109 protein-coding genes and 1 tRNA gene (1 of these 110 running past the window's edge) are annotated in these 115,343 nt (G+C 36.9%); 63 read left to right on the top strand and 47 right to left on the bottom strand.

Annotated features, from left to right (window positions below; genetic code table 11):
- On the bottom strand, window positions 1-1,277 hold the 5' portion of the coding sequence (locus GA0116959_RS07250; RefSeq protein ID WP_092719852.1) for an acyl-CoA dehydrogenase. Its footprint begins 1,228 nt before the window's first position; only the first 1,277 of its 2,505 coding nucleotides appear in the window; its start codon is at window positions 1,275-1,277; its stop codon lies off the left edge, out of view.
- A gap of 347 nt (window positions 1,278-1,624) precedes the next feature.
- On the opposite strand from GA0116959_RS07250, the gene GA0116959_RS07245 reads away from it, so the two are divergent.
- Window positions 1,625-1,942 carry a YqfO family protein gene (locus tag GA0116959_RS07245; protein ID WP_092719963.1) on the top strand — a complete coding sequence of 106 codons (318 nt, stop codon included), beginning with the start codon at window positions 1,625-1,627 and terminating at the stop codon, window positions 1,940-1,942.
- 172 nt (window positions 1,943-2,114) lie between these two features.
- Here GA0116959_RS07245 and GA0116959_RS07240 read toward each other — a convergent pair whose 3' ends face one another.
- Entirely contained in the window at window positions 2,115-2,876 is a 762-nt protein-coding gene (locus GA0116959_RS07240) for a nitroreductase family protein (RefSeq protein ID WP_092719850.1), read from the bottom strand.
- A gap of 102 nt (window positions 2,877-2,978) precedes the next feature.
- On the bottom strand, window positions 2,979-3,779 hold the full coding sequence (locus tag GA0116959_RS07235; RefSeq protein ID WP_053578312.1) for an enoyl-CoA hydratase-related protein: 801 nt from the start codon (window positions 3,777-3,779) through the stop codon (window positions 2,979-2,981).
- A gap of 103 nt (window positions 3,780-3,882) precedes the next feature.
- On the opposite strand from GA0116959_RS07235, the gene GA0116959_RS07230 reads away from it, so the two are divergent.
- Window positions 3,883-4,458 (top strand): nicotinate-nicotinamide nucleotide adenylyltransferase, encoded by a 576-nt coding sequence (locus tag GA0116959_RS07230; RefSeq protein ID WP_053578311.1) that lies wholly within the window; start codon window positions 3,883-3,885, stop codon window positions 4,456-4,458.
- An 87-nt stretch (window positions 4,459-4,545) separates the two neighbouring features.
- A complete protein-coding gene (locus GA0116959_RS07225) occupies window positions 4,546-5,079 on the top strand; it encodes a YceI family protein (RefSeq protein WP_425304205.1) in 534 nt (177 codons plus the stop codon).
- Window positions 5,080-5,239: 160 nt separating this feature from the next.
- Here the strand turns inward: GA0116959_RS07225 and GA0116959_RS07220 are convergent, their stop codons facing one another.
- The 6 genes from GA0116959_RS07220 to dapD form a co-directional block, all read right to left on the bottom strand.
- The gene (locus GA0116959_RS07220; RefSeq protein ID WP_053578309.1) at window positions 5,240-5,698 is read right to left on the bottom strand and encodes a peroxiredoxin; all 459 of its coding nucleotides are present in this window, start codon (window positions 5,696-5,698) and stop codon (window positions 5,240-5,242) included.
- A 10-nt stretch (window positions 5,699-5,708) separates the two neighbouring features.
- The gene (locus tag GA0116959_RS07215) at window positions 5,709-6,404 is read right to left on the bottom strand and encodes a Dph6-related ATP pyrophosphatase (protein WP_092719844.1); all 696 of its coding nucleotides are present in this window, start codon (window positions 6,402-6,404) and stop codon (window positions 5,709-5,711) included.
- A gap of 59 nt (window positions 6,405-6,463) precedes the next feature.
- On the bottom strand, window positions 6,464-6,874 hold the full coding sequence (locus GA0116959_RS07210) for a hypothetical protein (RefSeq protein ID WP_053578307.1): 411 nt from the start codon (window positions 6,872-6,874) through the stop codon (window positions 6,464-6,466).
- A 13-nt stretch (window positions 6,875-6,887) separates the two neighbouring features.
- Window positions 6,888-7,559 carry a 7-cyano-7-deazaguanine synthase QueC gene (queC, locus tag GA0116959_RS07205; RefSeq protein WP_053578306.1) on the bottom strand — a complete coding sequence of 224 codons (672 nt, stop codon included), beginning with the start codon at window positions 7,557-7,559 and terminating at the stop codon, window positions 6,888-6,890.
- 42 nt (window positions 7,560-7,601) lie between these two features.
- Window positions 7,602-8,312 (bottom strand): 7-carboxy-7-deazaguanine synthase QueE, encoded by a 711-nt coding sequence (gene queE, locus GA0116959_RS07200; protein WP_092719842.1) that lies wholly within the window; start codon window positions 8,310-8,312, stop codon window positions 7,602-7,604.
- 116 nt (window positions 8,313-8,428) lie between these two features.
- Window positions 8,429-9,250, bottom strand: coding sequence for a 2,3,4,5-tetrahydropyridine-2,6-dicarboxylate N-succinyltransferase (dapD, locus tag GA0116959_RS07195; RefSeq protein ID WP_053578304.1), 822 nt, complete (start codon window positions 9,248-9,250; stop codon window positions 8,429-8,431).
- 306 nt (window positions 9,251-9,556) lie between these two features.
- On the opposite strand from dapD, the gene carO reads away from it, so the two are divergent.
- Window positions 9,557-10,309: an ornithine uptake porin CarO gene (carO, locus tag GA0116959_RS07190; RefSeq protein ID WP_092719840.1), complete on the top strand. Its 753-nt coding sequence runs from the start codon at window positions 9,557-9,559 to the stop codon at window positions 10,307-10,309.
- Window positions 10,310-10,542: 233 nt separating this feature from the next.
- Here carO and GA0116959_RS07185 read toward each other — a convergent pair whose 3' ends face one another.
- The 6 genes from GA0116959_RS07185 to GA0116959_RS07160 form a co-directional block, all read right to left on the bottom strand.
- Window positions 10,543-11,466 (bottom strand): CysB family HTH-type transcriptional regulator, encoded by a 924-nt coding sequence (locus GA0116959_RS07185; RefSeq protein ID WP_092719838.1) that lies wholly within the window; start codon window positions 11,464-11,466, stop codon window positions 10,543-10,545.
- Between the two features lie 54 nt (window positions 11,467-11,520).
- Complete coding sequence (locus GA0116959_RS07180; RefSeq protein WP_092719837.1) at window positions 11,521-12,582, bottom strand: sulfate/molybdate ABC transporter ATP-binding protein; 1,062 nt, start codon at window positions 12,580-12,582, stop codon at window positions 11,521-11,523.
- An 11-nt stretch (window positions 12,583-12,593) separates the two neighbouring features.
- Complete coding sequence (cysW, locus tag GA0116959_RS07175) at window positions 12,594-13,487, bottom strand: sulfate ABC transporter permease subunit CysW (RefSeq protein WP_053578300.1); 894 nt, start codon at window positions 13,485-13,487, stop codon at window positions 12,594-12,596.
- The gene (cysT, locus tag GA0116959_RS07170) at window positions 13,484-14,317 is read right to left on the bottom strand and encodes a sulfate ABC transporter permease subunit CysT (RefSeq protein WP_053578299.1); all 834 of its coding nucleotides are present in this window, start codon (window positions 14,315-14,317) and stop codon (window positions 13,484-13,486) included. Before cysT ends, cysW begins: the two co-directional genes overlap by 4 nt.
- Window positions 14,318-14,400: 83 nt before the next feature.
- The gene (locus GA0116959_RS07165; RefSeq protein WP_092719835.1) at window positions 14,401-15,006 is read right to left on the bottom strand and encodes an alpha/beta hydrolase; all 606 of its coding nucleotides are present in this window, start codon (window positions 15,004-15,006) and stop codon (window positions 14,401-14,403) included.
- Between the two features lie 37 nt (window positions 15,007-15,043).
- Complete coding sequence (locus GA0116959_RS07160) at window positions 15,044-16,054, bottom strand: sulfate ABC transporter substrate-binding protein (RefSeq protein WP_092719833.1); 1,011 nt, start codon at window positions 16,052-16,054, stop codon at window positions 15,044-15,046.
- Window positions 16,055-16,220: 166 nt separating this feature from the next.
- Between GA0116959_RS07160 and pabC the strand changes: the two genes are divergently transcribed.
- The 4 genes from pabC (at window position 16,221) to GA0116959_RS07140 (ending at window position 19,208) form a co-directional block, all read left to right on the top strand.
- Window positions 16,221-17,033, top strand: coding sequence for an aminodeoxychorismate lyase (gene pabC, locus GA0116959_RS07155; protein WP_092719832.1), 813 nt, complete (start codon window positions 16,221-16,223; stop codon window positions 17,031-17,033).
- A gap of 1 nt (window position 17,034) precedes the next feature.
- Window positions 17,035-18,084 carry an endolytic transglycosylase MltG gene (gene mltG, locus GA0116959_RS07150; protein WP_092719830.1) on the top strand — a complete coding sequence of 350 codons (1,050 nt, stop codon included), beginning with the start codon at window positions 17,035-17,037 and terminating at the stop codon, window positions 18,082-18,084.
- Window positions 18,085-18,087: 3 nt separating this feature from the next.
- Window positions 18,088-18,687, top strand: coding sequence for a dTMP kinase (tmk, locus tag GA0116959_RS07145; RefSeq protein WP_092719828.1), 600 nt, complete (start codon window positions 18,088-18,090; stop codon window positions 18,685-18,687).
- Window positions 18,688-18,791: 104 nt separating this feature from the next.
- Window positions 18,792-19,208: a PaaI family thioesterase gene (locus tag GA0116959_RS07140; RefSeq protein ID WP_092719826.1), complete on the top strand. Its 417-nt coding sequence runs from the start codon at window positions 18,792-18,794 to the stop codon at window positions 19,206-19,208.
- Between the two features lie 85 nt (window positions 19,209-19,293).
- Here GA0116959_RS07140 and nadB read toward each other — a convergent pair whose 3' ends face one another.
- Window positions 19,294-20,931, bottom strand: coding sequence for an L-aspartate oxidase (nadB, locus tag GA0116959_RS07135; protein ID WP_092719824.1), 1,638 nt, complete (start codon window positions 20,929-20,931; stop codon window positions 19,294-19,296).
- 227 nt (window positions 20,932-21,158) lie between these two features.
- Between nadB and GA0116959_RS07130 the strand changes: the two genes are divergently transcribed.
- From GA0116959_RS07130 to GA0116959_RS07080, 11 genes are all read left to right on the top strand, one after another.
- Window positions 21,159-22,541 (top strand): Do family serine endopeptidase, encoded by a 1,383-nt coding sequence (locus GA0116959_RS07130; protein WP_092719961.1) that lies wholly within the window; start codon window positions 21,159-21,161, stop codon window positions 22,539-22,541.
- A 150-nt stretch (window positions 22,542-22,691) separates the two neighbouring features.
- Window positions 22,692-23,156: an acyl-CoA thioesterase gene (locus tag GA0116959_RS07125; protein WP_092719822.1), complete on the top strand. Its 465-nt coding sequence runs from the start codon at window positions 22,692-22,694 to the stop codon at window positions 23,154-23,156.
- A 205-nt stretch (window positions 23,157-23,361) separates the two neighbouring features.
- Window positions 23,362-25,179 (top strand): translation elongation factor 4, encoded by a 1,818-nt coding sequence (gene lepA / locus GA0116959_RS07120; protein ID WP_053578290.1) that lies wholly within the window; start codon window positions 23,362-23,364, stop codon window positions 25,177-25,179.
- Window positions 25,180-25,200: 21 nt separating this feature from the next.
- On the top strand, window positions 25,201-26,028 hold the full coding sequence (lepB, locus tag GA0116959_RS07115; protein WP_053578289.1) for a signal peptidase I: 828 nt from the start codon (window positions 25,201-25,203) through the stop codon (window positions 26,026-26,028).
- Between the two features lie 20 nt (window positions 26,029-26,048).
- Entirely contained in the window at window positions 26,049-26,423 is a 375-nt protein-coding gene (locus GA0116959_RS07110) for a DUF4845 domain-containing protein (protein ID WP_092719821.1), read from the top strand.
- The gene (gene rnc / locus GA0116959_RS07105; RefSeq protein WP_053578287.1) at window positions 26,395-27,084 is read left to right on the top strand and encodes a ribonuclease III; all 690 of its coding nucleotides are present in this window, start codon (window positions 26,395-26,397) and stop codon (window positions 27,082-27,084) included. Before GA0116959_RS07110 ends, rnc begins: the two co-directional genes overlap by 29 nt.
- A gap of 8 nt (window positions 27,085-27,092) precedes the next feature.
- Complete coding sequence (era, locus tag GA0116959_RS07100) at window positions 27,093-28,121, top strand: GTPase Era (RefSeq protein ID WP_092719819.1); 1,029 nt, start codon at window positions 27,093-27,095, stop codon at window positions 28,119-28,121.
- Between the two features lie 37 nt (window positions 28,122-28,158).
- Window positions 28,159-28,353, top strand: a complete 195-nt coding sequence (locus GA0116959_RS07095; RefSeq protein ID WP_092719817.1) for an NF038104 family lipoprotein — start codon at window positions 28,159-28,161, stop codon at window positions 28,351-28,353.
- A 12-nt stretch (window positions 28,354-28,365) separates the two neighbouring features.
- On the top strand, window positions 28,366-29,076 hold the full coding sequence (gene recO / locus GA0116959_RS07090) for a DNA repair protein RecO (RefSeq protein WP_092719816.1): 711 nt from the start codon (window positions 28,366-28,368) through the stop codon (window positions 29,074-29,076).
- A 16-nt stretch (window positions 29,077-29,092) separates the two neighbouring features.
- A complete protein-coding gene (pdxJ, locus tag GA0116959_RS07085) occupies window positions 29,093-29,818 on the top strand; it encodes a pyridoxine 5'-phosphate synthase (protein ID WP_092719814.1) in 726 nt (241 codons plus the stop codon).
- Between the two features lie 11 nt (window positions 29,819-29,829).
- A complete protein-coding gene (locus GA0116959_RS07080; RefSeq protein ID WP_092719812.1) occupies window positions 29,830-30,483 on the top strand; it encodes a MiaE family protein in 654 nt (217 codons plus the stop codon).
- 142 nt (window positions 30,484-30,625) lie between these two features.
- Here the strand turns inward: GA0116959_RS07080 and lipA are convergent, their stop codons facing one another.
- A complete protein-coding gene (lipA, locus tag GA0116959_RS07075; protein ID WP_053578281.1) occupies window positions 30,626-31,639 on the bottom strand; it encodes a lipoyl synthase in 1,014 nt (337 codons plus the stop codon).
- Window positions 31,640-31,844: 205 nt separating this feature from the next.
- Here lipA and sthA point away from each other — a divergent pair, with 205 nt between their 5' ends.
- Window positions 31,845-33,260: a Si-specific NAD(P)(+) transhydrogenase gene (gene sthA, locus GA0116959_RS07070; protein ID WP_053578280.1), complete on the top strand. Its 1,416-nt coding sequence runs from the start codon at window positions 31,845-31,847 to the stop codon at window positions 33,258-33,260.
- A 396-nt stretch (window positions 33,261-33,656) separates the two neighbouring features.
- On the opposite strand, the gene GA0116959_RS07065 is transcribed toward sthA, so the two are convergent.
- The 4 genes from GA0116959_RS07065 to GA0116959_RS07055 all read right to left on the bottom strand — a co-directional run bounded on the left by GA0116959_RS07065 (window position 33,657) and on the right by GA0116959_RS07055 (window position 37,389).
- On the bottom strand, window positions 33,657-34,622 hold the full coding sequence (locus GA0116959_RS07065) for a TauD/TfdA dioxygenase family protein (protein ID WP_092719811.1): 966 nt from the start codon (window positions 34,620-34,622) through the stop codon (window positions 33,657-33,659).
- A 186-nt stretch (window positions 34,623-34,808) separates the two neighbouring features.
- Window positions 34,809-34,943: a hypothetical protein gene (locus tag GA0116959_RS14470; protein WP_264822572.1), complete on the bottom strand. Its 135-nt coding sequence runs from the start codon at window positions 34,941-34,943 to the stop codon at window positions 34,809-34,811.
- Window positions 34,936-36,150, bottom strand: coding sequence for an MFS transporter (locus tag GA0116959_RS07060; protein WP_092719959.1), 1,215 nt, complete (start codon window positions 36,148-36,150; stop codon window positions 34,936-34,938). The genes GA0116959_RS14470 and GA0116959_RS07060 overlap by 8 nt, the downstream gene beginning before the upstream one ends.
- Before the next feature lie 156 nt (window positions 36,151-36,306).
- Window positions 36,307-37,389: an OmpW/AlkL family protein gene (locus GA0116959_RS07055; protein WP_092719809.1), complete on the bottom strand. Its 1,083-nt coding sequence runs from the start codon at window positions 37,387-37,389 to the stop codon at window positions 36,307-36,309.
- Window positions 37,390-37,798: 409 nt separating this feature from the next.
- On the opposite strand from GA0116959_RS07055, the gene GA0116959_RS07050 reads away from it, so the two are divergent.
- Window positions 37,799-37,978, top strand: coding sequence for a hypothetical protein (locus tag GA0116959_RS07050; protein WP_053578277.1), 180 nt, complete (start codon window positions 37,799-37,801; stop codon window positions 37,976-37,978).
- Window positions 37,979-38,040: 62 nt separating this feature from the next.
- Here GA0116959_RS07050 and GA0116959_RS07045 read toward each other — a convergent pair whose 3' ends face one another.
- Window positions 38,041-39,498 carry a sensor domain-containing diguanylate cyclase gene (locus GA0116959_RS07045; RefSeq protein ID WP_092719807.1) on the bottom strand — a complete coding sequence of 486 codons (1,458 nt, stop codon included), beginning with the start codon at window positions 39,496-39,498 and terminating at the stop codon, window positions 38,041-38,043.
- Between the two features lie 176 nt (window positions 39,499-39,674).
- Window positions 39,675-40,463 (bottom strand): A1S_2505 family phage non-structural protein, encoded by a 789-nt coding sequence (locus tag GA0116959_RS07040; RefSeq protein WP_092719805.1) that lies wholly within the window; start codon window positions 40,461-40,463, stop codon window positions 39,675-39,677.
- 298 nt (window positions 40,464-40,761) lie between these two features.
- Between GA0116959_RS07040 and uvrB the strand changes: the two genes are divergently transcribed.
- The 6 genes from uvrB (at window position 40,762) to GA0116959_RS07010 (ending at window position 47,878) form a co-directional block, all read left to right on the top strand.
- On the top strand, window positions 40,762-42,786 hold the full coding sequence (gene uvrB, locus GA0116959_RS07035) for an excinuclease ABC subunit UvrB (RefSeq protein ID WP_053578275.1): 2,025 nt from the start codon (window positions 40,762-40,764) through the stop codon (window positions 42,784-42,786).
- A gap of 118 nt (window positions 42,787-42,904) precedes the next feature.
- Window positions 42,905-43,492 carry a lipocalin family protein gene (locus GA0116959_RS07030; protein WP_053578274.1) on the top strand — a complete coding sequence of 196 codons (588 nt, stop codon included), beginning with the start codon at window positions 42,905-42,907 and terminating at the stop codon, window positions 43,490-43,492.
- 136 nt (window positions 43,493-43,628) lie between these two features.
- Complete coding sequence (gene rarD, locus GA0116959_RS07025; protein ID WP_092719804.1) at window positions 43,629-44,561, top strand: EamA family transporter RarD; 933 nt, start codon at window positions 43,629-43,631, stop codon at window positions 44,559-44,561.
- Between the two features lie 262 nt (window positions 44,562-44,823).
- Entirely contained in the window at window positions 44,824-46,281 is a 1,458-nt protein-coding gene (locus tag GA0116959_RS07020) for a glyceraldehyde-3-phosphate dehydrogenase (protein ID WP_053578272.1), read from the top strand.
- Between the two features lie 209 nt (window positions 46,282-46,490).
- On the top strand, window positions 46,491-47,186 hold the full coding sequence (locus GA0116959_RS07015) for an MFS transporter (RefSeq protein WP_171256883.1): 696 nt from the start codon (window positions 46,491-46,493) through the stop codon (window positions 47,184-47,186).
- An 11-nt stretch (window positions 47,187-47,197) separates the two neighbouring features.
- Window positions 47,198-47,878, top strand: a complete 681-nt coding sequence (locus tag GA0116959_RS07010; RefSeq protein ID WP_092719801.1) for a hypothetical protein — start codon at window positions 47,198-47,200, stop codon at window positions 47,876-47,878.
- A 63-nt stretch (window positions 47,879-47,941) separates the two neighbouring features.
- Here the strand turns inward: GA0116959_RS07010 and GA0116959_RS07005 are convergent, their stop codons facing one another.
- A complete protein-coding gene (locus GA0116959_RS07005) occupies window positions 47,942-48,805 on the bottom strand; it encodes an SDR family oxidoreductase (RefSeq protein WP_092719799.1) in 864 nt (287 codons plus the stop codon).
- 114 nt (window positions 48,806-48,919) lie between these two features.
- Here GA0116959_RS07005 and GA0116959_RS07000 point away from each other — a divergent pair, with 114 nt between their 5' ends.
- From GA0116959_RS07000 to proB, 3 genes are all read left to right on the top strand, one after another.
- On the top strand, window positions 48,920-49,297 hold the full coding sequence (locus GA0116959_RS07000; protein WP_053578268.1) for a winged helix-turn-helix transcriptional regulator: 378 nt from the start codon (window positions 48,920-48,922) through the stop codon (window positions 49,295-49,297).
- A 283-nt stretch (window positions 49,298-49,580) separates the two neighbouring features.
- Window positions 49,581-50,801: an Obg family GTPase CgtA gene (cgtA, locus tag GA0116959_RS06995; RefSeq protein WP_053578267.1), complete on the top strand. Its 1,221-nt coding sequence runs from the start codon at window positions 49,581-49,583 to the stop codon at window positions 50,799-50,801.
- 28 nt (window positions 50,802-50,829) lie between these two features.
- Window positions 50,830-51,963 carry a glutamate 5-kinase gene (proB, locus tag GA0116959_RS06990; protein WP_053578266.1) on the top strand — a complete coding sequence of 378 codons (1,134 nt, stop codon included), beginning with the start codon at window positions 50,830-50,832 and terminating at the stop codon, window positions 51,961-51,963.
- A 63-nt stretch (window positions 51,964-52,026) separates the two neighbouring features.
- Here the strand turns inward: proB and GA0116959_RS06985 are convergent, their stop codons facing one another.
- Both GA0116959_RS06985 and GA0116959_RS06980 read right to left on the bottom strand, forming a co-directional pair.
- On the bottom strand, window positions 52,027-52,623 hold the full coding sequence (locus GA0116959_RS06985) for a phosphatase PAP2 family protein (protein ID WP_092719797.1): 597 nt from the start codon (window positions 52,621-52,623) through the stop codon (window positions 52,027-52,029).
- A gap of 117 nt (window positions 52,624-52,740) precedes the next feature.
- Window positions 52,741-53,445 carry an SIMPL domain-containing protein gene (locus tag GA0116959_RS06980; RefSeq protein ID WP_092719796.1) on the bottom strand — a complete coding sequence of 235 codons (705 nt, stop codon included), beginning with the start codon at window positions 53,443-53,445 and terminating at the stop codon, window positions 52,741-52,743.
- Between the two features lie 473 nt (window positions 53,446-53,918).
- On the opposite strand from GA0116959_RS06980, the gene GA0116959_RS06975 reads away from it, so the two are divergent.
- The 9 genes from GA0116959_RS06975 to GA0116959_RS06935 all read left to right on the top strand — a co-directional run bounded on the left by GA0116959_RS06975 (window position 53,919) and on the right by GA0116959_RS06935 (window position 65,429).
- Entirely contained in the window at window positions 53,919-55,292 is a 1,374-nt protein-coding gene (locus GA0116959_RS06975) for a diaminobutyrate--2-oxoglutarate transaminase (RefSeq protein ID WP_053578263.1), read from the top strand.
- Window positions 55,292-56,824: a pyridoxal phosphate-dependent decarboxylase family protein gene (locus tag GA0116959_RS06970; RefSeq protein WP_092719794.1), complete on the top strand. Its 1,533-nt coding sequence runs from the start codon at window positions 55,292-55,294 to the stop codon at window positions 56,822-56,824. Before GA0116959_RS06975 ends, GA0116959_RS06970 begins: the two co-directional genes overlap by 1 nt.
- 162 nt (window positions 56,825-56,986) lie before the next feature.
- Entirely contained in the window at window positions 56,987-58,357 is a 1,371-nt protein-coding gene (locus tag GA0116959_RS06965) for an MFS transporter (protein ID WP_092719793.1), read from the top strand.
- A gap of 432 nt (window positions 58,358-58,789) precedes the next feature.
- Window positions 58,790-59,815 carry a substrate-binding domain-containing protein gene (locus GA0116959_RS06960; protein WP_053578260.1) on the top strand — a complete coding sequence of 342 codons (1,026 nt, stop codon included), beginning with the start codon at window positions 58,790-58,792 and terminating at the stop codon, window positions 59,813-59,815.
- A gap of 101 nt (window positions 59,816-59,916) precedes the next feature.
- Complete coding sequence (gene pstC, locus GA0116959_RS06955; protein ID WP_053578259.1) at window positions 59,917-61,296, top strand: phosphate ABC transporter permease subunit PstC; 1,380 nt, start codon at window positions 59,917-59,919, stop codon at window positions 61,294-61,296.
- Window positions 61,293-62,684 carry a phosphate ABC transporter permease PstA gene (gene pstA / locus GA0116959_RS06950; protein WP_092719791.1) on the top strand — a complete coding sequence of 464 codons (1,392 nt, stop codon included), beginning with the start codon at window positions 61,293-61,295 and terminating at the stop codon, window positions 62,682-62,684. The genes pstC and pstA overlap by 4 nt, the downstream gene beginning before the upstream one ends.
- A gap of 12 nt (window positions 62,685-62,696) precedes the next feature.
- Complete coding sequence (gene pstB / locus GA0116959_RS06945; protein WP_053578257.1) at window positions 62,697-63,623, top strand: phosphate ABC transporter ATP-binding protein PstB; 927 nt, start codon at window positions 62,697-62,699, stop codon at window positions 63,621-63,623.
- Between the two features lie 308 nt (window positions 63,624-63,931).
- Complete coding sequence (gene sohB / locus GA0116959_RS06940) at window positions 63,932-64,894, top strand: protease SohB (RefSeq protein WP_053578256.1); 963 nt, start codon at window positions 63,932-63,934, stop codon at window positions 64,892-64,894.
- A 139-nt stretch (window positions 64,895-65,033) separates the two neighbouring features.
- Entirely contained in the window at window positions 65,034-65,429 is a 396-nt protein-coding gene (locus GA0116959_RS06935; protein ID WP_092719789.1) for a hypothetical protein, read from the top strand.
- A 31-nt stretch (window positions 65,430-65,460) separates the two neighbouring features.
- On the opposite strand, the gene GA0116959_RS06930 is transcribed toward GA0116959_RS06935, so the two are convergent.
- From GA0116959_RS06930 to GA0116959_RS06890, 9 genes are all read right to left on the bottom strand, one after another.
- On the bottom strand, window positions 65,461-66,102 hold the full coding sequence (locus GA0116959_RS06930) for a DUF2238 domain-containing protein (RefSeq protein ID WP_092719787.1): 642 nt from the start codon (window positions 66,100-66,102) through the stop codon (window positions 65,461-65,463).
- 81 nt (window positions 66,103-66,183) lie between these two features.
- The gene (gene purB, locus GA0116959_RS06925) at window positions 66,184-67,572 is read right to left on the bottom strand and encodes an adenylosuccinate lyase (RefSeq protein ID WP_092719785.1); all 1,389 of its coding nucleotides are present in this window, start codon (window positions 67,570-67,572) and stop codon (window positions 66,184-66,186) included.
- A 54-nt stretch (window positions 67,573-67,626) separates the two neighbouring features.
- Window positions 67,627-68,358: a high frequency lysogenization protein HflD gene (hflD, locus tag GA0116959_RS06920; RefSeq protein WP_092719783.1), complete on the bottom strand. Its 732-nt coding sequence runs from the start codon at window positions 68,356-68,358 to the stop codon at window positions 67,627-67,629.
- 15 nt (window positions 68,359-68,373) lie between these two features.
- Window positions 68,374-69,507, bottom strand: coding sequence for a tRNA 2-thiouridine(34) synthase MnmA (mnmA, locus tag GA0116959_RS06915; RefSeq protein ID WP_092719958.1), 1,134 nt, complete (start codon window positions 69,505-69,507; stop codon window positions 68,374-68,376).
- A gap of 4 nt (window positions 69,508-69,511) precedes the next feature.
- Complete coding sequence (locus tag GA0116959_RS06910; protein ID WP_092719781.1) at window positions 69,512-69,997, bottom strand: NUDIX hydrolase; 486 nt, start codon at window positions 69,995-69,997, stop codon at window positions 69,512-69,514.
- 179 nt (window positions 69,998-70,176) lie between these two features.
- Complete coding sequence (locus GA0116959_RS06905; protein ID WP_092719779.1) at window positions 70,177-70,728, bottom strand: gamma carbonic anhydrase family protein; 552 nt, start codon at window positions 70,726-70,728, stop codon at window positions 70,177-70,179.
- A 100-nt stretch (window positions 70,729-70,828) separates the two neighbouring features.
- On the bottom strand, window positions 70,829-71,977 hold the full coding sequence (gene dacC, locus GA0116959_RS06900; protein WP_092719777.1) for a D-alanyl-D-alanine carboxypeptidase PBP5/6: 1,149 nt from the start codon (window positions 71,975-71,977) through the stop codon (window positions 70,829-70,831).
- Between the two features lie 116 nt (window positions 71,978-72,093).
- Window positions 72,094-72,480 (bottom strand): MCR_0457 family protein, encoded by a 387-nt coding sequence (locus GA0116959_RS06895; RefSeq protein ID WP_053578248.1) that lies wholly within the window; start codon window positions 72,478-72,480, stop codon window positions 72,094-72,096.
- Window positions 72,481-72,679: 199 nt separating this feature from the next.
- Window positions 72,680-73,075, bottom strand: a complete 396-nt coding sequence (locus GA0116959_RS06890; RefSeq protein WP_092719775.1) for an MCR_0457 family protein — start codon at window positions 73,073-73,075, stop codon at window positions 72,680-72,682.
- Between the two features lie 110 nt (window positions 73,076-73,185).
- Here GA0116959_RS06890 and surE point away from each other — a divergent pair, with 110 nt between their 5' ends.
- The 3 genes from surE (at window position 73,186) to GA0116959_RS06875 (ending at window position 75,906) form a co-directional block, all read left to right on the top strand.
- Window positions 73,186-73,956, top strand: a complete 771-nt coding sequence (gene surE / locus GA0116959_RS06885) for a 5'/3'-nucleotidase SurE (RefSeq protein WP_053578246.1) — start codon at window positions 73,186-73,188, stop codon at window positions 73,954-73,956.
- Between the two features lie 117 nt (window positions 73,957-74,073).
- Complete coding sequence (locus GA0116959_RS06880; protein ID WP_092719773.1) at window positions 74,074-74,883, top strand: peptidoglycan DD-metalloendopeptidase family protein; 810 nt, start codon at window positions 74,074-74,076, stop codon at window positions 74,881-74,883.
- 93 nt (window positions 74,884-74,976) lie between these two features.
- A complete protein-coding gene (locus GA0116959_RS06875; RefSeq protein WP_053578244.1) occupies window positions 74,977-75,906 on the top strand; it encodes a LysR family transcriptional regulator in 930 nt (309 codons plus the stop codon).
- 269 nt (window positions 75,907-76,175) lie between these two features.
- Here the strand turns inward: GA0116959_RS06875 and GA0116959_RS06870 are convergent, their stop codons facing one another.
- Window positions 76,176-77,387: an aspartate aminotransferase family protein gene (locus GA0116959_RS06870; protein WP_053578243.1), complete on the bottom strand. Its 1,212-nt coding sequence runs from the start codon at window positions 77,385-77,387 to the stop codon at window positions 76,176-76,178.
- A gap of 164 nt (window positions 77,388-77,551) precedes the next feature.
- Here GA0116959_RS06870 and grxD point away from each other — a divergent pair, with 164 nt between their 5' ends.
- A complete protein-coding gene (gene grxD / locus GA0116959_RS06865) occupies window positions 77,552-77,893 on the top strand; it encodes a Grx4 family monothiol glutaredoxin (RefSeq protein ID WP_053578242.1) in 342 nt (113 codons plus the stop codon).
- Window positions 77,894-77,960: 67 nt separating this feature from the next.
- Here the strand turns inward: grxD and GA0116959_RS06860 are convergent, their stop codons facing one another.
- On the bottom strand, window positions 77,961-80,594 hold the full coding sequence (locus tag GA0116959_RS06860) for a Lon protease family protein (protein WP_092719771.1): 2,634 nt from the start codon (window positions 80,592-80,594) through the stop codon (window positions 77,961-77,963).
- Window positions 80,595-80,775: 181 nt separating this feature from the next.
- Between GA0116959_RS06860 and GA0116959_RS06855 the strand changes: the two genes are divergently transcribed.
- The 4 genes from GA0116959_RS06855 (at window position 80,776) to rpmE (ending at window position 84,905) form a co-directional block, all read left to right on the top strand.
- Complete coding sequence (locus GA0116959_RS06855; protein WP_092719770.1) at window positions 80,776-82,938, top strand: AmpG family muropeptide MFS transporter; 2,163 nt, start codon at window positions 80,776-80,778, stop codon at window positions 82,936-82,938.
- A gap of 1 nt (window position 82,939) precedes the next feature.
- Entirely contained in the window at window positions 82,940-83,341 is a 402-nt protein-coding gene (gloA, locus tag GA0116959_RS06850; protein ID WP_053578239.1) for a lactoylglutathione lyase, read from the top strand.
- Window positions 83,342-83,497: 156 nt separating this feature from the next.
- Window positions 83,498-84,475: a bile acid:sodium symporter family protein gene (locus tag GA0116959_RS06845; protein WP_092719768.1), complete on the top strand. Its 978-nt coding sequence runs from the start codon at window positions 83,498-83,500 to the stop codon at window positions 84,473-84,475.
- A 205-nt stretch (window positions 84,476-84,680) separates the two neighbouring features.
- The gene (rpmE, locus tag GA0116959_RS06840; protein WP_053578237.1) at window positions 84,681-84,905 is read left to right on the top strand and encodes a 50S ribosomal protein L31; all 225 of its coding nucleotides are present in this window, start codon (window positions 84,681-84,683) and stop codon (window positions 84,903-84,905) included.
- Window positions 84,906-85,026: 121 nt separating this feature from the next.
- Here rpmE and GA0116959_RS06835 read toward each other — a convergent pair whose 3' ends face one another.
- The 3 genes from GA0116959_RS06835 to epmB are packed head-to-tail and all read right to left on the bottom strand — an operon-like array spanning window position 85,027 to window position 89,887.
- A complete protein-coding gene (locus tag GA0116959_RS06835; RefSeq protein WP_092719766.1) occupies window positions 85,027-87,129 on the bottom strand; it encodes an EAL domain-containing protein in 2,103 nt (700 codons plus the stop codon).
- The gene (locus GA0116959_RS06830) at window positions 87,111-88,856 is read right to left on the bottom strand and encodes a GTPase (protein ID WP_092719764.1); all 1,746 of its coding nucleotides are present in this window, start codon (window positions 88,854-88,856) and stop codon (window positions 87,111-87,113) included. Before GA0116959_RS06830 ends, GA0116959_RS06835 begins: the two co-directional genes overlap by 19 nt.
- Before the next feature lie 14 nt (window positions 88,857-88,870).
- Window positions 88,871-89,887, bottom strand: a complete 1,017-nt coding sequence (gene epmB, locus GA0116959_RS06825) for an EF-P beta-lysylation protein EpmB (protein WP_053578234.1) — start codon at window positions 89,885-89,887, stop codon at window positions 88,871-88,873.
- A gap of 70 nt (window positions 89,888-89,957) precedes the next feature.
- On the opposite strand from epmB, the gene efp reads away from it, so the two are divergent.
- The 8 genes from efp to GA0116959_RS06785 all read left to right on the top strand — a co-directional run bounded on the left by efp (window position 89,958) and on the right by GA0116959_RS06785 (window position 98,574).
- Complete coding sequence (efp, locus tag GA0116959_RS06820; RefSeq protein WP_092719762.1) at window positions 89,958-90,527, top strand: elongation factor P; 570 nt, start codon at window positions 89,958-89,960, stop codon at window positions 90,525-90,527.
- A gap of 171 nt (window positions 90,528-90,698) precedes the next feature.
- Complete coding sequence (locus tag GA0116959_RS06815) at window positions 90,699-92,792, top strand: carbon starvation CstA family protein (protein ID WP_092719760.1); 2,094 nt, start codon at window positions 90,699-90,701, stop codon at window positions 92,790-92,792.
- Complete coding sequence (locus tag GA0116959_RS06810) at window positions 92,789-93,091, top strand: YbdD/YjiX family protein (protein WP_053578231.1); 303 nt, start codon at window positions 92,789-92,791, stop codon at window positions 93,089-93,091. The genes GA0116959_RS06815 and GA0116959_RS06810 overlap by 4 nt, the downstream gene beginning before the upstream one ends.
- A gap of 108 nt (window positions 93,092-93,199) precedes the next feature.
- The gene (locus tag GA0116959_RS06805; RefSeq protein WP_092719758.1) at window positions 93,200-94,150 is read left to right on the top strand and encodes an AAA family ATPase; all 951 of its coding nucleotides are present in this window, start codon (window positions 93,200-93,202) and stop codon (window positions 94,148-94,150) included.
- Between the two features lie 13 nt (window positions 94,151-94,163).
- Window positions 94,164-95,069, top strand: coding sequence for a DUF58 domain-containing protein (locus GA0116959_RS06800; protein WP_092719756.1), 906 nt, complete (start codon window positions 94,164-94,166; stop codon window positions 95,067-95,069).
- 3 nt (window positions 95,070-95,072) lie between these two features.
- Window positions 95,073-97,082: a transglutaminase TgpA family protein gene (locus tag GA0116959_RS06795; RefSeq protein WP_092719754.1), complete on the top strand. Its 2,010-nt coding sequence runs from the start codon at window positions 95,073-95,075 to the stop codon at window positions 97,080-97,082.
- A gap of 31 nt (window positions 97,083-97,113) precedes the next feature.
- Window positions 97,114-97,190: transfer RNA gene (locus GA0116959_RS06790), tRNA-Val, on the top strand.
- A 175-nt stretch (window positions 97,191-97,365) separates the two neighbouring features.
- Window positions 97,366-98,574, top strand: coding sequence for a tyrosine-type recombinase/integrase (locus GA0116959_RS06785; RefSeq protein ID WP_092719753.1), 1,209 nt, complete (start codon window positions 97,366-97,368; stop codon window positions 98,572-98,574).
- Between the two features lie 45 nt (window positions 98,575-98,619).
- Here GA0116959_RS06785 and GA0116959_RS06780 read toward each other — a convergent pair whose 3' ends face one another.
- The gene (locus tag GA0116959_RS06780) at window positions 98,620-99,021 is read right to left on the bottom strand and encodes a DNA-binding protein (protein WP_092719751.1); all 402 of its coding nucleotides are present in this window, start codon (window positions 99,019-99,021) and stop codon (window positions 98,620-98,622) included.
- 170 nt (window positions 99,022-99,191) lie between these two features.
- Here GA0116959_RS06780 and GA0116959_RS06775 point away from each other — a divergent pair, with 170 nt between their 5' ends.
- The 3 genes from GA0116959_RS06775 to GA0116959_RS06765 all read left to right on the top strand — a co-directional run bounded on the left by GA0116959_RS06775 (window position 99,192) and on the right by GA0116959_RS06765 (window position 101,337).
- A complete protein-coding gene (locus GA0116959_RS06775; RefSeq protein ID WP_092719748.1) occupies window positions 99,192-99,692 on the top strand; it encodes a hypothetical protein in 501 nt (166 codons plus the stop codon).
- A 387-nt stretch (window positions 99,693-100,079) separates the two neighbouring features.
- On the top strand, window positions 100,080-101,033 hold the full coding sequence (locus tag GA0116959_RS06770; protein ID WP_092719745.1) for a phage/plasmid replication protein, II/X family: 954 nt from the start codon (window positions 100,080-100,082) through the stop codon (window positions 101,031-101,033).
- 43 nt (window positions 101,034-101,076) lie between these two features.
- Complete coding sequence (locus GA0116959_RS06765) at window positions 101,077-101,337, top strand: hypothetical protein (protein ID WP_092719956.1); 261 nt, start codon at window positions 101,077-101,079, stop codon at window positions 101,335-101,337.
- A 265-nt stretch (window positions 101,338-101,602) separates the two neighbouring features.
- Here GA0116959_RS06765 and GA0116959_RS06760 read toward each other — a convergent pair whose 3' ends face one another.
- Window positions 101,603-102,121: a hypothetical protein gene (locus tag GA0116959_RS06760; RefSeq protein ID WP_092719742.1), complete on the bottom strand. Its 519-nt coding sequence runs from the start codon at window positions 102,119-102,121 to the stop codon at window positions 101,603-101,605.
- Entirely contained in the window at window positions 102,111-102,710 is a 600-nt protein-coding gene (locus tag GA0116959_RS06755; RefSeq protein ID WP_092719739.1) for a recombinase family protein, read from the bottom strand. The genes GA0116959_RS06760 and GA0116959_RS06755 overlap by 11 nt, the downstream gene beginning before the upstream one ends.
- A 151-nt stretch (window positions 102,711-102,861) precedes the next feature.
- On the opposite strand from GA0116959_RS06755, the gene GA0116959_RS06750 reads away from it, so the two are divergent.
- Complete coding sequence (locus GA0116959_RS06750; protein WP_092719736.1) at window positions 102,862-104,448, top strand: SIR2 family protein; 1,587 nt, start codon at window positions 102,862-102,864, stop codon at window positions 104,446-104,448.
- 41 nt (window positions 104,449-104,489) lie between these two features.
- On the opposite strand, the gene GA0116959_RS06745 is transcribed toward GA0116959_RS06750, so the two are convergent.
- The 3 genes from GA0116959_RS06745 to GA0116959_RS06735 all read right to left on the bottom strand — a co-directional run bounded on the left by GA0116959_RS06745 (window position 104,490) and on the right by GA0116959_RS06735 (window position 108,893).
- Window positions 104,490-105,353: a sugar nucleotide-binding protein gene (locus tag GA0116959_RS06745; protein ID WP_092719733.1), complete on the bottom strand. Its 864-nt coding sequence runs from the start codon at window positions 105,351-105,353 to the stop codon at window positions 104,490-104,492.
- Window positions 105,354-105,355: 2 nt separating this feature from the next.
- Window positions 105,356-106,936: a 4Fe-4S cluster-binding domain-containing protein gene (locus tag GA0116959_RS06740; protein ID WP_092719730.1), complete on the bottom strand. Its 1,581-nt coding sequence runs from the start codon at window positions 106,934-106,936 to the stop codon at window positions 105,356-105,358.
- Between the two features lie 541 nt (window positions 106,937-107,477).
- Window positions 107,478-108,893 carry an aspartate ammonia-lyase gene (locus tag GA0116959_RS06735; protein WP_092719727.1) on the bottom strand — a complete coding sequence of 472 codons (1,416 nt, stop codon included), beginning with the start codon at window positions 108,891-108,893 and terminating at the stop codon, window positions 107,478-107,480.
- A 134-nt stretch (window positions 108,894-109,027) separates the two neighbouring features.
- On the opposite strand from GA0116959_RS06735, the gene GA0116959_RS06730 reads away from it, so the two are divergent.
- Complete coding sequence (locus GA0116959_RS06730; protein WP_092719724.1) at window positions 109,028-109,918, top strand: LysR substrate-binding domain-containing protein; 891 nt, start codon at window positions 109,028-109,030, stop codon at window positions 109,916-109,918.
- A gap of 315 nt (window positions 109,919-110,233) precedes the next feature.
- Here the strand turns inward: GA0116959_RS06730 and GA0116959_RS06725 are convergent, their stop codons facing one another.
- A complete protein-coding gene (locus tag GA0116959_RS06725) occupies window positions 110,234-111,526 on the bottom strand; it encodes a dicarboxylate/amino acid:cation symporter (RefSeq protein ID WP_053578226.1) in 1,293 nt (430 codons plus the stop codon).
- A gap of 597 nt (window positions 111,527-112,123) precedes the next feature.
- Between GA0116959_RS06725 and GA0116959_RS06720 the strand changes: the two genes are divergently transcribed.
- From GA0116959_RS06720 to GA0116959_RS06710, 3 genes are read left to right on the top strand one after another with little or no spacing between them, the layout of a single operon-like run.
- Complete coding sequence (locus GA0116959_RS06720) at window positions 112,124-112,912, top strand: tellurium resistance protein (protein WP_092719955.1); 789 nt, start codon at window positions 112,124-112,126, stop codon at window positions 112,910-112,912.
- An 18-nt stretch (window positions 112,913-112,930) separates the two neighbouring features.
- Window positions 112,931-114,064 carry a toxic anion resistance protein gene (locus GA0116959_RS06715; protein ID WP_092719721.1) on the top strand — a complete coding sequence of 378 codons (1,134 nt, stop codon included), beginning with the start codon at window positions 112,931-112,933 and terminating at the stop codon, window positions 114,062-114,064.
- 42 nt (window positions 114,065-114,106) lie between these two features.
- Entirely contained in the window at window positions 114,107-115,027 is a 921-nt protein-coding gene (locus GA0116959_RS06710; RefSeq protein WP_092719718.1) for a hypothetical protein, read from the top strand.
- Window positions 115,028-115,343: the final 316 nt, after the last annotated feature.

Here is a 115,343-nt window from a genome sequence, read left to right as displayed (position 1 = left end):
GTATCACTGGCAATATCACTGGTGGCTTCTTGCACACCTTCAAACTTGCCTATAGAAATTTTGAATTGCTGACGAATTTTGGCAAATGCACCCACATTTAAATAGGTCATCTCACTGGCCGCAGTAGACAACGCAGGCAGGGAAATACCACGTCCGACGGCCAAGCATTCCATCAACATGCGCCAGCCTTTTCCAATATTTTGGGAACCACCAATAATCCAATCCAATGGTATAAAGACATCTTGACCATCCACAGTACCATTCATAAAAGGTGAACCAGGATTGTGTCGTGCGCCAATTTTTACTCCTTCATGACTTGCAGGAATCAGTGCACAAGTAATGCCATGTTCAGTTTTATTTTTATCGCCCAAGAGTCCTTCAGGATCGTAAAGTTTAAATGCTAGGCCAATGACGGTTGCAATCGGAGCAAGGGTAATCCAGCGTTTAGAAAAGTTCATACGTAAACCAAGAACCTGCTGACCCTCAAATTCACCATAACAGACCACGCCAGTATCTGGAATCGCACCTGCATCTGAACCAGCTTCTGGACTGGTTAAACCAAAGCATGGGATTTCTTCACCTTTGGCCAAACCTGGCAGATAGCGATTTTTTTGTTCTTCCGTTCCATAATGCAGTAATAATTCACCTGGGCCTAGAGAATTAGGCACCATACAGCTGACTGCTGTTGTTAATGAACGAGACGCAATTTTGCTCATAATACGACTCTGTGCAAATGAACTAAATGCACGCCCGCCATATTCTTTGGGAATAATCAGTCCTAAGAATCCATTTTCACGAATATAAGTCCAAGCTTCAGGTGGTAAATCTTTAAGCTGGTGATGAATATCCCAATCGTTGAGCATTTGACATAAATGTTCAACTTCATGGTCTAAAAAGGATTGTTCTTCGGTTGAAAGGGTTGGATAGGGATAAGCATTAAATTTAGACCAGTCGGGTGCACCCATAAAGAGCTCTTTTTCCCACCAACTTGTTCCCGCATCTAGGGCTTCACGTTCAGTTATACTCATACTTGGCATTGCATTCGCCAAAGTTTTGTAAGCAGGCTTGGTAATGAATATCATCCTGAGGGAGTCAATCATCACTACAACACTCAGCAAAATAAGTGGAATACCCAAAACAAGTGACCAAGGACTAATAAAAGCAGTCACGATTGCCACAATAATCGTGCTTATTGCCCCAGCATTACGACTTAAGCCGAAAAAGAATATGGCCCATAGTGTAAAAAATTGAATAAGCACACTGATAATAAATAGCATTCATTTCTCCAGTTGCTACACCAAATTAAAGTGAATGTGATTAACAATAAGCAGATTTAACTTACTTATAGAATCATTCATCTGTCTAGCTTGGGTGTAATAAATTTTGTTTTAATGATCGAGAGAAATTTTAAGAAACTTCAAACTCGCCGTTATTAATGAAATATTATTTTTTAAAAATAGAGACTTTTTAAAGAGATGTAAAAGCTTGAATTGTCAGAAAAATGTCAAGAAAAGTAATGTCATCTTGTATTTATGAGTATACCTTGAGATATAGATTCACAATAATTATGAAAAATAGCATAGAGTTTATGGATATTTCTTTTCTTTTTAAATTGGGTTATTACATGCTCAAACTCATTTATTATGTGCCTGAAACCCATCTTGAATCGACCAAAAGCGCTATTTTTAATGCAGGTGGTGGTGGGATTGGAAATTATGAACATTGTGCTTGGCAGGTATTAGGAACTGGACAATTTAAACCAGTAAAAGCAGCACATCCATTTATGGGGCAACTTGATGTTTTAGAAAAAGTATCGGAATGGCGAGTGGAAATCATAGTCGCAGAAGATAAAGCAAGAGACGTGGTGAGAGCATTAAAGCAAACTCATCCTTATGAAGAACCTGCTTTTGAATTTATTCAAACAGTCGATATAAATGATTGATGCTATATGGCTGGTGAAAGGGGTACTCAAATATTACCCCTTAGACAGAGTTTCAAAGATGAATATTCTGTCTATACATAGGATTGAGTGACATAGAGTCTTAAAGTAACATCTAGATCTAGGTAGGTTTAAACTACTTGATGGATGTGGATAAAATTATGCTTATTTAAAATTAAACTTTTTGAATAAATAAGTCACGGTCAAAACGATACTGTGGAAAGAATACTCCATCTGCTGCACGTTCACCTGCACCAATGACCATCACCGGAAACTGTTGATCGTTTAATCCTAAGATTTTAGCGACCAAGGGCTCATCAAAACCTTCCATCATACAGCTATCAAAGCCATAGGCACGCAATGCTAATACTAGATTTTCACAGGCGAGCGCAGTGGTTTTACTCGCCCAAAGTTTGGCATCTGCTGGATTAAATGCAGTGACAGGAAGTTGTTTGTCGAGTTGACGTGCTACTTTAAATGCTACTTTTTTGAAATGACCCAGTGCATTGAAGTAACCTGTTTTGTAGTTATAAGGAATAAAACGGTAATATTGTTTCACTGCTTTAGGTGCTTCAGGAAAAGGAAATTGACTGACATTTTGCTTGGCCATTTCATCAATGCGGTCTATACGTGCGACACAAACAATTAATTCGGAAGCTGTTTTCGCAGCCAATTGACTTAAACATGCTTTAACCAACTGCTTTTTATTCGTTGGATTTTGCACTATATAGAAGGTCCACGGTTGCAAGTTTGATGAATTGGGTGCAAGCAAAGCAAGATCTAAACAATCATCAAGTACATCGACTGGAATCGCTTTATTGGTAAATTTACGAACTGAACGACGACTTTGAATCACTTTTTTAAAATTTTCTACATCAATATCATGTGGTGCAGGTTCAAAGTATCGCTTTTTTTCGACTTCTGTTGAATGGCTCATTTTTTTCTCAGATGAAAATATAGACGTTTTGGTAAAATTTAGAATGATATAACCACTCAACAAGATGATTGTTGAGTGGTTTTTATTGAACAGTGAAGATCATTAATTAAATTGTGAAAAATCGGGTTTACGTTTTTGCATAAATGCAGCAACAGCTTCCATCATTTCAGGGGAGCCAACACGTTGCATAAAGATTTCCGCTTCGTGATCAATCCATGCCACGATCTCATTCACATTATGCTTCATCAGTGCTTTTGACTGTTTAAGTGAAGCTAAAGGCAAGGCAGACATTATTTCAGCTTGTTTTTGCGCTTTAGCATAAGCATCATCCTCAATGCTATTGATTAAATTGATACTCAAGGCTGTTTCACTATTGAATTTCTGTGCCGTCAATAAAAGTTCAGCTGCCTTATGGTAACCCGCTTGCTCAACCAAAAGTTTACTCGAAGCACCTTCTGGGGATAGGCCTAAGCTGACAAAAGGAATTTGGAAGAGGGCCGTAGAGTCACTGTATACAAGGTCAGCATGCAACAGAATAGTGACACCAATTCCGATCGCAACACCACGAACTGCACAAATCAGTGGCTTGGAAAATTTTGCTGCAGCTTTTAATAAAATAAATGGAGGGCCTTCACTTGCAGGTGCTTGTCCTTTCATGGCTGCTGATTTCATGAAATCCTGCATATCATTACCAGCAGTAAAATCCGTATCCGTACCACGGAAGATCAATACACGAACGTCTTTATCTTGATCGGCTTCATCAAATGCTTGGGCAATCCATAAATAAAGTTCGCCATACAGTGCATTTTTTGCTTTTGGTCGATTAATGGCTAAGGTCAGTACGCCATTTTCTAAATTCGCATCCAAATGTTCATGTGGTTGTTGAATACAGCTCAGTGTCATCGTACTATCCTTGCTCTAAAACTTAATTTGATTTTATGCTGTTTATTATGTCGCATATTTATTTAGGTGACACAACTCATGAGTCATAAAAAATTGATCTGTTATGAATTATTTATTTGATTATCTGGTTTTTATTGGTCGTTTTCAGCCTTTTCATTTGGCCCATATGCAAACGATTAAAATTGCTTTAAAACAATGCCAAACGATTATTTTGGCTTTAGGTTCTGCGCAGAATGAACGCAACATTAAAAATCCATTCACTGTCTTTGAACGTCAAAAAATGATTTTATCCAATTTTTCGGAATCAGATCAAAAGCGGATTAAATTTGTTCATGTTGTAGATATGTATAACGATGAAAAATGGCAAAAACTGGTTACATCGTTGGTAGCAGAAGTCGTGGAGCCCGACAACCGAGTGGGTTTGATTGGGCATTTTAAAGATGATTCTTCATATTATCTTCAACTTTTCCCTGAATGGACTTTGGTTGAATTGGACAGTTTAAAAGGTTCAATCTCAGCAACTCCGCTACGTGAAGCCTATTATCGTGGCGAAATTATTGAATCAGCTCTACCTTTAGGAACCAGTGAATTTTTACAAAATTTTCAAAAAACGTGTATTTATCAACAATTGCAAAACAAATATCTGACTCAAGATAAAACTAATTTAGATAAATCTTAAGTAATCTTGCTTTTTAAGGAAACGAATGAAATTACTTAGGAGTTAAGTGAAATGAAGATTAAAAAAATAATGAAAAGTGCATTGATTATGGGTGCAGTAGGTTTAGCGGGCTTGACTCAGGTCAATGCACAAAACTGGACTTTAACCCCTCAGAGTAATGTGGGTTTTGAAATTAAATCGGTCGGTTTATCTGTGGTCAAAGGTAAATTTAATCAAGTTCAATCTAAAATGAATTTTGATTCTAACGCTCTACAAAAGGCTTCTACCAACTTTGTGCTCGATGTGAATAGCCTAAGTTTTAGTAAACCATCGCTTAAAAAAATGATTATGGGCGAAGATCTTTTTAATGCAGCTCAATATAAAACAGTCAGTTTTAAAAGCACCAATTTTACGTCCTTAGGTCAGGGAAAATATAATATTGCAGGCAATTTAACCTTGCGCGGTGTGACCAAACCTGTAGTTTTTAATACTACGTTAAAGCCAAATGCAAGTAATCCAAAAATATTGGATGTACAGTCTTCTACTATCATTAATCGTACTGATTTTGGTATGAAAAAAGCCATAGGTGGCGCAGGTGAAAAAGTGAATATTCAATTATCAGGTCAATGGCAAGCCATTTAAAATTTAGAAACTCAAAAAGCCATCTTTAAGATGGCTTTTTTATTCGCTTTTGCTGGTTGTGTCAAAACTGAAGTTAAAGTCTTTAGCTGCGGCAATTGATATTTTTATGCATACCAATACCTTATATTGTCATCTATAAAGCTAAGACAAAATTTAAAAATCAACTGTCCTGAAGAGCTTTTAATTCTTCTAAAACAATTTGAGCATGACCTGCCGCTTTGACTTTTCGATATTCTTTTACCAACGTCCCCTTATGAAAAATAAAGGTTGAACGTTCAATGCCCATCACTTTTTTCCCATACATGTTTTTTTCTTTAATGACATCAAAATGATGGCACAACGTTTCTTCTTTATCACTAATCAAATCAATACGAAGTGTTTGCTTCTCCGTAAAGTTTTGATGTGCTTTAACTGAATCGCGAGAAATTCCAAAAATTGTGGTATTTAAAGCATCGAATTGATCTTTTAAAGCTGAAAAATCGACAGCTTGTGTTGTGCAACCTGGCGTTGAATCTTTTGGATAAAAATAGACAATCAACCATTCTGATGAAACAGCGGATAAATTAACTTCACCCGTTGTGGTTGGAAAAATTTGGTTTGGAAGAGTGATACTGGTCATCAATAATTCCTTAAGTGTTTGAATCTTGTTCTAATTCGAGAGTTAAAAAAGCATAATCACCATGATACAGAATTTCACCAGAACGTACAGGAATTGGATGTTTAAAGATCGGGCCATCTAAAACAGTCGTATGAAATTCTCCACCTTCACCACATGGGTCTATCCCTCTATTCTGCAATTCCTGAATATAATCGAAAGTCAAAAATTGGCCTAAGTCTTTAACCGTCATACCTAAACTTAAATTTACAGTCACAATTTTAGTTTTAAAACCGAGCTGAATAAACTCTTTAATGACCTCAAGATGAGGGCGTTCCCAAAGAGGCATGCACAGTTTAAGACCTGCTTGTTGTGTGACTTTGTCATGCCAACATCCATGTTCAGGCATATCTAAATCGCCTGTCACCAACACTTCTACCTCTTGCTGTTTTACCTGATGTAATAATTCAAGAAACTTGGTTTCATAATTTTGCCAAGACGAACGTGTACATAGTACAGGAAGACTTAATGCCTGAGCTTGTGCATAAATAATGTCCATTGGCATAGCATGTGAGCGTGAACGTTGGCCTTGTTCTTCAAGCATCACGATTAAACCCAGACATTGCCCCATTTTTTTTGCGTGGTATAGCGCCAATGTACTGTCTTTGCCACCGCTATAGGACACAATAAATTTGCGTTGAGTCGCATTCGTTTTCCAGAGTTGCTGCATAGTATCTCTACATATAAAAAAGCCTGCATATCGCAGGCTTTTATTGAATTTGACTGAGCTTATTTTTTGGCTTGAGCTGCTTTCATTGCATCTTCAGTTAAAGTTTTTAATTTACCTGTTAACTGAGGGCCAAAACATGCTTGTAAATCTTTATTCTGTTTTTGTACAAAAGCTAAAGTTGCAGGACTTTTCTTCTGATTCACAGAACTTTGGATTTCCCATTTTTGCGAGTTAGTCAATTTACCATCTGCTTCAACTGCACAAGTACAATATTTGCTGACTTCAGCAGCAGATAGTTTTTTACTTTTTCCAGTTTCATCTTTACAAACATTGATCAAAGCTGATTTTACATTGGTACTTTTATAAGCTTCTTGCAGCTTATTAGATTCTGCTGCATGTGTAGCAGTAGTCATTAACGCTACAGCAGAAAATAAAGTAGAAAGAATAATGTTTGATTTTAAATTTTTCATATATGGGAACCTGTTATGACGGTATATAACGTGTTGGATCTTCGACACTTGCATCAGCAAAACCTTGTTTGCGTAAACGGCAACTATCGCATTTGCCACAAGCACGTCCTTGGTCGTCTGCTTGGTAGCAAGACACCGTTTGACTGTAGTCTACGCCATGTTCTATACCTAAGCGAATGATATTTGCTTTGGATAAATGTAACAGAGGTGTTTCAAATTTAAGAGGTTTTCCTTCTACACCGACTTTAGTTGCCAGCCTTGCCATACGTTCAAAGGCATCAATAAATTCAGGACGACAGTCTGGATATCCTGAATAATCAACGGCATTGATACCAATCACAATCGCTTCTGCACCAAAAACTTCAGCCGCAGCCAGAGCGTAAGAGAGAAAAATGGTGTTACGTGCTGGAACATAAGTTACAGGAATACCTTCTTGTTCCTGTTCCGGTATATCAATACTTAAGTCTGTTAAAGCAGAACCGCCTAAATTCCCCAAGTCAATCTTGATCACTCGATGTTCTACACCTGCACCTTGTGTTAAGGCGCGTGCTGCATCCAGTTCAGTGGTCGAACGTTGACCATACATGAAACTTACAGCAATACATTCATACCGTGCTTGTGCCCAAGCCAAACACGTCGTTGAGTCTAAACCGCCAGATAATAAAACGATTGCACGAGCGCGCATATTAAAATCTCCAAATATCTTTATTCAATCATCACAATAAAATTAACGACCAGTTTCGTCATTCCATAGCAATTTATGTAATTGCAACTGAAAGCGAACAGGGAGATGGTCGTCTAAAATCCATTGTGCTAAATCACGAGCAAGTTGGGGTAAACCAACATGACCTTTCTCAACTGCAAAAGCAGGGGAAAACCAAACAGTACTGACTTTATTGTTTAATTGGTATTGTTTAACTTGCTGTTTTGACCATTCATAATCTTCGCGATTACAAATCACAAATTTGATTTGGTCATGTTGAGTTAAATAATCCAAATTACTGAGTAAATTTCTATGTTCTTCCCCAGAAGTTGGCGTTTTTAAATCAAGCACTTTAGAAACACGCGGATCAACTTTAGAGACATCTAAAGCACCACTGGTTTCAAGAGACACTTCGCAGCCCAAATCGGCAAGGCGTGTCATTAAAGGAAGAGCATTTGGCTGAGCAAGTGGTTCACCACCAGTTACACAAATATAAGGGGTTTTAAAATCGAGCGTGGTTTGAATAATCTGCTCTAAAGATTGACGTTCACCACCTTCAAACGAATAAGTCGTATCACAATAACTACAACGTAAAGGACAGCCAGTTAAACGAATAAAAACCGTTGGCAGACCCGCTGCATTCGCTTCACCTTGTAATGAATAGAAAATCTCCGTAATGCGTAAACCCGCAGACGGATCGGAAACAGGGATAGCGGAAGATCGAAGTGTATTCATAACAACAAATTACCACACCAAAACAAATAACTGGGTACAAAAACAAAAATCTCTACGGTCATGTCTGATCGTAGAGACGCAAGATGGCTAAAATTCCGCAAGAGCGTTAAGACATCTTAGTCTTCGCGTAATAAATCGTTCAAACTTGTTTTAGAACGTGTTTGTGCATCGACTTTTTTCACGATAATTGCAGCATATAAGCTATAAGTGCCGCATTTAGACGGTAGGCTACCCGCTACAACTACAGAGCCCGCAGGTACACGGCCATAATGTACTTCACCTGTTGCACGGTCATAAATTTTAGTTGATTGACCAATAAATACGCCCATTGAAATAACAGAACCTTCTTCAACGATAACACCTTCAACAATTTCTGAACGTGCACCAATGAAACAGTTATCTTCAATAATCGTTGGATTGGCTTGTAATGGCTCAAGCACACCACCAATACCTACACCACCAGACAAATGTACATTTTTACCAATTTGAGCACATGAACCGACAGTTGCCCATGTATCTACCATGGTGCCTTCGTCAACATATGCACCAATGTTTACATAAGATGGCATCAATACTACATTTTTAGCTTGGAAAGAACCTTTACGAGCAACAGCAGGTGGTACTACACGTACACCAGAAGCTCTGAATTGTGCTTCAGTCCAGTTTTTGAATTTCGTATCTACTTTGTCATAGAAACGAAGATCGCCAGATTCAATCGGTTTGTTATCATTTAATTTAAAAGACAACAAAACAGCTTTTTTAAGCCATTGATGAACAATCCATTCACCATCAATTTTTTCAGCTACACGGAGTGTGCCGTTATCTAGACCTGCAATTGCTTCTTCTACAGCACTGCGAATTTCAGCAGAACAATCGGCTGCGGTAAAATTTGCACGGTCATCAAAAGCTTGTTCAATGATTGTTGAAAGCTGAGACATGATCTTCCATTTCCAAAAAAAATTTTCAAGATTTTACACTATATTGAGCTAACAATTGATGAAAAAGTGGCTTTGGATCGGAATTAGTTATTAAGGATTAAAATTTAAGCTTTAAAAGAGGGTTTTTGAAGATTTACTAACCAAAAAAGATTTAGGAATCAATGTGGAAAATGAAAATGTATCAAAAAATAACAAAAACTAAGCAAATTTAGAATAAAACATTATGTATTTATAAATTATAGTTCATGCAAGAAATAAGTATGAATGTCAAAAAAGAAACGCGTTATTTATTTGAGGAGATACACAATGAAAACTTTAAGTACAATTTTAGCAGCATCATTGTTTGCAGCTTTTTCTGCTACAGCAATGGCAGATGATTCTGTAGTACAAGATGGTTATGTATTTGAGCAAAATCAGCTACTTCCAACAGGTGTTCGTGCTGAAATAGGTACGACAGGTTATGGTGGTGCTTTACTTTGGACGGCAAACCCATATGTAGGTTTAGCACTGGGTTATAATGGTGGTGATATTTCTTGGTCTGATGATGTATCTGTAAACGGTACAAAATATGACTTAGATATGGACAATAAACTTGCTTACTTAAATGCTGAGATTCGTCCTTGGGGCGCAAGCAATAATATGTGGGCTCAAGGTCTATATATGGCTGCGGGTGTAGGTTATCTAGATAATCAATATGATCTACAAAAACGTATTGGTGCAGGTGAAACTTTAAGCATTGATGGTAATAACTATCAATTAGCAGCAGGCGCTAATGAAGGTTCTGTACGTGGTCAAATGTCATATGAAAATGATATTGCACCATATGTAGGTTTTGGTTTTGCACCAAAAATTAATAAGAACTGGGGTGTGTTTGGTGAAGTCGGTGCTTATTACACTGGTAACCCAGACGTTAACTTAACACAAAGTAATCTAGTTCCAGTAAATGGTAATACTGTATCAGCTCAAGATGCCGTTAATAAAGAAGCTAATGAAATAGCAAATGATGACAAATACGAGTGGATGCCTGTGGGTAAAGTGGGTGTAAGCTTCCATTGGTAAGTTAATATTCTTTAAAAAAACGAGCTTCGGCTCGTTTTTTTATTTTTGAATTTTTAGATATGATTTTTCTATAATGATTGATTTATAAAAATGATCCCAAACAAAAATGAAACTTAAAAAATAAATAACGTAGTTTCATTGATTCAAAAGTAAAGATGATCATCGATTTATCAAACAAAAACTGATCAATAAAAAAGGGGATTGAATTATCCCCTTGATGTCTTTTTCAGGTTTTAGTCATCTGGATAAGCGACTTTTTTTAGTGCCTTTATATCGGCTTCTGGCGAACAAAGTGAAATAAACTCATAACCATAACCACGGAGTAAATGACCTTTACGAACTGCAATCCAAGTGGTATTCATACCGAAAATATCAGTGGGAATTTGTTTTAAGCGATAATCGCGCTCGGCATCGTAAGCCACTTTATTGACAATACCGACTCCCATGTTTAATTCAACATAGGTTTTGATCACATCAGCATCCAAAGCAGACATAACAATATCGACATCAATACCCGCATCCTCAAAAGCCTTATCAATTTTGGAGCGGCCTGTGAAACCACCATGATAGGTGATAATTGGATATTGAGATAAATCTTCTAACAGAATTTGAGATTTATTGGCGAGCGGATGATTTTGTGGCGTAATGATACTGTGTTGCCATTCATAAAAAGGGACACTCGCCAAGTTATCTTCTGTGGTTAATGATTCGGTTGCAATTCCGATATCTGCTTCACCTTGCAATAACATCTCAGTAATTTCAACAGGACTTGCTTGTTGCAAAATTAAATGTACTTTTGGAAATTCTTTTTTAAATTGGTTCACGATAGGCGGTAATACATAACGTGCCTGAGTATGGGTCGTGGCAATCGTGAGTGTTCCTTCATCGACGCGATTAAAGTCATCTGCCAAGCGTTTAATATTATCAGCATCGACCAACATACGCTCAACAATTCCGAGTAAGGATTGACCAGGTTCGGTTAAACCGAGTAAGCGTTTACCTTTACGGATAAACAATTGTACGCCCAACTCATCTTCTAAATCTTTGATGTGTTTACTTACCCCTGATTGTGAGGTGTAAAGTGCAGCCGAAGCTTCAGTTAAATTGAAGTTTTGTCTAACGGTTTCTCGAATAATTCTTAATTGCTGGAAATTCATAATTCTGTATACCTAAAAAGGGGATGAGGCTTTTGTGCCTCATCTAAAGCTGTTTTAAGCAACGTCATTGGCAAATAAATGCAATGCTGTCGGGCTTAACCACACTGTTTGATTTGGTTTTAATTGATGCAGAGTGGACTCATCGGAATGTAATGAGATTTCAATTAAGTTGCCTTGACGATCTTGTAATTCTGCAATCACTTTACCTGCAATCCATATTTCTCGTAAGAAAGTGGCCTGAATCGCATTTTCTTGCGGAGTAGCATGAATACGCAATTCGTTGGGGCGAGCAAAAGCAATAATTTCACCTTGAGGCGCATCGGTTGCTTGAGGCAATAAAATACGGTCTTCACCAATTTGAATAATACCTTGTTGATGCTGACCTTCAAAACGATTGGCTTGACCCAAGAAGTCAAATACAAACGGAGTAGAAGGGTGTTCATACACTTCACGTGGTGAACCGATTTGCTCAACATTGCCTTTATTCATGACGATAATTTGATCTGCAACTTCTAGGGCTTCTTCTTGGTCGTGCGTAACAAAAATTGAAGTAATATGCAATTCATCATGCAGGGTACGTAACCAACGACGAAGCTCTTTACGCACTTTGGCATCTAAAGCACCAAACGGTTCATCAAGCAATAATACTCGAGGCTCGACGGCCAATGCGCGTGCTAAAGCAATACGTTGACGCTGACCACCTGAGAGTTGTGCAGGAAAGCGATCTGCCAAAAATCCCAATTGAACCAAATCTAATAATCGAGTTACACGTTTTTTTATTTCAGCCTCTGAGGGCCGAGTTTTACGTGGACGAACTCTTAAACCAAAAGCAATATTGTCAAATACAGTCATATGACGAAACAAAGCATAGTGCTGAAATACGAAACCCACTTGACGTTCGCGGACATGAACATCAGTTGCATCTTCGCCTTCAAGAATAACTTGGCCACCATCTGCCGACTCCAAACCCGCAATAATACGAAGTAAAGTGGTTTTACCACAGCCAGATGGACCCAATAGTGCAACTAATTGACCTTCTGGAAAATCGAGTGAAATATTGTTCAATGCATGGAATGCACCAAAGTGCTTTTCAATATTTTTAACTTGAATACTCATGATGTCATTCCTTAAGAAACTGTTGAATCTTCATTATGTTTGTTTTGGTTTTCTTGGCGAATCTCAACCCATGCTTTTAAAATCAGAGTGACAATCGCCAAAAGAGCCAACAGTGATGACACTGCAAATGCGGCACTAAAGGTATATTCGTTATACAGAATTTCTACATGCAAAGGTAACGTGTTGGTTTCCCCCCGAATATGACCTGATACGACAGATACTGCTCCAAACTCACCCATGGCACGAGCATTACACAAAATCACACCGTAAATTAAACCCCATTTAATATTCGGTAAAGTGACTTTCCAAAAGGTTTGCCAGCCGGATGCACCCAGTACAATGGCAGCTTCTTCTTCTTCAGTGCCTTGTGCTTCCATCAGCGGAATCAGTTCACGAGCAACAAAAGGTACAGTAATAAAAATGGTTGCAAGTACAATTGCAGGTACGGCATATAAAATCTTGATGTCGTTGTCCATTAACCAACCGCCAAACCAACCTTGAGTACCAAACATCAGCACCAACATTAAACCTGCAATGACTGGAGAAACTGAAAAAGGCATATCAATAATGGTGGTGAGAATAGACTTGCCACGGAAATTGAATTTTGCAACGGACCACGCTGCTGCTACACCAAATACCACGTTTAATGGCACCGCAATGACTGCCGTCAACAAGGTCAATTTAACTGCCGATAAGGTATCTGGATGAATGAGGGCTTGATAGTAAACGCCGACACCTTGCTTAAAGGCTTCAACAAAAACTAAAATTAAAGGCAGAATCAGACAGCTTAAGAAAAATATTAAAGCAATGATAATGAGAAGATTACGTACCCAAGTCGGTTCCCGCGTCGCATCTCGAGATTGCAGCTTTTTGGCTAAAGCATTGCTATTTGTAATTAAACTCATTTTGCAGTTCTCCCTGTGCGGCGGCTTGCCCATCCTTGTAGCAAGTTAATCAGGAATAAAATGACGAAAGAAAGTACCAACATCACTACAGCAATGGTGGTTGCACCCGCATAATCGTACTCTTCTAAACGAGAAATAATCATGAGCGGTGCAATTTCAGTTTCAAAAGGCTGATTACCTGCAATAAAGATGACAGAACCGTATTCACCCACACCGCGGGCAAAGGCTAAGGCAAAACCAGTCAGCAGCGCAGGAAACAAGATAGGTAAAATAATTTTCGTCACAATTTGCAAACGGTTAGCACCAAGTGCTGACGCTGCTTCTTCAAGTTCTGTTTCCAAATCACTTAATACCGGTTGTACAGTACGGACGACAAAGGGTAACCCGATGAAAATTAGCGCAAGCGTAATGCCAATCGGGGTATAGGCCACTTTAATACCCATCGGTTCCAAATATTGACCAATCCAGCCTGTCGGTGCGTACAAAGATGTCAGGGCAATACCTGCAACTGCTGTAGGTAGAGCAAAAGGTAAATCAACCAAGGCATCAATAATTCGTTTACCAGGGAAGGTATAACGCACCAGACACCACGCCAATAATAAACCGAACACCACATTTACTAACGCAGCAAATAGGGCTGTACTAAAACTGAGCTGTAAGGATTTTAAAATACGTTCTGAACTTAAAATTTCCCATAAACCATCCCAGCCAATGCCAAGTGATTTAATAAACACTGCGGACAGTGGGATAAGTACAATTAATGACAAATACGCTAGGGTAAAGCCTAGAGAAAGACCAAATCCTGGCAGCACTCGGGATCGCTGCGACATGCTGACTCCTCAAAAGAGAAAATGCTGACCAATATGGCCAGCAGAAATAAAGTTTAATTTGACACAAGCATAATTTGCGACTTTTAAATTGCAAATCTAAAAAAGTAATGGCTTTCATCAATAAAATTGATAGGTTGCGGTTTATTGTCTGAAATTAAATAATCATAAATTTCAGGAAAAGCACCGAATCCAGAAGCCACATTAATATGACCGACCTGACCCAAATTAATCGCTTTAAGTTTCCACGTATCCGCTAAGCGTGTTGCATCTGAAAAACTTAACCATGGATCATTTTCACTGATTAATAACGTTGTCGGTACGCGAATGGTCAATTGATGAAAATAGTTTTGATAATCTTGCTGGCTATGCCGAGCAAAACCGGCTTCGCCAAAACGTGCAGGGTTGGCAGGCGCAACCAGAATCAAATTTTTTATCTTTCGATTTAACTCAGGATATTCGTTTAATGCTGCAACGACAGTTAGGCATCCAAAACTGTGAGCCACAATTTGAATATTGTCTTGAATAGATTGAACGGTATCAACCAATTGCTTTATCCAAGTCTCTAATATCGGATTATTCCAATCTTGCTGCTGTACTCGTGAGCAAGACATGAGTTGTCGTTGTAACCAAGATTGCCAGTGGGCAGGTTCGCTGCCGCCAACACCCGGCACAATTACAGTATGAATCATGTCTTTACTCCCTCAAATATCTTGAGCAATTCAATCTTTATTTTGAATTATTCGTTTTCACGATCTGATCAAAAACACCACCATTTTCAAAATGCTGTTTTTGAACTTTGGTCCAACCGCCAAACTCTTTATCAATCGTTACTAGTTTTAACGGTTTAAAGGTAGTGCTGTATTTTTTTAATACTGCAGCATTACGTGGACGATAATAATTTTTCGCTGCAATATCTTGTCCAAGCGGTGAATAGAGGAAATTTAAATAGGCTTTGGCCACATTTTCATTACCATCTTTTTTTACATTTTTTTCAACAATAGCCACAGGTGGCTCTGCCAAAATAGACAAAGATGGCGTAATGATTTCAAACTTACCTGGTTGCTCACGGACTGCTAAATAGGCTTCATTTTCCCATGCCAGTAATACATCACCAATTCCACGCTCAGCAAATGTGGTGGTTGAACCTCGTGCGCCTGAGTCAAGAACTTTGGTTTGCTTGTAAATTTGACGAACAAATTCTTGAGCTTTGGCATCATTGCCACCTGCTTGGTGTTTAGCCCATGCCCATGCTGCCAAGTAATTCCAACGTGCGCCACCGGAAGTTTTTGGATTTGGTGTAATGATTTCTACTCCCGGTTTAACTAAATCACCCCAATCCTTAATTTTTTTAGGATTATCTTTACGAACCAAGAAGACGATAGTCGAAGTATATGGTGTTGAATTTTGCGGGAATTTTTTTTGCCAATCTTTGGGTAATAAGTTGGTTTTTTCTGCAATTGCATCTATGTCAGCAGCCAAAGCTAAAGTGACTACATCTGCATCTAAACCATCAATGACTGCTCGTGCTTGTTTGCCCGAACCACCATGTGATTGTTTGAAATTAAGATCTTGCCCAGTGGTTTTTTTCCAGTAAGCGCCAAATTGTTGATTAAAATTTTCGTAAAGCTCTCGGGTTGGATCATAAGAAACATTTAAGAAATCTTTGGCTGCTACATTCAGTGATGAAACAGAAATAAGTGCAGCAACCACCCCTAATTTAAATTTTGAAAAATGCATGTCTTTTTCCTCAGCAATATTTTTAAATGTTTTAAAACATGAGCTGAGAATAACCATATCTTCTATGCATAAAAAATAATAAAAAATGAATTTTATATGAATAAAAAAGATATTAAATTGCTGAAGCAGTTCTTAAACTAAGCCATCAATTTCAGGATATCTGGTTATGTCATGTTTAAAGAATGCACAGGAAATTACTGGGATATCATTATTAGATCGTGCTTTTCATTATGGCGATGGCTGTTTTAGCACAGCACGAGTGAGAGACGGAGCAATTGAACTTGAAGCGCTACATATGGCTCGATTAAGTTTGACCTGTGAGCGTTTAAAACTAAAGGTCGATTTAAGCTTAATCCAACAAAGTTTGAGTGTTCTAGAACAACAATGTGTACAGCTTAACGGTACTTTAAAAATCATCATTAGCCGTGGTGATGGACAACGTGGATATCATTTGCCAGATCATGTAGCAGACGTGTGGGTATTTTTTTATCCACATGCTGTGCAGGATTTTGAAATACAAAAAACTAAGTCGGGTGTATTACAACAAGCATTAGGGCTTACGATGCCAAGTTTGGTCGGTTTAAAAAGTCTAAACCGTTTGGAACAAGTTTTACTTAAACATGAGGCAGATCAAAAAGACTGGGAAGAGGCCTTAGTCACAGATGTTCAAGGTTCGGTCGTTGAAGGTGTGAGTAGTAATTGTTTCATTCGCCTAAAGAATACATGGATTACCCCAGAACTTCGTTATAATGGTGTGCATGGTGTAATGCGTGCTGAAATTTTATCGCGTATGCAGAAGTTTGGTATTGCATGTCAACAACGTTTCATTGATATGGAAGAAATTTCAAAATTTGAAAGCGTATTTTTTTGTAATGCTTTAACTGCCATGAAAATAGCGACTGAACTTAATCAGCGACCTTTGAATGTTCAGGCTTGTACTGAACTTTTTAATATCCTTCAATTGAATCAGATTCATTAATATGCCCACCACAAAGCAAAAATCAAAAAAGAAAGTGACAAAAATATTCCCCTCAAAAGGTCTTGGTCTTTTAATGCTGGGTTTTATTGGTCTAGCTTTTGTTATTTTATGGTCGAGTTTATTTAAGGCTTATCCTGTTAAGGGCCAAAAGCAAATGTTAGCCATAGGCACAGGAGATACTTATTCTGGTTTTATTGATCGTTTAGGACAAGAAGATAAAGTCAGTTTTCCTATTATTCTCAAGCTTTATCAAAAATTTATTATTCATGACACTTTAAAGGCTGGAGTTTACGAAGTGCAAAAAGGCATGAGTATTCGTCAAGTTATGGAGATGTTATCCAATTCTGAAAATGCACAAATGAATCGGATTTTAGTGATTGAAGGTACCACATTTAAGCAACTGCTTGAGCAACTCAAAAAAGATGATTTAGTTACTAAAGACGTGCTCAATCTGCCAAAAGAGCAAATGCTTAAAGCACTCAATATTCCATTTGAGCATCCCGAAGGATTGTTTGCACCTGATACTTATTTTTTTGCAAAAGGTGAAACGGATAAGAAAATTTTGACGGATTTATATCAACGTCAAATGAAATCATTGGATAAAGCGTGGGAAAAACGGGCAACTGACTTACCTTATAAAAATAAATATGAAGCTTTGATTATGGCTTCAATTATTGAGAAAGAAACCAGTCTAGATCGTGAGTTAGAACAAGTTTCAGGTGTATTCGTTCGACGTTTAAAACTGGGGATGCGTCTACAAACTGATCCTACTGTAATTTATGGTATGGGGGAAAATTATACAGGCAATATTACCCGCGCAGATTTGCGCACGCCTACAGCTTATAATACCTATACCAATAATGGCTTACCGCCAACGCCAATTGCTTTGCCAAGCCAGAAAGCAATTGAGGCTGCCATGCATCCTGACAATGCAAAAAATATTTATTTTGTTGCAACAGGCAATGGAGGACATACCTTTACTGCAAGTTTAGATGAGCATAATCGTGCCGTGCAAGATTACTTGGCAGTATTGAAAGCGAAAAAGGATTAAGGAATGTTTATTAGTTTTGAAGGCACAGAAGGTGTTGGTAAAACCACGCTGATTGGTAAAATTTATCATTATTTACAACAACAAGGCCAAGACGTTGTACTGACACGTGAACCTGGCGGAACGCCTATGGCAGAGCATATCCGTTCACTTTTATTGTCTGTTAATCCTGACGAAATGATGTCCAATGACACCGAACTGTTGTTGATGTATGCGGCACGTGCACAACATTTACAGCAAGTCATTAAGCCTGCATTAGAGGCAGGTAAAACAGTACTCTGTGATCGTTTTGTTGATGCAAGTTTTGCTTATCAATGTGCAGGACGTGGTTTAAGCGCAAAAAAATTGAATTTATTGAATCAAAACTTTGTGTCTTACTTGCCCCATATTACTTTTTGGCTCGATGCACCGACCGAAATAGGCATGTCACGTGCGCGCGAACGCGGTGACTTAGATCGTTTTGAACAAGAAAAAGCCATTTTTTTTGAGAAAGTACGCGCAGGTTATCAATCACTTTTTGAAAGAGAGAGTAACCGAATTAAGCGTTTGGATGCGACACAAACACCTGAACACGTTTTTGAGCAAGCTTTAAGCTACTTAAAATGATTTTGTGTTTTATTCTATTTTTATATTAAGTGCAATGAATATTAAAAATATCAGTGTTTAATGTACATTATTTTCTTATATTTAAAATAATCATGGATGAGTAAATGAAAACTACCAAGGCAGAGATTATTGCTTTTCTACAGGCCGAATTTCCGCAAAGTCTTGAAAAGTGTGAAATAGAAAATTTAACCGAAAAAGGCGCATCTATTATTTATTATGTAGGTGCTGAAGATTTACGACCAGGTGGAACAGTATCAGGTCCCACCATGATGACTGCTGCCGATTATGCACTGTATATTGCCATCTTGAGCGAGATAGGCATAGTTGCTTTGGCTGTTACCACTAATTTGTCGATTAATTTTTTAAAGAAGCCAGCAGCAGAGCAAAATATTCGTGCAGTTTGTCAATTAATGAAAGTGGGTAAAGCATTAATTGTTGGCGATGTGTGGCTATATTCTATTGGTTCGGACCAAGCTATAGCACATGTTGTCGGCACGTACTCTATTCCTGCTAAAACGTAAAAATATAATTTTAATTTAAAAAACCGAACATTATGTTCGGTTTTTTAAATCTATGCTGAGGTTTAGAAGTACACAAAATAAAAGATTAAGCATTAACCAAAGGTGTTTCTACTTCAAAATGAGGCGGCACCAATACAGTTTTACGCAATTCTTCGGAGAGTTCTGGGTAATCCAAAGTAAAATGCAAACCGCGTGATTCTTTACGTTCCATCGCACAGCGTACAATCATTTCCGACACCAAAACAAGATTACGCAGTTCAATCAAGTTTTTACTGACTTGATAATCATGATAGTACTCGTTAATTTCTCGTTTCAGCATTTCGATACGATGGAGCGCCCGTTCCAAGCGTTTAGTCGTTCTTACAATTCCCACGTAATTCCACATGGTCTGACGTAACTCATCCCAGTTTTGTAAAATGACTACATCTTCATCGGGATTCATTACTTGTGAATCATCCCATGCTGGTGCATCAACAATAACGTAATTTCTATCAAATTGGCTTTCAATATGTTTGGCAGCACTCATACCGTAAACAAAACATTCTAAAAGTGAGTTGCTTGCCATTCGGTTAGCACCATGTAGCCCAGTGTAGGATGTCTCACCAATTGCATATAGTCCAGCCAGATCGGTTTGACTATGTTCATCTACCATCACTCCACCACAGGTATAATGTGCAGCGGGGACCACAGGAATCATTTCTTTGGTAATATCAATGCCCAGTTCTAGCAAACGTTGGTAGAGCGTAGGAAAGTGTTCTTTCACAAAATCAGCAGGCTTGTGAGTAATATCTAGCCAAACATGACGTATTCCTAAACGTTTAATTTCATAGTCAATAGCCCGTGCCACAATATCACGTGGCGCAAGTTCTGCACGTTCATCAAAACGAAGCATAAAGCGCTCACCATCAGGCAGGCGTAAATAAGCACCTTCACCACGCATAGCTTCAGTAATTAAAAATGAACGGGCTTGGGGGTGGTAAAGACAGGTCGGATGGAACTGATTAAATTCCATATTGGCCACACGGCAACCCGCCCGATATGCCATGGCAATTCCATCACCCGTCGCAATGTCAGGGTTAGAGGTATATAAATAGGCTTTCATCGCCCCGCCACAAGCCAAAGCAGTAGAGGGTGCTAAAAAGGTGTGTACTGTTTCAGTCTTTTCATCTAAAGCATATAAACCCAAATTGCGGTTCGGTGTCGTCGCTAATCCTAGTTTTTGCGAAGTAATTAAATCAATTGCAATATAATTTTCAAAAATTGTAAGATTTGATTTTTCTTGAGCACGTTGAACTAAAGTGGTTGAGATGGCGCGGCCTGTCGCATCTGCTGCATGTATAATACGGCGTTGTGAGTGACCGCCTTCACGAGTTAAATGAAGTTGTTCTTGTTCATCTAGCGTGAATTGCACTCCATGTTCTAACAAGAAATCAACTGAAGGTTTTCCACCTTCCACCGTTTGTCTGACTGCCTCTATTTCACACAAATGTGCACCCGCAATCATGGTGTCATCAATATGCTGTTCTATCGAATCAGTTTCATCGAGAACAGCTGCTACACCACCTTGTGCATAAAACGTACTTGCATCTGTTAAAGTCGATTTTGCCAAAACTGCGATGTTGAAGTGATCAGGTAGTGATAACGCTAGGCTTAAACCTGCACCGCCACTTCCCACAATGATCACGTCAAAATGATGCGTTGTGTTTAAATTAGACATGTCCATCAGCTAATTTCAAAAAAGTTTGGTAATGACACCGCTTTTTTGATCAAAAAACAAGAGCTAATATGCTTATACATGATCAGAAAAAGCAATAAGGTCAGAAGATTTAAGAAATTTTATTTATATTCTAGCGTAAACATCATCAACATTTTATTACCCAAAATAAACAAAATTTATGCTAAAAACGGGTTACCTACACATATCTATAATGAAATGGAATGAATGCTGATATGAAAAATAGCTATTTAACCAAAGGGGTAGTCGCTACTGTATTTACATTGGCGAGTATACAAACTTATGCAGCATCTCCCGTTGATTTTTCGAATTTGGTTGCACAAGTCAGTCCTGCGGTAGTGAGTGTCAATGTTGTAAAAAAAATGACACAAGAAGAATTATTACAGCAGCAAGTTCCAGAAATTTTACGCCGTTTCTTTGGTAATCAAGTGATTATTCCTCAGCAACAAGCACCACAAGAAAAAACGGGCTACGGTAGTGCTTTTTTTATTAGTAAAGATGGTTATTTGCTGACCAATCACCATGTGGTTGAAGATGCTTCTAAAGTGACTATTATGTTGAACGATCGCCGTGAAATTGATGCCACAGTGGTGGGTAGTGATGAACGTACAGATGTCGCCTTACTCAAAGTGAATGGTTCAAATTTTCCAGAGTTAAAAACTGGAAATGTTGATCAGCTAAGAGTGGGAGAGCCGGTGCTTGCTATCGGCTCGCCGTTTGGATTTGATTACTCTGCATCAGCGGGTATTGTCAGTGCAAAAATGCGGAATATGATGGGGGAAACCTCCGTGCCTTTTATTCAAACCGATGTTGCTTTAAATCCAGGTAATTCAGGCGGCCCTTTATTTAACCAGCGTGGTGAAGTGGTGGGGGTGAACTCGCGGATTTTTAGTGGAACAGGCGGTTATATGGGCTTGTCATTTTCTATTCCGATTGATGTTGCCATGGATGTTGCTGATCAGTTGAAAAAGAATGGTAAAGTCACCCGTTCTTATTTGGGAGTCATGCTTCAAGATATTGACCGTAACTTGGCAGAGTCTTATCGTTTGGACAAACCAGAAGGCGCTTTGGTGACTGAGGTTGCACCTAATTCACCAGCTGCGAAAGCGGGGCTTCAAACAGGTGATGTTATTTTAAAATATAACGGTTCTGCTATTTCAAGAACATCTGATTTACTGAATTACCTCAATCGAACTTCGCCAAATCAGGTGATACAACTTCAAATACTACGTGATGATAAAACCCGTAATATTTCAGCGACCTTAACTCTTGCACCAGATGATACTCCTGCGAAAGTGGAACAAAACGCGAAAAATAATGGACCAGTATTAGGCGTGAGTATTCGTAACTTAACGGCCGCTGAGCAATCGCAGCTAGAGGTTAAGGGCGGCATATTCATTCAAGAAGTAAAACGAGAAGGGATTGCTGCACAAGCACGAATTACTGCGGGCGATGTAATTACTCAGGTGAATAATAAAGTCATTTTAAATAGTGTTGATTTTGTGAAAGCGGCTTCTGAATTGAAAAAAGGAACGGTAGCACGAGTGTCTATTATTCGTCAGGGACAACGCGTAATTGTAGGTATGCGTATTGAGTAAAAATTAATCTTGAATAAAAAACCACTCTAAAAATGAGTGGTTTTTTTATGATTGACCGAAATATAGGTGAGAGGATGATTTTACTCTCGTATTAAATTCCTTAAACTGCGGATGATTGAGTCATTTTTAGAAATAAGAGATAAATAAACAATGAGTACAGTTTTTGATTTAGAAATCACTGTTCAACCCTGTCATATAGACAGTTTGGGTCATGTCAATAATGTCATTTACATGCAGTGGATGCAGGATGTCGCAACAGCACATATTGAAACCCTAGGTTTAGGACTAAAAGAATATCTTGAGTTAAAACATGCTATGGTGGCTGTTGAACATCATGTGCATTATCGTAAAGCAGCATTTGAAGGCGAAAAAATTATTTTACGTACATGGTTAAATGATTTGAATGCGCTTTATTCTTTCCGCCAATACGTTTTTTATCGTTCTGAGAATCAGGCTATTTTATTTACAGGTAATACGAAATGGGCCTGTGTCGAAATTGCAACAGGTCGTCCAAAACGAATGTCACCTACATTTAGTCAAGCCTATCAGCCTCTTACAGAACAGTTAAATCCTTTAGATTTTTCGAATTTATATACAATGGTTGTTGAACAATAAATGGTCTAATCGGAGCTTGTTCATTTTAATCAAGCAATTTAAAAGCAAAGTTTTGTAGAAGAATCGGACTATTTTTAAAAGCTCACTGTATTTTTGACCATGTACTGCTTATACTGTGCAACATCTTTGGAATATCCTTTTTTGCACGTCATAAACACTGTTTATATTCAGGTAAGTGATTGTGTATTTTGATTTAGAGTAGTTTATGGCAGTTGCTAAAAAGTCAGTCAATATCAATAATATACGGAATTTTTCGATTATTGCGCATATTGACCACGGTAAGTCGACACTTGCAGATCGATTTATTCAAACCTGTGGTGGTCTTCAAGCCCGAGAAATGCAAGCTCAAGTGCTCGACTCTATGGATATTGAGCGTGAGCGTGGTATTACTATTAAAGCGGCTTCGGTCACGCTATATTATACCCATCCAAATGGTGAAGAATATCAATTAAATTTTATTGATACGCCTGGGCACGTCGACTTTTCTTATGAAGTATCACGTTCATTGGCTGCCTGTGAAGGTGCTTTGTTGGTCGTTGATGCAGCACAAGGGGTCGAAGCACAGTCCGTTGCAAACTGCTATACCGCTCTTGAGCAGGGTTTAGAAGTTCTTCCAGTATTAAATAAAATTGATTTACCTCAAGCTGAGCCTGAACGTGTCATTCAAGAAATTGAAGATATTATTGGGATTGAAGCAACTGAAGCGCCGACCTGTTCAGCAAAAACTGGCTTGGGTGTTGAAGGGGTTTTAGAAACGCTGGTTAATGTGATTCCGCCACCTGTAGGCGATCGTAATGCGCCTTTACAAGCCTTAATTGTTGATTCATGGTTTGATAATTATCTAGGTGTTGTTTCTCTGGTTCGTGTTAAAGAAGGTCGTATCCGTAAGGGCGACAAAATGTTGGTGAAATCAACAGGTCAAACACACATTGTTACGTCAGTGGGTATTTTTAATCCGAAACACTTTGAAACAGGTGAGTTAGAAGCAGGCGAAGTTGGATTTGTGATTGCAGGAATTAAAGACATTTTTGGTGCACCCGTTGGTGATACCATCACATTGTCTAGCACGCCTGATGTTGCTGTTTTGCCCGGTTTTAAAAAGGTCAAACCGCAGGTGTATGCAGGGTTATTTCCCATTGATGCCAGTGATTTTGAGCCGTTTCGTGAAGCTTTGCATAAACTACAAATCAATGATTCCGCGTTATTCTTTGAACCTGAAAGTTCTGATGCACTTGGTTTTGGGTTCCGCTGTGGCTTCTTAGGCATGCTACACATGGAAATTGTACAAGAACGCTTAGAGCGTGAGTATGATTTAGACCTGATCAGCTCCGCACCAACGGTTATTTATGAATCATTGATGAAAAATGGTGAAATACGTTATATCGACAGTCCATCAAAAATGCCTGATGGTTCTACTGTTGAAGATTTACGTGAGCCCATTGCTGAATGTCATATTCTTGTTCCGCAAGAATATTTGGGTAATGTCATGACCCTGTGTGTAGAGCGTCGTGGTGTTCAAAAAGAGATGAAATTCTTAGGTAAACAAGTGTCGTTGACTTTTGAAATTCCGATGGCAGAAGTCGTCATGGACTTTTTTGACCGTTTAAAATCTTGCTCACGTGGTTTTGCTTCACTCGATTATAATTTTGTCCGTTTTGAAAGCTCATCTTTAGTCAAAGTCGATGTACTGATTAACGGTGATAAAGTAGATGCTTTGGCGATGATTTGTCATCGTAATGACGCACGTCATCGTGGTATTGCGCTTGTGGAAAAAATGAAAGAATTAATTCCACGTCAAATGTTTGATGTTGCCATTCAAGCTGCCATTGGCGCACAAATTATTGCGCGTTCTACTGTAAAAGCAATGCGTAAAAACGTATTGGCTAAATGTTATGGTGGTGACGTTTCACGTAAGAAAAAACTGTTATCTAAGCAAAAAGAAGGTAAGAAACGCATGAAACAAGTGGGAAGTGTTGAAATTCCACAAGAAGCGTTCCTTGCTGTATTAAAAGTAGAAAGATAATAAAGTTGAGGATATAAACCCATGGATTTTGATTTTAATTTAATCCTTGTACCCGCCACACTCATTTTCTTTTTGGTGTGGTTATTGGATAAGTTTGTGTTTAAACAAAGACAGACTCGTGGCAAGGGCAATGAAAACTTCATTATTACATGGGCTTATGACTTTTGGCCTGTATTGGCTGTGGTATTGATTCTACGTTCGTTTTTATATGAACCCTTTAATATTCCATCTGATTCAATGGTGCCGACACTAGAAACTGGTGATTTTATTTTGGTGAATAAATACCAATATGGTGTACGTCTACCTGTTGTAAATAAAAAAATAATAGATGTTGGTGAACCAGAGCGTGGTGATGTAATTGTATTCCGTTATCCACCGCAACCGACCATTAGTTATATTAAACGTGTGGTCGGCTTGCCAGGTGATCATATTGTTTATGATCATGGTCAATTGACGATCAATGGCAATAAAGTTGCTAAAGTTCCCGTTGAGTTTAGTCGTGAAAAAGATATTTTAGATACGCCAACATCAATTTACCATCAAGAAACATTGGGTAAACATACCTTCAAAATGCGTGAGTTAGAGGGTGTAAATGTGGCACGCCAAGCCCCATTTATCAATTATGTTGAAAATGGTAAATATTCGGTTGAAAATGGTTTATATTGGGAAGTTAAAGTACCCCAAGGTCATTACTTCGCGATGGGGGATAATCGTGATCAGAGTGCTGACAGTCGTTTTTGGGGCTTTGTACCAGAAGAGAATTTAACAGGACGTGCATTCTTTATTTGGATGCACAAAGAACCGGGATTTAAATTACCATCATTTGCTCGTAATGGTAAAATTGATTAAGCATCATTGGAAAATAAAAAATGCATAAAAATGAAAAAGGTGCATCATATATTGGAATATTAATTGCAATTGTCGGTTTTGCTTTTTTAGCAAAAATTGCAATTGCAGTATGGGGTCCATATTGGGATGATAGAGTGATTAATGGACAGATTGAAGAATTGATGAAAAGTAGTCCAGCTAACGTTGATCCTGCGAAATTTGCAAGTCAGATGAGTCAGCGTTTAGACATGAACAATGTGCGTGATATTAAGTTTGATGAAATTGCGCAAGTGACGAATATTGATGGTCTGCAAGTGAAAAAAGATTATGAGATAAGAAAACCATTCTTACTCAATATAGATTTAGTGTTAAATTTCGAGAAAAGTTTTGATCAAAGGTCAGTCCAAACTAAGTGATATGCGCTTAGTCAGCCGTATCGGTTATCAGTTCAAGCAGCCTGAATTATTAAAGCTTGCATTGACACATCGATCGGTAAGTCACAAATCTAATTATGAACGTTTGGAGTTTTTAGGCGATTCATTATTAGGGATGATCATTGCCCATTATTTGTATGAAACCTACCCACATGAAAATGAAGGGCGTTTAACACGTATGCGTGCCACATTGGTTCGCCAAGAAGCATTAGGCAAAATTGCAAACGATCTAAAACTGAGCCCTTGTTTAATTTTAAGCACGGGCGAGTTAAAGTCGGGAGGACATCATCGAGAGTCTATTCTTGCTGATACTGTAGAAGCCATTATTGGTGCTATTTATGTGGATTGCAGTGACTTAAATATCTTGCAAGATATTGTACTGAAATGGTACACCCCATATTTAGACCATATTGAACCTACAGACCAACTTAAAGATCCTAAATCACGTCTGCAAGAATATTTACAAGCACGTAAAAAACCTCTCCCTATTTACGATGTCGTGGATATTCAAGGTGATGCTCCGAATCAGCATTTCAAAGTGGAATGTATTATCGAAGGATTGCCAGTGGTCTATGGTGAAGGTTCTAGTCGCCGCTTTGCTGAACAAGCAGTTGCAGCGGATATTTTAAAACAATTGGAGTAGTCGTTTAAATGACCACACATTCTGATCACACTGATGCTGATCACGAGCCGCAAAATAACGGTAATGAATTAATTAATGATTTTTTTAGTTCACAAGGAACCACGATTCCTTCCGATTTTAAAAGTGGATTTGTTGCGATTGTAGGTCGTCCAAATGTGGGCAAATCTACCTTGATGAACCATATTTTAGGACAAAAGCTTTCGATTACTTCTCGTAAGCCACAAACAACTCGTCATAAAATTGTGGGGATTGATACACGTGAAAAATCTCAGGCTGTATTTGTTGATACACCAGGGATGCATAAAAAAGAAGTTCGTGCCATCAATAAAATGATGAACCGTGCTGCAAGTTCGGCATTGCGTGATGTGAACTTGGTATTGTTTGTGCTTGATGCAGATAAGTGGACACAAAATGATGAACTTGTTTTGGAAAAACTGAAGAATGCTGAAATGCCAGTGATTCTTGTTATCAATAAAATTGATACCCTTGAAAATAAAAACCATGCTTTACCATTAATTCAAGAACGTTCTAAATTAATGAATTTTGCAGAAGTTGTTCCTGTTTCTGCACTTCGTGGTGCAAATCTTGAACATTTACGTGACACGATTGAGCAATATTTACCATTTCAACCACCCCTTTATGCTTTAGATCAAATTACGGATCGTTCAGAACGTTTCTTGGCTTCAGAAGTGATTCGTGAAAAAATTATGCGTCAACTCGGTGAAGAGCTGCCTTATGATTTAACGGTGCAAATTGAATCATTTAAGACTGAAGAGGCGACAGTGAATGAAAAAACAGGTCGTCCAAAACCCGCGTGTACTTATATTGATGCCACTATTTTCGTCGATCGCCAAGGCCAAAAAGCCATTGTGATTGGTGAAAAAGGGGCCAAACTGAAAAAAATTGGTATGGATGCCCGTGCTGATATGGAAAAAATGTTCGAACAAAAGATCATGCTGACCCTGTGGGTGAAAGTTAAAGGTGGATGGTCTGATGATGAACGTGCTTTAAAAAGCTTAGGGTATAGTGATATCTAAGCATTTTAATTTAAGTCACTCTTTTATAGGAATGGTAATGATGAAAGTATTAGCTATTGTGGCATGTGTTCTATTCTTGCAAGGCTGTATTCATAAACTTGTTACTGTTCCTGTAAAAGTGGCTTATAAAACCACCAAAGGTGTCGTAAAAGGAACTGCAGCTGTCGTAGGTGCAGTGATTCCCGATGGGGATGATGAAGATGAAGCAGAATCTAAAAAAAATAAAGATTAGACACCGAATTTCATGCGAAATGAAGTATTGCATGGTTATTTAATCCATCATCGTAAATACCGTGAACGTAGCCATATTGTGCATTTATTTACACAAGAGCATGGTCGTGTCGATGGTATTTTAAGACAAACGCCACCACCGCAATATCAGCCGATATGTTTGCAGGCGTCTGGTAAATCGGAACTTAAAAATTTTACCAAGGTAGAAATTGTCAATCAGCCTGTTTTTTTCTTTGGAGATGCTTTTTTTTCTGGTTTCTATCTCAATGAAATTATTCTTCGCTTATGCCCCATTGAAGTCGAAATGCCAGAAACTTTTGTGCAATATCATCATACTTTGCAACAGTTACAGCAATTGACTCAACAAACAAATTCGAATGTTTTTTTAAGACAGATTTTACGTCAGTTTGAACATGCACTTTTGGAAGAATTGGGTTATGCCCTTGATTTTACCCAAGACGCACAGCAACAACAGATTTTAGAAAAACAAAATTATTTATTCCAACTGAATGATGGATTTATTGCGACAGCACAACAATCACGCTCAACCTTATCAGGACAGAATATTCTCTCCATGCGTGAGTATGAAAAGGGTAGGGATTTTAATCCTGAACAGTTACAATTATTGGCACAACTTTACCGACAAATGATCACTTCATTGTTGGGAGACCGACCGCTTAAAAGCCGTCAATTGTGGATTCAAAATACTCAATCTCAATCATAATTGGTAGGACATTCTTATGGCTGCATTGCTTGGTGTAAATATTGACCATGTAGCGACATTGCGACAAGCGCGTGGAACGACTTATCCAGATCCTGTCAATGCTGCATTGATGTGTGAACAAGCGGGTGCTGAAGGGATTACTTTGCATTTACGTGAAGACCGTCGTCATATTCAAGATGATGATGTACGACGTATGCGTCCTTTACTGAAAACGCATATGAATTTAGAAATGGCAGTTACACCTGAAATGGTCGAATTTGCCAAAGAAATAAAACCGCAACATGTATGTTTAGTGCCAGAAAAACGTCAGGAAGTGACGACTGAAGGTGGACTTGATGTTTTAGGTCATTTCGAAGAGGTCAAAGCAGCGACACAAGCCTTAACAGCCATTGGTTGTGATGTGTCTTTGTTTATTGATGCCGATATTGCACAAATCGATGCTGCACTTGCTTGCGGTGCACCCACGATTGAATTGCATACTGGCGCTTACGCTGATGCAGAAACCACCGAAGCGCAACAATATGAATTAGAGCGTATTGTAAAAGGTGCTGAATATGCCGCAGCCAAAGGCTTAGTGGTCAATGCAGGGCATGGTCTAAACCTTGAAAATGTCACACCAATTGCTCAAATTCCACAAATCCATGAGCTTAATATTGGTCATTCGATTATTGCTGATGCTGTATTTGTCGGCTTAGCCCAAGCGGTTCAACAAATGAAAGCTGTTATTAAAGCAGCAAGATAAGTTTTAGAATTATGTCCTCAATAAATTATAACGATTTCATGAAACCCGTTTTGGGTTTTTTGGGATGTGAAACACCGAAAGCTTGGTTAGATGAAGCTATGAATAACCTCGAGTTACTCATGCAAGATCATGCCAATTGTGAAAAAAAAGCCGCAGGTACAGCCATGAACCTGATGTTTCGCTACACTTTTTTTACCGATTTACAGGTTAAATTGGCACAATTGGTGCGCGAAGAAATGCTGCATTATGAACAAGTGCTTGAATTAATGACCAAGCGTGGGCAGGAATGGCAATCGATTAGTGCTGGTCGTTATGCGGGGGGCATGCGTAAAGAGGTACGAACGTATGAGCCTGAAGCTTTAATCGACATTATGATTATTGGTGCGTTTGTGGAAGCGCGTTCCTGTGAACGATTCTATGCACTTGCGCCGCTTGTAGATGAAGACTTGGGTAAATATTATCGTTATCTTCTGAAATCTGAATCGCGCCATTTTGAGGATTATTTAGCCTTAGCATTAGATGTTGCTCAAACGTCAAAGTTAAAAAACCCTAAAGAAGATATTCAGCAGCGTATTGCCCACTTTCGTGAAGTTGAAAAAAATCTGATTTTAAGCCCAGATCATCTATTTCGCTTTCATAGTGGCGTGCCAAGTCAAGCGGCTTAATCTATTGTTCTTTGAAAAATCCTCTATTTGTATAGGGGATTTTTTATGACTCTTAATTTTTAAATATAAAAAACAAAAATGCCAACCTAAATGGATTAAATTGGCATCGCTAGATCAGTTTGGTTTTTTAATTTGCTGTAAATTAAGCTTCGATAGTTTGCACGGCAATTTTTTTCGCAGGATCGGCTTTGCGACGTACTGCTGGAACAGGCTCGCCATAATATTGACGATCAGCAAAGTAGCTTGAACGAACCATTGGTGCAGCCCAGATATTTTTGAAACCAAGCTTCTGACCATGCGCTGTATAGCGTTCAAACTCTTCAGGGGTTACAAAACGATCCAGTGGTGCATGTTGTTTAGACGGTTGTAAATACTGACCAATCGTAATGTAGTCCACGTCATGTGCACGTAGATCGTCTAGGAGCGCTAATACTTCTTCTTCAGTTTCACCTAAACCAACCATCAAACCACATTTTGTCGGAACATCAGGACAGTATTCTTTAAACATTTTAAGTAAGTCTAATGAATGCTGATAATCAGAACCTGGACGCATCGCTTTATATAAACGCGGTACGGTTTCAATATTATGATTAAACACATCAGGTGGACATTCTGTCATGATACGTAAAGCCACATCCATACGACCACGGAAATCTGGAACCAAAATTTCAAGCAAAGTTTTTGGACTTAAATCACGTGCTTCTTTAATACAATCGACAAAGTGCTGAGCCCCACCATCTCGAAGATCATCACGGTCAACCGAGGTAATCACAGCATATTTCAAACCCAGATTTGAAATGGTTTCCGCCATGTGACGTGGTTCATCTGGATCTAACGCATTCGGGCGACCATGTGCAACATCACAGAACGGACAACGACGTGTACAAATATCACCCATGATCATAAAGGTTGCCGTACCACCACCAAAACATTCAGGTAAGTTCGGACATGCAGCTTCTTCACAAACGGTATGTAATTTTTGAGCACGTAAAGTTGTTTTGATGCGTTGAACTTCTTCAGGAGCTGCCATTTTCACCCGAATCCAATCAGGCTTCCGTGGGGTTTCAACCGTAGGTATCACTTTTACAGGTATACGAGCGACCTTTTCTGCGCCACGAAGTTTGACACCCTGTTCAGGTTTACGGTTTTCAGACATATTCAACTTTCCACTGTTTTAGACGGGGGAGATGCTAAAAGAAGCTTTTTTATTATAACGAACTTGAGTCTAAATAGGGCGAAAAGGGTATTCATTTAATAAATGTAGTCATCAGATAATATAGGACAGGTAAATACAGCAAATTGCGATTATTTGCGTCATAATATGCAGAAGATAAACAGAATATTGAAAAGAGGAGCGTTGAATGCCACGTAAAAAAGAGGTCGTTAACGGAACTTTCGTTAAATATGACGCGGTCGTTCTCGGTTCAGGCCCTGCAGGTGAAGGCGCGGCAATGAAGCTGGCGAAAGCAGGTAAGCGTGTTGCAATAGTGGATATGCGTGAGCAGTTAGGTGGTAACTGTGCACATGTAGGAACAATTCCAAGTAAAGCATTGCGTCAGACCGTATCTAGCATTATTCGTTATCAACGTGACCCGATGTTTCAGAAAGTGGGAGATTGGAAACAATTCACCATGAAACAAGTGCTACGTAATGCACATAAAGTCATTCAACAACAAGTGGATACGCATTCACGTTTTTATGATCGAAATAAGATTGATATTTATCATGGACGTGCTTATATCCAAGATAAAAATACAGCGTTAATTTTTACTGATGATGGCATCAAAGAAAGTATTATCTTCAAACAATTAGTGATTGCAACAGGTAGTCGTCCATATCGTCCAACGATATTGGATTTCAATCATCCATGTGTTTTTGATTCGGATAAAATTTTGGATTTGGATTTTCCGATTCAAAAAATCATTATTTATGGTGCTGGGGTGATTGGCTGTGAATATGCTTCCATCTTTATTGGATTAGGTCATAAAGTCGATCTCATTAATACTCAGCATAAATTGCTCAGTTATTTGGACGATGAAATTTCAGATGCTTTGTCTTATCACTTACGTGAACAAGGTGTCTTGATTCGCCACAATGAACAAATTGATCATTTGGAAACCTTTGATGATCATGTCGTGATGCATTTGCTGAGTGGCAAGAAAATTAAAGCAGATGCTATTTTATGGTGTAATGGACGTTCAGGTAATACTGATGGCTTAGGTTTGGAAAATGTTGGCATTACCCCGAATAGTCGTGGTCAAATTACTGTTAACGATCAGTATCAAACTGAAGTCGAAAATATTTATGCTGCTGGAGATGTAATTGGTTGGCCATCTTTAGCTTCTGCTGCCTATGACCAAGGTCGTTGTGCAGGCGCGAATATGAGCGGTGAAGAAAATGTTGCACCTGTTACTGATATTCCAACGGGAATTTATACCATTCCAGAAATTTCATCGATTGGTAAAAATGAACAACAATTGACTGAGGAAAAAATTCCTTATGAAGTTGGACAAGCTTCTTTCCGTCATCTTGCCCGTGCGCAAATTACGGGTGATACCGTCGGTGAGCTGAAAATTTTATTCCATCGTGATACTTTGGAAGTTCTAGGTGTGCATTGCTTTGGTAATAATGCAGCGGAAATTATTCATATTGGTCAAGCTGTCATGAATAGTCCAAACAATACTATTAAGTACTTTGTTGAAACTACGTTTAACTATCCAACCATGGCCGAAGCGTATCGTGTCGCGACTTTGAACGGTATGAATCGTTTGTTCTAATTTTAATTTAAGTCTTGTGTTGAGTACCCGTAAGTTTGAATGCTTGCGGGTTTTTTGTTGTTCGCGCATTGGAAATCGATACATCATTAATTTAGTCATGAAATCAGCCAAATCAATCCTGTATAAATATAATTTGGATGTAATATGATTGAAATTCTGAAGATTTCTTTCGTTGATTATTTTTCTTTATAAATTTAAAAAGCTTACCCATCTTTGATGGGAGAAAATCATTTTTTGTCAGAAAATTGAAATACAGTAAATGAGAAAAATGAAAAATATTGGAATTGATCGTGAATATTTTATGATTAGAATAGTAAAAATTTTGGAGATTTTTTAAAGGAAGCGATACATTGATCGATCAAATGTTGAAAGAGTAATGTCTCGCTTGATCCTGTTTTAGAACGGTCTTCCACCAGCCAGACTAATACGTTTAAGTAAACGTCTTTGATCACTTGGAAATGGGCGACGTGAGTGTAGAGTGGCTTGATTATCCCAAAAAACGATATCACCTTGTTCCCATTGATGTTCATAGCGGAATTCTGGTTTTAAAATATGTTCACGTAATTTTTCAATGAGTTCACTACCAATCTGATCATCTTCATTTACAAGCTCTACTTCGCTATGCGTATTCAGCCACAATGCTTTACGACCACTTTCAGGATGTGTTCTCACCAGTGGATGTGGATAAGCATGCCCAATAATAGGCTGATCTTTAAAGCGATATTTCGGGGAAGTACCATAACCACCATCCTTGGGAGTACCTTTGTTGTTTTGGAAGCGTACGAATGGATTATAGGTAATGAGCTGTAACTGATTAATGTACTGTCTGGTGTTATCGTCTAAAGCTTCATAGGCTTTAATGGTATTAAACCAAGCAGTCTGTCCACCATTTTGTGGTAATTCTATGGCATATAACAATGAACCAAAAGAAGGAAGTGGTGTCCATTGGTGATCTGCATGTGGGGTAAGTTCACCATGACCTGTATAGTCGCCTTTACCTACCGCATTGGATACGGGAACAACATCAGGCGGTGTGCCGGAATCTTCTTGTGTGGCCAATACGGGATTATCTGCACTTGGACGGAAAATTGAGCCAAAATAACTGGCAAAAGCCAAATATTGCAGGTCGTCTAAACTTTGGTTTTTAAAGACCAGAATTAAATGTTCAGCCAATGCCTGCTTTAAGCGATAAATTGTTTCTCCAGACTGTGCTTTTTTTGCATCTAATCCAAAAACTGCAGCACCTAAGGCTTCATCTTTTAAAGGAACAATCGTAATTTCAGTCGGGTTTTGAAATTGTTCAGCTTGATGCCAACGTGGTGCGTCATGAATGGCTTGTGAAAGTTGGGTTAAGCTGGTCATGGTAATTTCTCTAGTTTGTTTAATATCAAATCAATCTAGAAAAAAATACCGCTTAATAGAAATCACAAGAATTGCTAAACTTATGAAAAGGCAGAAAAAAGTTAATAAATGTTTGATTTATTAACTTTTATTTAATCTTGGAAATTAAAGTCAAATCACTGCTGGAAAATGTCAAAGAATTGACAATTAATGTGCACAGAAGGCTTGATTGAAGTATTCAAACAGTTGCGGTGTTTGTAACCACAGTAGAATTGCTAAACTGAATAATCCAATCATCATCACAACCAGTATAATTTTTAAACCCAATTGAGTGTTAATCATGAATGACAGCCTTCTCATTGACGAAGAAATGTACCAGTACACCGACCACACTTAATACTATTGAAACGATCCATACTAAATTGTAGTTGCCCGTCATGTCATGGTTGACACCACCGAGCCATCCACCAAAAAATGAACCGACTTGATGAGTAAAAAATATAATGCCACTGAGCATGGATAGGTACTTAACTCCAAACATGTTGGCCACAATACCATTGGTTAATGGCACAGTAGAGAGCCACAATAAACCCATAATGATGCCAAATGTATAAATTGTCCATGTGCTTAATGGAAGAGCTAAAAAGCCTATAATGACTATTCCACGTAAACCATATAAACCCATCAGAAGTTTGGGTTTGGAATATTTACCGCCTAACCAACCTGCAGTATATGTTCCGACAATATTGAATAATCCCACTAAAGCGAGAAAAATAGTTCCTGTCGTTGCATTAAATCCATGATCAATCAGATAACCGGGTAAATGGATACCAATAAACACCACTTGAAATCCACAGACTAAAAAGCCTAAGCCTAAAAACCAAAAGGGCTGATGATTTTTTGCAATGACTAAGATTTGTTTAAAACCTAAGGATGATTTTGTCACCTGACCGATAATATTTGGTGCAACATACATTGGGGCTTTAAGCATCCATGCCAATGGCACAATGAGAGCCACTAAAATTGCACTCACGACCAAGGCCGCTGACCAACCAAAATTTTGTAAGAGTAGAAGGGTAGAAGGCAGCATAATGAATTGCCCAAAGGACCCTGCTGCGCTGGCAATTCCCATGGCAAGACTACGTTTTTCAGGATGCGCTGCCCGTCCTACCGCAGATAATAAAATTGGAAAAGAGGTGGCAGATAAAGCCAAGCCTAAAATTAAACCGACACTTAAATTTAACAGTAACCCTGTAGAGCTAACGGCCATAAGCAACAAGCCGATGCAATAGAGTGCACCACCTACTGCGACCACTATTTTGCTACCATATTTATCTGCGAAAGCACCCGTAATGGGTTGAACAGCTCCCCAGACTAGATTTTGCATAGCAATCGCGAGGCTGAAAACATTATGCCCCCAGCCGAATTCACTACTCATAGGGACAAGATAAAGACCAAAAGCATGCCGAATACCTAAAGACAAGCCCAAAATCAGCGCACTTCCAATTAACATATAAATCAGAGGTTTAGAAAAACGTGTATCCGACATATTTTTAGCCATAAACTGATTTTAATATCAGGATATTATTCCTTTTTGAAGGGTGATGCGATGAAATAAAATTTAAACAAAAGATAAAATTAAGTTATAGAACAGAGAATTAAAATAAAAAAGACGACATAAAGTCGTCTTCTTTAGCATTTTGATTTAGAAGCGCATCCCTACACCTGCATAAGCCAGAACAGGATTAATCTCAATATCGGCTGTTGAGCGAATCAATTCACCCAGTTTTGCATCACTGACTGTGATAGTGGTTTCATTTTTTAAATGTGCGTAGGACAAAGAGCCTACAGCAAACCATTTGTCATTAAAGTCGTAAGTAAAACCTACAGTGGCAATAGGTGCAATAGCATCAGTTGCTTCTAAATCGACTTGGGGGTTGGCTTTGCTTGGCGTACGTTCTAAAGCCGCGCCTGCATTACCTTCTTTAATATTCGCAATCATATGACCTGCTGCAATTAAATCTTGTTCTGTACGTGGATTAATTTCAAGTTCATTAAAATAAGCATACATCACACCCAAGCCAACATAAGGCCGGAATTTATTTACACCTGTTTTGCCAAAATGATATTGGAACTCAAAAGCTGGCGTCCAAGCACGAGCTGATGCCGCAGGCCCATAGGCTTCTAAATCGGTAATTAAAAGATCGTTTTTAAGGTCAATATTCAGAAATTTTAAATCAAGATCACCAATTTGCGGGGTAGCAATCGCGGAAAAAGGTGCATAAATTTTTCCTTTACCTTGTAAATCTACTTTCGGTGGAATTCCACCCTTAATTTCGAATGAAACATGATCGGTGAAAAAGTAATTGGATATAATCCCCAATGTGGTCACGTCATCGGCTTCAAGCCCAGTTCCTTGTGCTTCCCAACTTTCTAAACCACTAATTTTTGAATTGCCGCTGAGTTCTGCGGGTAAGTCGCCACCCGTGAAAAAACCTACAAATTCTAAGGCTGCGGCAAGTCCTGCCTGCTTAACATCTGGATTGAGGTTATTTAATACGGTATCAACTTTAATATCACCGTTTTTAGCAACTTCACCATTTTTAACGGCAGTACTAATTTCAAATGGCTGAGCTTTACCTTGAGGCATGACATGTAATGCACCTACCGATACAGAAAAGCGTTTAAAACCATCACCATCTTTTAAACTAAAATAAGGTGATTCGGCATAGCTTATTGCAGGTAAGGCTGCAAGTGATGAAATAAGACAAAGTAACGATTTTTTCATTTGGGGACTCCATGTCCATTTACGTTTATACATTTTTTTTCTTTGACAATGCGGATTGTATAGTTGTATTTAAAACAAAATGTACTAAAAATTATAAAACTAGTTGTCTTCATGTAAAAAAATAGGCTAATTTGTTTTAATTAAGTAGGTGTGTTTTATTTTATAAAATTATTTAATTTCAGTAATTTATGTTTTTTTGTTTGGATTTTGATTAATTTTTATACGATATTATGATTCTTTTTTTAACATATTTTTATCGTGTACTTGTTATTAAACGGGAAGTGGTTTTTTAAATTTGCAATGGCGAAATAAATATTTTAAATCGTTCAATATTTTTTTGAAGAATCTAATCTCGCACTTAAACTCATTTTTTCGTACAATACCCTCTATAAATTATTGAGTGAATCATATGAGCACCCAAAATACTCCCAAGAAGAAAGCATTAGTCAATTTGCCATTTCCGATACAAAAAGAAACTGAGCAGAACCTTGATGAAATCTTGGATGACGTTCGTCCACGTCCACAGCGTTATGCTGATCGTACATGGATGCCACCTCGTGGTACTCGGCGTTCATTTGGTAAGCGTTAAGCGTCAAATAAAAAAACCATGGATATTCATGGTTTTTTTATGTTTAATCATCGCTTAGCTGATTAAGATTCAGTGAGTGTTGTTGTGTGTTTTGTATACTTTAAATAGTAATTTTTCTTTTCACGATACATCACTGTATCTGCACGTTTCAGCATATCTTCCATCGTTTCTCCACTTTGTAGAGTGGCATAACCAATCGATAAAAGAATGGGTTGATTTGCATAAAACTGATTATCAACTGATAAAAGTTCTTCTAGGCTTTGTACGCAATTCTGTAATGCTGCCTCATCTGCTCCTGGCAAAAGAATCACAAATTCATCACCTCCAATACGACAAGCAGAATAAAGCGTCTGTTGAACCAGTTGATTGAGTACATTACCTATCCGCTGCAATAAATTATCGCCTGCATCATGGCCCAAACTATCATTTACTTCCTTTAAGCTATTCATATCCATAAAAATACAAGAAACAGGAGAAAGCCTATTACGTTGTAAACGATTGATTTCACCATTGTAAAAAGAACGGTTGTAGAGTTTGGTTAAAACATCATGTTTACCTAAATATTCAAGATACTTCTCTGCTTTTTTACGTGCGGTAATGTCGGTCAGGGCAACTTGAACCATGCCCCAATTGTCTAGGTAATCTGGAAATACACTAAATTGTAAAACCACATGACGAATACTGCCATCGAGTGCGTAATTAACTGCTTCACGCTGATGATGAATATTGCCATTCCAAAGTTCAATTAATTGCTCTCGAAAAGTTTGAAACATTTCTTGCGCAAATACTTTATGAATATTTTTAAGTAAAGTTTGTTTATTGGGTGCGCCAAATAAATTTAGCGTAGCCTGATTGACATCAAGGATCAGAATATCTTTAATGCAATCATTCACAAAATCATTATGCACATCTAAAAATGTACTGAAATCTTCAATACCTAAGACGCGAAGTTCATCTAATTTAATTTTAATTCGACTAAAATCTTCTACCCACAGAGAAGTCGGTGAGTAAATAAAACGTGCTTCGGCCAAATGACGGCTTTTTTCTTCAAGACGACACGCTTCGGTATAAGCCGTAATATCTTCCGTGGTAATTAGAACCAAGGATAAATCATGCTCATGTTGTGGCAGGACTACACCCTTAAGCTGGATATCTATACGCTGACCGGTTAGGGTATAGTTGACAGCAGGATGTGAAAATTGAGTTTCACCATTCCATAAACTGACCAATTCTTTAATATGCGTTCCAGACATATCTTCTTTGAAAACCAAATGGAGGTTTTCATTCAATGCCTCAAAGTTTTCAGCTTGATACAGTTCCAGTGTTTTTGAATTGACACGTAATAATTTAATTTTTCTGGCACATGCTAAAATTCGAGACTCATCTTCTCGTAAAAATGCTGATAAATCTTGAATTCCTTGTTCACGCCAAAGATCAAATTGTTTTTTTACTTCACTATAATCTTCAAGCCACATGGCCACGGGAGAGAGTTCAAAAAAAGGCGAATCCAACATTTCCATTCACGAGCTCATCATATTTTTATTAATCTAATCTTGTAGTATAAATTGATAAAAATATTTTTGAAATAATATGCTTTTTAAATTATGGCTCACGATGAAGAGATTTATTGCTTATTTTGAGCTAGAAATAAAAAAAGCCAATTTATATTGGCTTTTTTGAAAGGTTAAAATAGATTTTAACGGATCTGTTTGCGTGCTTTGTTTTCAGGCTTAGGTGGTGGAATTTCCCGTTCGCCTTGCCAAACATCCATAAAATCCTTTTCATTAATATTATAGAGTTCAAGCAAAGCTAAAATCACACCACCAAATAGCATTGAGCCTTCAGCATTATTTTGCCAGTCAAAAATTTTACCATTCAATACATGTAAAATATCGGAAATTTCAAAAATACGATCTCGTCCATTACTGTCTGTCGGGTAGATTTGAGTATGTAAAATAATTCGCGCAGCACTTTTTTCACTTTCTGATAAATCTAATTGCGTAATGATCTCTTCATCACGTGTCGAGAAAATGACTTCATCGTTGAAGACCGTTCTTAGAAAATGACGGGTCAATTTGGGTAATGCTTTTTCGACAAAAGGACGAAATGAATGGGGTAAAATCACATTTTGTGAAATACCTTTAAACATGGGAGCAATTTCTTCAGTGGTATAACCTGCAATACCACAGCCAACTGAAGTCACGAAGTAGGTCATTTTCTGATGGTTTTTGGTATATATTTTAAAGTCATCAATATAATGCTGAATTTGAGACAAAGGCATTTGCTGTAAATGTTCATTCATTGTCGGAATAGCATAACTTTGCCCAGACCAGCCACGGCCCACACCTTGCATAGCACCAAAATATTGTAACGCAGTCGATGCTGCCCCCCCTCCATGTTGTCCAGCCAGATTGCTACCAAAAACAAAGACCGTGTCTTCAGGTAAGCTTTTGATAATATTTTCATCGTGATAGAGATATGACATGTGAGCACTACATCGTGATGGCATTTCATTCATGTTGCAATCGAAATAGTCTAGGGTCAAGTGAAAGATCAGCTTTTTTGAAATTGAAATCAATCATCTAGAATTAGAAATGCATGATCTTGTATTTATAGATATCAAATCGTATTTAAGAATTCAGTATGCATAACTGGATAGGGAAGTCGTAGTGCTTCATCACTAAAAATATAGTTTAAATACATAAATATAGAACTGTTCATATTGTATGTTGGCGTTTAGCCCTCATACTATGAAGGTTATGTCGTTGAAGATGATGGATACTATGCAGGATACTCCGCAACCTTTTGAATTGGTCACCAGCTATCAACCCGCAGGTGATCAGCCACAAGCCATCGAAAAATTAGTCAGTGGCATAAAAAAAGGTTATCACGACCAGTTATTGTTAGGGGTAACAGGTTCGGGTAAAACCTATACCATGGCCAATGTGATTTCACAGCTACAACGTCCAACCATTGTGATGGCGCATAATAAAACCTTGGCGGCACAGTTGTATGGCGAATTTAAATCCTTTTTTCCCAACAATGCGGTTGAATATTTCGTCAGTTATTATGACTATTATCAACCCGAAGCGTATGTTCCATCTTCAGATACCTTTATTGAAAAAGATTCAGCTATCAATGATCACATTGACCAGATGCGTCTTTCTGCAACACGTTCATTATTAGAACGCCGTGATGCCATTATTGTAGCCTCTGTTTCTGCAATTTACGGTTTAGGTGATCCGAATGCTTATATGAGTATGCTGTTGCATATTGTCCAAGGTGACCGAATTAGTCGTGATGACTTGATTCGTCGTTTGGTTGAAATGCAATATAGTCGCAATGAACTCGAGTTTTTACGCGGTACGTATCGTATACGCGGTGAAATTATGGATATTTTTCCTGCCGAATCTGATCAAAATGCCATTCGTATTGAACTGTTTGATGAGGAAGTGGACTCTATTCGTTGGTTTGATCCTTTAACGGGCAAAATGGTACGTAAAGTTCCGCGAGTGACGATTTACCCCAAAAGTCATTTCGTTACACCAAAAGATAACTTGCAGCGTGCCATAGGCACTATTCGTGAGGAGCTCAAAGATCGTTTGGCTTTTTTTAAACAACATGACAAATTATTAGAAGCACAACGAATTGAACAACGCACCCGTTACGATTTAGAAATGATGCAACAGTTGGGTTATACCAACGGAATTGAAAACTACTCAAGACATTTATCCGGTCGTCCATCGGGTGAAGCGCCACCGACATTATTTGATTATATTCCTGATGATGCTCTACTGATTATTGATGAGTCACATGTGACTGTTCCGCAAATTGGTGCAATGTACAAAGGTGACCGTTCACGTAAAGAAAACTTAGTGAATTATGGGTTTCGTTTGCCTAGTGCGCTAGATAACCGTCCAATGCAGTTTGAAGAATGGGAACGTATTGTACCGACCACGATTTATGTCAGTGCAACACCTGCCAAATATGAATTGGAAAAATCGGAACAAATAGCCGAGCAGGTGGTTCGTCCTACAGGTTTGATTGATCCTGAAATTGAAGTTCGTCCAGTCTTAACCCAAGTCGATGATGTACTTTCGGAAATTAATCTGCGTAAAGATTTAGATGAGCGTGTTTTAGTGACCACTTTGACGAAACGTATGGCAGAAGATTTAACCTCTTATTTAAAAGAATATGGGGTGAAAGTCGCTTATTTGCACTCAGACATTGATACGGTTGAGCGTGTCAAAATTATTCATGAATTACGTTCTGGTGTGCATGATGTGCTCGTGGGTATTAATTTATTACGAGAAGGTCTGGATATGCCAGAAGTATCTTTGGTGGCTATTCTTGATGCCGATAAAGAAGGATTTTTGCGTTCGGAGCGTTCACTCATTCAAACAATAGGTCGAGCTGCACGTAATGTGAAAGGAAAAGCGATTTTATATGCTGACCGAATTACAGATTCTATGCGAAAAGCAATTGATGAAACCGACCGTCGTCGTAATAAGCAAATCGAGTTTAATACATTACATGGCATTATACCGCGCAGTACGAAACGTCAAAATAATAAAGATATTGATACTGGTGAAGTACTAACGGACGATCAAATTGATGAAAATATTTCAAGTCAGGCGCGCGCGTTAAGTGCGGATGAACGACATATTTTGGCCGATCCGAAATTACTGGCTAAACACATGTCAAAACTGGAAAAGGAGATGTTAAAAGCATCGAAAGAATTACAGTTTGAACAGGCTGCCAGATTACGTGATGAGATTGTTCGCTTAAAAGCCCAAATGTTGAGTTAGAGTATGATTTTATTGTGAAATTATTACATAACGCTACAGTATCAGACTGTTGGAATGGTTATTTTTAATCATATATTTGTTTTTAAAATTTATAAGATGGATTGAAAAGGATAGGTTTATGGCAAAGAATAATCTTCCAAAAGCGGGCTTTACTTTGGCTAAAATTGCCTTAGGTGGCGCAGTGTTAGTCGGTTTGGGTGCGGTGACGGTAGCGTATGCACAAACCAAGCCATTACAGACGGTAGAAAAGGTGGAGTTAGATAAATACTTAGGCGTTTGGTATGAAGTCGCGCGTAAACCTATGTATTTTCAAAACCAATGTGATCGTGATGTGTCAGCAACTTATACACTGAATGAAAATGGCAATGTCAAAGTAGATAATCGTTGCTACAGTAAAAGTGGCCAGTTGAAACAATCAGTTGGTGAAGCTTTTGTACAAAATTCGCCATTTAATACTAAATTGAAAGTCAGCTTTTTACCTGAAGCCGTTCGATGGTTACCAGTCGGTCGGGGGGATTACTGGGTTTTAAAACTGGATGAAAACTACCAAACTGTATTGGTAGGTGAACCACGACGTAAATATATGTGGGTATTGTCTCGCTCAGCACACCCAGATGAATCAGTAGTAAAAGAATATTTGGATTATGCAAAGTCACTTGGATATGATTTGAGCGATATTATTCATACTCAACAAACCCAGAAATAGAACTTAAATGGCAATAGAAAAAACCATGCTTCGGCATGGTTTTTTTATTCAATGATCAAATTAAAAATATGAAAATTCAAGTTTTATGAGTGGGACATCTCTATAATGCAAATCAAATAAATTCAGAGGTGTGAAGATGTACAAAGGCGTAATATTGTCTATATTGGCATCAATCACTTTTGGGGTTTTATACTTTTATACTCAATTTTTAAAACCTTTTGACAGCGAGCAAACATTTGCTTGGCGTATGTTAGCCACCTTACCATTCCTCAGTTTATTTATGTGGTGGCTAGGCGACTTAAAGTATATCAACGAAATTTTTAAGCGTATTGTTCATCAGCCCACAATTTTAATCTGGTTAGTTGTCAGTTCTTTTTTATGCACGACACAGCTTTGGTTGTTCTTGTGGGGACCCATCAATGGTCGTGGATTGCAAGTTTCATTGGGTTACTTCTTATTGCCCTTAGTCATGGTTTTAATGGGATGTGTATTTTACAAAGAAAAATTATCAAAATGGCAAGTTGCTGCCGTTGTATGTGCCAGTGTTGGCGTTGGTCATGAATTATGGCGAATCGGCAGTATGGCTTGGGAAACATTATATGTTGCGATTGCTTATCCTATTTATTTCTTTCTAAGGCGTGCATTTAAAACCGATCATTTGGGGGGCTTTTGGTGGGACTTATTTTTAGTCATGCCGGTCGCTATTTATTTGGCGACGATGCACAACCACTCTTTTGTTTTGATTGAACAATTTCCCCATTTAATCTGGGCAATTATTGGCTTAGGTTTTTTAAGTGCATTTGGATTGGGCAGTTATATGTTGGCCAGTCGTTATCTGCCTTTCATCATTTTTGGGTTACTGAGTTATTTAGAGCCTGTGTTACTTGCTTTGGCATCGATTGCATTAGGTGAAAACGTTGGAGCTGCAGAATGGTTAACTTATATCCCAATTTGGCTTGCCGTTTTATTGTTGGTGATTGAAGGCTGTCTACATATAGCTAAGCAAAAACACAAACAAAAAACACTGTTACAAAATCTTGAACAATATTCAAATCGTTTAAAGAAATAAAAAGCACATTGCTTTATATTTTTCTGTCTTTTTGAGTTTTAGCCAGCATTGTCTGTTTTATCCTAAGAAATCCTTTAAATTTATTGCAGAGATGAAATTTACAAAAGTATTGAGCACTATTTTGTTCATTTATAGTGAATATAACGCAAAATATACTGGACTTAATCAGCTTTTGATTCAAAACTACCGATAATTCCTTTACAATTATGGCGTTTTAGAATTTATGCCTAGCCTAGATATATATTAATTAGAGGACGTATCTGTGAGCAAAGACACTATCATCGCCTTACATGCAGAGCACCAAGGTCGTTGGAAAAACCGTGAAGAAATCGCGGAACACATGATTGCCTTAATTGGTCAGTTGTATCGTGAAAAAAATATCGTGACTTCTGTATTTGGTCGTTCTTTGGTTAACCGCTCAGTTATCCAAATTTTAAAAGCCCATCGCCGTACACGTGTAGTCGATGTTGAGCTTTCAGTTGTTCATACTTTCCCTATTTTAGAAGCTTTGGCGAAAGTTGAAAATATCGGCTCTGCTGAAATTGATCTAGGTAAACTTGCAGTTGAATTTAAAGAAAAAGGCGGCAACATTGATGCTTTTGTTGCAAGTGCTGTTCAATCTTTAGAAGGCAATCCTGCAACAGTAGAGCCGAAAGATGTTGTACTTTACGGTTTTGGGCGTATTGGCCGTATCCTTGCGCGTTTAATTATTGGTCAGTCTGGTTTGGGCCGGGGCTTAAACCTTAAAGCGATTGTTGTTCGTAAATCATCAGATGGTGATTTAGAAAAACGTGCATCTTTGCTTCGTCGTGACTCAATTCATGGGCCATTTGCAGGTACTATTTCTGTAGATGAAGCCAATGAAGCGATTATTGCGAATGGTAATTATATCAAAGTGATTTACGCATCTAGCCCAGCTGAAGTGGATTACACTGCATTTGGAATCAATAATGCTTTGGTAATTGATAATACGGGTAAATGGCGTGATGCAGAAGGTCTTGCACAACACTTGAAATGCCCAGGCGTTGCTCGTGTCGTATTGACTGCGCCAAGTAAAGGTGAAATGAAAAATGTCGTGTATGGTGTAAACCACACTGATATTTTAGACGAAGATAAAATTATCTCTGCTGCAAGTTGCACAACAAATGCAATTACACCTGTATTAAAAGTGTTAGATGACAAATACAAAGTGATTAATGGTCACGTTGAAACAGTTCACTCTTTCACCAATGATCAAAACTTAATTGACAACTACCACAGTGCGGATCGTCGTGGTCGTGCTGCGACTTTGAACATGGTCATTACTGAAACAGGTGCAGCTAAAGCAGTCGCTAAAGCACTTCCTGCACTTAAAGGTAAGTTGACGGGTAATTCAGTACGTGTTCCGACGCCAAATGTGTCATTGGCAATTCTGAATTTAACCCTTGAGAAAGAAGTTGATCGTGAAGAAGTGAACGAATACATTCGTCAAATTTCAATCAACTCAAACCTACAAGGTCAAATTGGTTATACCAACTCGACTGAAGTGGTGTCGTCAGACTTTATTGGTTCGCGTACTGCGGGTGTATTTGATGCGCAAGCCACTATTACATCAGGTACACGTTTAACAGCTTATGTTTGGTATGACAACGAAGTCGGTTATAGCTGCCAAGTGCTACGTATTGCTGAACAAATGTGTGGCGTAAGCTATCCAAAAGTTCCTGCTGAAACAAATGCATAATTTGTAGATGTAGTAAAAAGGGCCTCAAATGAGGCTCTTTTTTTGTTTTCTTAATTAATAAGAGTAAAGTACTGTATTTACCAATTTATAGAGTCGAATGATTTAAATAAAATTTTTTATATACAAAAAATTGCATACTTTTTGATATTTTTAGTAATAATCATCCTAAGAAAAAAAAGATCAAGGAAGAGCAGTTGCAAGTAAAACACATGCTAAGTGGATTAGCATTTATTGTGTTTGCTTCACTCTGTGGTGTAGTTATCGCCATTTGGGTGTTTAAGCATTTTAATATTTACATTCCACTAGAAAACCAAGCTGTAAATATCGATTTACAAGAACCCTTACAGGCGAAAGTTCAAATTCATGATGCTTTAAATGTTGATGTGACTGGACGAGTTAATGCAGAAATTCCAATTCATGAAAATCTGAATATTCCTCTCACGCAAACATTAACACCTCATGTGTATTTTGATAATCAAGTTCCAATTAAAACGACGATCCCTATTCAAGAAATATTAAAGGTAGATCAAAATTTACCTATCAATACCCAAGTTAAAGTTCGCATATTAGGTAAGGATATTACACTTCCTTTAAAAGGAACTATTCCCATCAAGTTAGATGTTCCTATTCATATGAATGTACCTTTAGAACAAAATGTACATTTGAAGTTTGATGCTCCAGTAAAAGCAGTACTTAAGGAAAATTTGAATATACCGTTACATACAACCTTAAAAACAAATATTCCCATTCAAGGTCATTTAAATGTACCTATTAAAACGGCTTTAAAAGCTTCAGTCGATGTACAAAATACTTTGCCTATAAAAATTGAGCAGGGTGAATTAAAAATTCCCTTACATAATTTGCGTTTAAGCCGCCAGACTATTTTAGAGCAAAAGAAAAATTAGGAAGAAAGATCATGTGGATATTTCGTTCTTTCAAAAGTTTATTGTTAAGCTTTAGCGCAGTAGTTTTGTTGGTTTCCATTCTTTTTTGGTTATATTTGAATATTATAGCTTCAATGCAACTTTCAGCTGATCGGGCACGAATAGAATTACCCGATTCATTACCTACTAAAATTCATGTCGGAAATTATTTAGAAACTCAATCAGTGGGAATTTTAGATACCCAAATTCACTTAAATCATCAGTTATTATTACCATTAACAGGCAGATATTTAGCAAATTTGCAGTTTGAAGTTGAAACGCCTATTTCAGTATCTGTGAATTATCAAACAATAGTCAAAATAGACCAGACCTTGCCGCTTCGTGCAACGACAGATCTGGTATATCAAAATAAATTTTTACCCCAATTCCCACTAAGTTTGGATATCCCTATTCAGCTTGAGGTTCCTTTTCAGCTCAAAAAAACCTATGCTGTTCCTGTAAAAATTTCTTTTAATGGCCCTGTTTTTTTTGAATTTAATGAAGCAGTGGATTTACATGTATTACACCAGTTTGCACCTCAGCTCAAAATTAATGATCCTATGACCATGCGTAAAATTGCAACTTTTAATGCCACCATGTATAACCAAGAACGAAATACGACGGCAAATTTAGACATGAGCATGAATGTACCAATCCAGAGTATTCGTCCTTAGTTTATTTTCCTAAACCTCTTCTCCTTAAAGTGTAATCAAATAGTTTAGGAGAGAATGATGGCCTTAGTGAGATTTCATTAATATCGCTTTAACTTGATCTTGAATGGTTGTCGTTTTATGACCGAGCAATTTTTCTAAATCTTGACTGGTACTAAATAAAGCACCTTTTTCAGCTTGCACGTCAGCATCCACTATAACGTCGGCTAGACCTGCCGGAAGACCTGCTTCTAATAAAGCTTGTGTATATTCATTGGCAGTTAGATTTTGATAAATAACCGATTTTCCAGACGCATCTGTAATTTTCTGTGCTAAATCCGCTAAAGTGAAACTTTGAGAACCTGCAAGTTCATACGTTTTATCATCATGATTCTCAGATGTTAAAACTTTAGCTGCTGCTTGGGCATAATCTTGACGAGCTGCAGAACTAATTTCCCCTAAACCTGCAGCACCATAGAGTTTGCCATTTTCGACTGTATGAGTAAGTGCAGCTAAGTAATTTTCGCTATACCAGTTATTACGTAAAATTGTATATTTAAGTCCACTCGATTTGATCAGGTCTTCAGTTTCACGATGTTCTTGAGCCAAACCTAAAGGTGAAATATCAGCATGTAGTAAACTGGTATAAGCAATATAAGGAACACCTGCTTGCTGTGCTGCTTCAATGATAGCCTTGTGTTGTGGGGTACGACGTCCGATTTCATTGGCTGAAATCAGTAAGAGCTTATCAATACCCAATAAAGCTGATGTTAATGTTTCAGGATGATCATAATCAAAATGACGCAATTCAATCCCTTGGGCTTTTAAATTTTTGGCTTTAGAGGCATTGCGGACTAACGCAATGATATTTTCAGCAGGAGTCACTTTTAAAAGAGCGTGTATCACCAATTCACCGAGTTGACCTGTCGCGCCAGTAATTGCTATTTTCATGTTCAAAACCTCTAGATTGTTTGTTTTATATACTTGATGTTTTGATCATATTGCATTAACTTACTTAATGTAAGTACGTACCTAAAGGTAAGTTAAAGAATATGGAGAAAATGAATGAGTCACTACGAAAAGAGTATTTTGCTTGGACAGGTTTTGTCGAATGAATGTCCTTCACGTCAAATATTAGAACACTTAACCACAAAATGGTCGGTATTGGTGTTACGTTGCTTGAGCGAAGGTATACACCGTTTTAGCGAATTAAAGCAACGTATAGAGGGGATAAGCGAAAAAATGCTGGCACAAACTTTAAAACTGCTTGAAAAAGATGGTTTTTTAATTCGAACGGTTTATCCAGTTGTACCGCCTAAAGTGGAATATCAGTTGACTATTTTAGGCGCTCAAGCCGCTGAAAAATTAACGGGATTGATTGGTTGGATTGAACGTAATTTGCCCGAAATTTTAGAAAATAAAAAAACCACGGACAAAGATTAATTTTCCTATTTTCAAATAAATTTAAATTTTTATTGAGTAACGAAAAAATCATTCTAGCGGATTAAAAGCTGCGTTTTAAAAATGATATGGATGGATAAAAACAAAACGAGGATTCACTTTCCAAATAACCTATTATCGAGCGTCGAGTCAGTCGTATAGCGCTAAACAACATCAAATTGGCTTTAGCCAAGCAAAAATCATGTAATGCTGAATAATACTATTCGAGAAATTTTGTAAAATATGGCAGAATATGCGGTTTTAAAGTATTTAGAGGATTGGCAGTATGCGCTTTGTTGATGAAGCAGTCATTACCGTAGAGGCTGGCGACGGTGGCAATGGCGTAGCCAGTTTTCGCCGTGAAAAATTCGTACCCTTTGGTGGCCCAGATGGTGGTGACGGTGGCCGTGGAGGCTGTATCTATGTTCAGGCAGATGATGACACTGGCACACTTGTAGATTATCGTTATACCCGTAAATTCCGTGCAGAACGCGGTAAAAACGGTCGCGGTGCAAACTGTTCTGGTCGTGGTGGTGAATCTGTTGTACTGAAAGTTCCAGTAGGAACAACCATTGTTGATGTAGAGTCAGGCGACATTATTGGTGATTTGGTTGCAGATGGCCAACAAGTCATGGTGGCATTAGGTGGTGATGGTGGCTTAGGCAATACCCATTTTAAATCATCGACCAACCGCTCACCGCGTAAGTGTACACACGGTATTAAAGGTGAATTTCGTGAAGTTCGCTTAGAGCTTAAAGTATTGGCCGATGTTGGTTTGCTGGGTATGCCAAATGCAGGTAAATCGACCTTTATTCGTGCTGTATCGGCAGCAAAACCTAAAGTTGCTGATTATCCTTTTACCACCATGATTCCAAATTTAGGTGTGGTAGATGCAGATAGTCATCGTTCATTTGTGATGGCGGATATTCCAGGGCTAATTGAAGGTGCATCAGAAGGCGCAGGTCTCGGGATTCGTTTCCTCAAACACTTGGCACGTACCCGAATTTTATTACACATTGTTGATGTTCAACCGATTGATGGTTCAGATCCTGCGTACAATGCCAAAGCCATTTTACAAGAATTGAAAAACTTCTCTCCAACATTAACCAAGTTACCAGTTGTTTTGGTCTTGAATAAAGTTGATCAGCTAGATAATGATACACAGGATGAATGGTGTAATCATTTGCTTGAAGAAATGCAATGGGAAGGTCCAGTATTCCAAACTTCTGGTTTAATGTCGGAAGGCACTAAAGAAGTTGTTTATTACTTAATGGATGAAATTGAACAACAACGAGAACGTGAACAGGAAGATCCTGAGTACGCAGCAGAAGTCAAAGCATTCCGTGAACAGCTTGAAGCTGAAACACGTGAGCAAACTATTGCTGCGAAAGAAGCCTACCGTGAAATGCGCCGTCAACAACGTCTAGCAGGTCTATTGGCCGACGATGATGAAGATGAGGACGACGAGGGTGATGATGGCGAAATGGAAGTATTTTACGTACGTTAAGCGCTTAGGATAGCGTATTGAGGACAAGATGATAGAAGTGGTAGATGGGCAACGTCAGCTCAAGGCTTGTAAACGAATCGTTGTTAAAATCGGATCATCTTTACTTACAGCAAATGGGCAAGGTTTAGATTTGGATGCAATTTCGCATTGGGCGGAACAAATTGCAGATCTACACAATGCAGGACACGAGATTATTCTAGTGTCGTCGGGTGCTGTGGCTGAAGGCATGGTTCGGATGAAACTGGAGAGCCGACCCACTGATTTACCGAGTCTTCAAGCGTGTGCTGCTATTGGTCAAATGGGTCTTATTCAGACTTGGTCGAGTGTATTGGAAAAGCATGCAATTCAAACTGCCCAAGTTTTACTGACCCATGATGACTTAGCCGATCGCCGTCGTTATTTAAACTCTTGCGATGCATTGCAAAATTTGATCGATTGGAAAGTGATTCCGGTCATCAATGAAAATGACACTGTTTCTACAGATGAAATTCGCTTTGGTGACAATGACACTTTAGCCGCGATGGTTGCAGGTCAGGTACATGCGGATTTGTTGATTATTTTGACTGATCAACAAGGCATGTTTGATTCTGATCCCCGTTCAAATCCAAATGCGAAGCTGTTCCATACAGTTCGTGCTTTGGATGAAAGCCTGTTTGATATGGCAGGTGGGGGTGGGAAGTTTGGTCGTGGTGGCATGTTAACCAAAGTGCGTGCTGCACGGTTGGCTGCAAAATCGGGTTGTCCAACTTTAATTGCTAGCGGTGAAAGTGACCAAGTATTGGCTCGTTTAATGTCGGGTGAGTTACTTGGAACATTATTTATTACTGATAATGACCGTATAACTGCGCATCAACAGTGGCTTGCTGCACATTTACAAACTGCAGGTCGTCTGATTTTAGATGATGGCGCAGTTAAAGCGATTAAAGAAAATCATCGTAGTTTATTGCCTGTAGGGGTTAAAGCTGTCGAAGGTCATTTTGAACGGGGCGATGTAGTGGAATGTGTTGATGCGAATGGTGGGCGAATTGCAGTTGGTCGTGTCAATTTTAGTTCGCGTTCAGCTGAAATTGTGAAGGGTTTATCTTCAGATAAAGTGCATCAGGTTTTAGGTGAAGCGCGTTCTTTAGAAATGATCCATCGCAACCACATGGCGATTTACTAATGTACTAAAACTGTTCGTATAAAAAAACCCACTCTAGAGTGGTTTTTTTTATACATATTAGAATTATTTTACATAGCCTTTTTTGATAAAGGGTTTAAATACAGCATGATGGATTTTAAGTACAAATTCTATAATCGTTATTTTGAATCGATTCCATAAAGCTAAACCAAAGAAATTCAATATAAAAGCAAGGGAAAAAGCACCCAACATATCTAAAGGAAAATGTACACCTAAATAAACACGTGACCAAGCCACTAGCCAAGCCAATAAAATTAATATGATCCCAAGACTACGTTTTTCTGAGAAAAAGTATGAAAAGGCAATCGTACTAAAAATCAGCATGTGGTCGCTGGGAAAAGAACCATTGGGCGAGTGGTAAATTAAGGTACGTCCTACTTCCATCACAAAAGGGCGTGGGTGATAAAAGCTGTGAGAAATAATTTGACTAATTAAAAGTGCCACAGTCGTGAAAATAAATGCTTTAACAATCTGTTTTTTAATGGCAAAATTTCCTCTAAGCCAATAAAAACCAAAAAAAAGTAGCATAATATAAAATAAATCATTGGCGATGAAAATTGCAAAGCGAATGGTCATCTCATGGGCATGATTTGAGGCATTAAACCATTCAAAAAGGTGCAGATTTAATTCAGTGAAGTCCATAAAAGTGGAGATAAAAATAAAAATAACGCGCTAATTTATCAGAACTTTCGCATTTCTACATAGAAAAAGACCACAGTTTTGTGGTCTTTTTGATGAAGCATCGTGGGTCTAAATGGCTTATTTAAACTGAATGGTACCATTTGCATTGACAGTGATTTTAGATTCTCCCGCAGCAACATTCTGAGCATCGGCAGCTTCAGCGCCTGAAAACTTAGCCATACTGGCACGCATCATCATAGGTTGTGGATAATTGTTACTGGTATTGAGGTTTAAATTGACCAAGTTGTAACCTGACTTACTCCAAGCTTGACTGAGCATTTGTGCGCGTTGTTGAAAGTTTTTTGATGCTTCAATCATCAATTCATTTTCAACTTTTTTGCGCTGTGCATCCGATACGGTAAAGTTAATTGATTCAGTTTGAAAGTTTTGTTGTAGTTCACTCACCAGTTGGCTTGCAGCTTTAAAATCTGTACTTTCTATTTGCACTTCTGCACGACCACGCCATTCTTTCAGCTTACGATTTTCATTGTCATACACTGGATAAGTTGTTTGCGAACCTGTTTCAACTTTAACCTGCGGATATTTTTTTGCCAGCATCATGGCTTGATTCATGAGTTGGGTAATTTGAGAAGCAAGTTCAGCAGGTTGTTTGTTACTTTTTTCAATGTACAAAATTGCGTGCATTTCATCATTAGATACTTGACGTGCAGCTTCAGCTTGAACATTGACGATATTATAATTTAAAGCTTCATTTTGTTGAGCAAAAGCAGAAGTACTTAATGCACAAGCTAAAACTAGGGTAGGAGTTGTTAAATAACGCATTTTTTTAACCTATTTTTTGTAAGTAATATGGGATGCAATATAAGTTTATCTTAAAGTGTGTTTATGGTGAATTTCAGTAGACTTTGTGGTGGGATTGTAAAAATAAATTAAAATCGATAAAGATTTATGAATGATAAAATGTTAAATAAATGAATATCTTAGGTTGAATTATAAATATATTTTTATTTTATTCTATCATTTGCTTAATAAAAGCATAAAAAAATAAGGTTTTCTTTCTCCTGTCACAATGTAAGATGATAATTCAACCTACAGATTATCCTAAAATTTTTTCGATGAAATTAGGATATAAAAATATCGAAAGTTGTTTATTTTCCATCAAAATTCGGTATCATCCGCCCTCTAGTCATGGCAAACAAAATTAAGTCTGACTAGAACCTATAAAGCACCGAGTCAACAGACCAAAAGTCACCCGACTTATTTCTTTCAACCCATATCAGAGATGGTAATTCGATATGAGCGTTTCTTCTGTAAATCCTGCCCCTAATTCTACTAACGAATACTATTTGACTCGCCAAAGTCAGATGGAATCTAATGTTCGTAGCTATCCACGTAAATTACCGTTGGCAATAGCAAAAGCTTTAGGCTGTTGGGTTACTGATGTTGAAGGTACAGAGTACCTCGATTGTTTGGCTGGTGCAGGAACTTTGGCTTTGGGCCATAATCATCCTGCAGTGATTCAAAGTATTCAAGATACACTTGCAAGTGGTCTCCCATTGCATACTTTGGATTTAACAACGCCTTTAAAAGATGCTTTTACTGAAGCTTTACTTGAGCAGTTACCGGGTGGTAAGGCTGAGTATTGTTTACAGTTCTGTGGTCCATCTGGTGCAGATGGTACAGAAGCAGCCATTAAATTAGCCAAGACCTATACAGGTCGTAATACAGTGATCAGCTTCTCTGGCGGTTATCACGGTATGACGCATGGTGCTTTAGCCATGACTGGTAATTTATCTGCTAAAAACTCAGTGAATGGTCTCATGCCAGGCGTACAGTTCATGCCTTATCCACATGAATATCGTTGCCCACTGGGTTTAGGCGGCGAAGCGGGAGTAGATGCCTTAACGTATTACTTCGAAAATTTTATTGAAGATGTAGAAAGTGGTGTAACTAAGCCTGCAGCCGTGATTCTTGAAGCGATTCAAGGAGAAGGTGGTGTCGTGACTGCACCGACCAAATGGTTGAAAAAAATTCGTGAAGTGACTGAAAAACACAACATCGTGCTGATTCTTGACGAAGTTCAAGCCGGTTTTGCGCGTTCAGGCAAAATGTTTGCTTTTGAGCATGCTGGGATTGAGCCTGATGTCGTGGTTATGTCTAAAGCAGTAGGTGGTAGTTTACCGCTTGCAGTACTGGGTATTAAGCGTAAGTTTGATGCATGGCAGCCAGCAGGTCACACGGGTACATTCCGTGGTAACCAATTGGCGATGGGTACAGGGCTTGCAACGATTAACACGATTAAAGAGCAAAACTTGGCACAAAATGCCCAAGAACGTGGTGATTTCCTACAAGCTGAGTTTAAAAAGTTAGCAGTAGAATTTCCATGTATTGGTAACGTACGTGGTCGTGGTTTAATGCTAGGTGTTGAAATTGTAGATGAACGTCAAAAGGCAGACCACATGGGTTCATTACCTGGTGATGGTCAGTTGGCTGCTGCAATTCAAGCTGCTTGCTTTGACAACAAACTATTGTTGGAAAAGGGTGGTCGTAACGGTACAGTGATTCGTTTACTTTGTCCGTTGATCATTACCCATGAGGAGTGTATTGAAGCGGTTGCTCGTTTCAAGAAAGCACTTGCTGAAGCACTTGTAGCAACTCGAGGCGCATAATGGTTGATTTTGCAGAACATCGTAAAGCTTTATTCTGTAATGATGCACAATCTATTGCTGACTATCAGTCAGCAATGGGTGAAGCGGTTAATGCCGTTTCTGCATGGTTACAAAATGACAAAATGTACACTGGCGGTAGCATTAAAGAGTTGCGTAGTGCAATTGCATTCAATCCTTCGAAAGATGGAATGGGGGTGCAAAAATCACTTGATCGTATGGTGGAGCTTTTCTTAAATAAAAGCTTAAAAGTACATCATCCGCATTCTCTTGCGCATTTGCATTGTCCAACGATGGTGACGAGCCAAATTGCGGAAGTACTGATTAACGCAACCAATCAATCCATGGACTCTTGGGATCAAAGTCCTGCGGGTTCTTTGATGGAAGTACAGCTGATTGACTGGCTACGCCAAAAAGTTGGCTATGGTGCTGGTCAAGCCGGTGTGTTTACTTCTGGTGGTACGCAGTCAAACTTGATGGGTGTATTGCTCGCACGTGATGCATGTATTGCTAAAAACTGGAAAGACGAAAACGGTCAGCCGTGGTCTGTTCAGCGTGATGGTATTCCTGCGGATGCCATGCGCAATGTCAAAGTCATTTGTTCTGAAAATGCACACTTTTCTGTGCAAAAGAATATGGCGATGATGGGCATGGGTTTCCAGTCGGTTGTGACTGTTCCTGTGAACAAAAATGCACAAATGGATATGGATGCTTTGGATAAAACCATGGCTGATCTTCAGGCAGCAGGTAAAATCGTAGCATGCGTAGTTGCGACTGCGGGTACAACTGATGCTGGCGCAATTGATCCATTGAAAAAAGTACGTGAAATCACTAATAAATATGGCGCGTGGATGCATATTGATGCGGCATGGGGTGGTGCACTTATTCTTTCAAATGACTATCGTGACATGTTAGATGGTATTGAGTTGTCTGACTCGATTACACTTGATTTTCATAAGCATTATTTCCAAACCATTTCGTGCGGTGCATTCTTACTTAAAGATGAAGCCAATTATCGTTTTATGCATTATGAGGCTGAGTATTTAAACTCTGCGTATGATGAAGAACATGGTGTGCCGAATCTGGTGTCTAAGTCATTACAGACGACACGCCGTTTTGATGCATTAAAATTATGGATGACCGTTGAAGCATTAGGTGAGGAACTTTATGGTTCAATGATTGACCATGGTGTGAAATTGACGCGTGAAGTGGCTGACTACATCAATACAACTGATGGTTTAGAAATGTTGGTTGATCCACAATTTGCCTCAGTATTGTTCCGTGTGATTCCTGAAGGGTATCCAACAGAGTTACTGGATACATTGAATCAAAACGTAGCAGATGAATTGTTTGCACGTGGCGAAGCGAATATTGGTGTAACAAAAGTGGGTCAAAATCAATCATTGAAAATGACCACTTTAAGTCCAGTTGCAACTTTAGACAACGTAAAATCTTTGCTGAAACTTGTGTTAGCAGAAGCAGATCGTATTAAAGATGCAATTGCTGATGGTAGCTATGTGACAGCGCTTGATTAATGTCATGGTTGTATAAAAAAGAGGTCTATTCAGACCTCTTTTTTTTATCTATAAATATTTAAAACTTTCACTATCATGCATAAATACATACTTTATAAGTGTTTGACCCGCATGTTATAGGGTTTTAAAGTGGTCTGATCATCATGGATGAAGACTAGAAATATGGAATCTATTTCAAATGAAAAATCATTAATTAAACAAGTAATAGATCAACGAATATCGCGTTATCAATGGATGGTGATATTGCTCTGTTTTGCAATTGCCTTATTTGATGGCTTTGATACTCAAGCAGTGGCGTTTACTGCGCCTGCTTTATTAGAACATTTTAATTTACAAGCAGGTGCTTTGGCACCTATTCTAACTGCTGGCATCGTGGGTATGACGATTGGCGCCATGCTGTTAGGTTTGTTGGGAGATAAATTAGGGCGTAGAAAAACCTTACTTTTTTGTACAGCTATATTTTCTATTGCCACCCTATGTACTGCCTTTGTGACCAATATTGAGCAAATATTTATCTTACGCTTGATTGCAGGTTTAGGTATGGGCGGTGCAACTCCAGTTTTACTTGCTTTGGCTGCTGAATATTCGCCGCAACGTTACAAAGGTACAGTGACCACTTGCGTATTGTTGGCTTTACCTGCGGGTGCGATGTGTGGTGGATTGTTAGCAGCAAAAATTTTACCTATTTTAGGTTGGCAAGGGATTTATTTAATTGGTGGAGTTCTACCCCTTATTTTGCTGTTTATATTGTATTTTTTATTACCAGAATCATTAGAGTATTTGGCGCAGAATTCTAAAGCGTCATCCCATGCGACTATTCAAAGAATTTTAAATAAAATTTCACCTCAACCTGTTGATTTTATTCCAATAGATCAACCAAAAATTCCAGCCAATCAAGTTGAAAAAGCTAAATTGGCTGTTTTGTTTCAAAATGGGCTTGCACGTACAACGCTTGGGGTATGGGGAACTTACTTTTTTAACTGGATTGCTTGGTTCATGTTGTTGTCGTGGTTGCCAACAATTCTGAAACAAGCAGGTCTTGCAGCAGATCAAGCGCCCTATGCCTCAGTGACTGTAAATGCTGCATTTATTGTATTTGCTTTGCCACTGGCATACTGGTTGCCTAAATTGAATACGGCTAAAATTTTAACTTTTATGCTGATTACTGGCTTGGCTATCGTTTTAGGTTTGGGTTTGCTGATTGAAACGCAACAGTGGGCTTATATCTTTATTTTGATTGCTTTGGCAGGATTTGGAATTGGTGGACAGCAACTTGCCTTGAATTATTTGGTAGTTGCTGCATATCCGACCACAGTCCGTGCGACTGCAACAGGTTGGGCAATTGGTATGGGGCGGATGGGTGCTATTATTGGTTCGGCTATCGGTGGCTTAATTCTGAATAGTTATGGGGTTACGGGATACTTTTTTGCCTTGGGCGGGCCATTAATCTTGGCTTTATTCTGTGTAAGTCTAATTAAGTATCAACAGTCAAAACCAAATCAAGACCTGAACATTGTTCAAACTGCTGATTGAAAAATAGAATACGCTTTCCAATTGGTATCGTTAAAAAAGAGGCTAAATTTAGCCTCTTTTTTTAATTCAACAAATTTAAAGGGTATGGATAAATGCTTCCAAATGGAATTTATAGGGATTTAAAGATTAAAATTTAGAATAAAAATGGCAGTTATTACACCAATAAAAATGCTTGTTTCAATAAATTTAAATGAATAGTTACATTTTCCAAAAACTAATTATAAAAATTTAAGCTTTTAAAAAATCTATAAGCGTCTCATTCACATCATTTATTTAGTCAATAAAAAGCCTTTAATCAATTATCATTAAAACGTCATCTAGCTGTAACTTGATTGTCATATTATAAAATCAAAATGCTGTTATCGAAAAAGTACAAAACTTTATAAAAAAGTTACGGACTTTCAAATTGCATCTAAATTAAGAGAGAACAGAATGCGCTTAAATTACATCGCACTTGCTTTAGCAGTTTCAGGGGCAGTTGCAGCGACAACCGCAAATGCAGCTCGTGACACGATCCAGATTGCTGGTTCTTCAACAGTTTTACCATACGCAAGTATTGTCGCTGAAGAATTTGGTAATAATTTTCCTCAGTTTAAAACACCTGTGGTTGGCTCTGGTGGTACTTCTGGTGGTTTAAAGCAATTCTGTCAAGGTGTAGGTGATAACACAATCGATATCGCCAATGCATCTCGTAAAATTAAAGATACTGAATTAGCAGCTTGTAAAAAAGCCGGTGTAAGCCAAGTATTAGAAATTAAAATAGGCTATGACGGCATCGTATTTGCGTCTAATTCAACTAAAGCTGCATATAAACTACGTCCTCAACATGTATTTGCAGCATTGGCAGCTGAGCTTCCTTCAAACGGTAAAATGGTTGCAAATCCATATACGCGTTGGAACCAGATTGATAAATCTCTTCCAAATGAAGCAATTACTTTGGTTATTCCTGCATCAAACCACGGTACACGTGAAGTGTTCCAAGAGAAAATGGTCGATGCTGGTTGTGAAGCATATGCAGCAATTAAAGCTTTAGATAAAGATGCACAAAAGAAAGCATGTTCTACTTTCCGTAAAGACGGTAAAGTAATTGAAATTGCGGGTGATTACACAGAAACATTGGCACGTTTAAAAACATCGCCAAATGCGGTGGGTGTATTTGGTTTAGGTTTCTATGATCAAAATCGTGACAAATTGCGTGTAGCAACTGTAAATAATGTAGCGCCATCTGAGAAAACAATTTTGAATGGTTCTTATCCTGTATCACGTCCATTGTTCTTTTACGTGAAAGGTGAGCATCTTAAATCAATCAAAGGCTTAAAAGAATTTACTGAATTCTTTAACAGCAAAAAAGTGTCTGGTAAAGGCTCTAAGTTGGAAAAAGCAGGCCTGATTTCAATGTCAGATAAAGAACGTGCACAAGTTCTTGCAAACTTCAAAGCTGGTAAAGCCGTTAAGTAATTCAAAGTTAAAAAGCGAATGGCAGAAGTATCTGCCATTGGCTTTTTGCGCTAAGTCAAGTTTTTTCAAATAATCAAAATTGAGAAAACAGTGGAGAATACATGAATCTGCTACTCATAGGTGTTTTACTGGCATTGATTGCCGTAGCCTATCAAATCGGGTTATCGAAAAGCCGTAATCTAGCAGGTAAGGGAAATAATTCTGCGAAATTACACTCTCGTCCAGGATATTACGGTGCATTGGTTGCTCTATGGTGTGGTATCCCTGCTTTTTTAGTTTTATTGGTTTGGAATATTGTCGAGCCGAATATTCTACGACATGTCGTTTTAAGTAATATTCCTGCAAATATCGCAGCAACGCTCGATCAAGCAGGTATTGAAGTATTAATTGATCGCGTTCAAGCCATTGCTTCAGGTTTTGGTGTTAGCGATCAAGCGGCTGTATATGAAGTTGCAGCTGCACGAGAACTCGCAAAAATAGAAACGATCAGCTCTTTTGCAAAATTAGCTGTTGTCATTTGCGCTGCACTGGTGGGATTGGTTTGGGCAAAAAAACATGTTGCTCAGCAGTATCGTGCACGTAATCAAGTTGAAAAAACAATCAATATTGCTTTGGCTTTATGTTCAGGTGTCGCAATTTTAACCACGATTGGTATTGTGATGTCGATGTTCAGCGAAGCAATGCGCTTCTTTGACTTTGTCAGTCCACTCGATTTCTTTTTTGGTACAGAATGGAATCCCGGATTTAGTACCTCAGGAAGTGCTGAAGGAAGTTATGGCTTACTCCCACTTTTATGGGGTACCTTAATGGTGAGTGGTATTGCTTTATTGGTTGCAGTACCTGTCGGTCTGATGATTGCAATTTATTTAGCTGAATATGCACCACCAAGTTTTCGTGCTTGGGCAAAACCAACCATTGAAGTTTTAGCGGGTATTCCAACCATCGTGTACGGCGTATTTGCGCTGATGATTATTGGCCCATTCTTTAAAATGTTGGGTGCCACAATTGGTCTGGAAATTAATGCGACCAGTGCTTTAACCGCAGGATTTGTCATGGGGATCATGATTATTCCATTTGTATCTTCACTTTCAGATGACATTATTACTCAAGTACCCCGTGCTTTACGTGACGGTTCTTTGGGATTGGGTGCCACGAAGTCTGAAACGATTCGTCAAGTGGTGATACCCGCAGCATTACCCGGCATTATTGGGGCGTTCTTACTGGCAGCTTCCCGTGCTATTGGCGAAACCATGATTGTGGTACTTGCAGCAGGGAATAGCCCGCTATTACATGCAAATCCGCTTGAAGCCATTTCAACGGTGACCATTACGATTGTCAATCAGCTCACAGGTGATACAGACTTTGCAAGCCCTCAAGCATTGGTGGCATTTGCATTGGGTTTAACCTTATTTGTGATTACTTTAGGTTTGAACATTGTTGCACTGTTTATTGTGCGTAAATATCGCGAGCAATACGAATGAGTACTTCTAATACATCTTCTCTGGATCAAGTACAAGATCCTCGCGTTGCAGCTGAATTACGCGAAAAACGTAAACAGAAAATTTCAAGTTCTTTGGCCAAGCGCCATCGTAAAGAAAAAATGTTCCGTTTTTTTGGATTCTCTGCTGTCATTACTGGTTTGTTCTTCGTCGTTTTGTTATTTGGCAGTATCCTGATCAAAGGCTTACCTGCATTTTGGCAAAGCAGTATGAACGTGCCTGTTTATTTTGACCCGACGATTATTAACGTAGGACCAAAACCGACGCAAAGCCAAGGGGAATCTCCTGCACAATTCCAAGAGCGTTATATTGCTTGGCAATCTGAAATGGGCATGGTTGACTGGGATGCTCTTATTGTAAATGGTCTGATTGCGAAAGATCCGAGCATTGCATCAAAAAGTGATGAGATTGGAAGTTTATATACCAGTTCTGAAAGTTATCGTCTGCGTGATATGGTATTTGCAGATCCTGCATTAATAGGCCAGAAAAAAGATTTAAATATTTTGGCTGATGCAAATGTAGATGTTTGGTTGGCAGGAAACATTGATCGTTCATTACCAGATGAACAGCAACAACTTAGCCCTGAAATTCGTCAGATCGCTGATGATTTAAAGGCAAAAGGTGTGATTGAAAATACCTTTAACACCAACATTTTTACCAACCCAGATTCACGTAGTTCACCTGCAACTTCTGGTTTGGCTGGTGCATTCATGGGCTCATTGTTCATGATGTTAATTGTGATTTTTATCTCAATTCCAATTGGCGTGGCATCTGCAATTTACTTAGAAGAATTTGCACCGAAAAACTTTATTACCGATGTAATTGAAGTCAATATTAATAACTTGGCTGCTGTACCATCCATTGTTTTTGGTCTACTCGGTGCTGCTATTTTTATTGGCTGGATGCATTTACCGATTTCAGCACCAATGGTAGGTGGCTTGGTTTTAAGTCTCATGACACTCCCAACTGTAATTATTACCACACGTGCTTCGCTTAAAGCAGTACCGCCTTCGATTCGTCAAGCAGCATTAGGTTTGGGTGCATCTCGTGTACAAACAGTTTTTCATCATGTTTTACCTCTTGCGATTCCAGGTATTTTAACAGGTGCAATTATTGGGGTTGCCCAAGCACTTGGTGAAACCGCGCCATTGTTACTGATTGGTATGAGTGCATTTGTTGCAAGTGTACCTGCTACTCCGTTTGATCAATCAACGGCATTACCTGTACAAATTTTCTTATGGCAAGGTAATGAATTGCGTAACTTCTTTGAAGGGCGTACTGCAGCTGCGATTATTGTATTACTGGCATTGATGGTGAGCTTGAATGGTCTTGCTATTTGGTTACGTAAGAAATTTGAAGTTCGTTGGTAGGAGAGGCAATATATGAATACTGAATCAGCTATGTCAAAAACAAATTCCTTAAAACAGGATAAATCCGTGAATCCAGAACAGAAACAATTTACCGCTCCTGAAGTAGATAAAGCACGACCAAGTACTTCATTTATTTCTCAATTTGATACTCAGACGTCAACTAAAAAAGAAAGTGAAACGTCAAATGTAAAATTGAGTACCTCAGATGTACATGTTTATTATGGTGAAGCAGAGGCAATCAAAGGTATTGATTTAAATATCTATGAAAATGAAGTCATTGCATTCATTGGTCCATCCGGTTGTGGTAAATCCACATTCTTGCGTACTTTAAACCGTATGAACGACACCATTGATTCATGTCGTGTAACGGGTAAAGTGATGTTAGATAATCAAGATTTATATGATGCTAACTTAGATGTGGTATTGCTTCGTGCGCAAGTTGGTATGGTTTTTCAAAAGCCAAATCCTTTCCCAAAATCTATTTTTGATAATGTGGCCTATGGGCCTAAACTTCATGGTTTGGCACGTGATAAATATGACCTTGAAGAAATTGTTGAAAACAGCCTACACAAAGCTGGACTTTGGAACGAGGTCAAAGACCGTTTAAACCAACCGGGTACTGGTTTGTCCGGTGGTCAGCAACAACGTTTATGTATTGCACGTACCATTGCGGTGAGTCCAGAAGTGATTCTAATGGATGAACCCTGCTCAGCACTCGACCCAATTGCAACAGCAAAAATTGAAGAACTGATTTCAGAACTTTCAACTCAATATACGATTGCTATTGTGACTCACTCGATGCAACAAGCAGCACGCGTATCGGATCGTACAGCATACTTTCATTTAGGTGATTTAATTGAGGTGAACTCGACTGAAAAAGTATTTACTCAACCCGATCATCAATTAACTGAAGCCTACATTACAGGCCGTTTTGGTTAAGTTTAAATGTTGATTATAAAAATAAAAAAATAAGGCCGGCTGAAGGATTATTTATTTCGCTTGCTCAGCAATAAAAATAGACTTTTGTATTGTGCAGAAGTCTTTTTTTATGCGGTTCCTGTATTTAGCGGGGAATCATTTTTAAGTTGATCGCAATATTTCAAGATATTATTTTCAAAATAATGATCATGAGCAGTCAATATATTGCAATCAGAAAGCTAGAGGATTTATAAAATTCATATTGAATTTTTGAGCATTAGGCCTCATGTTAAAGATCACAGTAAATACAATTAGAGAAATTATTTTCTATGTTATTCCATACGCCTAAATTACCTGCCGAAATTCGTATTAGTCATTTAAATGCGCGTGTAAATGAACAACGTAAAAAAATTGCGCAAACTACTGCGGGCAAATTTGAACTATTACAATTGGCTCAGCAACTGTCTAAGGAAACAAGATTACGTAAAAAGAATAATCAAAAAGTTTATGTACTCGATTTCAAAGGAGATACAGCGGCATCTGCGGTTGAAAATTTGAGAGAAGAAATTACGCTTATTTTAGCGACAGCAAAAGCAGGGCGTGACCGTGTTGTTGTTCGTTTGGAAAGCCCAGGCGGTATGGTACATAGCTATGGTTTAGCTGCTGCACAATTGGTACGTTTGCGAGATGCTGGTTTTAACTTGACGATTTGTGTCGATAAAGTAGCAGCCAGTGGTGGATATATGATGGCCTGTATTGCCAATGAAATTGTTTCTGCCCCTTTTGCAGTGCTGGGTTCAATTGGTGTAGTGGCGCAAATACCAAACTTTAACCGTTTATTGAAAGAAAAAAATATTGATTTTGAATTATATACTGCGGGTCAATACAAACGTACAGTGACCATGTTTGGTGAAAATACTGAAGAAGGTAAAGCCAAATTTGAACAAGAATTGCAACAAACACACGAGCTATTTAAGCATTTTGTTGAAAAATATCGTCCACAACTCAACGTTGAACTCGTAGCAACAGGTGAGCACTGGTATGGTAAAGATGCACTTGAATTAAGTTTAGTTGATCAATTGCAAACTTCAGATGAATACTTACTGAGTTTATTGACGCAGCATGATGTCTATATGATTGATACCCGTCGTAAACCTACTTTCGGTGAAAAATTAGGCTTACAAGCTGCACAAATGGCGGATGGTTTGATTCCTGCGGTAATGAATAAAGTGATGGAAACTTTGACTCAAGCCAATTCAAATTTGATTCAAATAAGAGATCCAAAACTTTAAGCAAATAGTCTGATTCAGAATTAAGGCACACTTCGGTGTGCTTTTTTATTACTTTATTAAATGCTTATGCTAATATTATTTCATCATTATTCAATTGTTTAGCAATAAGATGGCAACGTTTCTGATAGTTTTGGGGATCATGTGCAGTGTTGGATTGCCCACCTACGCCATTTTATATATTGTTCCTCAGGTTAAACCAAATGATTGGAAAGCGGGTGCCCCATTTCTCTTGATGCTTCCTGGATTTTTAATTTTTGGTTATGGAGCATATTTAAATAATAATAAAACCATTACTGTGTCTACAGCCTGCGGTATTGTGAAATATTATAAAAACTATTCTACTGGAGGACGGCATAGCCAGAAGACTTTTGAGCGAATTACAGTTCACTTGGATCATTCTCAATATTTCCGCCATTTTCGGTTTGATGAAAGTTTGGCGCGTCAAAATAAAGATGAGTATGTTTGCTTTGAATTATATGATCGTCAGAAAAATACGCATTTATCTGAATCGAAAATTTTAAAATGGATAGATTGAGCGTAAATAAAATGATTCTAAAAAGACTTTATTAAATTGGTGCTGATGGCTTTGGTGCTTTTATTAAAAAAATCAGACCCGAAAGCATTGCGCCAAGAGTCGCCAGTAGCATATCCATGTGCGCATCCCAAATATCTCCTTGCTGTCCATTATAGTTTTCTGCCTCCTCTGGTGATAAACCCATCGCAATGCTCCATTCGATCCATTCATAAATGAGGCTGGTCGCCATGACAAATTGAATGACCAAAAGAAAAAGTGTGAAGGGTTTTAATGTAGGTAACCAAACTTGAAATAGACGATAGAAGATGGGGTAAAGTAATAAACCTGAAGCAAGATGGACCAGACGATCGTACATATTCCGTGACCAACCCAACGTTTGATTTAAATCAAAATTGAATAATTTTATGAGCCAGTCATTATAAGGTACATAAGAATAAAGATAGTGCGCACCGACAATATGAATCAGTAAAAATAGAAGATAAAAAAGAAAGCTAGAATAATTCAGTCCTATCTTTTTTAAACAAATGAATAGCGCGATCAGCATTAATACTGTACCAATCTGATGCAATAGATAAGACGATAATTCGAGGGGCTGAATACTTGCAATGATAGTTGCAAATAAAACGAAGCCAAGTGCAAACCAATGTTTTAAGCTGAATTGATATTCAATCATCTTATTATTTTCAACTCTAAAGTATTGCAATGATAATGAAAAAGCGAAGCCGAAGCTTCGCTTTTTGGTATTAAAATTTAATTAGATTTTAGCAATCAAATCTTTAATTTGTTTGGCTTGATCCGCAGCATTACCCGTGTAAGTTGCAGGAGTCATTGTCGCGAGACGTGCACGATCTGCAGCAGGCACTACTTCAAGCTCATGACCATTTACGAAATCTACCATCATGTCACGTGTCATGGCTTGACCGCGAGTAAGGGCTTTTAATTTTTCGTATGGTTTTTCTACGTTGTAACGACGCATAACGGTTTGAATCGGTTCAGCCAAGACTTCTTGAGCATGGTCCAAATCTTCATCAATACGTGCAGCGTTAAGCTCTAATTTACCAATCCCTTTTAAGCAGGCATCAAATGCAATTAAGCTTTGTGCAAAACCAACACCCATGTTACGAAGCACGGTCGAGTCAGTTAAGTCACGCTGCCAGCGAGAAATAGGCAGTTTTTCACCCAAGTGAGCCAATACTGCATTGGCTAAACCTAAGTTACCTTCAGAGTTTTCAAAATCAATCGGGTTGACTTTATGTGGCATCGTTGAAGAACCAACTTCACCTTCTTTCAAACGTTGTTTGAAGAAACCTAAAGAGATATAACCCCAAACGTCACGGTTAAAGTCGATCAAAATGGTGTTGAAGCGACGTAACGCATCAAAAAGTTCCGCCATGTAATCATGTGGTTCAATTTGCGTGGTGTACGGATTAAATGCTAAACCTAAAGATTCAACAAATGCTTGTGAATGTGCAGGCCAGTTAATATCTGGATATGCTGAATAATGCGCATTGTAGTTACCTACAGCGCCATTGATTTTACCGAGTAACTCAACATTGTTAAATTGCTTGATCTGGCGAGCAAGGCGGTAAGCCACGTTCGCCATTTCTTTACCCAAAGTGGTTGGGCTTGCTGTTTGACCATGTGTACGAGACAACATTGCTTGTTCTGCATGTGTTTCAGCCAAAGTCGCAATGGCATCGATAATGCTTTGCATAGAAGCAACAAGAACGTCACGACCATTTTTTAACATAAGGGCATGAGACAAGTTATTGATGTCTTCAGAAGTACATGCAAAGTGAATAAATTCACCTGCATCTTTTAATTCATCAATATGTGCAATTTTTTCTTTTAGGAAGTATTCAACCGCTTTTACGTCGTGGTTAGTGGTACGTTCAATCTCTTTAATACGGTTTGCATCATCTTCAGAAAAATCTGTAACGATTACATCTAAAGCAGCATTGGTTGCTGCTGAAAAAGCAGGAACTTCAGTAATTTCTGGACGGTTTGCAAGCGCTTGTAACCAACGCACCTCAACAGTCACACGAGCATGGATTAAACCAAACTCAGAGAGGAAAGGACGAAGCGCATCACATTTGCTTGCGTAGCGTCCATCTAATGGAGAAAGTGCGGTTAAAGCGTTCATAGCGATTCCTTAAACTTTGGAATTAAACGTAAAACAAAGCCCGAATAGCATCAGTTAAACCACCTGATACTGTAAACGAGCGAGATCTTGAATATCTTGAAGTAGCTTACGCTTACTGAAAATCATGCCCCATGAACTGCCACCCAACTGACGCCATAAGTGTGCCATTTGCAGGCCAGTAAATAAGGAAGCACGAATACGATTGGTGTGAGAAGCATCTTTAAATGCTTGTGCATTGCCTTTGACCATAATGCGTGGATTAATTTGTCCAGCAGTTTCAATGTAAGTTTGAGCAAGATTAGCAATAATACTGGGATGTAGATAATTATTGTCAAAAAAAGACAATTGTTTCAGAATTTTCTGTTGTGACTGTTCAATTATTTCAACGAATTTTGGATTGCTATAAACTTTTTTTTCTAATTGCAGCAGCGCCATTGCATAACTCATCGGTAATTTTGTATTAGAGAGTTTCGGTAAGCGCGATTTAGGAGAAGTATTGAAAGGCTGGGTAATACTGTTTTCTAAAGTTTTTAAACCGAGAGAAATATCGGCCAATTGATTAAAAAAATGCAGAGTTTGGCAAGATTCATTTGCAGTGGGGCGAATATTGAGGCTGGCTTTAATCAGTTGCTGTAAATAAAAACCACCACTTTCGCCCATACTTTGTTGCCCCGACATGGCCGTCATATGGGTCAACTGTGTTGACTGAAACACAGCTGCCAACGCCAAAGCTCGATTTTGGCGTATATTCAAAGTTTGAGGCTGTTGAAAGGGTAACTCAGCCATGCCTATCACTTCCTTTTAAATAAAATCAGGTTTTGGTGCATTGGTATGATGAATCACACCACCACCTAAACAAACTTCATCAGCATAAAATACAACGCTTTGACCTGGCGTGACCGCACGTTGGGGTTCATCAAATTCAACGCGAATTGCATTGGGTGCCAGCGCATCTTTATAAATGACACAAGGTTGATCGGGTTGGCGATAACGCGTTTTGGCTGTACAACGAAAACCTGTTTCAGGAATCTCTTGCTCACCTGCCACCCAGTCAATCGTCTTACTCCAAAGTATAGTACTTTGCATCAACGGATGTTCATGACCCTGACCAATGACCAAACGATTGTTTTCAATATCTTTGTATAGAACAAACCATGCACCTTCAGATTCGCCTTTAAGTCCACCTAAACCAATGCCGCCACGTTGACCGAGCGTATAGTACATTAAGCCGTGATGTTCACCAACCTCTTTACCTGTATCGAGGAAAATTTTTCCCGCTTGAGCAGGGAGATATTGTTTGAGGAAATCGTTAAAACGGCGTTCGCCAATAAAGCAAATACCAGTTGAATCTTTTTTCTTGGCTGTTGCTAGACCCAGTTCTTCTGCAATACGACGTACTTCAGGCTTTTCAATTTCACCAACAGGAAACAACGTTTTGTTAATTTCACGTCCATGTACAGCATGCAAAAAATAAGTTTGGTCTTTATTGCTGTCCACACCACGAAGTAAAGGTGAATATTCATCACCACGCGAGTTCGTCATGGTTTTACCGCGACGGCAATAATGGCCAGTGGCAATAAAATCTGCACCGAGGTTTATGGCATGGTCTAAAAATGCGCGGAATTTAATTTCTTTATTGCATAAAATATCAGGATTTGGGGTGCGACCCGCAGCATATTCTGCCAAGAAATGTTCAAATACCCGATCCCAATATTCCATGGCAAAGTTGGCGGTATGCAGTTTGATGCCAATTTTGTCACAGACCGCTTGTGCATCGGCTAAATCTTCCATGGCAGTACAATATTCCGTGCCATCATCTTCTTCCCAATTTTTCATGAAAAGCCCTTCAACTTGATATCCTTGTTGAAGAAGAAGTGCTGCAGAAACAGAAGAATCTACACCACCAGACATACCGACGATGACACGTTGTTGCATAGGATTAAGCATCCAAGTTTGAAATTAAAGGAGAGTTTTGGTGCTCATAAACGAGCGATAAAGGATATTTTTGATCAGATAAAGCATCTTTTACAGCTTTCATGACCAAGGGGCTACGTGCACGTGCAGACTCAATAAGTTCATCTAAAGTCATCCAAACGGCACCAATAATATCAATATCCAGCTTAGCATCTAAATGATGCTTCAACTCATGTGCTAAGAAGCAAAAACGATAGTAGGTACGATCGGGGAACATGGGAGGGGTATAGGTATATATACCGAGCAAGGAGTCAATTTCGACTTCATAGCCTGTTTCTTCCATGGTCTCACGAATAGCGGCTTGAATCAGCGTTTCACCACATTCAACATGACCCGCAGGCTGATTGAATACACTATGCGTAACACCTTCAGTATGTTCTTCAACAAACAGGAATTTCCCATTTTTTTCGACAACAGTTGCGACAGTAACGTGAGCAGTCCAAGCGGTCATTGAAAGCACCAAGGAATAAAAAGAGTATTCTACAAAATTTAGGCCGTGGTGGCTATGGTGAATGCTTTTTTAAAGTACCACCCAATGCATTTTAAAATTTGAGTAGAACTCCCAAAATAGTATTTTGAGTGAAATGAGAAGCGAATAAAAAATATGTTGATAAAGAAGAAAAATATCACTTAGATGGACGTTTTAGAACTTTCTAAATAATTCACTGCAACTTTCACATAGTTCTGTGCTGAATAAGGTAAAAATTCCAGTTCTTTTTTAGTCAGTGGACGAACTTGCTGGACTGGGCTTCCCACATATAAATAACCGCTTTTTAAGACTTTACGAGGTGGCACCAAACTACCTGCACCGATCATGACATCATCTTCAATAATCACATCATCTAAAACAATCGTATTAATGCCAATTAAGACTCGATTACCCACAGTACAACCGTGCAAAGTCACATGATGACCGATGGTGACATCTTCGCCAATAATCAGCGGTGAACCATTCGGTTTGGCTGCATTTTTATGACTCACATGTAACATAGAATGATCTTGCACATTTGAGTTTTTACCAATTTTGATATAATTGACATCACCACGAATCACGGCAAAAGGCCAAACCGAAACATTTTCACCGAGAACAACGTCGCCAATGACTACAGACATTTCATCAATATAACAATGATCATTTATGTGTGGGCTTTGATTTAAATAAGGGCGAATATTCTTTTTCATAAAATTTCTAGAATGTTGTGAAACTAAACTGAGTATAAAAGCAAAAGCACCTATATTTACTATAGATGCTTTTGCTTAAGACTAGAGAATGACTTTAAACTTAAAATAAATTGCTAAAAAATTGTTTAATATGATCTAACATTTTTGAAAAGAAACCCGCTTCTTCAACAGCTTGAAGCGCAACAAGAGGTTTTTCAGAAATCACTTTACCATCAAGACTCGCTACATATTTACCAATGACTTGGCCTTTTTTAAGTGGAGCAGTGAGTTTAGGTTGTACCACCAATTGCGTTTTAATCGCATTGGCTTGACCCTTAGGCATAGTGACATTGAAATTTTCAGCTAAACCAATTTGAACTTCTTTGTCTTTACCATACCAAATTTTAGCTTTTGCCAAAACTTGATTGGCAGACTGAACTTTTACAGTTTCAAAGTTTGAAAAACCCCAAGCCAAAATTTCACGTGTTTGTGAAGCACGATCATTCATACTGTTGGTACCAAAAATCACTGAAATTAAGCGCATTGGACCACGTTTAGCAGAAGTGGTGAGACAATAACCTGCTTCGTTGGTGTGACCTGTTTTTAAACCATCTACACTTGGGTCGGTATAAAGCAGGGCATTACGGTTACCCTGTTTAATGCCGTTAAAAGTAAATTCTTTTTCAGAATAAATTGGATAATATTTTGAACTGTCATGGATGATATGTTGCGCAAGAACGGCCATATCTTTTGCAGTTGAATAATGCCCTTCAGCTGGCATACCTGTTGAATTGATAAAGTTAGTATTTTTCATCCCAATACGTTTTGCTTCTACATTCATCATGTGAGCAAAGGTACCTTCATTACCGGCAATATGTTCTGCCATGGCTTTAGACGCGTCATTACCTGATTGAATAATAATTCCACGCAGCATTTCTAAAGCTGTTGCAGTTCCATTCAATGGCACATACATACATGATTCCGTACTACTACCACGGCACCATGCAGACTCGTTCATACGAACTTTCTCATCTTCTGTGAGATCACCACTTAATAACTTTTGTTCGATCAGATAACTGGTCATCATCTTGGTCATTGAGGCAGGGGCTAATTTTTCATTTTCATTTTTCGATGCGAGAATTTGCCCTGTCTCATAATCCATCAGAACATAAGATTTATTATTGAGTTCTGGTGGTGCAGATAATAAAGTTGCTGCGTAAGTAAAACTTGGTAATAGTAATAATGCAGCAAAGGCGCTTTTGTGGGTCATTCTACGTGGTTCCAATATCTTGATATAAGCACAAAGAGCCTAGCATTTTAGGATAAAGCTAGACCGACTTCTACCGTGAAATCGGCTTATTTAAAAAGTATTGTAACCGTTTTGTACTAAGGGTTATATGTCACTAACTCTTGGCAAATAGCTGTGTTTTTTGTGTCGCCTGCTTTTTTTGCATCATTTCGTGCTTCAGTTAAGATAGATTTAAATTTTCTTTCTTTACTGAGTTTTGATAAAGCAGAAACCGCATTTTTTTCATTGGGTAAATATTCTTGGGCCAATTTGGCATAACCTTGCTCAAATTGAGTTTCATCTTTCACTAATTTCGGGCAAACTTCAGATAATACATAAATAGCTGCAAGTTCTTGCTGGGTAATTTCTTGTGTCGGTGTTACTTCTATATTTTCATCTTTTTGAGCTGCATGTGTAACAGACGCTGCCATGATACTCATGGTAACAAGACCCAAAGAAAACGATTTTAATCGAGATAATTTCATTTAAACCAACCTAACTAAAGTATTTAAAAAATGGAACAATGAAAACAAGCTTACTGAAATTTTTCGTAATTGTAAGTGCTTAAATGTATTGAAGCTGTTGAAATTGTTATAAAATGATAAAAGTAAAATATTCAAATTAAAAAGAGTATAAAAATATCCATTTTTATACTCTTTTTTATAAGCCTAAATAAGCAAAAAATTATTCACTCATATTTTGAGAATATGCTTCGTAGTTGATAACATCATTACACACTGATTTTTGTTCATCTTGAGTGGTTTCTTTTGCTGCTTGGCGTGCTTCATTTAAAAAAGACTGATATTCACTATCTTTTTGAATTTTATCAAAAGTCATTGATTTATTTGAATGGCTTTCTAAATGGGATTCAATGATTTTTTGAATATTCTGATCAAATTTTGCATTTTTACCATTCAGTGTTGGGCAGACTTCAATCAAAACCTGCGTTGAAGCAAGATCTTCTTTAATCATGGCGTCAGCTTCGGCAATGGATAAACTATCATCAGCTAAAACTGCTTGTGATAGAAATACTGCCAAACCTAAACCCATTAGGCTACGAAATGAGATCATTTTAATCATGATTAAATCACATATATTGAATGGATATTGAAAACTAAATATATATAATTCTTTAGATAATTCAATCAAATATTCTGACCCGCCATTCTTTAACTCGATGAGATTTTTAAGTGAATATATTAATTGCCAATGATGATGGGGTATTTGCTCCTGGTATTCAGGCCCTTGCTTTGGCTTTGGCACCATTAGGGCGAGTCGTCGTGGTTGCGCCTGAAAGTGAGCGCAGCGGTTTTTCTAGCGCTCTCACTTTAGATCGACCATTGCGACCTATAAAAATCGCATCCGATGTATGGGCTGTGAATGGAACGCCAGCCGATTGTGTTTATTTGTCCATGAATGGTCTTTTCGATTTTGAATTTGACTTGGTGGTCAGTGGTATTAATAGCGGCGCAAATTTAGGCGATGATGTTTTGTATTCAGGAACCGTGGGAGCAGCATTTGAAGGACGGCTGATGAAACAACCTGCAATTGCAGTATCGCTCGCTGGGCCAAATGTTCGTGCTTATGATGATCCAAAAGATTATCAACTTGCTGCACAGTGGGTACATGATTTTATTGTTGCGGGTTTACCGACTTTACCACCACGCCATATTTTTAATATCAATATCCCAGATGTACCCAAATTTCAAGGGGCAAAAATAACGTATCAAGGACGCCGTAGCCAATCTAAGCCGATTACTAGCCATGTTGATCCGCGTGGTCGTCAAGTCTATTGGATTGGATTATCGGGAGAGGCCGTAGCAGATCCGCAAAAAGGCTTCACTGAAATAGAATCAGATTTTTTTGCGGTTGCGAATGGTTATGTCAGTATTACGCCTATTCAAATGGATGCTACAAATTATGACATTTTAACCAGTTTGCACAGTCAGTTTTCCAAATAATCTAGAGTAGTGTTATAACTTTGTGAAAATACAGAACAGAAAGAATTTTTCATATACTTTTTTGTTAATCTTAGCGCAAATCAATAGATACATTTATATATTAAGAGAGGATGAATAATGCACTTGGTGTCACAATATCGCTTATTTTCTATGCCCACAGCCTTGTTGAAAACCATTGTGTTATCTACAGCTGTTATCTCGACCGTTGTTTTAAGTGGTTGCGCATCAAAACCACAAATCAATAATACCACCCGTTATGCGACTGCACCCGACTATTATACAGTGCGTTCTGGTGACACCTTAAGTGCAATCGCGGCACGTTATGGTTTAGGTTATGTCAGTGTTGCGGAAATGAATGATATCGCATCACCCTATCGAATTTATGTGGGTCAATCTTTACGACTAAAAGATACTGGGTCACGCCGTAGTACGACTCAAGCAGTGACACAAGCAGCACCAATTCAACGTCAAACGGTTCAAGTACCAACGACTTTGCCTAAAACCACTGCACCAGTAAGTAGTATTCCTGTTGCACCCGTTGTAACGTCTAAAGTGTCTACCTTGCGTTGGGTGAAGCCGAGTAATGGTGCCGTCCTTCAAAACTTTAATTTGGCTTCGAATGTCAAAGGAATTCGTTATGGCGGAAATGTCGGTGATGCAATTTTTGCTGCTGCAGATGGCCAAGTGGTATATGCCGCAGACGGATTAAAAGAATATGGTAATTTGATCCTGATTAAACATATCGATGGCTACATTACGGCCTATGCACACAACAGTAAAATGAATGTGAACAGTGGGCAAAATGTGACAGCAGGTCAAAAAATTGCCGAAATGGGCTCAAGTGGCGCTAGCCGTACCATGTTAGAGTTTCAAGTACGTTTAGATGGTAAACCCATTGATCCGACCAAGGTCTTACCAATTAGTTAAATTATGCTAATGCATTTCAAAAATTTCACCGTATAATACAATGAGTTGATTTTATCAAAAGATAAATGATCGCATAAAAATAGGGGGGAGTTTATGTTAGATCAACTTCGGGCAATGGGTGTGTTTGCTTGTGTTGTAGAAAAAAACTCGTTTAGTGGTGCAGCACGTGATTTAGGTATCACCACCAGTGCTGTCAGTCAGCAAATTCGTTCTTTAGAACAAGATATGGAAGTTGTACTTTTACATCGTTCAACAAGAAAATTGAGTTTAACTGAAGCTGGACAAGCTTTTTTCCACAGCTGTCAAGAAATGCTGGCTGCTGCAGAGCGCGGTAAAATCAGGATTAATGAATTAAGAGATGACTTGGTTGGTGATTTACGGATTGCCACGACACCAGAGTTGGGTGCAAATCATGTGATTCCTGCATTGTCACACTGGATGTCAGCTCATCGTGGATTATCTGTTCATTTAGAAGCCGATAACCAATATATTGATCTAATCGATGGTCGCATTGATATTGCATTACGTATGACCTCAAAGATTGAAGACACTCATTTGCATGCTGTTCCTCTAGCCAGAGCCGAACAAATTTTGGTGGCTTCGCCAAGTTATTTGAATCATACAGCACCGATTTCGCATCCAGAGGATTTAAGACATCATGATTTGATTCCCATCAATGTCATGAAAAATTCTCAGAATTTTACATTTCAGCATGCGGTAAGCAGTGAAATAATTAGTTTAGATATGAATTCTCGTTTGTCTTCAAATAATGTATTGGTCACCAAAGCTTTATGTCAACAAGGGCATGGCATTGCACGGATATTATATTTGGATGTACAAAAAGATTTGGTCAGTGGTCATTTGGTCGAAGTTTTACCAGAGTGGAAACTGCCACATTTTACTTTATATGCCATTATTTCAAAGCGAGAGCAGCAAACGATGAAAATCCATCGCTGTATAGAGACACTCAAGCAGTATTTTAGTCAATTACCTGGGGGTAGGATTTATCAAGATGCTTCATAAAAGGGATTAACTTGGAATTATGCAATTCCAAATATTTTGGGAAAATTATTTATACTATTTATATGAATAAATTATTTTTAGATAAAAGATTTATAATTTTAATACGACTTTGAAATATATTATTTTTAAATACATGTTAATCATGCTAGTGAATACAGAATAGTAATCCGTTTATTTTAAAAGTATCTCAGCACCCATATTCTAAATCAAATAATGCCAGTCAAGTTTTATACCGACTGGCATTATTTTTTACTTGTAATCGGCCGAAATTAGGCTAAAAAAGTCTTAATCATTTTGACCAGACGTTCAATTAACAAGTCTGCCTGTTCTTTGTTGATATTCAAAGTAGGTAAGAGACGAATCACAGAACCAGCAGTCACGTTAATAATCAGGTGATATTCATCACGTGCTGTATTGACCAGTTCTGCACATCCTTTTGGTAATTCAATACCAATCATTAATCCAAAACCACGAACCGTGATTTCTTGATCACTCAGTTGTTGTCTAAGTTGTTCGACAATATATGCACCCATTTTTGCTGCATTTTCAACCAAATTGTCTTTTTGAATCAGATCAATGACTGTATAAACCACGCGTGAACCCAATGCTGTGCCGCTATAAGTTGAACCATGATTTCCAGCAGTCAGTACACCGACACCGCGTCCTTGAGTCATGACCGCACCAATTGGAAAACCATTACCTAAACCTTTGGCTGTGGTTAAAACGTCAGGCACAATATTGGTGTGCTGGTAAGCAAAATATTGACCAGTACGGCCATTACCCGTTTGAACTTCATCTAACATCATTAGCCAGTTATGTTGATTGCAGATTTGACGAATTTCTTCCAAATAGCTAAAACCTTGAGGTGCAGTATTCACACCGCCTTCGCCTTGAATGGGTTCCACAAAAATAGCCACAATGTCAGGATGGTTAATTGCTGCTTCTTGAATGGCCTCAATATCACCAAAAGGAACACGAATAAAACCTTCAACTAAAGGTCCAAAACCTTCTTGAACTTTTTTGTTCCCTGTTGCCGACAGAGTTGCCATGGTACGGCCATGAAAAGAATGATCTGCGACAATAATTTTTGGATGACTGATCCCTTGCATTGAACCAAATTTACGCGCAATTTTAATCGCACCTTCGTTCGATTCTGCACCACTGTTCGAGAAGAAAATTTCTTCCATCCCTGAAACTTCAGCCAATTTTTGTGCTGCTGCCGTTTGCCAAGGTACTTCATATAAGTTACTGGTATGAATAAGCGTGGCAGCTTGATCTGCAATTGCTTGTGCAATAACCGGATGAGCATGACCTAAACCACATACGGCAATACCTGTAAGTGCATCAAAATATTCAGTGCCATCTTCTGTATAAAGATAAGAACCTCGTCCACGCACAAAACTGATCGACTGACGACCAAATACAGGCATCAAATGTGAAGGTTGATCAGGTTGCACGGGCGCAAGGGTAATGTTATTCATGACTAACTCTTATCTGTTAGGTGGAGGGGAGTAAAAGTTTATATAAGCAAAATCTGCTACAGAATAAAAGCCTAAATGTAAATAAAATTGGAAATATTGCTTTAGTCATACTGTTTTGCTAAGTTTTGGGTATAATGCGAGGCAAATGAGTTGAGGATTTATCAATGACTGAACAAGTACGCGATACTGAAGCGTTAATTCGTGACCAAATTGCAAAACATGCTGTCCTTCTTTATATGAAAGGTACACCGCAATTCCCACAATGTGGTTTCTCTGCACGTGCGGTTGAAGCACTCAGTCAAATTGGTCGTCCATTTGCTTATGTTAATATTTTGGAAAACCAAGATATTCGCACAATTTTGCCGAAAATCGCAAATTGGCCAACTTTTCCACAATTGTGGATTAATGGTGAATTAATCGGTGGTAGCGATATTATCTTAGAGATGTTCCAAAAAGGTGAATTAAAATCTTTGGTAGAACAATATAGCGCTGCTCCTGAAGCTTAATTCAGCAGTAACGAATAAAAAAAGCGCCTAAAGGCGCTTTTTTTATTCAAATTGTCAAGGAAGCAAATTATTTTGCTTCAATTGCATGAACAGTCGTATTCCCAGAATCTACTGTGTCAACAGCTTTCAGCTGCTTTTCAGCTTCTTCCTTTTTCTTTTTTTTGGATTTTTTCTTTTTCTTTTTTTTCTTTGACTCTTCTTCAAAATTTATGCCATCTTCAATCGCTTGCCAGTATTCAAGCTGTTCCAAAACAGCAGCATAGATTGAATTTTTACTGTAACGACCTTTTTTATTTAATATTCCAACAGGCCGTGCCATTAAAATTTCTAAAGCTTGATCAATAGTTTGAATGGCATGAATATGGAATTGACCTTGTTCAACGGCTTCAATCACATCTTGACGTAACATTAAGTGCTGCATGTTTTGTCGTGGAATAATGACGCCTTGCTTGCCGGTTAAGCCTTGAAGTTTACAGGCATCAAAGAAACCTTCAATTTTTGCGTTTACACCACCAATGGGTTGGACTTGACCTAACTGATTCATAGAACCAGTAATTGCCCATGATTGGTCAATCGGTAATTGACTAATCGCGGACAATAATGCAGACAGTTCAGCCACGGTTGCACTATCCCCATCCACTTGACCATAGCTTTGCTCAAAGGCGAGAGCAGCAGAAAAGTGTAATGTTTGTTCACGACCAAAATGGGCTTTTAAGAAACTCGACATCAATAACACCCCTTTAGCATGTAATGATCCTCCGAGTTCGACGCTGCGTTCAATGTCCAGAATATCACCACCACCTTGATAGACCGAGGCGGTTAAGCGTGAAGGTAAGCCAAATTCTACATCCGCATAATGAATCACTGAAAGCGCATTAATTTGCCCAAGACGATGACCTTTGGTCTCAATCAGTTGTGTACCACGTGATAAATCTTCCCAATATAATTCGCGTAAATAACCTAAGCGATACTGGCGATGATGTAGCGCAGTATTGATGTGCTTATCTGTGACAATTTTATCATCTGCTTTGGCCGCATGATGATGGGCTTCACGAATTAAATCCCCCAAGGTGAGGGCATGTAATGACAATGAACTTTGATCTTCAGCTTGACGACTTGAATCAGTCAGTAAAGCGGCTAAGGCAGAACGATCGAAGGGTAGAAGTTTATCTGATTGCACATAGTCGGCAATCAGTTGCATATATGCCTGCTCATTGGTGTCATTACGTTGTAATGTATCGGTAAAATCTGCACGAATTTTAAAGACACTGCCTAACTCTGGTTCTACTTCTAGAATTTCGTAATAAACTTCTGGTTCAGCCAATAAAACGACTTTTAGATTTAATGGAATTGCTTCTGGTTCAATTGAAATACTGCCTGTCAAGGTGAGCATATGTTCTAGTGAAGAGAGTTTTAACTGACCAGATTTTAGAGCTCTTTTTAATCCCTGCCATGCATAAGGCTGCTCAAGTAATTGTTCGGCTTCAAGTATTAAAAATCCTCCATTGGCTTTATGCAAGGTTCCTGGACGAATAAGAGTGAAGTCTGTGGTAATGGTACCATTCTGCGTTAATTGTTCGACATGACCCAATAAATTGTAATGGGTCGGAAAATCTTCAAAAATAACGGGTGCACCCGAATTTGGCTTATAAGATACAATAATATTGGCTTGATAACGTGCAGGCACGCGACTAAATAAACCTGGGGTAAAATCGTCTTCTTCTTGCTCAAGCACAATTTCGACATTGGCAATAATATCTTCAGCATAATATTTTAAATAATCTGCTAAGCCTTTAACTTCACTAAATTTATTTAAAATTTGCTCAATGCGTGGCATGACGACTTGTTTGGCAATGTCACGATTTAGGAGTTGAACTTTATCACGTGCATCATCTTCTAAATCGCCTAAATGTAAACCTAAACGTTCTAATTTTTTATCCATGTGGCGCATGTGGGTCGAAAGTTCAGCGCGTTCTTTATTATTTAACGCATTGATTTCTTCAGTCGTCATTTCTTCAAGTGAATCTTCAATATAATGCACAGGTACAAAACAATGTTCTTCATGTCGAGTAATGAGTTTTAAACCCAAGGATTGACCTTCTTTGGTCAGGTCAATCAGCGCTTGCTGTTGTTCATCACCAATTTGTTGGCGAATCAATTCAATCCGATTGTGATAAATTTCTGCAGTAAAGCGGCGTTCTAATTGTTTAAGAATGGTTTGCCATGCCTGATGCAACATACTTTGAAATTTTGCAGCTTGACCAGAAGGAAGTTCAAGTGCAAGCGGTTGACGAGGTAATTTAAAATTATTGACATAGACCCAATCGTTCGGTGTCGGCATAGTCTTCGCATGTTGTTGCAATAAGCGTTTCACCATGGTGCGCTTACCTAAACCCGCAGTTCCTACGGCAAAAATATTATAACCTGAGTAAGGCAGCGCAATACCGGCCTCTACAGAAGCACGTGCACGATCTTGGCCTAGAAAATTATTTAAAGGTTTTAAACGACGAGTTGAAGGCGGTATTTTATCGTAATTTGGAATATGAGTGAGTTGTTCAGACTTCAACTTGGTTTTTTCTAAAGTACTTTGTATTTCTGGTTGATCAAATGAGGAATTTAAGCTGTTTTGGCTAAGTTTTTCATTGCTGTTGATAATATTGGCAGATAAAGAAGCATTCATTTGCTCGAGTCTTTGGGTCACTGTAAAATCCAAAACGAAATAGTGCGATAGAGATTTAAAGGTATACAGGTTTGTTTGAAAAATTCAAGCCAACAGCATGCTTTAATCGATAAAATAAAATAATGATTTCGTAAATTGTGTTGAAACCGAGCGCATTACGCGTTTGAATAGCGACATTGAGTTTTGCAGAACATAATAATCAATGACAACACAATCTACTGGATGGAAATCGGCCTTTACGGCATTCCTTGACCGCCGTGCACTGATCATGCTTTTTTTGGGATTTTCAGCCGGTATTCCAATCTTACTGATTTTTTCGAGTTTATCACTATGGCTTGGAGAGGCAGGAATTGATAAAAGTGCAGTAACCTTCTTTAGCTGGGCTGCATTGGGTTATTCCTTTAAGTTTGTTTGGGCACCTCTGGTCGATGAATTACCTGTTCCATTTTTGACAAAAAAATTAGGTCGCCGCCGTGCATGGTTGTTGATTGCACAAGTGTTGATTATTTGTGCCATTTCAATTATGGCATTTTCTAATCCAGCTTTGGGACAAGCTTATTTATACCAAATGGCAGTTGGTGCAGTATTGTTGGGTTTTTCTGCTGCAACTCAAGACATTGTGATTGATGCTTACCGAATCGAATTGGCTGAGACACAAATGCAGACTGTACTTGCTGCAACCTATAATGCGGGTTATCGCATAGGGATGATTATTGCAGGTGCAGGAGCTTTATTTTTAGCGGCATCATTGGGTACTGCAAAAGGCAATTATATTTACAGTGCTTGGAAAATCACGTATTTAGCCATGGCAGCAGTAATGTTGATTGGTATTTTGACGACTTTGGCTATTCGTGAACCGCAAGTTAATCGAGTTTATAAAAATTATAAACGCACCGATTATTATCGTTTGGTCGCTGTATTCTTTGTTGCAGTGATGGGCTTTGTCATCAGCTATATTTTGTCAGGCACAATCACTGAATCTGCTAAATCTCAATTTGAAATTTCGGACTCCTTATTATTGTTCTGTTTTGAGGCTCTACGTTTTATTGGTTCTGCTGTTATCGCTGTTTTGGTCGGTACATTATTGGTGAAAATGGGTGCCGTGAACAAGCAGATGGCATTTGAAACTTGGATACATCCAATCGCAGATTTCTTTAAACGTTATGGTGTTAAACTCGCACTAGTCTTATTGTTATTGATTGGTTTCTACCGTATTTCTGACATTATTGCGGGTGTGATTTCAAATGTATTTTATCAAGACCTAAATTTTACGAAAGAGCAAATTGCTGAAGCTGTTAAAATTTATGGTGTGATTTTTAGCTTGGTGGGCGGTTTCTTGGGAGGCTTGCTTGCCCAGCGCATGAATATTATGAAACTCATGTTCGTCGGAGCAATTTTAGCCAGCTCAACCAATCTTATTTTCATTGGGTTGGTCAAATCTGGTCAGCAGTTAAGTGATATCGAAGTCCTTGTAGGCACACAGCGTTATCAAGTTCAGTCCGATGAGGTGGGATATTGGAAAATTAAAGTACCCAGTCAAATTTTGGCACAAGCCAATGAAGTTAAAGTCACAGCTAAATACCAAGATGATTCTCTAAATGCTGTAGTTGCGACCTTGCCTTATCTCAGCAGTACTCAAAAACCAAATAACATGCAGCTTTTGCCTGTCACAAGTGATAATACGGTCAGTCTTCAAGAACAAAATAAAAGCCTTGTGGTACGAGGGCAATACTTTGGGCACGCTTTAAATGATGCACAAAAAATTATCATACAGTTAGATGGTCAGAAGTTTGACGCAAATTTAGATAAAACGGGCATATTTAGTGCAGCTATTCCTGCGCAAAATTTGGTTCATTCTGCTTCAAGAAATTTGGTTGCTGAGGTGCTTGAGCATAATCAAGTCATTTCGACTTCATCACATGGTTATGTGGTCAGTAATCAGGTAGCTTCTACCCAAAATTTAGATATCGATATTCAGCCATTGCCTGCCATCAGTGCTCAGTCTGGCGAGGATGTTGAAATTACTGGTAAGGTGATTAAACCCTATAGTGCTTTATGGCTATATTTTGCCATTATCGTCGATAATTTGGCATCTGGGTTGGCTGGAGCAGCTTTTATTGCATTCTTATCAAGTTTAACCAGTGTTTCATTTACAGCAGTGCAATATGCTATTTTTAGCTCATTGATGACACTGACACCTAAGATTTTAGGCGGTTATTCAGGTACTATCGTTAGCAATATTGGTTATCCTCAATTTTTCCTCATGACGACTTTAATTGGTCTCCCTATTTTGATTTTAGTGGTTTGGGTGGCAAAATTATTGAAGGATCACCAGAATGCTTTAATTGTAAATAAGGACCCATAAAATGCGCATGCTTCATACTATGTTACGTGTAGGTAATTTGGAACAATCTTTAAAATTTTATACTGAAGTGCTCGGTATGACACTACTTCGTAAGCGTGATTATGAAGAAGGTCGTTTCACTTTGGCTTTTGTGGGTTACGGTGAAGAATCAGATACAACAGTATTAGAATTGACGCATAACTGGGATACGCAAAGTTATACGTTAGGGAATGCCTACGGACACATTGCAATTGGTGTAGCGGATGCCTATAAAGCATGTGAAGAAATTAAGGCACGTGGTGGCAATGTAGTACGTGAAGCTGGACCCATGAAAGGTGGTGTCACTGTCATTGCTTTTGTCGAAGATCCAGATGGCTATAAAATTGAATTGATTCAGCAAGATGCAGATGCACGTAATAATTAATAAGTGTGGTATAGATAAACTAAATATTCAACATTGAATTGAAAAACTAGCTTTATTTATTTGGCCCCGTAAGATGAACTTTACCATGAGGTAAATTCAATTATTGGGCTTTTTTATACCTCTTAAATGAGCATTCAAAGATTACAGGATGTTGTAATGTTAAAATTGTTGGCATTAGATCGCTTTACCATTTTACTGATTGTTATGGTACTTTTGGCAAGTTTTTTACCCGTATCAGGGGTTGCTGCGACTGTTTTTAGTGTAATTACTTCAGCTGCGATCGCTATTTTATTTTTTTTACATGGGGCAAAACTTTCCAGAGAAGCAGTGGTTCAAGGCATCACGCATTGGAAATTTCACGTAGTTGTTTTTACGTTTACATTTGCCTTGTTTCCTGTCTTGGGCTTAATCGCCAAACCTATTTTATTGCCGCTTTTAGGAAAAGAACTCTATTGGGGCTTTCTGTTTATGTGCTTTTTGCCGTCAACAGTTCAATCTTCTATCGCATTTACTTCGGTTGCAAAAGGTAACGTAGCCAGTGCTGTATGTAGTGCGTCTTTTTCAAATATTATTGGCATGTTTATCACCCCGATATTGGTCAGTTTTTTTATTTTAGGGCAGTCAAAACATGGTTTTGACCCAACAGCCTCTATTCTTCAAATTACTTTACTTTTACTGGTACCATTTATTTTAGGTCAAATACTCAGACCCTATGTTTATCCATATATGTTGAAATTGCCCAACCTAGTAAAAGCCTTTGATCAAGGCACTATTCTGATGGTGGTCTATGGTGCATTTAGTAGTGCAGTGGTAGCGGGATTGTGGAACGTATTAAGTGGGAAAACACTCTTGATATTGACGCTCGCATGTTCGATATTTTTGACCATTATTATGTTATTGGCTTTCTATATTCCAAAATGGTTAGGCTTTAACAAAGCAGATCAAGTGGCAATATTTTTTTGTAGTTCTAAAAAAACTTTAGCGAGCGGTGTACCAATGGCGCAGATATTATTTATTGGTCAACCTTTAGGGATGATTGTTTTACCGATTATGATTTTTCATCAAATTCAGCTGATGGTCTGTGGCGTGATTGCGAATCATTGGTCAAAACAGTCTGAAACTGAACTTGAATAATAATTCGCTATCTAGATATTTTTGCAGTATAATTGTGCCCACTTGTTGTGCTTAGCTCTGACGGTATCCGTCTCGGTGGGCCAAAAGAATGGTCTGTTGTGGTGTTGGTCTTATTTTTCTTCGGATAAATTTTCCTCATCAATTTGATGAGAGTGATCAATAGCGATGACAGCATAAGCCTTTCTTAACTTAGGAGTAATCGACCATGCGCGCCGATATCCACCCAAAATATGAAACACTAGTTGCTACTTGTTCATGTGGTAACGTAATCGAAACTCGTTCAGCGATTGGTAAAGAAACTCTTTACCTAGACGTATGTTCAGCTTGCCACCCATTCTATACTGGTAAACAAAAGAATGTGGACACTGGCGGTCGTATCGACAAGTTCAAACAACGTTTTTCTGGTATGTCACGTTCTATCAAACGTTAATATCCAGTATAAAAAAACGGGCTCTAAGCCCGTTTTTTTTTTTGCTTTATATTTTCCGTTCTATCGCTCTTTATGTATAACTAACTTTAAAATGCTTTGATTGTAAAAAATGCACAAGACCCTATTGGTCTTGTACATCAATCAAATGGTCTAATTTTTTCTGGAAATATTCACCCTGAATAAAACGAGCATCGACATTCCATGCATTTGCAAAAAGTGTCATATCATTTAATTCACGCAACATAATTTCTACTGTTTTTACTTTATGGAAGATTTGAATTTTTTCTTGCAATTCCTGAGTTGACTGTTCTGTATTCAACATTTGGGTCAGGTCGGGATGTAGAGTTAAGCTATTCACATCAAGTTGACGTAAAATCGATTCACTGTAAATGCTATGCCCAAAGTCACGAAGTGCTACTTCTGCACCAAACTGACGTAATTGTGCAATATACTTATGTGCATCCGAAAGATTCTGACTCAAGTCTTCTTCAGAAAATTGTAAGATTAAGGGGTGGCTCAATTTACTGCGGATAATCGTAATCAACTTAGAAATAAATTCTGGAAAAGTACGATCATGTAAAAGTACATCTTTGTTTAAATTAACGATCAGTTTTGCTTCTGGATATTGGGTGATGAAATTATGTAATTGTTTACAGGATTCAACCAAAATCCAGCGGTCTAATTTAATGGATAATTCTTGATCTTCTAAAAGTTCAGGAATATCCGTTAAATCTTTCCAAGTATTTTCAAAAATAAAACCACTTGTCACTTCATAAGTATATAAATTGGTATCATGTTTATCATAAAGTTGCTGATATTTAAGGTGAATTTCACCACGTTCTAAACTCTGCTGTAACGCCCGAATCAGTGAAAATTCCGCAGAGATTGGTGCGGCTTTGATTTCAGCTGGTTGAAGATCAAAGCTTGGAATCGGTAAATCATTTTTTAATTCAAACTCAGGCGTAGGCTGATTTTGAGGTAAAGCAGTGTTATAAGCAGTAGCAATTACTTGTTCAAAATGAGCATCATCGTGTATTTCACTGTCTAAAACGATATAACCTAATCTTAAATTAAGCGGGAAAGTCGCCTGTTTGATGGTTAAGAGTTGTGGTTTAGCGAGTGAATTTAAAGCAATTAATTTAGATTCTAGTTTGGCTAGAGATTCTGCTTGGAATAAACCGAGGAAAATACCAGTTTCGACTTTAAACAAAGGCACATGAGTTTGTTCTTTTAGAAACTCTTTTAAATTAATAAAATAGTTTTTTGCTGTGTTCCAGTCATTTTCAAAAATAATCTCTGGACAAGAGGCAATTGAAAATAAGACTAATGCACTCACATCAGCAGGTTGCTGAGCAATAGCTCGGTTAATTAACTGGTAAGTATTGGGTTTATAGCTGCTTTTATCATGATTGTCTGAGGCATTGTTATTTGATGCCATCGTTTCAAGGTCAATGGTAATTTGTAAAGCATCTTCATCTGTCGAAGGTAAAAATTCGATTTTCAAGGGGTTGGGTAGAGAGACCTGTGTATTTAATGTCGTCATTTCAAAACGACCTTGATTAATCTTCTTAAAACGCAACTTAAAATCATTTAAATCTTGTGGTTGTAACAGGTCAAGTAAAGGCAGACCAATCACGTCCTCTGCATTTTTAATTGCAAAAAGTTCAAGATATTCTGAGTTTGCCTGAACATGAATTCCTTCTTGAATCAATGCAATTGCTTTATTACTTTCATGAACCAATGATTGAGCTTGGCTTTGTGCAGATTCTAATTCATGCATTAAATGTTGTTGCTTTAAAAGCAAACGACTAAACGAAAGGGCACGAATTAAACCCATATAGAAACGATCTGCATATTCAAGATCTAAAATGTCATAAATACCTTTACGAATATAACTTGCATATTGTGCCGGTAGATAATCATCAGGTTTTAATAAAATAATAGGGAGGTTGGGTTGCTTAGACAATTGAATTAAACTTAAAGCTTGCTCATATTTTAAATCATAGGCTCGACCAAAAATAACAATGTCCCAATTTTGATTTAATTGTTTTTCAAAATTTTGTAAATCATCCAGTAATGTTGCTTGTACCAGATGTTCATTGGCGCTTAAAAAATCACGAATCTGATTAAAACGAATCTGGTTATCATCAATAATGAGTAAACGGGTTTCTGAACGTTTCAACTTTTTAGATAATAGTGGATTTCTCACTTCAAGGCTTCCCATAGATCATAATTCTTACTTTCATTTATTTGCTTATGAATAAAATCATTGACTAAGTGTTCTTGTTGATCATTTAGTAATTCAAATTCAAAATGAATAAAACTTTGCGTAATTAGTTTTGCTTTAATCAGATAAATTTTTATATCTTCTTTGCCTAAGCGTAAATGAATTGTCTGTTTTTCTCTGAATATATGTGAACCCGATACAATCAAGCTAATGGTGATTTTTTCTTGTAGGGACGTTTTAACAAGCAGCGCGGGTTGGTAATTATTGCTATGACGATCAGTTTTGACCATGACTGAACAAGGGAATAGGTCTTGAGCAAGAACTTCGAGTCCAAGTTCTAAGCTTTTCTCTGTAGATTGTTTAATCCAGCGAACTACACCACCACGCCAAGGGCTATTGGTACTTTCCTGAATTAAAATAAATTCACCTGTTTTTAAATGTGCTGGGGTCGTGCCTGTCCATTTAATGCGGTAACCGTTTAAACTAATATCCAGTACTTCGACAGAATACGTTTGTTTTGCTTCACGATCCAATAATTTTGCACTATTCACTTCTAACGGTACACTGGAATTCATTGAATTAATAAATGTACTTTCAGTTTGAAATTGATAATTATTGTCTAAGTCTAAAGTTTCATGAAAGTTTTTCCCTTGCGACAAATAGAAGTGAGCAACGGCCAAACTAAAGCAGATATATAATTGCGCTGAATATTCATAACGTTCATGTAAACGTTCAGTACTGGTGGTGAGTAGGTTGTGAATATGAAAATATAAGGATGGCGTGAGAAATAGTTTTTCATTTTTAGATAAATAGCCTGTCTTTTTCGTTTGAATTTCTGACAGGTGATCTAATAAATTTTGAGTTGAAATATAAATAGTCGGTTTGTATAAACTGGCTTGATCCGTATTAAAAACGGGTGGATGATCTTTATTGATATCGACAATATAACGTGAAAGTGTGGTTTCTTTGGCCAAAACATGAACCAATTTTGCCCAATCCAAACTGCATAAATACAAACCTTGCATTTCTGATGGACGAATTTGATGGGTGTTAAAAATATCCAATAAAATAAGTTGTGAATAAGCTTGAGTAATGGTTTGTAAAGCGTGTTGTGTCTCTAATATCTGATTAATATTGGTATTTGAAAAATTATTTTTAATCGCACATTCAAGCAGTTGATGAGCCGCCAACCACTGACCAAATAAAGGTGTGCTATAAAGCAGGTGTTGCTGATAAACCAGTAATGAAAGTTGTTGCAAGGCATAGTAGCTTGAAACCATACGCGCTGTTTGTAAGCTTTTCTTTTGGTTAAATGCAAAGATAGAAAATTTATGTAAACTTAATTGTGTGTTACATCTTTTTGAAATATCAACATAAATTTTAGCAAAATGGCTGCGTAATAGCATTGCCAATTCAATAATTTGATCATTACGATCGGTCGTAATCAAACTTTGATTAAAAAAATGTTTTTCCAAACTGCCTAAAACATTATCCAAAGTTGGATGTAAAATTTGAATTAAATCAAAACGAAGCATTTCTGGGCATTTTAGTTCTGATATTTCTAATAAAGCATTAAACAGCTCTTTCGAAGAACTTCCCAACTGAAGAATGGATAGACTGGCTACCCATTCTTGTAAACCCTTCGTGCTTGTTGGGCAGAAGCTTAATTTTTCTAACTTTAGCTCTGATGGAGCTTGAAAAATATCTGAAGTACTCATAAGCATCGTTATTATTTAACTCAAAAAGTTGAAACTCCAAAAAGCGGTGTCTTATTTTTTTCGCCCGCAATTTCCCTAACAAGTTTAGGAACCAAGTAGCCTGGTAGGTTCTCTAAAACATCCTTATATATTAAGTTAATTTCTTCAGAACTTAAGTCAAAATGATGTGCACCTTTCACTTTATCTAAAACATGTAGATAGTAGGGCATAATGCCTGCATCAAATAAACGATAACTTAAATCTGCTAAAATTTGCGCTGAATTATTAATATCTTTTAATAAAACTGCTTGATTTAGCACAGTAATTTTCTGTTCGACTAACTCAGAAATTTTTGCACAGGTAAAATCATCAAGCTCATTTGCATGGTTCGAGTGTACCACTACAATAATTCGTAGCCTACTGTTTTTTAACAGGGAAACGAGCTCTTTATCGACACGGTTGGGGATTACGATCGGAACCCGTGAATGAATTCTCAAAAATTTAAGTTGTGGGAGGAGCTCTAAGCGCTCAATCCAAAGTTTTAATTTCCGATTGGATAAAGTCAGCGGGTCACCGCCACTAAAAATTACTTCATTGATATCGGGCTGGCTTTCAATATAGTTTTTAATATTCAGCCAATCTTCATTTTTAGGTAAATTTTCCTGATAAGGGAAATGCCGACGAAAACAATAACGACAATGTACAGCACATGCGCCTGTTAAAGTCAGTAGAAACCGTGATTTATATTTATGCAAAACACCCAGTTGTTGATTGGCTTGTTCTTCACCTAGCGGATCAGTGACAAAATTAGGATGTTCTTCAAGTTCTAAATGGTGAGGCAATACTTGTAATAAAAGTGGATCAAGTGGATCACCAGGGGTCATTTTTTGCACAAACGCACGCGGTACACGTAATTTAAACTGTGCAGAAGCAAGAATTGCCCCTGATAATAACTGTTCGGGTGAAAGCTGAAGTAACTGAAGTAACTCTAAAGGATCTGTAATTAGATCACTAAGTTGTGATTGCCAGTTTTGCTCTTGATACAAATAGTTTATCATGCCGCATGGAAAAAATGATGCTAGTCTATCATTAATAGATTTAAGTTAGTAAGTTTGGAGTCAGCCTTTCATGGCCAATTATTCTACAAATGATTTTAAAGCAGGCCTTAAGGTAATGCTTGATGGTAACCCATGTTCAATCATGGAAAACGAATATGTAAAACCTGGTAAGGGTCAAGCATTCAACCGCGTAAAATTACGTAATCTTAAAACTGGTAAAGTTTTAGAGAAAACATTCAAATCCAATGAATCACTAGAAGGTGCAGACATTGTTGAAGTTGAAATGGAATATCTTTATAACGATGGCGAACTGTGGAACTTTATGGACCCAGTAAGCTTTGAGCAAATTGCTGCAGATAAAACAGCAATGGGCGATGCCGCTAAGTGGTTGAAAGATGATTCCAATGAAAAATGTACCATCATGCTGTTCAATGGTGTGCCATTGTCGGTTAACCCACCCAATTTTGTGGTATTAAAAATTGTGGAAACTGATCCGGGTGTTCGTGGTGATACTTCTGGTGGTGGCGGTAAACCTGCGAAACTTGAAACAGGTGCTGTGGTACGTGTTCCATTATTCGTACAACAAGAAGAAAGTGTACGTGTCGATACCCGTACAGGTGATTATTTAGAGCGTGCATAATAGTTTAAAAATAGACTATTATCGAAAGGGATGATTTAAATCATCCCTTTTTTTATGCCAAAGTCTTAGATGAAAAATAAAAGATGAGGAGTACAGTTGCAAAGGAACAAACAGCAATACGTCGAACAATAAAAATGACCGCTGATTTATGCAAAATAGATGAGGATTGATATGGAAACGATTCAACCGAAGTTATCCATAACTTCAAAAATAGTGTGGCTTTTGGTCGCAATTTTAGGTGCTGTGTCTTTTGGTACACTTGCACTGAGTCGAGGAGAGCATGTAAATGCAGTTTGGTTAGTATTAGCCGCCATCTGTGTCTACAGCATTGCTTATCGCTTTTATAGTTTATTTATTGCCAATAAAGTTTTTGAACTCAATGCCCGACGTTTAACGCCAGCGCATCGTTTAGCTGATGGTTTAGATTATGTACCGACCAACAAATATGTCTTATTCGGACATCACTTTGCGGCAATTGCGGGGGCGGGTCCTTTAGTTGGACCTATTCTGGCTGCCCAGATGGGATATTTACCAGGGACTATTTGGTTGTTGGTTGGGGTTGTGCTTGCGGGTGCTGTACAAGACTTTCTCGTTCTATTTATTTCAACGCGTCGTGATGGTCGTTCATTGGGTGAAATGGCAAAGCAAGAATTGGGTTCTTTTGCCGGAATCATTGTGATGTTGGGTGCGTTAGGGGTGATGATTATCATCCTTGCTGTACTTGCCTTGGTGGTGGTAAAAGCATTAACCAATAGTCCATGGGGTGTGTTTAGTATTGCAGCCACCATTCCGATTGCACTCTTTATGGGTGTATATATGCGTTATATCCGTCCAGGTAAAATTGCAGAAGTTTCAATCATTGGTTTTGTGCTGATGATGGCAGGCATTATCTATGGTGGAAATGTCGCAGCTGATCCTTATTGGGGACCATTATTTACCCTTTCAGGTACGCAATTGACGTGGTGTTTAATTGTTTATGGTTTTGTTGCCTCTGTACTGCCTGTTTGGTTGTTGCTTGCACCACGAGATTACCTTTCAACTTTCTTGAAAATAGGTGTGATTGCAGGTTTAGCGATTGGTATTATGGTGGTATTACCTGAACTGAAAATGCCTGCGGTAACACATTTTATTGATGGTACGGGGCCTGTTTTTGCGGGTTCAATGTTCCCATTCTTATTTATTACGATTGCGTGCGGTGCAATTTCAGGTTTTCATGCATTGGTGGCATCTGGAACCACACCTAAACTGGTCGATAATGAAGTCAATATCCGTATGATCGGTTATGGCGGCATGTTGATGGAATCATTTGTTGCAGTTATGGCAATGATTTGTGCCACGATTCTTGAGCCAGGTGTATATTTTGCAATTAATGCACCTGCTGCAATATTGGGTACAACAGTTGAAAGCGCGGCAGAAGCGGTACGAACTTTAGGTTTTGTGGTGACACCAGAAGCCTTAACCTTATTGGCTCAAGAAGTGGGCGAAAGTACAATTTTATCGCGTACAGGTGGAGCACCAACATTTGCAATTGGTATGGCGCATATCATTACGGAAATTTTTAATAACCGTTCAATGATGGCCTTTTGGTATCACTTTGCAATTCTATTCGAAGCTTTATTTATCTTGACTGCCGTTGATGCGGGTACGCGTGCATGTCGTTTTATGGTTCAAGATACTGTAGGGATCGTGATTCCTTCAATCAAAAATTCACATAATTTCTTTGGTAATTTGCTCGGTACTGCGGTCGCTGTAGCCGGTTGGGGCTTTTTTGTTTACCAAGGCGTGATTGATCCACTTGGTGGAATTAATAGTTTATGGCCGTTGTTTGGTATTGGTAACCAAATTTTAGCTGCGATGGCACTGATTTTAGGTACTGTGATTTTGTTTAAAATGAAGAAACAAAAATATGTTTGGGTCACGATTGTACCTACCATTTTCTTGTTTATTACCTCAATGACAGCAGGTTGGCAAAAAATCTTCCATGAGAACCCAAAAATTGGTTTCTTGGCGCAAGCCAACCGTTTTTCGGATGCCATTGCACGCAATGAAATTTTAAAACCAGCCAAAGACATTGCTGAAATGCAAACAATTGTTTTCTCTAACCAGATTAATGCGATGTTATGTGGTTTCTTTATGATTGTGGCATTCGTGATGTTATTTGCTGCCATTGGTGTTATTCGCCGTGCTTTAGCAGATCCTAATCCTAGTGTGAATGAGTCTGAGGCGATTTATACCGATGAGCCTAGCGCAGGAGAGGTTAAATGAGTCTAAAAGAACAGATTCGCAAAAAACTGGCTATGGGTAAAATTATTAAATTTACTGTACTCGCGCAGCCGAAAAAGTTTTTATTACTCAATGGTATAAAAACGATTCAATTAATTTGGCAACGTTTACAGCAAAGTTTTCGCTTGATGGTCGGTGTACCTGATTATCAGACATATTTGCAACATATGGCGCGCCATCATGCTGATTTAGCCCCAATGGATGAAAAAACATTTTACCGTTATTGCGTGGATGCGCGTTATCCAAGTGCTAGTGGTGGAATGAAAAAATGTCCTTGTTAAATTAAAATATTCATTTTTAGAAGTCTTTTGATTTCTTTGGAAAATGAGGAAAACGGTGTATGTTAATCATGCACCATTTTTTTTGGGGGATAAAATGTGATTTGGGGTATGAATAAGGTTCAAAAACAAGAGCTCACACATGAACAGCAACAATTGGATATAAAAGTTGAATCTTATGCGACAAAAATTCAAGCATTTTCAACGCAAATCAACAGTATTATTTTAGATAAAGAACATCAAACTAAACTGGCTTTAAGTTGTCTGTTCGCAGGCGGCCATGTGTTATTTGAAGATTTACCCGGATTGGGTAAAACCACACTTTCAAGTGCTTTATCTCGCATTGCAGGGCTTCATTTTCAGCGCATACAGTTTACCAATGACATGCTGGCTAGCGATGTGATTGGGGTCAATATGTTTAACCAGAAAGAACATCAATTTGAGTTTAAGCAAGGTCCAATTTTTACTCAAATCTTATTGGCGGATGAGATTAACCGTTGTAGTCCAAAAACACAGAGTGCTTTGCTTGAAGCGATGGAAGAAGGATTTGTAACAGTAGATGGGATTCGTTATGAATTACCACACCCTTTTTGGGTCATTGCCACCCAAAATCCACTGTTTCAAAGTGGAACTTATGCTTTGCCAGAGTCTCAGCTTGATCGCTTTTTAATGCGATTAACTTTAGGTTATCCATCACGTTCCGCAGAAAAACTACTCTTACAACAAGAATCCCGTTATGCATTAATTTCTACTTTAGCCCATATTTTTAATGAAAATGAAATTCTGGAAATACAAAAACTCGTCACCCAAATTCATTTGGCAGATACGATCTCTGAGTATTTATTAGATTTGGCTGCCGAGACTCGCAAAGGAATGCATGGTTTGTCTACACGAGGATTATTGGCATTGAAAAAATCCGCACAAGCACATGCTTTTATTGAACAGCGTAGCTTCGTCACACCTGATGATATTCAAGCGGTTTTCGTTGCCGTAGTGGCACATCGGATTGGACTTGGAGAAGTAGAAACTTTGCAACTGATGCAAAAAATCAATATTCATTAAGAGGTGGCGCAATTTGAGCAAGCCTTGGCAAAAATGGTTAGCAAAGCGTTTTCAATTTGAGAAAACCAAACAGCTTTCGCAAAAAGATATCCTAATTTTTATTTATCAGCAGGGATATTTATATGGAGTCTTGATCCTGATTACCTTTATTGCGGGAGTAAATTATGCCAATAATTTGATTTTGGGTTTTTGCTTTTTGATCAGTGCTATTTTATGTATTAGTTTTTATTTAACCTTTAAGCAATTGCATGGTTTAACGGTGGAAGTATCGGTCGCTGAAGTGGGTCAAGTCGCTAAGCCGATCGAATTACAATTTCATTTTCAACAAAATCAGAAACAATCTCGTTATTTATGGATTAAAACAGATCAGCATTTGGAAAAAGTTTTTATTTCGGACTTGAAACAAACTTTTTCGCTGACTTTTTTGCCTGAACAACGAGGTAAATTTAATTACCCTAGAATCCAAATATATTCAGTATATCCTTTTGGTTTAGTTCGTGCGTGGAGTTATTTTTATTTTAAGCAATATTCTTGGATTGCGCCGCAGTCAGTATCTTTGCCTTTAGAAAATAAGCAGCATCAGCACAGTTTTGAGCCAGATCTAGATGAATTTCGCGAATTACGTAGTTTCCAATTAGGAGATTCTGTACACGCTGTTTCATGGAAACAAGCGGCACGCGGACAGGGCTTATATATTAAAGTGTTTGAGCAACATCAGGATGAGCCGAATATTGAAATTCAATATAATCACATGCCAAGTATTCAACATGAAGAAAAACTCAGTCTAATGATGGGCTTAATTGAACAATGTGAACAAAGTCAATGTGCATATGCTGTATTTTTACCTCAATCTAAATTAATGACAGCGCAAGGTGAAAAGCAATTGTTAAAAGCCAAAAAACTTTTGGCGCAGGCTTAAATCATGATTCATTATGCTGTGAAAGTTTCGATTTTAATGACCTTAAGCTTAGTATTGTTGGCGCAGTTGCTGTTTAATCCGGCACTCCTTAGCTTAATTTTTGCTATAAGCATTTATCATTTATTTCGGAATTTAAAGCACGAGTCAAAAACGCTTCCCAGAATATGGATATTTATACTTACCAGTTTAGCTTTGGTCAGCATTTATTTTAGCTATCAAAGTTTTATTGGTGTTGAAGCAGGCGTTGCAGTGTTAGCAACATTTTTGTTTGCTAAAGCTTTGGAAACCAAGACTAAACGAGATGTCATTATTTTGTTTAATTTTACGCTGTTTGTCAGTGCAAGCTCTTTTTTGCATAGCCAATCTATCTGGATGGCAATGATCATTTTATTGTGTTTGTTCAGTTGTTTCATTGGATTATATCGTTTACAAATCAGCGAATTTTTAGCCTCTAAAAAGCAACTCATTGGATTAAAAACGGATGCAAAATATGTAGGTAAATTTCTCCTTTTGGCGCTGCCTTTTTTTATTTTACTGTTTATTTTTTTCCCACGGTTACCACCACTTTGGCATATTCCAATTCCTGAGCAAAAAGGGATAACAGGCATGAGCGATACCATGTCGCCGGGTGATATTGCTGAACTCTCACAATCCAGTAGTTTGGCTTTTCGAATCTTGGGGAATATGCAGCAACTGCCGCCACGTGATCAATTGTATTGGCGAGCCATGGTTTTAGATCAATACGATGGTAAAACATGGACCAGTAGTTTCATTAATCAGCAACCTTATTCGGAAAATGAATTTTCTGGTACATCCAAAACGAATTTTGAGTATCAATATTTGGCAGCGGATGAGCGGGTAAAGTGGATTATGGGATTGGAAAAATCTATTCCAATCGAACCAAATTTTCAACTGAAACAAGATTGGAGCATTACACCGAGGCGTCAAGTTGTGCGTAATCAGCCGATTAAATTGCAGTGGGTGGGGGAAGTGCAACTTACCAAGATATCCAACACTCCATCAAATCTAGTAGAAAGAATAAATATTCAAACTCCGAGTGAACTAGATAAACAATCGCGTCAATTTTCGCTAAAAATGTATGCACAAAGTCAACAACAACCTGAGCGTTATATACAACATATTTTAGAATGGTATAGAGAAAACAATTTTGTTTACACATTAACACCAGGATTATTAAATCAAAATCGTGTAGATGAATTTTTATTTCAATCGCGGCAAGGTTTTTGTGAACATTATGCTTCTAGTTTTGCCTTATTGATGCGGTATGTTGGGATTCCTGCACGTGTAGTGGTGGGCTATCAAGGCGGGCAACTTGCACCAGATCGTGCAAGTTGGGAAGTTCGGCAATTGGATGCACATGCATGGACTGAAGTCCAAATTAAAGGTCAATGGCAGCGAATTGATCCGACTGCGATGATTGCCCCAGAACGTATTGATGGGGGTATGCAAGATTATCTCGAAAATGACCAAAGTATTTTTGGGCGAAGTAAGCAAAATTGGAAATATCGTCAGTTTTCATTATTAAAAGATGTCCGTATTTGGAGCGATTATGTGACTTATCAATGGCAAAGTAAGGTCGTTGGTTATGATGCGGAAAAACAGCAGTCGTGGTTATCTAAATTAGGCTTGAAAACAGTTTATGCGGCAGTTCTGGCATTATTCACGAGCATCATTGTGTTGTTGCTATTTTACTTTGCTTGGATTTATTATCGCGATAGGCAAAGCGGTAACTCATTTGAGCGCGCAATTCAGTCTTTTTCTCAACGACAGCCCGTAAATTTGCGTAAGCAAACTGCTGAAACTTTTTATACTTGGATGTATCGTTTAGCAGATTCGGTTGAAGATGCTGAACAATCTGTATTTTTTGAAACAGCAAAATATTATCAACAACAATTTTCACGTGTTAAAAATGAGCAAGATATAAAGCAATTTAAAAGAATGCTTAAATCTTGTGCATCCATGTTGAAAAATAGCAGAAAGCACTTGTCTTAGAAAATAAAAATGAATATGATTCACATCACTTAGGTGTATAGCTCAGTTGGTTAGAGCGCTACGTTGACATCGTAGAGGTCAGCAGTTCGAGTCTGCTTATACCTACCAAGATTATGAATTAGTATAAAGTCGTATTACTTCTTATTAAATAAAATCCTCAAAATTCAAAGTTTTGAGGATTTTTTATTGCGCTGTATAACTATATATCACGCTATATACTACTGGGATTTCTGTATCATTAATTGTATCATTGAAAAAAATCGAACTGGTGATACAAAAAAAGATGAAAAGAAGTGAAATAAAAAAGAAACCTCTCTCTGATACAACTTTAGCCAATTTAGAACCTGAAAATGTTGATTACAGAATCAAGGATAGTGGTAATTTATATTTTTTTGTGAAAAAGGACGGAAATAAATATTGGCAATATCGCTGTAAGGACGAACTGGGTAAAGATGGATATAAGGGATTAGGTAGTTATCGTAATGTTAGTGGGCAATATGCTAGAAAAAAAGCTAATGAATTGGCATTGAAAGAAGCAAATGGAGATATAGTAAGATTTAGTAAGCATCATAAAAAACATATTGATAGTAAAACAAACCTAACATTTGAAGTAATTATTATTGATTGGCTTGAGACCAAAAAAACTGTTTGGGGCGAAGAAACGTTTTCAAAAGCTAAAAGTTCAATACAAAGACATGTGATAAAGGAATTTGGTCATAGAGATTGTATAACAATCAAAAAGAAAGAATGGTTTGACTTCTTTCAGAGTCTAAGAACAGTTAATAAAATTAATAATCAAGTAGATAAATTAATTTCATACTGTACAAATGCTTATGATTTAGCAATTGTGAAAGGACTAATTGAAGATAATCCATTAATGAGGATTTCTAAATATATAACTAGCTATACTCAAGGAAATATGAGTCATGTTAAGTTGCATGAGTTACCTGAGCTTATTAATAAAGTAAGAAATTATCCTAGTAGAACAATGGTGATTGCTATTGAGTTAGCAATTTTATTTTTCCCAAGACCTAGTGAGTTACGTTGTGCTAAATGGGAACAATTCGATTTTAAGGAAAAATTATGGAATAGACCTGCTGAGATAATGAAAGGACGATTAGCACATACAATCCCTTTATCTAAGCAAGCTATTATGCTTTTGAAAGAGTTAGAGACGTATAGAACGGAATCACCATTTTTATTTCCTAGTAGAAGAACTTATTTAGAACCTGTATCTGATGGAACTTTTAATACCGTATTAAAGCGATGTGGTTACACACGCAGACAAACAGTACATGGCTTTAGGCATATAGCTAGTACTGCTCTTAACAATCAATTTAGCGATAAAGAACAAGTAATAGAGGTATGTTTAGCCCATAAGAAAAAAGGTGTAAAGGCTGTTTATGATAAAAGTGATCATTTAGAAGAAAGAAAAATAGTCATGCAATGGTGGGCAGATTGTATTGATGGGATAGCAAAGTGTAATTCATAAGTAAATTACTTACGTTTTAAGGAAACGCTTTCTAGATACTAATGATTATTTTTTGTGTTGATTTGAAAGAGCAATAATTAATTCTCGAACCAGTTTTTTATTGGATGGAGAGAGGTTTATAAGTGCTTCAAAGACTTCTTTATCCTTGTAGCCTAATTCTTGTCTCCATTTGCTATCACGCTGTTCAATAGCCTTTAGGATATTTTTATCGAAGGCTAATTCCTCTGGTGGAATTTCTAGCCATTTTGCAAGTGTAAGCAGTTTATCACCAGAAGGGATTGCTTCTCCGATGAGCCATTTACGAACACCATGTAATGTCATGGGTTTGCCTGAGTAATTCAAATTGAATTCTCTTTCTAAAACTGAAGGCTTAGCTTCATAACCTTTTGCTTTCATAGCTAAAGCTAGGCGTTGTGCAAATAAGTTTTTTTCATTTTCATCTCTCATTACCTCAAAATAGTTAGCTTAACTAAAAGTTACGTAATATTTGATTTTAATTACGTTAATAATTAAACTTTAGTTACGTTGATTACTTAACTATATAAAATTGAAACGTATATAGAAATTTATTTGGTAATCAAAAAATTTAATTAGATAATTTTTAAGATGGACTAGAGATGATTAGAAAAGAATTTGTTTGGGGGGTTGTACTATCAACGTTATTTTTCACATCAGCGTGTAGTGACTTAACAAGTAGTGAAACTAAAGATGAAGAGTTGGTAACAACATTGGCAGATGAAGGGGCTACAGCATTAGCTGATGAGCACTCAGAGGAATATGAAGATAAAGGAAAGGCTAATCCAGTAAAGCAGTTATTGGAAGGGGAGCCTATTGAAGTAACATTTAATGTTAATGAGTTTAATTCGAAAGTTTATGGAAAAATAGCTTATAACATTGTAATTCAAGCTAAGGCAGATGAAGTTGTGGTAAATGATGTGATTATAAATCGTGGTAATAATTGCAGTATCGGGGAGTATGATCATAATAATAAATTACCAGCTAATTTAAATTTTGGACGCTTAATTGAACTTTCAATTAGTTGTGATGCAAACTATGTTAGAGAGGTAGAAGTAAAAACAAATTACGGAAATTATGAATTTGGTGGGGTAGCACGTTAAATTAAAATAATTAAGAGGACCTATTTTTATTGAGTGTAAAAGTAGGTCTTATGTTATAATAGATAATATTATTTTTGTTGACTTTTTATGCATTTTATTATATACTAATTCAGAGTAGTTCATGTTAAGACCACATTTGTATAGAAATAAAATAATAATTAACTATACATTTACTTAAAGAATAATAAATTATATTTAAATTAAAGAAAACTACTATTCAATTTTTTTAATTTAAAAATTAAGTAAAAACTATTCAGTTATTTAATCTTGCAGAAATACTTTATATTATTTATTTTTTTAATTAATTAATCTCATTAATTAAAAAAATTAAATAGAATTTTTTTGTGGATTATTTTTGCATAAAAACAATAAAAATAAGGAGAAGTTATGGAATTTATTAGAAAAGAAATAGAAATTGATTGGATAAGTTTTAGTATTGAGGTAAACCATGATCCAGAAAAAATATCAGATGGATCAATTATATTTTCAAATGTATACATAAATAAATTTGATGATTTAAAAAAAATTAATGAAGGTAATTTGATTATAAAGAGTAAACCAAAAAGTATTTTTTCAGATTTTGGGAAACTTATTGAGCTAAATTCAATAGGTGGAAAAATAGTCAATATAAAAGCAAATATATTTAAGTGGCTTAATGGGCAGAATATAACAGGAGAATCTAATCTAATTTATCTTGTTGTAAAATTTGTTGAAGACTTAAAGAATAAAGGCTTAATAGATCCGACTGAAGAGCAGTTATCTAATATAAAAAATGGTAAATTTAGAGTTTATAGAGTTGATGTTAAACAAGATTTAATTTTCACTAATAAAAACAGTGCTTTAAGGTATTTAGATCATATAAAAAAACTTGGGTTTTACCCATATAAGGCAAGAAAAACCTATAAAAATGGTTGTTATTTTGGTTTTGATAGTAGAACACGTTGGAACCTAAAATACTATCATAAAGGTACTGCATTGCGTGAAAAAAATCAAATAACTAGAGTTAATAGTGAATTGCTTGCATTGTCTGAGTTGATGATAAGATCTGAAATAAGAATTCTTAATGATCAATTAAAGGATTGGAATTTGATGAATGGTTATCAATGGTCAGACTTAAATGAAATTAATAAGTTTTTTACAGAGAAATTTACCAATTTAAAATTACCAAAGATGAAAGAGCGTAATGAATTACTAGATATAGAAGACTCTGCGGATAGAAAATTTTATTTACTTGCAAAAAATAGTTGTATTAGTGATTTGTATTCTAGAACCACAATTTATAAAAAACGTCTTAAATTTATAGAATATTATGGTATTGATATTGATAAAATTACTAATTAGCGTATTAAAAATAAATATAATTCAAATAATAAAAGGAGAAAAAATGAAAAAATTAAAAGAAAAAACAAGTATAAATGGTAATAATTTTTTTATACCAAAATTTCGTCTTACTATTAATGAGGTCTGTACTATGTTAGCTGTAGGTAGAGATAAATTAAATAGGTTAGAAAAAGAAGATCCTAGCTTCCCAAAATCAATCAAAGATGGTAAAAGTAGACAATCAGCGGTCTACTATGACTATCAAGAAATTTTTGTATGGTATGAAAACTGGAAAGAGTGTTCTCGCGCCGTGCAGATGAGTTGATATAAAACGGCGTAATAACGCCGTTTTTTTTGTATTAAATTTATTATTATTCAGTCTTAGATATTTTTTAAAAATTCTAATTTGAATAGAATATATATTTTAGAAGTTCTTTTGATAATTTACTCATTTTTATAGTTAAATCAATAGACGCTTTTTTATTTGGTTCGATATGATTGTGGTATTCAAGATCATCATTTTTATCAAATGCAACTGAATGTAGTCTAGTTTCAGTTTTTTCGACTATTTTCATTCCTAAGTATATGTTTCATCTTGTATTATTGTAATTTAAATATGCTTCATACATTTCTTTTAAACATATTTTTAAGCTTTCATCTCTAGTATATTCAACTATTAAAAAACTGTTCTCACCTATACTAGACATATAATTTTCAATAGTCTCAAATAAATATTTTGATTTTTCTGTTTCTTTCATTTCATTTTTATTAAATAATCTATCTAAAAGGACTTCTCTGTGATCATCATATATTTCTTCATGTATTTTAGATGCTTTATTTATGGTGAAAAATACTTCTTCTGAAAGTTTTGATAATACTTCACTTCCTTTCTGTTTTCTCCAATAGTTAAATGTATATAGTAGAGCTATTGAAGGAAATAGCGTTGCAGACCATATCATTAGATTCGTTGCTGTACTCTTGTCATCTACATATAATTGAATAATCGCATAAAATGCAATGCATAGAGTTAAAAGTGACAGATAGATGATAATAAGAGTTATATTCAGATTATAAGCCTTATTTAAATTTCCCTCATATTTATTTAGCATCTTTTAAAACTCTGTATACGGTAGCTACGCCATAACCTACAGCTTTCGCTATTTCTTCTTTTGTTAAACCTTTTGAATCTAACTCTTTTATTCTAGAGTGTTTAATCGTATCCGCTTTCTTTCCACTAGGCTTATATCCACTTCTCTCTAAACCTTGTTTAATTCGTTCTCTACGCTTATCGTTATCTAATCGTGCCATAGTAGCTAATAGGTCTATTAGCATATTGTTTATTAAGTTTAGAATAGAACCCGTAATTGTATCATCTGAGCTAATAAGCATATGAGTAGTTGGTAAGTCCGCAACGACTAATTTCAATCCTTTTTCTTTTATTCGACCTTTTAGTATTTCGAATTCATCTTGTTTGAGCCTTGATAATCGGTCAACACTCTCAACTAACAATGTATCTCCATTTTCTGCTTCTCCAAGTAACTTATTTAATATAGGTCTATTTAACTTAGTCCCAGATTCATTTTCTATATATTCAACAGTAACGCCGTGTATGCTAGTAGAGAATTTCTTTAAATCATCTAATGCTCTTTCTGCGTCTTGATCTTTAGTGCTTGCTCGTACATAAATTCGTATTGTCATTATACTTTATCTATACATTGTTAAGTCTAATGATAATAACAACTTTTAATTAATTTCGTAAGTCTAATAAGAAGGTTTTTTGAGTACTAAAAAGTTAATTTAGAGGTATAGTATTTCAATAAATTTACAAACATAGATTTGGATTCTCATAATGTCACAAAAAATTGATATTGAAAAAGAATTAGCTGAATTGTTGAGTGAGTCTTTATCCGCTCCATTTTTATTTATAGGTTCTGGTTTCTCTAGACGATACCTTAATCTACCTGACTGGAAAGGGTTGTTAAGTCAATTTTCTACTTCAATGCCTTTTGACAGTTATTTGGGTACGGCAGACAATGACTTACCTAAAGCAGCATTAGCATTAGCACATGATTTTTCAAATGAATGGTGGAAATTAAATAAAGAACGTACTGATATCTATCAATCAGCTAATTGGATACCTGCTGTAGAAACACCCTTAAAATATGAAATTGCACAGTACTTAAATCAAGTGGATATAAAAAGTAAAATACAAGATAATGAAGAATTAAAGGAATTACTTAATGAAAAGGTAGTAATTGATGGAATCATAACGACTAATTGGGATAAATTGCTTGAAACTCTTTTCCCAAAGTTAAAAATATATACTGGTCAATCTGATTTATTCTTTAAGCATCCTCAAGCTATAGGTGAAATATTTAAAATACATGGATGTATTTCTAAATTCTCTAGTTTAATCCTAAGTAAAAATGATTATGAAAACTTTAACAAAAAAAATGCCTATCTTGCTGCAAAATTGCTATCAATATTTTTAGAAAACCCAGTAATTTTCATTGGCTATTCAATTACGGATAAAAATATAACAGACTTACTCGAATTAATTGCAGATATGATGGAATCATCTGAACAGTTAGAGCGTCTGGGTAAAAACCTCATATTCTTGACTCGTCCATCTAATGATAAAGAAGCGATTGAATCTGTTTTGATGACAGTTGGAGAACGCAAATTATACTTTACCCATATCCGAACAAATGATTTCTCAAAAGTCTATAAGGCTCTCCAACATTCGGAACGAAAAATACCAGTACATTTATTACGTATATTTAAGGAACAAATTTACAATATTGTAAAAACTACGGAAGAGGCTGATAGACGCATTGCAGTTAAAGATTTTGATGAAGCTACAGCTGATAACTCTGAAATAGAGTTTGTAGTTGGTGTGGGTGTAGCTCAGAATGAGTCAAATGGTAGCAGAGGATTAAATGGTATTGGTAGTATAGATATCTGTAAAGATATTGTATTTGATGATCTACCATTTAATGACATTGATGTATTGAAAGAATCATTACCTCAACTTTCAAAGCAAAATAGAACCTATCTTCCTGTACAAAAATATCTTAAAGCAGATCCGTCATTTTTATCTGAGTTAGAGATATATCCTGCGCTGAAAAATTTATGCTTGAATGATTTAAAATATTATCAAGATAAAATAAATTCTTATGTAATAAGAAAATTTGATCCAAGTTGGACATTAGAAGATATAAAAAGTAGAGATGATTCAGATTGTACTATTAACAAGAAATTAGATTTTATGGCTTTGTGGTTGATTAATAATCAAGAAGTAAATAATTGTACACTATTGAAAACAGAATTCTTACAGCCTGAATTCGATAATTTAAAAGAATCAGCTGACTCTTCGACTTTCAGGCGTTTGATTTGTATTCTAGATCAAATTGAAAATAATGAGTTACATGGTTAAAAATTAATAAAAGCTTTTTTTTGTTTCGAGGTGGAGAGTATTTAATTATCCACCTCTATTTTTTTGTTATTTAATACTAGATAGCTTTGAATTTCATTCTTTAATTCATGAAGCATTTTTGTATAGTGTAAAGTTGGTAAGTCCATTATTTCAAGGTCGTTTGTGTTATTATTGATTAGATCTCTATTAAAATATTTTTTTTCTGAAAAGGTTAAGGATTTACCTATTAAATCACACGAAATTTTATACATGGTGCAATGTTCATGTGTTGTTAAGGTAATGTCATTATCTTTAAAGCCATGATCAATTAAGAGAATTAAAACTGCTATTAAATGTTTTGTATAAGTAGGTTGGAACTCCCAAATATTATCTTGAGAAATAGAGGTTTTATTAATTAAGGCATTAAGTATTTTATTAAATGGTCTATGTGATTTTATATTGGGTGTTAAGCCAAATACCATTGAGAGATATATGATTTGATAGCCAGCTGTTACGTCTCTTATATGTTTTTCACCATATAACTTAGACTTCCCATAGATAAGTTTAGAGTTTTTTGATGCTAGACTTGATAGGTAAATTATTTTTATTCCTAATTTATTTGCTGATTTAGCTAAATTATAACATCCTAACGTATTTGTTCTATAAGCTTCTTTAGGGTTTTTTTCACATGTTAAAATATTTGAAAGTGCAGCTGTATGAATAATAATGTCAGGTATAGTACTGCTAATTACATCATCAGACTCTTTTTCACACCTAACATCTAATTTTATAAATCCATTTTCTGTTTTTTCTTTTCTTGAAGTTCTGATTAGGCTGATATAATCGAGTTTAGCTAACTCAAGAGATATTAGCGAACCTAGATAACCATCGGCACCAGTTATAAGTATCTTAATTTTATTTTTCATTTTTATAATCTAGATAATCCCTCATAGATGCCAATTTTTTTATTCAATGATTTTTTTAATACTTCTTCAATATGGATTAATTTATTTAAATCCTCATTGGACCATTTCTTAATTTCATACCAAGATTTACCTATACGCTCAATCAATAATCTAAATTTGTCAATTTTAATTGACTCAAAATTCTTATTTTTATCTAAATATTTTATCAGGGGGGTAATGTCGTCTTTTTTAAAATATTGTTCAATTATTTCAATGATTTCTTTGTAAAATGAATCAGAATTGTAGAACTGTTTAAGAATATCTTGATTAGAGGAGTGGAATAGTTGAATTAATTCATTCTTTTTTAAACTGAATATTGATTTTAACTCAGAGTCTGAGTAATTAAGTCTATTATTTGTAATGTAGTCTTGAGCGGCTCTAATTGTATAGTAGAGTTTTATTGTATCTTCTTCCATCAGTATAGGGCTTGTGTAATCTCTAATATTAACAGCTTTAGCCCTTATACATGATTTTTCTGATACCTCATTGATTATATTAAAGCGGTAGTCTAATCCCTTTTCAATTGTTGCTAAAACAGCAATATCACTAAAAGTACTTTTCATTATCGACTTATGGCAATGTGTATCAATATTAATCTTCACATCAGGCATTTCACTTTGCCAAGCTCCAGAAACCCTACCATCGTAGATAACTAACATATCTGAGCCAATTGTTCCATCACTGTTAATTTGTAAGGGAGCGTGTCCTTTTTCATTAATATTGTGGTCTTTTTCCCAAATGTTTATGCTTTCTTTGATATTATTTAGGTTACTTAAGTCTGGTGCAAGATTAGATAGTAAGAGTTTTGCAAAAGTAATATCAAATATGAATCCATTCGAGGTTGTAGCTGTAATATGTGACTCTGTTTTTTTGTCAAATGAATGTAGTACAGAATCTTTATTTCTTAATTTCCCATTTAAAGTTTTAATCAACTGATCAATTAATAGTTCATTGCCTTCAATGCTATGTATTTGAAAGAAAAAATTACTGTTGTTTCCAATTTTTTCTTCAAAAAAGTCAATAATATTAATTATATATTCAAATTTATTTGAATTTATTTTTTCTAAATGTTGAAAGTCTAGACTCAATCTTAGGCAGATTTTTCGATTGGGGAATTGAGCCGTTCCTTTAAGATAAGATTGATACATTCTATCTAGAAGCGAGAAGGCATAATTACGATTCTTAGCCCAAAAGCCACTAGTCACAAACCATGTGAGATTAGCTGAAGTTTTTTCAGCCAGTCTGTACATTAGATTCGGATATAGGAAAGGTTCCCCACCCCCAGAAATTAATAAATAATTTGTATTTGAGTCTTTTACAAGAGTAATTAATTTGTCAATTCTTTCTTCGGTAAAAGTATTAAAGCTATTTTCAGGCTCAAGCATATTTGCAGCAAACATACAATGAGAGCATCCAACAGGGCATCGTGAGGTTATTAAAGCACAAATGAACCCAGAACCATTTAACGTAAAATTGGGCTTAACGCTCACTGTCTCTAAAATTCTTTTTCTGAGAATAAGTGGGGTATCAAATGGGTTCGACATATTTAGAGGCTAAAATTTACTTTCATGAAATAAAATTGCTTCTAAAGATACTATATTATCATTTTGTTTACTATATCATTTTAATCTAAATTCTTCAAAAACAGTTGCTTGAATAAAATTAAATAAGCACCTTAATAAGCACTTTTTTAAATTTATTAAATTAAAAAACTATAATAAACAATATTATATGTTATTTATTTGGTTCCAACCCTCGGAATAAAAGCTATTGTAATAGATATTTATTTGTATCACTGTATGTATCACAAAATCATTTGTTTTATAAAAATCATTTAAAAACAATTATTTAATGTTTTGTTCGGTAGTGCTTATACCTACCAGAATTCGTTGATTAATCAACATAATAAAACCCACTCAATGAAGTGGGTTTTTTGTTAGAGCTATTTTCTTGGGAATTAAATAGTTTTATAAGGTGGATAAAATTTAATTTAAGTTAACAAGAATGGAAAATAAAAAAAGGAACCAAATAAATCGGTTCCTTTTTTAAATAAAATCATTCAGATTTTAAGTAAGAAGTTTAGCCTTAAGCACACTGCTTTGGTTGCACCATATTATTCACTGCTAAAACATCTGATAAAATTTGATCAGAAAGTAAGTTTTCTGCTTTAATTAAAGCTAAAACGCTTTGACCCGATTCATTCGCCAGTTTTGCAATACGTGTTGTTGTTTCATAGCCCAAGTAGGGATTAAGTGCAGTAATGATACCGATTGAATTTTCAACCAATTGCTTACAATGAGCAGTATTGGCGCGAATATTTTCAATACATTTAAGTTGGAACATTTGCATTGCTTTACCTAACAATTCAATAGATTCAAAAAGTTTGAAAGCGATTAAAGGCTCCATAGCGTTTAACTGTAATTGACCGGCTTCTGCTGCTAAAGTAATGGCCAAATCATTGGCAATAACTTGATAACACACCAAGTTCATTGCTTCAGGAATTACTGGATTAACCTTACCCGGCATAATTGAACTGCCTGGTTGACGCGCTTCTAAATGAATTTCATTTAAACCTGTTCGAGGACCGCTCGATAATAAACGTAAATCGTTTGCAATTTTTGAGAGTTTAGTAGCTGTACGCTTTAATAAACTAGATAATAAAACGAAATCGCCCATATCTGAAGTCGCTTCAATTAAATCTGGTGCGCTACTAATATTTCGTTGCGTAATTTCTGATAATGAGGCAATTGCATATTCACGATATTGAGCTTCTGTATTAATCCCTGTTCCAATTGCAGTCCCGCCCAAATTCACCACACTTAAAGCATCTGGCATAATTTGATTCAATTTATTCAAGTCATTTTGTAGTGTGTTTGCAAAAGCACCAAATTCTTGACCTAAAGTCATTGGTACAGCATCTTGTAATTGAGTACGACCCATTTTTAAAATATCAGAAAACTCATCTGACTTAAATTTAAAACTTTGAATAAGTTGTTCAAATGGAGTATTTAATTGTGCTATTGCAGCAATTAAACCGACTTTGATCGCTGTTGGATAAACATCATTTGTAGACTGAGACATATTAACATCGTTATTTGGATGTAAATATTGATATTCACCTTTAGCATGTTCTAAATATTCTAAACCAATATTTGCAATGACTTCATTTATATTCATATTGGTTGAAGTACCTGCACCACCTTGAATCATATCAATTGGAAATTGATCGTGATGTAAATCATTTAAAAGCTGTTGACACGCAAATTGAATCGCATTGTTTTTATTTTCTTCTAATTTATTTAGTTTAAAGTTGGCATGTGCACAGGCAGATTTAACCATAGCAAGTGCTTTAATGAAAATAGGGAAATGGTTTAATTTACTTTGACTTAAATTAAAATTTTCTAAAGCTCTTAACGTTTGTACGCCATAATAACAATGAGAAGGGATTTCTTTATAACCCAGTAAATCTTTTTCAGTGCGCGTACTAATCATAATATTCATTTTAATCGACTCTAATTAACCATTAATTTATATTAGAGCGTTGATTGTTTTTTTTCTAATGTAAAAAGATATTACTGCATGCATTTTTTGCATAATAGATTATAATCTGTAAATGTATCAATAAAGGATAAGTCATGACATTGGAAATTCGATGGATTGAGGACTTACTTGCGTTAGAGCAAGAAAAATCTATTTCCCAAGCGGCAGAAATGCGCCACGTCACACAGTCTGCCTTTACCCGTAGAATACAGAATATTGAAACGGCATTGGGTTTTCAAATTCTGAAAAGGTATAGTAAAAATATCGATTTCACTGATGCTGGACAAGTATTATTAGCATCTGCAAAAAACATACAAAGCCAATTATTGACCACCATAAAATATTTAGAAAAAAATATTAAGAACAATGAATTAACAATTAAATTTGCAGTTTCTCATTCATTGACCACACAGTTTTTCCCACAATTTATTCATCCATTATCTACAGATATTGAAGATTTAAAATTAGAAATTATTGCATCAAATGCAAAACAGGGCATGCGTTTACTTAAAGATGGTTCATGTGATTTTTTAATTTGTTACTGTGACCAAAAAACGTTACAACAATTCGATCTTGATTTTTTTGTTTATCACAAAATTGTTGAAATGGAAGTATTGCCTGTCACCCTAGTCAATGAGGAGGAGCAAAAATATTCTTTAGATCAACCTTTTCCCTTATTGGCGTATAGTAAACAAGCCTATTTAAGAAAATGTGTAGATGAAGTAATTGAAAATAAATTAGATTATCGAATTTTATATGAAACAGATAATGCAGGTGATTTAAAAGAATTGGTTTTACAAGGTCTAGGTATTGCTTGGTTACCTAAATTGTTAGTCGAAAAAGAGATTAAAGAAAATAAATTGAAGGTATTGGATACGCAGAAATATAATTTTTTCCAAGATGTCTATATTATTCGACGTGAAATGATCGTTTCAAAAAGGATTAATTATATTTGGAATACCTTGGTTCATGAACAAGGAAAATAAAATTTTATTGATCTAATATTTATATTTTAAGAGAGCATGTTTTTTGCTCTTTTTTTATTTAAAAGGTCAGTAATTATAGTTTAAATTTTATATTTATTTTGCATGATTTTTGTTATTTGAATAGACTTATTTATATTGGATTTAAGTTATTTAGAGTGATTGATATTATTATAATAATTTTTTTAATTATAATGCTTAATGCAAGAAAAAATGACCATTTAAAAAGATGATGAGCTTAAAATATTCATCACTCTTTAAATGGTCATATTCTATGATTATTATTTGAAGAGAATTTATAAACAGAGATTAAGACAATTAACTATTATCTGCTAAGCGATTGACGGGAACAAGCGCTTCTACAGCTTCTTCTTCAGGGACACCATGCTTATCGCCTTCTGTTCGTGCAATAACTGCGGTGGCGATACTGTTGCCAATCACATTGGTTGCAGTACGACCCATATCTAAGAATTGATCAATCGCAAGAATGAGTAAAATACCGGCTTCTGGCAACTTGAACATCGCAAGTGTAGAGGCAATCACCACAATTGAGGCACGTGAAACACCTGCAATGCCTTTACTGGTAATCATCAGTGTAAATAGAATTAATGCTTGTTGTCCGAAACTTAAATCAATGTTGTAGGCTTGTGCAATGAATAATACGGCAAACGCCATGTACATCATTGAACCATCTAGATTGAAAGAATAGCCTAATGGCAAGACAAAACTGGTGATACGTTTAGGTACGCCAAACTTGTTCAAGGCATCCATGGTTTTAGGATAAGCGGATTCGCTGCTCGCTGTAGCAAAAGCCAGCATGGTTGGTTCACGAACGAAGCGCATTAAGCGGAAAATATCTTTTTTCAGGAAAATATAACCAAAACCAATCAAAATAGTCCAAAGAATGAATAAGCCAATATAAAATTCACCAATGAAAATACTGTAATCGATAATTAACTGAGGCCCTTGAACCGTAATAGCTGAAGCAATTGCAGCAAAAACGGCAATCGGTGCCAAAGCCATCACATAATCGGTGATACGGAACATGACGCGGCAAAGTTCATCAATGATTTTACCAATCACAGTTGCTTCACTTTGATGCTGCACATACGCAAGTGCTGAACCGAAGAAAATAGCAAAAATTAAGATCTGTAAAATTTCATTATTTGCCATCGCTTCTGCAAAACTACGCGGGAAAATATGCGTGATAAATGTTTGCAGACTTAAACTGGTGGCACTTACGCCTATATCTACAGCCTCTTTTGGAATAATTAAGTTCATTCCAGCACCCGGCTGAAATAAATTGGCCAATCCCATGCCCAATAAGAGTGAAATCAGGGAGGCACCAATAAACCAACTCATTGCTTTTAAGGTAATAGAACCTAAAGAAGTCGATTTACCCATCGAAATGATGCCCGAGACAATCGTGGCAAAAACCAAAGGTGCGATAATCATTTTAATTAATCTTAAGAATACATCGGTAATAATCTTAAAATAAGAGGCAATATTCGTAGCTTGTAAGGGAGTTAAAGCATAGTGGCATACCCAACCAATTAAAATTCCCGATACCATCGCAATCAAAATATACTTCAGCAGTTTTTTTTGATTCATAAAAACAGTTCCTTCTATTATCTTGTTTTCATCAACTTAGTTTCTTTAATACAAAGACGTTGATGACATTCCGTGTTGAGTGCATGATGCAAACTTTCATCCAGAAAGTGTGTACAAAAGCATCGATCTAACGATGAACTGCGCCAGTGTCACTTTTTTTAAGAAAAAACGACAATGCAAAAATTAAATTTTTCATGCAAAAAATGCATAAAATAATTCTTTAGTCTTACTTGATAGTTTTTTTAAACAGTCTTTGAAGGGAGTATATGAATGCAGAAAAATAAAAAATTTGAAAATATGAGTGATTTTTTTTATTTAAGTATTTTTAAATTACCTGATGAAATTTTAAAAATAAAAAGATTATTGAGGCGCTTTTATTTTATTTGAGTAAGGTGTTAATGTTTTGGTTCTAATTGGCATGGAAATGATTGATAAAATAGTAAAGCTATAAAAAATGAGGTCTCAAGTTTTGACTGGTTAAGAATCAAATCAAACATATTTTTTTAAATATAAATATGCATTAAAATTGCAAAACACTACATGATATTGTGTATGAAAGTCTTACTATAAAAATGATTTTATTGAGTTTCTAATATGATGTCACAGATGAATGTTTTGGTGCCTTTGGCTGAAATGGAGATCGACCAAGCTGAACTTCTCACAATTCAACGTCATGATTTATTGCCGTTGCTGAATGATCAATCGCGCTTAAACCATTATGCGGATGCCATCATTCAAGCTCAAGCCGTGTTACTAAATGGAGTAGATCCTCATCTAACACAGCAATTGAGTGCCACCATTGAACAGATTATTCAATCACTAGCAGATTCAAAAAAATATTTAAAAAAGCGTAAATTTAATGCGTTACAAAAATGGATGGGAATCGATTTAGAATATGGCTCTGGGCAAGTTGAGTATTACAATCATCTGGATCAACTCTTAAAACGTGCCAATCATTTAAGCCAAAAATTACAGATTGAAATTCAGAAGTCGCAATCGCGTTTTCAGCAACTGCTTGGACATCGTGAAAACATGGCAAAACATATTTTTGCAGCTCAGGCATTTTTGCAAGAATACCCAAATTTCGTTAAAAATCAGCATCCATTAGATCATTTTTTAGAGAGATTATCTAAAAAAATTAATACCTTACAAACTTTGCAGAGCAGTAATGATATTGCAATTACACAAATGCAGTTATCTCAACAACTATCATTTACATTGTTAGATCGTTTTAAAGAAGCTGAACAAGTATTGATCCCTGCTTGGCAATATCATGTTAAACAAAGCAGTCAAAGTGATTCGACAAATGAATTGCAAAAGTTAGATAATAGTCGAGAAAAACTCATTCTCACTTTAAAAAAATCGCTACAGAAACCAACACATTAATTATTTTTTAGGTGAATCATGACCGATTTTGAACAGAAAGATTTAGCCAAACACACTCCACATGATGGCGTGCAACAAAAATATCAGCAATTGAATTTACAAGAAATTGGTTTGCAAGATTCAGATTTTAATGAAGTGATGAATGCGCATAAAGAATTGGCAGTAATGAATCATAATGCTGTGGCTGAATATGGTAAAAATATTGCTACGAAAACCTCAACCTATACCGATGAACTGTTAGATCTGGTGCAAAATAAAGATTTGGATACGACAGGACAAAAGCTCAATCAAGTGGTTCAAGTTGCTCAACAATTAAATACCCAAAGCATTTTGAATAAAAAGAAAAGTTCGGGATTTTTTGGTGGTCTAATCAATAAAATGAAAGGTGCCAAGCAAAATTTCGATCAACATTTCAGTAGCACCAAAGAGCAAATTGATGTCTTAGTGAAAGAAATTGAAACGTCGCAAACAGGTTTAAAAGCACGGGTAGATACCTTAGATAAAATGTTTCATGGTGTTCAGGACGAATATAAACAGCTCGGGATTTATATTGCAGCTGGAAAATTAAAGGAACAAGAAATTCAACATGATATCTCAAATTTATCTGGGCAGCCTCAAGATCAAGCAACGGTACAAAAAGTTTATGATCTGAATCATTTGGCCAATAATTTAGAAAAAAGAGTCAGTGATTTGCAAGTATTACAACAATCTGCCATGCAAACTTTACCCATGATTCGAATTATTCAATCTAATAATTTGATGTTGGTCGATAAGTTCTATGCAATTAAAAATATTACTTTACCTGCTTGGAAAAATCAGATTAGTTTGGCGATTTCACTTAATGAACAAAAAAATAGTGTGCAACTGGCCAATAGTATTGATGATGCAACCAATGAGTTATTAAAACGGAATGCGGATTTGTTACATCAAAACTCTGTTGATACTGCCAAAGCCAACCAGCGCTCAGTGATTGATATTGAAACCCTTGAACATGTGCAAAATACCCTCATTAAAACAGTGAACGACGTCATTCAAGTGCAGAAAGAAGGCATGCAAAAACGTGCGGAAGCAACCACTCGTTTACGTGCTTTACAAGAAAACTTAAATCATTTGGTTTTAGAATCAAGCACAAGTGGAGTAAATAAATCTTAGAATTAGTTTAAGCCATTTACGTGTACTTTTAGGAGAAACCGTTTGTCTCGCTTAGATGAATATGCCATCAATCCGCAACAGATTGAAGAGGGGATGGTGGCGCTGAAAAAGCGTCAACGTAATTTGATATTACTCTGTATCAGCAGTAGCACCATTTTTGTGGCTGCAGTGGTCGCATTATTTTTACAGCATGATTTTGTGTATAGTTTTTTTGGCGTCACCACTGAGCTTAAACAATTGCATATGCCTTTTGCCGTAGATACGAATCTGGCAGAATTAGGTCAACATTCCGATTATTTTACCAATTTGTTGTCTTGGTTTGGTTGGCTGGTTTTAAAGCTGTTTGTTTCCTTTATTGGCGCTTTTTTTGTTATTCATTTTTTGAAAAAAATACAGTTTTTTTATCTTCGCTTTCAGTCTTTTATTTTAAAACTTGTTGGATGGTTAATCGCATTTATTGTACTTTGGTCAGGTTTAACCTATTTACAATATGATTTAAAAAGTGATGAAAGTGATGCGTATAGTCAAGTAATTCAATATGATAAAAACATTCAGCAAAGTGAATTAGCGCAGCATTTGCAACAATCAAATTTAGATCAACCTGTAAAAGCATATTTGCTGGCGCAAGCTGCTTTGTTGCATCGACCGGTAGACAAAAATGCGGCCATTCCGCAAGTTTTGGCATTGGTTAAAGCAGAGAAAACTGATCCTCAGTTTATTGAGTATGGTTTTAAACCTGAACAGTTATGGACCATGCAGTATCAAGTCTATGGTAAAGCATTAACGCCATTGGCGATGAGTGTATCAAAACAAGTTCATCAGGCAGAACAGATCAGTTCTTGGGTCAATATATTCATTCTTGCGATTGCTGTGTTATCTGCAATTTTAAGTTCGGTCTTATTTATGCTCTCGCAACATTTAAAGAGTCGTATTTTAAGAGTGGCACAGCGAATAACCTTATAGATTTAGAATTTAAAATGTCATCTAAACAAGATGTTGCCGTTCTACAGGAGAGTAAAACAAATCTCGGATCGATGAGGGGAGCATGCATGCTGCCTCATAAATCCCATTTTTACTTAAGTTCTCGTTTGAATAATCAGATATTTCAATTAAAAAAATCTGTAAAGAAACATTCTGATCTTAAAAGATTGACTGACGTCTTAATCTATTTATACGATCACAATAATAAAAACAAACTGTTTTATCTATTCCTTGAATTGCCTTATGATCACTGCATTGCATATAAATTTACTCCCTTGGAGACTTAAGCCATGTTAGA

This window comes from Acinetobacter albensis (assembly GCF_900095025.1).
Lineage (GTDB): Bacteria > Pseudomonadota > Gammaproteobacteria > Pseudomonadales > Moraxellaceae > Acinetobacter > Acinetobacter albensis.
The sequence above is the reverse complement of the archived record's forward strand: the minus strand, read 5'-3'. Positions and strand labels throughout refer to the sequence as shown.

Excerpts from the sequence above, each read along its gene's own strand:
- GA0116959_RS06725 (WP_053578226.1), bottom strand. The coding sequence starts at position 111,526 with ATGAATCAAAAAAAACTGCTGAAGTATATTTTGATTGCGATGGTATCG.
- GA0116959_RS06905 (WP_092719779.1), bottom strand. The coding sequence starts at position 70,728 with ATGAAAAAGAATATTCGCCCTTATTTAAATCAAAGCCCACACATAAAT.
- proB (WP_053578266.1), top strand. The coding sequence starts at position 50,830 with ATGATAGAAGTGGTAGATGGGCAACGTCAGCTCAAGGCTTGTAAACGA.
- GA0116959_RS06810 (WP_053578231.1), top strand. The coding sequence starts at position 92,789 with ATGAGTCTAAAAGAACAGATTCGCAAAAAACTGGCTATGGGTAAAATT.
- GA0116959_RS06815 (WP_092719760.1), top strand. The coding sequence starts at position 90,699 with ATGGAAACGATTCAACCGAAGTTATCCATAACTTCAAAAATAGTGTGG.
- GA0116959_RS14470 (WP_264822572.1), bottom strand. The coding sequence starts at position 34,943 with ATGATTAACACTCAATTGGGTTTAAAAATTATACTGGTTGTGATGATG.
- GA0116959_RS07030 (WP_053578274.1), top strand. The coding sequence starts at position 42,905 with ATGGCAAAGAATAATCTTCCAAAAGCGGGCTTTACTTTGGCTAAAATT.
- purB (WP_092719785.1), bottom strand. The coding sequence starts at position 67,572 with ATGAACGCTTTAACCGCACTTTCTCCATTAGATGGACGCTACGCAAGC.
- GA0116959_RS06980 (WP_092719796.1), bottom strand. The coding sequence starts at position 53,445 with ATGCGTTATTTAACAACTCCTACCCTAGTTTTAGCTTGTGCATTAAGT.
- lepB (WP_053578289.1), top strand. The coding sequence starts at position 25,201 with ATGGATTTTGATTTTAATTTAATCCTTGTACCCGCCACACTCATTTTC.
- GA0116959_RS07185 (WP_092719838.1), bottom strand. The coding sequence starts at position 11,466 with ATGAATTTCCAGCAATTAAGAATTATTCGAGAAACCGTTAGACAAAAC.
- GA0116959_RS06760 (WP_092719742.1), bottom strand. The coding sequence starts at position 102,121 with ATGCTAAATAAATATGAGGGAAATTTAAATAAGGCTTATAATCTGAAT.
- GA0116959_RS06985 (WP_092719797.1), bottom strand. The coding sequence starts at position 52,623 with ATGGACTTCACTGAATTAAATCTGCACCTTTTTGAATGGTTTAATGCC.
- queC (WP_053578306.1), bottom strand. The coding sequence starts at position 7,559 with ATGCGCGCTCGTGCAATCGTTTTATTATCTGGCGGTTTAGACTCAACG.
- GA0116959_RS06770 (WP_092719745.1), top strand. The coding sequence starts at position 100,080 with ATGGAATTTATTAGAAAAGAAATAGAAATTGATTGGATAAGTTTTAGT.
- GA0116959_RS07015 (WP_171256883.1), top strand. The coding sequence starts at position 46,491 with ATGCTAAGTGGATTAGCATTTATTGTGTTTGCTTCACTCTGTGGTGTA.
- recO (WP_092719816.1), top strand. The coding sequence starts at position 28,366 with ATGCGAAATGAAGTATTGCATGGTTATTTAATCCATCATCGTAAATAC.
- mltG (WP_092719830.1), top strand. The coding sequence starts at position 17,035 with ATGCCCACCACAAAGCAAAAATCAAAAAAGAAAGTGACAAAAATATTC.
- GA0116959_RS07110 (WP_092719821.1), top strand. The coding sequence starts at position 26,049 with ATGCATAAAAATGAAAAAGGTGCATCATATATTGGAATATTAATTGCA.
- rpmE (WP_053578237.1), top strand. The coding sequence starts at position 84,681 with ATGCGCGCCGATATCCACCCAAAATATGAAACACTAGTTGCTACTTGT.
- epmB (WP_053578234.1), bottom strand. The coding sequence starts at position 89,887 with ATGATAAACTATTTGTATCAAGAGCAAAACTGGCAATCACAACTTAGT.
- GA0116959_RS07050 (WP_053578277.1), top strand. The coding sequence starts at position 37,799 with ATGAGCACCCAAAATACTCCCAAGAAGAAAGCATTAGTCAATTTGCCA.
- GA0116959_RS06875 (WP_053578244.1), top strand. The coding sequence starts at position 74,977 with ATGTTAGATCAACTTCGGGCAATGGGTGTGTTTGCTTGTGTTGTAGAA.
- GA0116959_RS06750 (WP_092719736.1), top strand. The coding sequence starts at position 102,862 with ATGTCACAAAAAATTGATATTGAAAAAGAATTAGCTGAATTGTTGAGT.
- cysW (WP_053578300.1), bottom strand. The coding sequence starts at position 13,487 with ATGAGTTTAATTACAAATAGCAATGCTTTAGCCAAAAAGCTGCAATCT.
- GA0116959_RS06930 (WP_092719787.1), bottom strand. The coding sequence starts at position 66,102 with ATGATTGAATATCAATTCAGCTTAAAACATTGGTTTGCACTTGGCTTC.
- GA0116959_RS06890 (WP_092719775.1), bottom strand. The coding sequence starts at position 73,075 with ATGATTAAAATGATCTCATTTCGTAGCCTAATGGGTTTAGGTTTGGCA.
- GA0116959_RS07140 (WP_092719826.1), top strand. The coding sequence starts at position 18,792 with ATGAAAACTACCAAGGCAGAGATTATTGCTTTTCTACAGGCCGAATTT.
- GA0116959_RS07245 (WP_092719963.1), top strand. The coding sequence starts at position 1,625 with ATGCTCAAACTCATTTATTATGTGCCTGAAACCCATCTTGAATCGACC.
- GA0116959_RS06715 (WP_092719721.1), top strand. The coding sequence starts at position 112,931 with ATGACCGATTTTGAACAGAAAGATTTAGCCAAACACACTCCACATGAT.
- cgtA (WP_053578267.1), top strand. The coding sequence starts at position 49,581 with ATGCGCTTTGTTGATGAAGCAGTCATTACCGTAGAGGCTGGCGACGGT.
- era (WP_092719819.1), top strand. The coding sequence starts at position 27,093 with ATGACCACACATTCTGATCACACTGATGCTGATCACGAGCCGCAAAAT.
- pstB (WP_053578257.1), top strand. The coding sequence starts at position 62,697 with ATGAATACTGAATCAGCTATGTCAAAAACAAATTCCTTAAAACAGGAT.
- GA0116959_RS06805 (WP_092719758.1), top strand. The coding sequence starts at position 93,200 with ATGAATAAGGTTCAAAAACAAGAGCTCACACATGAACAGCAACAATTG.
- GA0116959_RS07040 (WP_092719805.1), bottom strand. The coding sequence starts at position 40,463 with ATGTCATATCTCTATCACGATGAAAATATTATCAAAAGCTTACCTGAA.
- GA0116959_RS07125 (WP_092719822.1), top strand. The coding sequence starts at position 22,692 with ATGAGTACAGTTTTTGATTTAGAAATCACTGTTCAACCCTGTCATATA.
- GA0116959_RS07180 (WP_092719837.1), bottom strand. The coding sequence starts at position 12,582 with ATGAGTATTCAAGTTAAAAATATTGAAAAGCACTTTGGTGCATTCCAT.
- GA0116959_RS06960 (WP_053578260.1), top strand. The coding sequence starts at position 58,790 with ATGCGCTTAAATTACATCGCACTTGCTTTAGCAGTTTCAGGGGCAGTT.
- GA0116959_RS06895 (WP_053578248.1), bottom strand. The coding sequence starts at position 72,480 with ATGAAATTATCTCGATTAAAATCGTTTTCTTTGGGTCTTGTTACCATG.
- GA0116959_RS07065 (WP_092719811.1), bottom strand. The coding sequence starts at position 34,622 with ATGACCAGCTTAACCCAACTTTCACAAGCCATTCATGACGCACCACGT.
- GA0116959_RS07220 (WP_053578309.1), bottom strand. The coding sequence starts at position 5,698 with ATGACCAGTATCACTCTTCCAAACCAAATTTTTCCAACCACAACGGGT.
- GA0116959_RS06910 (WP_092719781.1), bottom strand. The coding sequence starts at position 69,997 with ATGACCGCTTGGACTGCTCACGTTACTGTCGCAACTGTTGTCGAAAAA.
- queE (WP_092719842.1), bottom strand. The coding sequence starts at position 8,312 with ATGAATACACTTCGATCTTCCGCTATCCCTGTTTCCGATCCGTCTGCG.
- GA0116959_RS07005 (WP_092719799.1), bottom strand. The coding sequence starts at position 48,805 with ATGAAAATAGCAATTACTGGCGCGACAGGTCAACTCGGTGAATTGGTG.
- GA0116959_RS07010 (WP_092719801.1), top strand. The coding sequence starts at position 47,198 with ATGTGGATATTTCGTTCTTTCAAAAGTTTATTGTTAAGCTTTAGCGCA.
- carO (WP_092719840.1), top strand. The coding sequence starts at position 9,557 with ATGAAAACTTTAAGTACAATTTTAGCAGCATCATTGTTTGCAGCTTTT.
- lepA (WP_053578290.1), top strand. The coding sequence starts at position 23,362 with ATGGCAGTTGCTAAAAAGTCAGTCAATATCAATAATATACGGAATTTT.
- uvrB (WP_053578275.1), top strand. The coding sequence starts at position 40,762 with ATGCAGGATACTCCGCAACCTTTTGAATTGGTCACCAGCTATCAACCC.
- GA0116959_RS07230 (WP_053578311.1), top strand. The coding sequence starts at position 3,883 with ATGAATTATTTATTTGATTATCTGGTTTTTATTGGTCGTTTTCAGCCT.
- GA0116959_RS06775 (WP_092719748.1), top strand. The coding sequence starts at position 99,192 with ATGATTAGAAAAGAATTTGTTTGGGGGGTTGTACTATCAACGTTATTT.
- GA0116959_RS07060 (WP_092719959.1), bottom strand. The coding sequence starts at position 36,150 with ATGTCGGATACACGTTTTTCTAAACCTCTGATTTATATGTTAATTGGA.
- GA0116959_RS07045 (WP_092719807.1), bottom strand. The coding sequence starts at position 39,498 with ATGGAAATGTTGGATTCGCCTTTTTTTGAACTCTCTCCCGTGGCCATG.
- pstA (WP_092719791.1), top strand. The coding sequence starts at position 61,293 with ATGAGTACTTCTAATACATCTTCTCTGGATCAAGTACAAGATCCTCGC.
- GA0116959_RS06835 (WP_092719766.1), bottom strand. The coding sequence starts at position 87,129 with ATGGGAAGCCTTGAAGTGAGAAATCCACTATTATCTAAAAAGTTGAAA.
- rarD (WP_092719804.1), top strand. The coding sequence starts at position 43,629 with ATGTACAAAGGCGTAATATTGTCTATATTGGCATCAATCACTTTTGGG.
- GA0116959_RS06880 (WP_092719773.1), top strand. The coding sequence starts at position 74,074 with ATGCACTTGGTGTCACAATATCGCTTATTTTCTATGCCCACAGCCTTG.
- GA0116959_RS06970 (WP_092719794.1), top strand. The coding sequence starts at position 55,292 with ATGGTTGATTTTGCAGAACATCGTAAAGCTTTATTCTGTAATGATGCA.
- dacC (WP_092719777.1), bottom strand. The coding sequence starts at position 71,977 with ATGACCCACAAAAGCGCCTTTGCTGCATTATTACTATTACCAAGTTTT.
- GA0116959_RS06855 (WP_092719770.1), top strand. The coding sequence starts at position 80,776 with ATGACAACACAATCTACTGGATGGAAATCGGCCTTTACGGCATTCCTT.
- GA0116959_RS07055 (WP_092719809.1), bottom strand. The coding sequence starts at position 37,389 with ATGAAAAAATCGTTACTTTGTCTTATTTCATCACTTGCAGCCTTACCT.
- GA0116959_RS06720 (WP_092719955.1), top strand. The coding sequence starts at position 112,124 with ATGTCACAGATGAATGTTTTGGTGCCTTTGGCTGAAATGGAGATCGAC.
- GA0116959_RS07160 (WP_092719833.1), bottom strand. The coding sequence starts at position 16,054 with ATGCATTTTTCAAAATTTAAATTAGGGGTGGTTGCTGCACTTATTTCT.
- GA0116959_RS06755 (WP_092719739.1), bottom strand. The coding sequence starts at position 102,710 with ATGACAATACGAATTTATGTACGAGCAAGCACTAAAGATCAAGACGCA.
- GA0116959_RS07095 (WP_092719817.1), top strand. The coding sequence starts at position 28,159 with ATGATGAAAGTATTAGCTATTGTGGCATGTGTTCTATTCTTGCAAGGC.
- GA0116959_RS06975 (WP_053578263.1), top strand. The coding sequence starts at position 53,919 with ATGAGCGTTTCTTCTGTAAATCCTGCCCCTAATTCTACTAACGAATAC.
- pabC (WP_092719832.1), top strand. The coding sequence starts at position 16,221 with ATGTCATGTTTAAAGAATGCACAGGAAATTACTGGGATATCATTATTA.
- GA0116959_RS07165 (WP_092719835.1), bottom strand. The coding sequence starts at position 15,006 with ATGATTCATACTGTAATTGTGCCGGGTGTTGGCGGCAGCGAACCTGCC.
- GA0116959_RS06780 (WP_092719751.1), bottom strand. The coding sequence starts at position 99,021 with ATGAGAGATGAAAATGAAAAAAACTTATTTGCACAACGCCTAGCTTTA.
- pdxJ (WP_092719814.1), top strand. The coding sequence starts at position 29,093 with ATGGCTGCATTGCTTGGTGTAAATATTGACCATGTAGCGACATTGCGA.
- GA0116959_RS06845 (WP_092719768.1), top strand. The coding sequence starts at position 83,498 with ATGTTAAAATTGTTGGCATTAGATCGCTTTACCATTTTACTGATTGTT.
- GA0116959_RS07130 (WP_092719961.1), top strand. The coding sequence starts at position 21,159 with ATGAAAAATAGCTATTTAACCAAAGGGGTAGTCGCTACTGTATTTACA.
- GA0116959_RS06735 (WP_092719727.1), bottom strand. The coding sequence starts at position 108,893 with ATGAATATTATGATTAGTACGCGCACTGAAAAAGATTTACTGGGTTAT.
- sthA (WP_053578280.1), top strand. The coding sequence starts at position 31,845 with ATGCCACGTAAAAAAGAGGTCGTTAACGGAACTTTCGTTAAATATGAC.
- GA0116959_RS07225 (WP_425304205.1), top strand. The coding sequence starts at position 4,546 with ATGGGTGCAGTAGGTTTAGCGGGCTTGACTCAGGTCAATGCACAAAAC.
- GA0116959_RS07080 (WP_092719812.1), top strand. The coding sequence starts at position 29,830 with ATGTCCTCAATAAATTATAACGATTTCATGAAACCCGTTTTGGGTTTT.
- GA0116959_RS07240 (WP_092719850.1), bottom strand. The coding sequence starts at position 2,876 with ATGAGCCATTCAACAGAAGTCGAAAAAAAGCGATACTTTGAACCTGCA.
- GA0116959_RS06965 (WP_092719793.1), top strand. The coding sequence starts at position 56,987 with ATGGAATCTATTTCAAATGAAAAATCATTAATTAAACAAGTAATAGAT.
- GA0116959_RS07235 (WP_053578312.1), bottom strand. The coding sequence starts at position 3,779 with ATGACACTGAGCTGTATTCAACAACCACATGAACATTTGGATGCGAAT.
- sohB (WP_053578256.1), top strand. The coding sequence starts at position 63,932 with ATGTTATTCCATACGCCTAAATTACCTGCCGAAATTCGTATTAGTCAT.
- dapD (WP_053578304.1), bottom strand. The coding sequence starts at position 9,250 with ATGTCTCAGCTTTCAACAATCATTGAACAAGCTTTTGATGACCGTGCA.
- GA0116959_RS06935 (WP_092719789.1), top strand. The coding sequence starts at position 65,034 with ATGTGCAGTGTTGGATTGCCCACCTACGCCATTTTATATATTGTTCCT.
- GA0116959_RS06870 (WP_053578243.1), bottom strand. The coding sequence starts at position 77,387 with ATGAATAACATTACCCTTGCGCCCGTGCAACCTGATCAACCTTCACAT.
- GA0116959_RS07210 (WP_053578307.1), bottom strand. The coding sequence starts at position 6,874 with ATGAAAAATTTAAAATCAAACATTATTCTTTCTACTTTATTTTCTGCT.
- GA0116959_RS06765 (WP_092719956.1), top strand. The coding sequence starts at position 101,077 with ATGAAAAAATTAAAAGAAAAAACAAGTATAAATGGTAATAATTTTTTT.
- GA0116959_RS06830 (WP_092719764.1), bottom strand. The coding sequence starts at position 88,856 with ATGCTTATGAGTACTTCAGATATTTTTCAAGCTCCATCAGAGCTAAAG.
- gloA (WP_053578239.1), top strand. The coding sequence starts at position 82,940 with ATGCGCATGCTTCATACTATGTTACGTGTAGGTAATTTGGAACAATCT.
- GA0116959_RS06730 (WP_092719724.1), top strand. The coding sequence starts at position 109,028 with ATGACATTGGAAATTCGATGGATTGAGGACTTACTTGCGTTAGAGCAA.
- cysT (WP_053578299.1), bottom strand. The coding sequence starts at position 14,317 with ATGTCGCAGCGATCCCGAGTGCTGCCAGGATTTGGTCTTTCTCTAGGC.
- lipA (WP_053578281.1), bottom strand. The coding sequence starts at position 31,639 with ATGTCTGAAAACCGTAAACCTGAACAGGGTGTCAAACTTCGTGGCGCA.
- pstC (WP_053578259.1), top strand. The coding sequence starts at position 59,917 with ATGAATCTGCTACTCATAGGTGTTTTACTGGCATTGATTGCCGTAGCC.
- GA0116959_RS07000 (WP_053578268.1), top strand. The coding sequence starts at position 48,920 with ATGAGTCACTACGAAAAGAGTATTTTGCTTGGACAGGTTTTGTCGAAT.
- hflD (WP_092719783.1), bottom strand. The coding sequence starts at position 68,358 with ATGGCTGAGTTACCCTTTCAACAGCCTCAAACTTTGAATATACGCCAA.
- tmk (WP_092719828.1), top strand. The coding sequence starts at position 18,088 with ATGTTTATTAGTTTTGAAGGCACAGAAGGTGTTGGTAAAACCACGCTG.
- GA0116959_RS06795 (WP_092719754.1), top strand. The coding sequence starts at position 95,073 with ATGATTCATTATGCTGTGAAAGTTTCGATTTTAATGACCTTAAGCTTA.
- GA0116959_RS06740 (WP_092719730.1), bottom strand. The coding sequence starts at position 106,936 with ATGTCGAACCCATTTGATACCCCACTTATTCTCAGAAAAAGAATTTTA.
- GA0116959_RS06745 (WP_092719733.1), bottom strand. The coding sequence starts at position 105,353 with ATGAAAAATAAAATTAAGATACTTATAACTGGTGCCGATGGTTATCTA.
- grxD (WP_053578242.1), top strand. The coding sequence starts at position 77,552 with ATGACTGAACAAGTACGCGATACTGAAGCGTTAATTCGTGACCAAATT.
- mnmA (WP_092719958.1), bottom strand. The coding sequence starts at position 69,507 with ATGCAACAACGTGTCATCGTCGGTATGTCTGGTGGTGTAGATTCTTCT.
- nadB (WP_092719824.1), bottom strand. The coding sequence starts at position 20,931 with ATGGACATGTCTAATTTAAACACAACGCATCATTTTGACGTGATCATT.
- GA0116959_RS07215 (WP_092719844.1), bottom strand. The coding sequence starts at position 6,404 with ATGCAGCAACTCTGGAAAACGAATGCGACTCAACGCAAATTTATTGTG.
- GA0116959_RS06785 (WP_092719753.1), top strand. The coding sequence starts at position 97,366 with ATGAAAAGAAGTGAAATAAAAAAGAAACCTCTCTCTGATACAACTTTA.
- efp (WP_092719762.1), top strand. The coding sequence starts at position 89,958 with ATGGCCAATTATTCTACAAATGATTTTAAAGCAGGCCTTAAGGTAATG.